Source organism: Methylobacterium sp. NFXW15 (genome assembly GCF_049887755.1).
In the GTDB taxonomy this organism is placed as follows: domain Bacteria; phylum Pseudomonadota; class Alphaproteobacteria; order Rhizobiales; family Beijerinckiaceae; genus Methylobacterium.
Genome location: NZ_JAGEKG010000004.1, coordinates 279,863 through 394,285, shown reverse-complemented (window position 1 = coordinate 394,285; position 114,423 = coordinate 279,863). Strand labels below are relative to the sequence as shown.

98 protein-coding genes, 3 tRNA genes and 7 pseudogenes (2 of these 108 only partly in view) are annotated in these 114,423 nt (G+C 65.0%); 49 read left to right on the top strand and 59 right to left on the bottom strand.

Going from position 1 to position 114,423, the window contains the following annotated elements; translation table 11 throughout:
* From flhA to J4O73_RS11850, 12 genes are all read right to left on the bottom strand, one after another.
* Positions 1–1,255, bottom strand: the 5' portion of a protein-coding gene (flhA, locus tag J4O73_RS11905) for a flagellar biosynthesis protein FlhA (protein WP_426217509.1). The gene continues 839 nt to the left of window position 1, outside the view; 1,255 of the gene's 2,094 nt are visible here — the first part of the coding sequence; the start codon lies at positions 1,253–1,255; its stop codon lies off the left edge, out of view.
* A 188-nt stretch (positions 1,256–1,443) separates the two neighbouring features.
* Complete coding sequence (fliQ, locus tag J4O73_RS11900) at positions 1,444–1,710, bottom strand: flagellar biosynthesis protein FliQ (protein WP_426217507.1); 267 nt, start codon at positions 1,708–1,710, stop codon at positions 1,444–1,446.
* A gap of 31 nt (positions 1,711–1,741) precedes the next feature.
* Positions 1,742–2,155, bottom strand: coding sequence for a flagellar hook assembly protein FlgD (flgD, locus tag J4O73_RS11895; RefSeq protein WP_426217505.1), 414 nt, complete (start codon positions 2,153–2,155; stop codon positions 1,742–1,744).
* The gene (flbT, locus tag J4O73_RS11890) at positions 2,152–2,709 is read right to left on the bottom strand and encodes a flagellar biosynthesis repressor FlbT (protein WP_426217503.1); all 558 of its coding nucleotides are present in this window, start codon (positions 2,707–2,709) and stop codon (positions 2,152–2,154) included. The genes flgD and flbT overlap by 4 nt, the downstream gene beginning before the upstream one ends.
* The gene (flaF, locus tag J4O73_RS11885; protein ID WP_426217501.1) at positions 2,706–3,053 is read right to left on the bottom strand and encodes a flagellar biosynthesis regulator FlaF; all 348 of its coding nucleotides are present in this window, start codon (positions 3,051–3,053) and stop codon (positions 2,706–2,708) included. Before flaF ends, flbT begins: the two co-directional genes overlap by 4 nt.
* A 67-nt stretch (positions 3,054–3,120) precedes the next feature.
* Positions 3,121–4,152, bottom strand: coding sequence for a flagellar hook-associated family protein (locus J4O73_RS11880; RefSeq protein ID WP_426217499.1), 1,032 nt, complete (start codon positions 4,150–4,152; stop codon positions 3,121–3,123).
* A 3-nt stretch (positions 4,153–4,155) separates the two neighbouring features.
* A complete protein-coding gene (gene flgK / locus J4O73_RS11875; RefSeq protein ID WP_426217497.1) occupies positions 4,156–5,574 on the bottom strand; it encodes a flagellar hook-associated protein FlgK in 1,419 nt (472 codons plus the stop codon).
* Between the two features lie 28 nt (positions 5,575–5,602).
* The gene (locus J4O73_RS11870; protein ID WP_426217495.1) at positions 5,603–6,814 is read right to left on the bottom strand and encodes a flagellar hook protein FlgE; all 1,212 of its coding nucleotides are present in this window, start codon (positions 6,812–6,814) and stop codon (positions 5,603–5,605) included.
* An 88-nt stretch (positions 6,815–6,902) separates the two neighbouring features.
* Positions 6,903–8,222, bottom strand: coding sequence for a flagellar protein export ATPase FliI (gene fliI, locus J4O73_RS11865; protein WP_426217493.1), 1,320 nt, complete (start codon positions 8,220–8,222; stop codon positions 6,903–6,905).
* A 4-nt stretch (positions 8,223–8,226) separates the two neighbouring features.
* A complete protein-coding gene (gene flgF / locus J4O73_RS11860) occupies positions 8,227–8,955 on the bottom strand; it encodes a flagellar basal-body rod protein FlgF (RefSeq protein WP_426217491.1) in 729 nt (242 codons plus the stop codon).
* Between the two features lie 6 nt (positions 8,956–8,961).
* Positions 8,962–10,212, bottom strand: coding sequence for a DUF1217 domain-containing protein (locus tag J4O73_RS11855; RefSeq protein ID WP_426217489.1), 1,251 nt, complete (start codon positions 10,210–10,212; stop codon positions 8,962–8,964).
* 93 nt (positions 10,213–10,305) lie between these two features.
* A complete protein-coding gene (locus tag J4O73_RS11850; protein ID WP_426217487.1) occupies positions 10,306–10,854 on the bottom strand; it encodes a hypothetical protein in 549 nt (182 codons plus the stop codon).
* Positions 10,855–10,981: 127 nt separating this feature from the next.
* Between J4O73_RS11850 and J4O73_RS11845 the strand changes: the two genes are divergently transcribed.
* Complete coding sequence (locus J4O73_RS11845) at positions 10,982–11,266, top strand: PilZ domain-containing protein (RefSeq protein ID WP_426217485.1); 285 nt, start codon at positions 10,982–10,984, stop codon at positions 11,264–11,266.
* An 87-nt stretch (positions 11,267–11,353) separates the two neighbouring features.
* Here the strand turns inward: J4O73_RS11845 and J4O73_RS11840 are convergent, their stop codons facing one another.
* From J4O73_RS11840 to J4O73_RS11820, 5 genes are all read right to left on the bottom strand, one after another.
* A complete protein-coding gene (locus J4O73_RS11840) occupies positions 11,354–12,379 on the bottom strand; it encodes a flagellin (RefSeq protein ID WP_426217483.1) in 1,026 nt (341 codons plus the stop codon).
* Positions 12,380–12,676: 297 nt separating this feature from the next.
* The gene (locus J4O73_RS11835) at positions 12,677–13,357 is read right to left on the bottom strand and encodes a response regulator transcription factor (RefSeq protein ID WP_426217481.1); all 681 of its coding nucleotides are present in this window, start codon (positions 13,355–13,357) and stop codon (positions 12,677–12,679) included.
* A gap of 420 nt (positions 13,358–13,777) precedes the next feature.
* A complete protein-coding gene (gene nhaA, locus J4O73_RS11830) occupies positions 13,778–14,968 on the bottom strand; it encodes a Na+/H+ antiporter NhaA (protein WP_426217479.1) in 1,191 nt (396 codons plus the stop codon).
* Between the two features lie 58 nt (positions 14,969–15,026).
* Positions 15,027–16,709 (bottom strand): thioesterase, encoded by a 1,683-nt coding sequence (locus J4O73_RS11825; protein WP_426217477.1) that lies wholly within the window; start codon positions 16,707–16,709, stop codon positions 15,027–15,029.
* Positions 16,706–17,983, bottom strand: coding sequence for an O-antigen ligase family protein (locus J4O73_RS11820; RefSeq protein ID WP_426217475.1), 1,278 nt, complete (start codon positions 17,981–17,983; stop codon positions 16,706–16,708). The genes J4O73_RS11825 and J4O73_RS11820 overlap by 4 nt, the downstream gene beginning before the upstream one ends.
* A gap of 357 nt (positions 17,984–18,340) precedes the next feature.
* Between J4O73_RS11820 and J4O73_RS11815 the strand changes: the two genes are divergently transcribed.
* Genes J4O73_RS11815 through J4O73_RS11790 form a run of 6 tightly spaced genes read left to right on the top strand, consistent with a single transcriptional unit; the run spans position 18,341 to position 24,310 of the window.
* Positions 18,341–19,336 (top strand): glycosyltransferase, encoded by a 996-nt coding sequence (locus J4O73_RS11815; RefSeq protein WP_426217473.1) that lies wholly within the window; start codon positions 18,341–18,343, stop codon positions 19,334–19,336.
* On the top strand, positions 19,323–20,438 hold the full coding sequence (locus J4O73_RS11810) for an endo-1,4-beta-xylanase (protein ID WP_426217471.1): 1,116 nt from the start codon (positions 19,323–19,325) through the stop codon (positions 20,436–20,438). The genes J4O73_RS11815 and J4O73_RS11810 overlap by 14 nt, the downstream gene beginning before the upstream one ends.
* Entirely contained in the window at positions 20,438–21,232 is a 795-nt protein-coding gene (locus tag J4O73_RS11805) for a polysaccharide deacetylase family protein (protein WP_426217469.1), read from the top strand. The genes J4O73_RS11810 and J4O73_RS11805 overlap by 1 nt, the downstream gene beginning before the upstream one ends.
* Positions 21,229–22,164 (top strand): glycosyltransferase family 2 protein, encoded by a 936-nt coding sequence (locus J4O73_RS11800; protein WP_426217467.1) that lies wholly within the window; start codon positions 21,229–21,231, stop codon positions 22,162–22,164. Before J4O73_RS11805 ends, J4O73_RS11800 begins: the two co-directional genes overlap by 4 nt.
* Positions 22,161–23,351 carry a GNAT family N-acetyltransferase gene (locus J4O73_RS11795; RefSeq protein ID WP_426217465.1) on the top strand — a complete coding sequence of 397 codons (1,191 nt, stop codon included), beginning with the start codon at positions 22,161–22,163 and terminating at the stop codon, positions 23,349–23,351. The genes J4O73_RS11800 and J4O73_RS11795 overlap by 4 nt, the downstream gene beginning before the upstream one ends.
* Positions 23,348–24,310, top strand: coding sequence for an NAD-dependent epimerase/dehydratase family protein (locus tag J4O73_RS11790; protein ID WP_426217463.1), 963 nt, complete (start codon positions 23,348–23,350; stop codon positions 24,308–24,310). Before J4O73_RS11795 ends, J4O73_RS11790 begins: the two co-directional genes overlap by 4 nt.
* Before the next feature lie 6 nt (positions 24,311–24,316).
* Here J4O73_RS11790 and J4O73_RS11785 read toward each other — a convergent pair whose 3' ends face one another.
* From J4O73_RS11785 to J4O73_RS11775, 3 genes are all read right to left on the bottom strand, one after another.
* Positions 24,317–25,996, bottom strand: a complete 1,680-nt coding sequence (locus tag J4O73_RS11785) for a GMC oxidoreductase (protein ID WP_426217462.1) — start codon at positions 25,994–25,996, stop codon at positions 24,317–24,319.
* A gap of 214 nt (positions 25,997–26,210) precedes the next feature.
* Positions 26,211–27,374 carry an acyl-CoA dehydrogenase family protein gene (locus J4O73_RS11780; RefSeq protein WP_426217460.1) on the bottom strand — a complete coding sequence of 388 codons (1,164 nt, stop codon included), beginning with the start codon at positions 27,372–27,374 and terminating at the stop codon, positions 26,211–26,213.
* 73 nt (positions 27,375–27,447) lie between these two features.
* Positions 27,448–29,034, bottom strand: coding sequence for an ABC transporter substrate-binding protein (locus tag J4O73_RS11775; protein ID WP_426217458.1), 1,587 nt, complete (start codon positions 29,032–29,034; stop codon positions 27,448–27,450).
* A gap of 297 nt (positions 29,035–29,331) precedes the next feature.
* On the opposite strand from J4O73_RS11775, the gene J4O73_RS11770 reads away from it, so the two are divergent.
* Positions 29,332–30,309, top strand: a complete 978-nt coding sequence (locus J4O73_RS11770) for a sensor histidine kinase (RefSeq protein ID WP_426217457.1) — start codon at positions 29,332–29,334, stop codon at positions 30,307–30,309.
* Between the two features lie 106 nt (positions 30,310–30,415).
* Complete coding sequence (locus tag J4O73_RS11765; protein ID WP_426217455.1) at positions 30,416–30,691, top strand: CsbD family protein; 276 nt, start codon at positions 30,416–30,418, stop codon at positions 30,689–30,691.
* A 39-nt stretch (positions 30,692–30,730) separates the two neighbouring features.
* Here J4O73_RS11765 and J4O73_RS11760 read toward each other — a convergent pair whose 3' ends face one another.
* The gene (locus J4O73_RS11760) at positions 30,731–32,893 is read right to left on the bottom strand and encodes a molybdopterin-containing oxidoreductase family protein (RefSeq protein WP_426217453.1); all 2,163 of its coding nucleotides are present in this window, start codon (positions 32,891–32,893) and stop codon (positions 30,731–30,733) included.
* Between the two features lie 96 nt (positions 32,894–32,989).
* Positions 32,990–33,451: a hypothetical protein gene (locus tag J4O73_RS11755; protein WP_426217451.1), complete on the bottom strand. Its 462-nt coding sequence runs from the start codon at positions 33,449–33,451 to the stop codon at positions 32,990–32,992.
* A gap of 136 nt (positions 33,452–33,587) precedes the next feature.
* Here J4O73_RS11755 and J4O73_RS11750 point away from each other — a divergent pair, with 136 nt between their 5' ends.
* From J4O73_RS11750 to J4O73_RS11735, 4 genes are all read left to right on the top strand, one after another.
* The gene (locus J4O73_RS11750) at positions 33,588–34,328 is read left to right on the top strand and encodes a GntR family transcriptional regulator (RefSeq protein WP_426217449.1); all 741 of its coding nucleotides are present in this window, start codon (positions 33,588–33,590) and stop codon (positions 34,326–34,328) included.
* A 90-nt stretch (positions 34,329–34,418) separates the two neighbouring features.
* Positions 34,419–35,645: an MFS transporter gene (locus J4O73_RS11745; RefSeq protein ID WP_426217447.1), complete on the top strand. Its 1,227-nt coding sequence runs from the start codon at positions 34,419–34,421 to the stop codon at positions 35,643–35,645.
* On the top strand, positions 35,642–36,538 hold the full coding sequence (locus tag J4O73_RS11740) for an amidohydrolase family protein (protein ID WP_426217446.1): 897 nt from the start codon (positions 35,642–35,644) through the stop codon (positions 36,536–36,538). Before J4O73_RS11745 ends, J4O73_RS11740 begins: the two co-directional genes overlap by 4 nt.
* A gap of 15 nt (positions 36,539–36,553) precedes the next feature.
* Positions 36,554–37,894 (top strand): MFS transporter, encoded by a 1,341-nt coding sequence (locus J4O73_RS11735; protein WP_426217445.1) that lies wholly within the window; start codon positions 36,554–36,556, stop codon positions 37,892–37,894.
* On the opposite strand, the gene pyk is transcribed toward J4O73_RS11735, so the two are convergent.
* From pyk to urtA, 9 genes are all read right to left on the bottom strand, one after another.
* Positions 37,891–39,321, bottom strand: coding sequence for a pyruvate kinase (gene pyk / locus J4O73_RS11730; protein ID WP_426217443.1), 1,431 nt, complete (start codon positions 39,319–39,321; stop codon positions 37,891–37,893). The genes J4O73_RS11735 and pyk overlap by 4 nt on opposite strands.
* 162 nt (positions 39,322–39,483) lie before the next feature.
* Positions 39,484–40,533: an aliphatic amidase gene (locus J4O73_RS11725; RefSeq protein WP_426217441.1), complete on the bottom strand. Its 1,050-nt coding sequence runs from the start codon at positions 40,531–40,533 to the stop codon at positions 39,484–39,486.
* A 109-nt stretch (positions 40,534–40,642) separates the two neighbouring features.
* Positions 40,643–40,963 (bottom strand): FmdB family zinc ribbon protein, encoded by a 321-nt coding sequence (locus J4O73_RS11720; RefSeq protein ID WP_426217439.1) that lies wholly within the window; start codon positions 40,961–40,963, stop codon positions 40,643–40,645.
* Position 40,964: 1 nt separating this feature from the next.
* On the bottom strand, positions 40,965–42,194 hold the full coding sequence (gene fmdA, locus J4O73_RS11715; protein WP_426217437.1) for a formamidase: 1,230 nt from the start codon (positions 42,192–42,194) through the stop codon (positions 40,965–40,967).
* Positions 42,195–42,242: 48 nt separating this feature from the next.
* Positions 42,243–42,989 (bottom strand): urea ABC transporter ATP-binding subunit UrtE, encoded by a 747-nt coding sequence (gene urtE, locus J4O73_RS11710; protein WP_426217435.1) that lies wholly within the window; start codon positions 42,987–42,989, stop codon positions 42,243–42,245.
* A gap of 8 nt (positions 42,990–42,997) precedes the next feature.
* Positions 42,998–43,783 carry an urea ABC transporter ATP-binding protein UrtD gene (urtD, locus tag J4O73_RS11705; protein WP_426217433.1) on the bottom strand — a complete coding sequence of 262 codons (786 nt, stop codon included), beginning with the start codon at positions 43,781–43,783 and terminating at the stop codon, positions 42,998–43,000.
* A gap of 8 nt (positions 43,784–43,791) precedes the next feature.
* Entirely contained in the window at positions 43,792–44,976 is a 1,185-nt protein-coding gene (urtC, locus tag J4O73_RS11700; protein WP_426217432.1) for an urea ABC transporter permease subunit UrtC, read from the bottom strand.
* 13 nt (positions 44,977–44,989) lie between these two features.
* Positions 44,990–45,916 (bottom strand): urea ABC transporter permease subunit UrtB, encoded by a 927-nt coding sequence (gene urtB, locus J4O73_RS11695; protein WP_426217430.1) that lies wholly within the window; start codon positions 45,914–45,916, stop codon positions 44,990–44,992.
* 148 nt (positions 45,917–46,064) lie between these two features.
* Complete coding sequence (gene urtA, locus J4O73_RS11690) at positions 46,065–47,333, bottom strand: urea ABC transporter substrate-binding protein (RefSeq protein WP_426217428.1); 1,269 nt, start codon at positions 47,331–47,333, stop codon at positions 46,065–46,067.
* Positions 47,334–47,616: 283 nt separating this feature from the next.
* On the opposite strand from urtA, the gene J4O73_RS11685 reads away from it, so the two are divergent.
* A complete protein-coding gene (locus J4O73_RS11685) occupies positions 47,617–50,994 on the top strand; it encodes a hybrid sensor histidine kinase/response regulator (protein ID WP_426217427.1) in 3,378 nt (1,125 codons plus the stop codon).
* The gene (locus J4O73_RS11680) at positions 50,987–51,898 is read left to right on the top strand and encodes a response regulator (protein WP_426217425.1); all 912 of its coding nucleotides are present in this window, start codon (positions 50,987–50,989) and stop codon (positions 51,896–51,898) included. Before J4O73_RS11685 ends, J4O73_RS11680 begins: the two co-directional genes overlap by 8 nt.
* Positions 51,899–51,965: 67 nt before the next feature.
* Here J4O73_RS11680 and J4O73_RS11675 read toward each other — a convergent pair whose 3' ends face one another.
* Complete coding sequence (locus J4O73_RS11675; RefSeq protein WP_426217423.1) at positions 51,966–52,904, bottom strand: LysR substrate-binding domain-containing protein; 939 nt, start codon at positions 52,902–52,904, stop codon at positions 51,966–51,968.
* 122 nt (positions 52,905–53,026) lie between these two features.
* Here J4O73_RS11675 and J4O73_RS11670 point away from each other — a divergent pair, with 122 nt between their 5' ends.
* The 7 genes and pseudogenes from J4O73_RS11670 to J4O73_RS11640 form a co-directional block, all read left to right on the top strand.
* A complete protein-coding gene (locus J4O73_RS11670; protein ID WP_426217422.1) occupies positions 53,027–53,638 on the top strand; it encodes a YceI family protein in 612 nt (203 codons plus the stop codon).
* A 27-nt stretch (positions 53,639–53,665) separates the two neighbouring features.
* On the top strand, positions 53,666–53,848 hold the full coding sequence (locus J4O73_RS11665; protein ID WP_426217420.1) for a hypothetical protein: 183 nt from the start codon (positions 53,666–53,668) through the stop codon (positions 53,846–53,848).
* Positions 53,849–54,023: 175 nt separating this feature from the next.
* Complete coding sequence (locus J4O73_RS11660; protein ID WP_426217418.1) at positions 54,024–55,286, top strand: PQQ-dependent sugar dehydrogenase; 1,263 nt, start codon at positions 54,024–54,026, stop codon at positions 55,284–55,286.
* Entirely contained in the window at positions 55,283–55,873 is a 591-nt protein-coding gene (locus J4O73_RS11655) for a c-type cytochrome (RefSeq protein WP_426217417.1), read from the top strand. Before J4O73_RS11660 ends, J4O73_RS11655 begins: the two co-directional genes overlap by 4 nt.
* A 101-nt stretch (positions 55,874–55,974) precedes the next feature.
* Complete coding sequence (locus J4O73_RS11650; RefSeq protein WP_426217737.1) at positions 55,975–57,039, top strand: alpha/beta fold hydrolase; 1,065 nt, start codon at positions 55,975–55,977, stop codon at positions 57,037–57,039.
* A pseudogene (locus J4O73_RS11645) lies at positions 57,036–57,224 on the top strand (hypothetical protein); the annotation flags it as partial. The gene J4O73_RS11650 and the pseudogene J4O73_RS11645, both read left to right, overlap by 4 nt.
* Before the next feature lie 451 nt (positions 57,225–57,675).
* Positions 57,676–58,382: pseudogene (locus J4O73_RS11640) on the top strand (IS630 family transposase); the annotation flags it as partial.
* A gap of 684 nt (positions 58,383–59,066) precedes the next feature.
* On the opposite strand, the gene J4O73_RS11635 reads toward J4O73_RS11640, so the two are convergent.
* The 5 genes from J4O73_RS11635 to J4O73_RS11615 form a co-directional block, all read right to left on the bottom strand.
* On the bottom strand, positions 59,067–60,059 hold the full coding sequence (locus tag J4O73_RS11635) for a CsgG/HfaB family protein (RefSeq protein WP_426217415.1): 993 nt from the start codon (positions 60,057–60,059) through the stop codon (positions 59,067–59,069).
* 105 nt (positions 60,060–60,164) lie between these two features.
* The gene (locus J4O73_RS11630; RefSeq protein WP_426217413.1) at positions 60,165–60,611 is read right to left on the bottom strand and encodes a curli assembly protein CsgF; all 447 of its coding nucleotides are present in this window, start codon (positions 60,609–60,611) and stop codon (positions 60,165–60,167) included.
* A 52-nt stretch (positions 60,612–60,663) separates the two neighbouring features.
* Positions 60,664–61,452, bottom strand: a complete 789-nt coding sequence (locus tag J4O73_RS11625; RefSeq protein ID WP_426217411.1) for a hypothetical protein — start codon at positions 61,450–61,452, stop codon at positions 60,664–60,666.
* A 17-nt stretch (positions 61,453–61,469) separates the two neighbouring features.
* On the bottom strand, positions 61,470–61,859 hold the full coding sequence (csgH, locus tag J4O73_RS11620) for a curli-like amyloid fiber formation chaperone CsgH (RefSeq protein WP_426217410.1): 390 nt from the start codon (positions 61,857–61,859) through the stop codon (positions 61,470–61,472).
* Between the two features lie 40 nt (positions 61,860–61,899).
* Positions 61,900–62,439, bottom strand: coding sequence for a helix-turn-helix transcriptional regulator (locus J4O73_RS11615; RefSeq protein ID WP_426217408.1), 540 nt, complete (start codon positions 62,437–62,439; stop codon positions 61,900–61,902).
* Positions 62,440–63,506: 1,067 nt separating this feature from the next.
* On the opposite strand from J4O73_RS11615, the gene J4O73_RS11610 reads away from it, so the two are divergent.
* The 5 genes and pseudogenes from J4O73_RS11610 to J4O73_RS11590 all read left to right on the top strand — a co-directional run bounded on the left by J4O73_RS11610 (position 63,507) and on the right by J4O73_RS11590 (position 69,400).
* Complete coding sequence (locus J4O73_RS11610; RefSeq protein WP_426217407.1) at positions 63,507–64,754, top strand: hypothetical protein; 1,248 nt, start codon at positions 63,507–63,509, stop codon at positions 64,752–64,754.
* A gap of 294 nt (positions 64,755–65,048) precedes the next feature.
* Positions 65,049–65,648 carry a hypothetical protein gene (locus tag J4O73_RS11605; protein ID WP_426217405.1) on the top strand — a complete coding sequence of 200 codons (600 nt, stop codon included), beginning with the start codon at positions 65,049–65,051 and terminating at the stop codon, positions 65,646–65,648.
* Positions 65,649–65,886: 238 nt separating this feature from the next.
* Positions 65,887–66,777 (top strand): lytic transglycosylase domain-containing protein, encoded by an 891-nt coding sequence (locus J4O73_RS11600; protein WP_426217403.1) that lies wholly within the window; start codon positions 65,887–65,889, stop codon positions 66,775–66,777.
* A 684-nt stretch (positions 66,778–67,461) separates the two neighbouring features.
* Positions 67,462–68,179: pseudogene (locus J4O73_RS11595) on the top strand (IS3 family transposase); the annotation flags it as partial.
* A 795-nt stretch (positions 68,180–68,974) separates the two neighbouring features.
* Positions 68,975–69,400 (top strand): hypothetical protein, encoded by a 426-nt coding sequence (locus J4O73_RS11590; protein WP_426217401.1) that lies wholly within the window; start codon positions 68,975–68,977, stop codon positions 69,398–69,400.
* Here the strand turns inward: J4O73_RS11590 and J4O73_RS11585 are convergent.
* The 4 genes and pseudogenes from J4O73_RS11585 to J4O73_RS11570 form a co-directional block, all read right to left on the bottom strand.
* Positions 69,386–70,030 (bottom strand): annotated as a pseudogene (locus J4O73_RS11585) (helix-turn-helix domain-containing protein); the annotation flags it as partial. The gene J4O73_RS11590 and the pseudogene J4O73_RS11585 sit on opposite strands and share 15 nt — an antisense overlap.
* A 158-nt stretch (positions 70,031–70,188) precedes the next feature.
* Positions 70,189–71,009 (bottom strand): annotated as a pseudogene (locus J4O73_RS11580) (IS110 family transposase).
* Positions 71,010–71,300: 291 nt separating this feature from the next.
* The gene (locus J4O73_RS11575; RefSeq protein WP_426217399.1) at positions 71,301–71,684 is read right to left on the bottom strand and encodes a hypothetical protein; all 384 of its coding nucleotides are present in this window, start codon (positions 71,682–71,684) and stop codon (positions 71,301–71,303) included.
* Positions 71,685–71,829: 145 nt separating this feature from the next.
* The gene (locus J4O73_RS11570) at positions 71,830–74,796 is read right to left on the bottom strand and encodes a sensor domain-containing protein (protein WP_426217397.1); all 2,967 of its coding nucleotides are present in this window, start codon (positions 74,794–74,796) and stop codon (positions 71,830–71,832) included.
* 861 nt (positions 74,797–75,657) lie between these two features.
* On the opposite strand from J4O73_RS11570, the gene J4O73_RS11565 reads away from it, so the two are divergent.
* From J4O73_RS11565 to J4O73_RS11555, 3 genes and pseudogenes are all read left to right on the top strand, one after another.
* Positions 75,658–79,329 (top strand): sensor domain-containing protein, encoded by a 3,672-nt coding sequence (locus tag J4O73_RS11565; protein ID WP_426217395.1) that lies wholly within the window; start codon positions 75,658–75,660, stop codon positions 79,327–79,329.
* A complete protein-coding gene (locus J4O73_RS11560; RefSeq protein ID WP_426217393.1) occupies positions 79,310–79,684 on the top strand; it encodes a PilZ domain-containing protein in 375 nt (124 codons plus the stop codon). Before J4O73_RS11565 ends, J4O73_RS11560 begins: the two co-directional genes overlap by 20 nt.
* Positions 79,685–79,972: 288 nt before the next feature.
* A pseudogene (locus tag J4O73_RS11555) lies at positions 79,973–80,353 on the top strand (transposase family protein); the annotation flags it as partial.
* 18 nt (positions 80,354–80,371) lie between these two features.
* Here the strand turns inward: J4O73_RS11555 and J4O73_RS11550 are convergent.
* The 9 genes and pseudogenes from J4O73_RS11550 to J4O73_RS11510 all read right to left on the bottom strand — a co-directional run.
* Positions 80,372–80,551: pseudogene (locus J4O73_RS11550) on the bottom strand (serine dehydratase beta chain); the annotation flags it as partial.
* Between the two features lie 106 nt (positions 80,552–80,657).
* Positions 80,658–81,017 (bottom strand): RidA family protein, encoded by a 360-nt coding sequence (locus J4O73_RS11545; RefSeq protein WP_426217392.1) that lies wholly within the window; start codon positions 81,015–81,017, stop codon positions 80,658–80,660.
* A 28-nt stretch (positions 81,018–81,045) separates the two neighbouring features.
* On the bottom strand, positions 81,046–82,443 hold the full coding sequence (locus J4O73_RS11540) for an NAD(P)/FAD-dependent oxidoreductase (RefSeq protein WP_426217390.1): 1,398 nt from the start codon (positions 82,441–82,443) through the stop codon (positions 81,046–81,048).
* Positions 82,440–82,745 (bottom strand): (2Fe-2S)-binding protein, encoded by a 306-nt coding sequence (locus J4O73_RS11535; protein WP_426217389.1) that lies wholly within the window; start codon positions 82,743–82,745, stop codon positions 82,440–82,442. Before J4O73_RS11535 ends, J4O73_RS11540 begins: the two co-directional genes overlap by 4 nt.
* Entirely contained in the window at positions 82,726–83,865 is a 1,140-nt protein-coding gene (locus J4O73_RS11530) for an NAD(P)/FAD-dependent oxidoreductase (RefSeq protein ID WP_426217387.1), read from the bottom strand. Before J4O73_RS11530 ends, J4O73_RS11535 begins: the two co-directional genes overlap by 20 nt.
* Positions 83,862–84,659 carry an ABC transporter permease gene (locus tag J4O73_RS11525; protein WP_426217386.1) on the bottom strand — a complete coding sequence of 266 codons (798 nt, stop codon included), beginning with the start codon at positions 84,657–84,659 and terminating at the stop codon, positions 83,862–83,864. The genes J4O73_RS11530 and J4O73_RS11525 overlap by 4 nt, the downstream gene beginning before the upstream one ends.
* On the bottom strand, positions 84,656–85,516 hold the full coding sequence (locus J4O73_RS11520; RefSeq protein WP_426217384.1) for an ABC transporter permease: 861 nt from the start codon (positions 85,514–85,516) through the stop codon (positions 84,656–84,658). The genes J4O73_RS11525 and J4O73_RS11520 overlap by 4 nt, the downstream gene beginning before the upstream one ends.
* Positions 85,513–86,553, bottom strand: a complete 1,041-nt coding sequence (locus J4O73_RS11515; protein ID WP_426217382.1) for an ABC transporter ATP-binding protein — start codon at positions 86,551–86,553, stop codon at positions 85,513–85,515. The genes J4O73_RS11520 and J4O73_RS11515 overlap by 4 nt, the downstream gene beginning before the upstream one ends.
* 100 nt (positions 86,554–86,653) lie before the next feature.
* A complete protein-coding gene (locus J4O73_RS11510; protein WP_426217380.1) occupies positions 86,654–87,679 on the bottom strand; it encodes an ABC transporter substrate-binding protein in 1,026 nt (341 codons plus the stop codon).
* A gap of 83 nt (positions 87,680–87,762) precedes the next feature.
* Between J4O73_RS11510 and J4O73_RS11505 the strand changes: the two genes are divergently transcribed.
* The 5 genes from J4O73_RS11505 to J4O73_RS11485 all read left to right on the top strand — a co-directional run bounded on the left by J4O73_RS11505 (position 87,763) and on the right by J4O73_RS11485 (position 92,970).
* Positions 87,763–88,698, top strand: coding sequence for a LysR family transcriptional regulator (locus tag J4O73_RS11505; RefSeq protein ID WP_426217378.1), 936 nt, complete (start codon positions 87,763–87,765; stop codon positions 88,696–88,698).
* A gap of 743 nt (positions 88,699–89,441) precedes the next feature.
* Positions 89,442–90,062, top strand: coding sequence for a GNAT family N-acetyltransferase (locus J4O73_RS11500; protein WP_426217735.1), 621 nt, complete (start codon positions 89,442–89,444; stop codon positions 90,060–90,062).
* A gap of 1,240 nt (positions 90,063–91,302) precedes the next feature.
* Positions 91,303–91,434, top strand: a complete 132-nt coding sequence (locus J4O73_RS11495) for a hypothetical protein (protein ID WP_426217376.1) — start codon at positions 91,303–91,305, stop codon at positions 91,432–91,434.
* Entirely contained in the window at positions 91,435–91,920 is a 486-nt protein-coding gene (locus J4O73_RS11490) for a recombinase family protein (RefSeq protein WP_426217733.1), read from the top strand.
* 42 nt (positions 91,921–91,962) lie between these two features.
* Complete coding sequence (locus J4O73_RS11485) at positions 91,963–92,970, top strand: recombinase family protein (protein ID WP_426217375.1); 1,008 nt, start codon at positions 91,963–91,965, stop codon at positions 92,968–92,970.
* Here the strand turns inward: J4O73_RS11485 and J4O73_RS11480 are convergent.
* Positions 92,941–93,017 (bottom strand) — tRNA-Arg (locus J4O73_RS11480). The genes J4O73_RS11485 and J4O73_RS11480 overlap by 30 nt on opposite strands.
* A gap of 178 nt (positions 93,018–93,195) precedes the next feature.
* Between J4O73_RS11480 and J4O73_RS11475 the strand changes: the two genes are divergently transcribed.
* Positions 93,196–93,285, top strand: a tRNA-Ser gene (locus tag J4O73_RS11475).
* Positions 93,286–93,488: 203 nt separating this feature from the next.
* Positions 93,489–95,663 (top strand): caspase family protein, encoded by a 2,175-nt coding sequence (locus J4O73_RS11470; RefSeq protein ID WP_426217373.1) that lies wholly within the window; start codon positions 93,489–93,491, stop codon positions 95,661–95,663.
* Between the two features lie 27 nt (positions 95,664–95,690).
* On the opposite strand, the gene J4O73_RS11465 is transcribed toward J4O73_RS11470, so the two are convergent.
* The 3 genes from J4O73_RS11465 to J4O73_RS11455 all read right to left on the bottom strand — a co-directional run bounded on the left by J4O73_RS11465 (position 95,691) and on the right by J4O73_RS11455 (position 98,296).
* A complete protein-coding gene (locus J4O73_RS11465) occupies positions 95,691–96,896 on the bottom strand; it encodes an MFS transporter (protein ID WP_426217371.1) in 1,206 nt (401 codons plus the stop codon).
* Between the two features lie 73 nt (positions 96,897–96,969).
* A complete protein-coding gene (locus J4O73_RS11460) occupies positions 96,970–97,341 on the bottom strand; it encodes a hypothetical protein (RefSeq protein WP_426217369.1) in 372 nt (123 codons plus the stop codon).
* A gap of 331 nt (positions 97,342–97,672) precedes the next feature.
* Complete coding sequence (locus J4O73_RS11455; RefSeq protein WP_426217368.1) at positions 97,673–98,296, bottom strand: sigma-70 family RNA polymerase sigma factor; 624 nt, start codon at positions 98,294–98,296, stop codon at positions 97,673–97,675.
* Positions 98,297–98,559: 263 nt separating this feature from the next.
* On the opposite strand from J4O73_RS11455, the gene J4O73_RS11450 reads away from it, so the two are divergent.
* The 5 genes from J4O73_RS11450 to J4O73_RS11430 all read left to right on the top strand — a co-directional run bounded on the left by J4O73_RS11450 (position 98,560) and on the right by J4O73_RS11430 (position 102,814).
* Complete coding sequence (locus tag J4O73_RS11450; protein WP_426217366.1) at positions 98,560–100,020, top strand: PAS domain S-box protein; 1,461 nt, start codon at positions 98,560–98,562, stop codon at positions 100,018–100,020.
* A 339-nt stretch (positions 100,021–100,359) separates the two neighbouring features.
* Positions 100,360–100,563 carry a CsbD family protein gene (locus J4O73_RS11445; RefSeq protein ID WP_426217364.1) on the top strand — a complete coding sequence of 68 codons (204 nt, stop codon included), beginning with the start codon at positions 100,360–100,362 and terminating at the stop codon, positions 100,561–100,563.
* Between the two features lie 86 nt (positions 100,564–100,649).
* Positions 100,650–101,129: a YidB family protein gene (locus tag J4O73_RS11440; protein ID WP_426217362.1), complete on the top strand. Its 480-nt coding sequence runs from the start codon at positions 100,650–100,652 to the stop codon at positions 101,127–101,129.
* Between the two features lie 821 nt (positions 101,130–101,950).
* Positions 101,951–102,253 (top strand): hypothetical protein, encoded by a 303-nt coding sequence (locus J4O73_RS11435; protein WP_426217361.1) that lies wholly within the window; start codon positions 101,951–101,953, stop codon positions 102,251–102,253.
* 171 nt (positions 102,254–102,424) lie between these two features.
* A complete protein-coding gene (locus tag J4O73_RS11430) occupies positions 102,425–102,814 on the top strand; it encodes a MucR family transcriptional regulator (protein WP_426217359.1) in 390 nt (129 codons plus the stop codon).
* Positions 102,815–102,821: 7 nt separating this feature from the next.
* On the opposite strand, the gene egtD is transcribed toward J4O73_RS11430, so the two are convergent.
* The 3 genes from egtD to J4O73_RS11415 form a co-directional block, all read right to left on the bottom strand.
* Positions 102,822–103,739, bottom strand: a complete 918-nt coding sequence (gene egtD, locus J4O73_RS11425) for an L-histidine N(alpha)-methyltransferase (protein ID WP_426217358.1) — start codon at positions 103,737–103,739, stop codon at positions 102,822–102,824.
* Positions 103,736–104,671: a methyltransferase gene (locus J4O73_RS11420; RefSeq protein WP_426217356.1), complete on the bottom strand. Its 936-nt coding sequence runs from the start codon at positions 104,669–104,671 to the stop codon at positions 103,736–103,738. The genes egtD and J4O73_RS11420 overlap by 4 nt, the downstream gene beginning before the upstream one ends.
* Positions 104,672–104,756: 85 nt before the next feature.
* Complete coding sequence (locus J4O73_RS11415; RefSeq protein ID WP_426217354.1) at positions 104,757–106,751, bottom strand: OPT family oligopeptide transporter; 1,995 nt, start codon at positions 106,749–106,751, stop codon at positions 104,757–104,759.
* A 106-nt stretch (positions 106,752–106,857) separates the two neighbouring features.
* Between J4O73_RS11415 and J4O73_RS11410 the strand changes: the two genes are divergently transcribed.
* Positions 106,858–107,505, top strand: coding sequence for a cysteine hydrolase family protein (locus tag J4O73_RS11410; protein ID WP_426217352.1), 648 nt, complete (start codon positions 106,858–106,860; stop codon positions 107,503–107,505).
* A gap of 59 nt (positions 107,506–107,564) precedes the next feature.
* Here the strand turns inward: J4O73_RS11410 and J4O73_RS11405 are convergent, their stop codons facing one another.
* On the bottom strand, positions 107,565–108,215 hold the full coding sequence (locus tag J4O73_RS11405; RefSeq protein ID WP_426217351.1) for an SOS response-associated peptidase: 651 nt from the start codon (positions 108,213–108,215) through the stop codon (positions 107,565–107,567).
* Between the two features lie 52 nt (positions 108,216–108,267).
* A complete protein-coding gene (locus tag J4O73_RS11400) occupies positions 108,268–108,507 on the bottom strand; it encodes a hypothetical protein (protein ID WP_426217349.1) in 240 nt (79 codons plus the stop codon).
* Between the two features lie 135 nt (positions 108,508–108,642).
* On the opposite strand from J4O73_RS11400, the gene J4O73_RS11395 reads away from it, so the two are divergent.
* The 6 genes from J4O73_RS11395 to J4O73_RS11370 all read left to right on the top strand — a co-directional run.
* The gene (locus J4O73_RS11395) at positions 108,643–109,722 is read left to right on the top strand and encodes a YeiH family protein (RefSeq protein WP_426217347.1); all 1,080 of its coding nucleotides are present in this window, start codon (positions 108,643–108,645) and stop codon (positions 109,720–109,722) included.
* A 131-nt stretch (positions 109,723–109,853) separates the two neighbouring features.
* Entirely contained in the window at positions 109,854–113,090 is a 3,237-nt protein-coding gene (locus J4O73_RS11390) for a PAS domain-containing protein (RefSeq protein ID WP_426217345.1), read from the top strand.
* A gap of 19 nt (positions 113,091–113,109) precedes the next feature.
* Positions 113,110–113,340 carry a hypothetical protein gene (locus J4O73_RS11385; RefSeq protein WP_426217343.1) on the top strand — a complete coding sequence of 77 codons (231 nt, stop codon included), beginning with the start codon at positions 113,110–113,112 and terminating at the stop codon, positions 113,338–113,340.
* 145 nt (positions 113,341–113,485) lie between these two features.
* Positions 113,486–113,559 (top strand) — tRNA-Gln (locus tag J4O73_RS11380).
* 202 nt (positions 113,560–113,761) lie between these two features.
* On the top strand, positions 113,762–114,319 hold the full coding sequence (locus tag J4O73_RS11375) for a sigma-70 family RNA polymerase sigma factor (RefSeq protein ID WP_426217341.1): 558 nt from the start codon (positions 113,762–113,764) through the stop codon (positions 114,317–114,319).
* Positions 114,316–114,423: the start of an anti-sigma factor gene (locus J4O73_RS11370; RefSeq protein WP_426217339.1), read on the top strand. Its footprint extends 600 nt past the window's final position; 108 of the gene's 708 nt are visible here — the first part of the coding sequence; the start codon lies at positions 114,316–114,318; its stop codon lies beyond the right edge, outside the window. The genes J4O73_RS11375 and J4O73_RS11370 overlap by 4 nt, the downstream gene beginning before the upstream one ends.

Genomic DNA, 114,423 nt, shown 5'->3' with positions numbered 1-114,423 from the left:
AGCTCTTGGGCGGCAGCGCGACGCTGTCGGTGAGCTTGATGTCGGGAACGACGAACCCGTATTGCCGTGCGAACTTCTTGCGCATCTTCGCGACGCGGTGGGTCAGCTCGGAATGGCTCGCCTGGATCTGCGCGGCGACCTGACGGCCGAGGATCAATTCGATCTCCGGGGTCTTGAGTGATTCCTTCACCGACTCGGCGGCGGTCACGGCAGCCGCTTCGCTTTCCTTCGCGGCTTTGGCGGCGGCGGCAACGGCCGCCCGCGCCTGGGCGCGCTTCGGGATGACCGTGGCGATGAAGGCCATGAGGCCGCTCAGCACCACGAAGGGCAGGAAGGGCAGGCCCGGCACCAGAGCGAAGACGAACATCAGCGCGGAGGCGACCATGAGGGCCCGGGGATAGGCCCCGAGCTGGCCGAGCACGGCTTCTTCGGTGGCACCTCGCGTGCCGCCCTTCGAGACCAGCAGGCCCGCCGCCAGCGACACGATCAGCGCGGGGATCTGCGAGACGAGGCCGTCACCGACCGACAGCTTCACGAACACGTCGGCCGCCTGTCCCACCGGCATGCCGTGGCGCGTGGTGCCGATGATGACGCCGCCGAATACGTTGACGGCGATGACGATGAGCGAGGCCACCGCCTCGCCGCGCACAAATTTCGAGGCGCCGTCCATCGAGCCGAAGAAGGCCGATTCCTCCTCGAGTTCCCGGCGGCGGCGCTGCGCTTCCTTGTCGTCGATGAGCCCGGCATTGAGATCGGCGTCGATCGCCATCTGCTTGCCGGGGATGGCGTCGAGGGTGAAGCGGGCGCCGACCTCGGCGATACGGGTCGCGCCCTTGGTGATGACGAGGAAGTTGACCGTGATGAGGATCACGAAGACGACGATTCCGATGACGAAATCGCCGCTCATCACGAATTGCGAGAAGCCCTGGATGACGTGACCGGCTGCATCCACGCCCTTCTGCCCGTTGGCCAGGATCAGGCGGGTCGTGGCGATGCCGAGCGCAAGGCGCAGCAGGGTGGCGATGAGCAGGACGGTCGGAAAGGCCGAGAATTCCAGCGGCTTCTGGATCCAGAGCGCCACCATCAGGATCAGCACCGACAGGGCAATCGAGAAGGCGAGGCCGACATCGATGAGGATGGCTGGGACCGGCAGGAACAGCACGGCCAGGATCGCGACGATGCCCGCCGCGAAGCCGAAATCCCGCCGCGACTTCCGCTCCGCCGTCTCCGTTCCGAGCGTTGCGCCCACCGCCATCGAGGCATCCTCACGTCACGCGTATCGCGGGATGCGTTCTGGCGCGGCAAGCTTGCGCGGGGGTGGCGACATGCAGACGTTCAGCCCGTCATTGCGAGCGGAGCGAAGCAATCCAGGGACGCGCTACGTTCGGCAGCGGCCCGCTTCCCTGGATTGCTTCACTCCGTTCGCAATGACGCGTGCACCCGTCAAAACCCCGTGGCGATGCGGCCGTAGGTCATCTCGGCGAAGCTCGTCAGCTGCGAGCCCACGAAGGTGCCGGTGACGAGGAGCACCAGCAGCACCACGACGATCTTCGGCACGAAGGTGAGCGTCGTCTCCTGGATCTGCGTGAGGGCCTGGAAGAGCGCGATCACGATGCCGACGACCATCGCCGCGCCGACAGCAGGGCCTGAGGCGACGAGGACCGTCCAGATCGCGGCGCGCACGAGTTCGAGGGCATCGACCTCGTTCATGGGATGGTCTCCCGCATCCGGCCGCGGGCTCTCAATAGACCGACACGCCCGATTCCAGGAGCACGCTGCGGCCGTCGGTCAGCGTGGCGAGGGCGCCGTCGCCCGTGACCTTCACCGACTGCACCACGCCCGACGAGTTGCCGTCGCTCGACATGATCGTCTTGCCGACGAGTGAATCCGCCTGATCGAGGAAGCTCGAGGTCAGCAGCGAGTCGAGCTTCTTGTTGGTCTGCGTGGCCTGTTCGACCTGCGAAAGGGTCGCGAGTTGGCTGACATACTCGGTCCCATCCATGGGCTTGGTCGGGTCCTGATTCTGCAACTGCGTCATGAACAATTGCAGGAACGTCTCGGCGTTGAGCTTGGCCGCGACGGAACTCGTCGCTTTGGCGGCGGCGGCCGTGGTGCTCGCGGTATTCGTGCTGCTGGTGGCACCGATGACGGTCATGGCTCGGATCTCCGGTTCGGGAAGGGGGCCCGGCCGGATGCCGGTTGCGAAGGCGCGCGGGGGCCGCGCGGCAGGGACGGCGATCCCGCCTTGCCGAAGTGGCGCGGCGGCACCTCCCGGCCGGGCCGGAGGGACGTCGCAACGGGAGGTGTGGCTCCGCCCTCGCTCGTGAGCACGGCGGCTTCGGCCGCGTAGAGGCCGCGGATCGTCTTCAACGCCTCGAACAGGCGTCCTAACTCGATCAGACGGTGCACCGAAGCGAGACCGGTCAGGATCACCTCGTCGCGTGTGGCGGCCAGGATACCGGCCATCATCTGCGCGCAGAGATCGCGCGCGGGCTCTGCCTGCGCGGGATCGATCAACAGGGTCTGCGCGGCGAAGTAGAGTTGGCGGAGCGGGGTCGTCGCCTGCTCGGCCTGAAGCACATGCCCTTCTAGCAGGAAGGACGCGTCGTTCAGGAGCTCGATGCCGACCTTGCGGTCGACCCGCAGCACGGCGCCGTTGATGAAGACGCGTTCCCCGGCGCAGAGCGAGATGTGCATCGAGCGGCTCATTGCAGGCCGTCGCGGATCGAGGTGTTCACTTCGATCAGCGCCTTGAGGCTGCGCTCCGGCGCGGCGATCGCCTCGCCGACCTCGCGCATGATCCAGGTGCCGATGGACACGAGATCGGCCTTGAGCGCGTCCGGCAGGGAGTTCTCAGGATCGAGCAGATCCGAGATCAGGACGTTCCACAGGTCTTGGACGAAAGCGATGCCCGCCATGCGGTCCGGCCCGTCCACGCCCTGTGCCTCGGCCTTGCGCAGCAGGTGAAGCGCCCGGTCGAAGGCCGTACGTTCCCGCTCGCGGGCCAATTGCGGCGCGTCTTCGAGTATCTCGGAGTAAGAGAAACGGTACATCGCGTGCCTTCGTCTCGATGGCAGGTCGCCCGTATTCAGGGCAATGTTCGGAGTGGGCGCTGAAACGTCAGAGGTAGTTGACGAGGCTGAGTTGCCGTAGCTGCGCCGTCAGGGCGTAGGACATCTGTATTTGCGTGGTGAGCGCATCGACCTTCGTCTTGGCGGCGGCCGGATCGACCGCTTCGAGATCGTTGACCTCACCCGACAGGAGTGTCTTCTGTGCGTCGAGGCGGTCGTTGGCCTGGGCGATGCGGTCCTGCGAACGGCCGAGATCGGCCTGCATCGTCACGAGGCCGCTGCTCGCGGCGGCGAGCAGGCTCATCACCTTCTGGTTCGCCACTTTCTGAGCGTTGGGCGAGAAGCTCGACAGCTTGAAGTCGGAGGCGATGACGTAAGCCATGGTCAGTTGCGCGAAGGGCCGCGCGTCGGCGCTGGCGGACGTCGTCGCCTCCTCGTTCAGGGCGATGCGGCTCGAAATCGCGCTCGACGCCTGGGACAGCCCTCCCCAGGACGCGTCCGAGAATTCTCCGTCGACGTAGGTGTCGAGGAAGGCTTGCACCTTCGCAGGATCTTCGGTCGCGGCGGCGGAACTGCCGGGCGCGTAGCCGAAATGATCCTGGAAGTCGGTTTGAAGGCGCTGCCGCATCGCGTCGATGGCGGCCAGGTCGATGGGGGCCGCGCCGGAATTAGCGCCGCCGAACACGTATTGCCCAGCCATCGTCATGTTGAGTGCCGAGACCAAAGGCGTCAGCTGATTGCTGCCGGTCTCCACCACGGCGGTCTGCTGCGCTTCGGGCTGGCCGACGATGCTGGCCAAAAGCTTGTCGGCGGCCGATTGCATCTGAGCAAGCGCCGATTGCGTGGTCTTGAGGCGCAAGGTCGCGACGCCGTTGCCGCTCTTCAGGGCGTCGATCTCGGCGCTTTGCTGGCGCAGGCCGAGACCCGTGCCGACCTTGGTGCCAAGGACCAGCCCGACATCGGCATAGCGCCCGGTCGCGATCTCGGAATTGGTCGCGGCGAGGTCCGTTTGCAGGCGGCTGAGGCCGGTACGCGGTGCGTTCCAGAAATTGATGCTGGAGATATAGCTCGTGGTCATCATGGTCTAACGCACCGCGTCCATGAGGGTCTTGAGAAGCTGGTCGACCACCGTGATGATCTTCGCCGAGGCCGTGTAGGAATGCTCCAGCTGGAGCGTCAGCGCGGTCTCGTCGTCGCCGTTGACGCCCGCCACGTTCGACAGCGCGTCGCTCGCCCGCGACAGCAGGGTCGATTGGTAGGTGGCGTCCGAATCCGCCTCCTTGCGCTGCTGCGACAGCCAGCCCGCCGAGGCCGAGGCGAAGCCCGCGAGCGTCGCCGAACTCGCGACCGCCGTGCCCGCTCCGAGGCTGCGCGCCGCGCCGAGATTGTCGACAAGGGTCTTGAGGCGCCCGGCATAGGCCGTTTCGCCCGCCGCGTTCACGACTGTCGCGGCGCTGGCGATGCCCCCGTCGCGCAGGCGCGTGACCGCGCCGCCCTGCCTCGGATCGACCCGGGGCGCGACCGCGAGGGACGCTGCGCCCGAGCCGGTGAACAGCCCCGCCACGGTGGAGGCCGGGACTGTCGTCGGGTCGGTCTCCGCGAAGGCGGCAACGAGGCCCGTGGCGATGGAGTCGAGCTGGCGCCCATACTCAAGGGCGGTGTCGTCGCGCAGGGCTGTGAGCCCGGCGATGCGGCCGGACCGCAGCGGCATCGGCGCGTTGGCGCCCGTGACGGCCACTCCGTCGACGAAGACGGTATTGCCGAGCGCCCCGCTGCCGAGGGCCGGGCTGGGGGCGAAGCTGACCGAACGAGGGCCGCGCTCGTAGAGTGTGGCGCCGCTGTCGGTGTAGATCGCCATGCCGCCATCCGGGCGGGTCGTCGTGGCGATGCCCATCTCGGCGGAGATCTGTGTGAGGATCCGGTCCCGGTCGTCGAGGCTGTCGGTGATGTCGAGGCCGAGCGCCGTGCCGCGCACCACCGCCCCGTTGGCCGCGTCGAACTTGCCGAGCAGATCGGTGATCGTGGCGACCGACGCGGCGATCGAGGCGTCGGCCTCCATGCGCACGGATGTCACCGTCGCCGCCGCGCCATTCAGGCTCGCCGCGAGGTCGCCCGCCGCGTCGATCGCCGTTCGGGCGAGGTCGCTGCTGTCGGGCTGGTTGGCGGCGGCGATCAGGGCGGCGTTGAGGGTGCCGAGCCGGGCGGCGGGCGAGGTGACGTCGGCGGTGTCGCCCACCGTCTGCGACAGGGTCTTCAGGGCGTCGAGCTTGGCGGCGCTGGCGGCCTCGTCGGACGTCGCCGTGAGCTTCCGGTCGAACAGGGCTTGGTCGCCCGCGCGGGTGATGACCACCTGCGCGGTGCCGCCGCCCGTGACGAGGGTGGCGATCTTGCGGGAGTAGCCGGTATCGCTCGCACCCGAGATGTTGCGCGAGGCGACGGCGATCTGTGTCGAGGTGGCGAGCAACGCGTTGCGCGCGGTACTCAGCGCGATCTGAAGGCCCATGATGCGGTTCCGATCTCCTGCCGAACGCTCAGCGCTTGAGGTTCATCAGGGTGTCGAGCATCTCGCTGCCGGTCATGAACACCTTCGAATTGGCGGTGTAGGCCGATTGCGACTCGATCATCGTCGTCAGTTCGGTGGCGACGTCGGCGTTCGACTGTTCCAGCGCCTTCGATTTCAGCGTGCCGAGGCCGCCGAGTTGCGCGTAGCCCAACTCGACCGGGCCGGACTGGCCGTTGGCCTCGAAGACGTTGCCCGCCTTGGGCAGCAGCTGGTCCGGGCTGCGGACGGAGGCGAGCGGCACCTTGTAGGTCGCCGCGCGGCTGCCATCGGCGTAGAGCGTGAACACCGTTCCGTCCTCGCCGAAGGCGACGCCCGTGCCGGCGGTGGGCGGGCTGCCATTCGCCGTGGCCTTCATGTCGAAATCGCCCGCAAGCTGCGTGAGCTTGGTTCCGTCAAGGGTGATGGGCCCGGAGGCCGTGGTGATGGTGGTCTTGGTGCCGGCGGAGACCTGGCCGTCCGTGCCGAAGGTCGGGTTGGCCTCGCCGATCTTGGTCGGCGCGCCGCCTGCCGTGGCGGCGGGTTGGTAGAGAGCGATGTTCCAGGTCGTGGCGGAGGTCTTCGTGGCGTAGACGTCGTAGGTCACCGCGCTGCCGACATTGTCGTAGGTCTTCACCGAGATCTTCTTGGTGTAGGTGCCGTCGGCCGTGCCGGGGGTCGCGATGACGGCTGCGTCGAAGGGGAGGTTGCCGCTCACCGTGGCCGTGTCGGTCGGGCGCGCCTCGGCGGTGGCGGTGTCGGCCTTGATCGGGATCAGGCCGCGCGCGACATCGGGCTGCCCCTGCGCGTCGAGGGCGTAGCCTTGCAGGGTGAAGCCGCCGGAATTGACGAGGGTGCCGGTCGAGCCATCCTTCACGAAATTGCCCGCGCGGGTCAGGAACTGGCCGCCGCTGCCGTCCTTCACCACGAAGAAGCCGCTGCCCTGGATGGCGAGATCGGTATCGCTGGTGGTGAAGGCGACCGAGCCCTGCTCGTTCACTGCCCGCCGGATCACGGTGTCCACCGCGCCGGAATTGTAATTGCCGGTCCCCGACGACTCGAGCAGCAACGACGAGAACTCCGTGGAGGTCCGCTTGTAGCCGGTCGTGGACGCGTTCTGGATGTTCTCCGCCACCGTCGAGATACGATTGGTCTGGGCGTTCATGCCCGAGACGCCGGTGCGGAGCACGCCGGTGAGGCTCATAGGGACACCTTCGATGTTTCGTCGCACGGCTTCCCGTGTCGACGCAGGTCAGTAGGGCGTGTCAGGCTTGCGCGGGGCTTGGACATGCTCAGCCCCGCAGCGATTGGGCGAGTTCGAGGAAGGCGTCGCGGCTCGGCGCGTGGCCTGGTTCCTGCCGCATCGCCTCGTAGATCTGGGGCACGAGCCCGATCGCCTGATCGAGCTCCGCATCGGTTCCGGCCCGATAGCCGCCCATGAGGCGCAGGTCGCGGGTCTCCTCGAACCGGGCCATCATCGCCTTGAGCTTGCGCACGAGGTCGCGCTGCTCCGGCGTCCAGACCTCGGTGGCGAGGCGCGAAATCGAGCCGAGCAGGTCCATGGCCGGATAGCGGCCCTGCTCGGCGATGGCACGGTCGAGCACCACGTGGCCGTCGAGGGTGCCGCGGATCGCGTCCGCGACCGGATCGTTGTGGTCGTCGCCATCGACCAGCACCGAGAACACGCCCGTGATCGTGCCCTGACCGTCGAGGCCCGGCCCAGCCCGCTCGAGCAGGCGCGGCAGATCCGAGAACACGCTCGGTGGATAGCCTCGCGCCACCGCAGGCTCCCCCGCCGCCAGGGCCACGTCGCGAGCCGCATGAGCGTAGCGGGTGACGGAATCGACGATGAGGAGGACGGATTCGCCGCGATCACGGAAGGATTCGGCCACGGCCATCGCCACCTTCGGCGCCTGTCGGCGCATCATCGGGCTTTCGTCGCCTGTCGAGACGACGATCACCGAGCGCGCGCGCGCCTTGGCGATCGGCCCTTCGAGGAATTCGCGCACCTCGCGCCCGCGTTCGCCCACGAGGGCGACCACGACGCTGTCGAAGCCCTCCGCATCGGCGAGCATGGCGAGAAGCGTCGACTTGCCGACGCCGCTGCCCGCGAAGATGCCGATGCGCTGTCCGGCGCAGAGGGGCGTGAACAGGTCGAGGGCCCGAACGCCCGTCACCAGGGGCGAACGCACCCGTGCGCGGCCGAAGGCGGGAGGCGGGTCGGCATCGAGCGGCGCTGCCACCGCGCCCTGGACGAGAGGCCCCTCTCCGTCGAGGGGGCGCCCAAGGGCGTCGATGACCCGCCCTTTCCAGCGCGGATCCGGGCGGAGCGAAGCGGCGCCGAGACGGAACACACGCGTGCCGATGCCTGCCTCGATCCGCGGGCCGAAAGTCTTGATCGTAGCGCCTTCGGCGTCGATGCGGACGACCTCCCCGATCTGGGAAATCCCGTCCTGCTCGAAGCCCATCCGGTCGCCGAGACGCACATGGGGGCCGATGCCCCCGACGCGGCAGGCGCTGGCCGAAACCTCTTGTACGAGGCCGCCGACCCGCACGAGGTCTCCCTCTGCCGAGGCCATCGCCTGTTCCAGCCGTGCGAGTGCATCCACCATCCCGTTACGTCCCCTGCGGCCCGAGGGACTTGATGGCGTCCTGCAACGAGGTTTCCGATTGCTGCGTGAGGTTCGCCGCGCTCTCAAAGGCGCGCTGGATGGCGATGAGCTTGGTCATCTCCATGATCGGATTGACGTTCGAGCCTTCGAGATGGCCCTGGAGGACGCCGATGCGGGTGAAATCCTGCACGGGCTTCGCGGGTAGGCTCGGCGTGACGGCATTGGTGCCGGACCGGCTGATCGCGGCCTTCGGATCGAAGGTGAACACACCGATGGCGCCGACTTGATTCACGCCCTGATGCACCGAGCCGTCGCGCCCGATCACCGGAGGCCCCTGCTGCGGATCGAGCAGAAGCGGCGAGCCGCCGGGATCGAGGACCGGGCGCCCGGTGATATCGGTGAGGCGGCCCGTCGGATCCATCGTGAGGCGCCCGTCCCGCGTGTAGACCGGCCCCCCGGCCCCACCCACGGAGAGCCACGCATCGCCCTGGATCGCTACGTCGAGAGGGGAGTCGGTCTTGGTGATCTGGCCGGAGGCCCGCGAGATGTAGCTGTCGCCGGAGCTGACGAAGGACACCGAGCCCTTCCCGCTTCCGGTCATGAGCGCCGAAAAGCGCGTCTCCTCCGCGCGATAGCCGGAGGTCGCCATGTTGGCGACGTTCTGCGCGGTGGTCGTGAGGCGCTTTTCCAGAGCGAGTTGGCTGGAGAGCGCGACGTAGAGCCCATTCTGCATGGCGCGTCAGCTCCGCGCCCGTGCGGCGAAGCTCACCAGCGCGTCGGCCGCGCCATCCGAGGAGAACAGCGCGAGGATCGGAGCGCTCGCAACATTGTTCTGCGCATCCCAAATCGCCGCGAAGCGCCGCACGAGCTTTTCGACGGCGGCCGGATCGCTCAGGCTCTTGATGTCGATCTTCTCCGCGATTTTTGCAGCGCGTTTGGCCAGGGCGTCGCTGGAGGTGGCGTTGCTCGCGCTCGGCAGGCCGAGCAAGGTGTTGGCCACCTGCGTCAGGGCGCTGTCGCCCAAGATGTCGTAGGCCGAGGTGATCGTCGGCGCCTTGCGGGCGAAATAGAGGGCGAGGCGCACGCCCGTATCCTCGCTGCCCGCGTCACTCTCGATCGCTTGGCGAAGATACGCATCGGTTACAGTCTGGGCGGCGAGGTCCGGCGCGACATCGGTGCCGAAGCCGATATCGACCGCGACCTTGCCCGCGGCAGGGGCGGCGACGCGCAGGGTGACGGTGCGGGCTGCTCCGGTTCCGGCATAGGGCGTATCCGCGTCGTCCCCGGTCCCACCCGCTTTCCCGTCCGCGCCGAGATCGATGTAATCGGTGGTCGTGAACACCACGCTGTCGAACACGTCGAGGCCCGGATTGACTTGGCCTGCGAGGGATGAGGCGCCGATCTGGGCCTGGATGGCCGTGTAGATCTCCGTGGCCTTGACCTTCGTCAGGTCGCTCGCAACCGCCGAGAGCGCGTCCTTGTCGAGCACGATGGTCGCGTTCGACACCTTCCCGTCCCCGAGTTGGGTCGTGAGGGTGAACCGCGCCTCCTGCGCGCCGCTGAAATCCATGGTCCGCAGGATTGGTTTGCCCGAGAGCCGCGCCGCCGCTGCGTCGGCCTGATCCGCGCCCGCTTCCACGGCGGCGCTGCCTGCGGCCGTGCTGAGGCTCGAGAAGTCGAACGCCTTGGCGAAGGCGACGTAGCGGTCGTCGGCAAGACGATTGGCGAAGCTCGACGGGCTCGATGCGCCCTCCGTCAGGACCTTGCGCATGAAGGCCTTGGCATAGGTCATCTCCTCGAGCCCGAACGCCTTCATGGCGTAGGCATAGAGACGCTTGTCGGCCAGGAAATCGTCGATCGATTTCACCTTTCCGATATTGGCTTTGTAATAAGCGGTCTCGCGCGCGGTCACCGGATCCGCGGCCTTGCGCTTCATCGCCGTCGGCAGATCCCGGGCGATGAGCGTGTAGCTGGTAAGCGTGCTGGTCACGGCCGCCCGATTCCCTCGTGCGCCAAGTCGGCGACGGTTGGCTCACGCTCTAGGTCGTGAGGCTTGCTCCAGGCTGTGCCAGCCGTGGAATGGTCAGAGCCGGGACGGCCCGATGATGGTTTGCGTCGTGATCACGACCCAGCCCGCTCCCGTGTTGCGGATGGCGAGCACGCGGCCCGCGCCGGGCAGGTCGCTGCCGGTCGAGACCTCGCGCTCCCCTCCCCCCGCCTCCGAGAGGACGGCGACTCCGCCGGAGATCCGCCGCAGCGTGTAGCTGCCGTTCTCGGTCGGTTCGGGCGCGGCTTCGGCTGGGGCCCGGCGATCGGGCAGCGCACCGGTCGTGACCGGATCGAAATCGGCACTGGGAATGGCGGGCCGCTCCGGTCCGGGGCTCGCCTTCCACGCGAAGCTGCGGATCCCGGACGGAAGCAGAGCCTGCACGGCGTAAGGCCGCGTCCCCTCGGTGATCGCGTAGCCTGCGAAGCCGCTCACGGTCAGCGCAAGGAGCAGGAAGACACCGAGCACGCCCCGCTCGACGCGCGCCTCCCGGCTGCGCCGCTGCGCGACCGTCCCCGTGATCGGGCGCGGCGGCAGGGCGAGGCTCTTGACGGTGCGAGGTTCGGCCTGTCTCGGGGTAGGCATGAGCGCTGAAACACTGAGGCTGGGATGGCCGTCAGAATTCACTCTTCATGCTTGACGCTGAGTTAATGCGACTGCAATAGCCTTAGTAACATAAGAACGGAAACCGTCATTTGCGCCCGGTGAATAGATGAACGGTTTTAAGCGCGAGGTCTCCGCGACCGGAAAACACCCTGCTCGGGCAAAGCGTAATCGAGTCGTCTTGCAGGGACGAGTTGTAATCGGCGACGAACTCCATCATTGCGTGGTGAGAGATCTGTCCCGGGACGGGGCCAAGATCAGTATCCCTGCGCGTTTCGCATTGCCTGAGACGTTCGAGCTCGTGATCGCCGCGGACGACTTGAGCATGGTGCGGGTGCGCCTGCGCTGGCGGCGCGGCGACTTCGCGGGGCTGACCTTCCTGCCTCTCCGCTGAGGAATCACGGCAGCGAAAAGCCACGCCCCGTCTCCGGAGCGTGGCCAGATGGAGGGGCCGCCGACATGAGATCGGCGGCTATCGCTTTTAGCGGAACAGCGAGAGCACGTTCTGCGAGGACGAGTTGGCGATCGAGAGCGACTGGATACCCAGCTGCTGCTGCGTCTGCAGGGCCTTCAGCTTGGTCGACTCCTCTTCGATGTTGGCATCGACCAGCGAGCCGATCGAGGAGGTGTTGATGTCCATGAGCTGCTGCGTGAAGTCGGACTGGGACTTCAGCAGGGTCGACATCGAGCCGAGCTTCGACGCGCCGGTCAGAAGCTGCTGCGTCGTGGCGTCGACGATCTTCAGGTAGGTCGAAATCGTCGACTGGTTGGCGGTGGTGATGTCGATCGTCTTGAGCGACACCGTTGCGGGAACGGTAATGCCGGTGGCACCCGTGAGGGTGTAGGCCGTGTCCATGAAGCCCTTCTGGCCCGCGGCCGTCGCCGCGGCCGCCACCGTGACGTCGGTGAAGGTCGCAGCGCTCGCGATCGTGGTCATCGCAGTGGTGCTGGCGGCAATGCCGGATGCTGTCGCCGCGTTGTCGTAGAGGATGAAGGCCGACGTATCGAGCTGGGTCTTGCTGACCGAGACCGTGGCGCCGACACGCGAATAGGCCGCGACCAGGTTCTTCGTCGCGCTGAAGCCGGTGGCGTCCGACTTGACCGTCAGCCAGTTGGAGCCGTTCATCACGGTGTTGTCGGAGTAGGTCTGGATCGCGTTCAGCGCGACCTTGATGTCGTTCTGAAGCTTCGACTTGTCGGCCTGCTCGGAAGTGGCCGAGGTGAGGGCGTTCTTGATGGCGGTGAGCTGGTCGATCACCTTGTTGAGGCCGGCCGAAGCCGCGTCGATCGAGTTCTTGTCGAGGCTCATCGCGTCCTTCAGGGCGCTGAGCGAGCCGTTGTCGGACTTCAGGGTGGAGGCGATGGCCCAGTAGGCGGCGCCGTCGGCGGCCGAGGTGATGCGCTGGCCGGTGGACACCCGGTTGCTGGTCGTGTCGAGCTGCTGGTTGATCGAGCGCAGGGTCTGCAGCGCGATCGTGGCGGAGGTGTTCGTTAGAATGGAGGTCATGATACGCAAACCCTATGGCGAGCTGTAACGGTCGGGGAGTGTCGGTCTGACATCCGGGCTCGCACCGGTGCTCGCGGAGCGGCATCATGCCTATGCCCTGGGGCATTCCGCGGCGCTTCCGGCCCCCTGAATGCGGAGGCCTGGGCAGGGTCCGGGCGGTGCTGGCGGCCTTGCCGCGCTCGCTCCCGCTCCGGTGACGCTGAAAATTGCGCGGGTCCTGCTACGGAAGCGTTAAACCGTGCGGCTTCTCCCAGGGGATGCGTGGGGCCTGTGGATGACGTGGATTGAGGCGGAGCTTCAGCCTACGAAGGTGTAGCCCGCCATGCGCTTGGCCTCGATCGGATCATGGCCGAGCCGGGCGCGCAGCTTCTTGCGCAGCTTCGAAATATGGCCTTCGACCACGCTTTCCTCGCAAGCGCTTTCATGATCGCCGTAGACCGCATTGAAGATTTGCCCCTTGGTGACCTGTCGGCCGCGGTTCTTGGCGAGGTACTCGAGGATATGCCGTTCGCGGCGGGGCAGGAGCAGGCTCTCGCCGTCGATCTCGGGATCGCGCCCGTCTTGATAGACGACGAGGCGTCCGGCACGCGGGGCCTCCGCCTCCAGGGCGGCACCACGGCTCACGCGGCGGCGGATCGCATGGGCGCGGGCGATGATCTCACGGACATGGACGGGCTTGCGCACCACATCGTCGATGCCGGCGGTAAAGAGGGCGAGGGTCTGCTCCAGGGAACGGGTCTCGTTCAGGGCGATGATCGGCGCGTGTGACAGGGCGCGGATCGTCGCCGCGTAGCCTGCCCGGTCAGTGCAATCACCGAGCACGACACCCTCGATCGTCTCGAGGTCCTGCGACTTGGCGCCGTTGAGCCAGATTTCGAAACCGTCGGTCGGGAAGGCGCGGGCGGCCACGCCCTCCTGTCCGAAACCGGCCACGTATTGATCGGTCACGCTGGCCCGCTCGTCGATGACGATGAACATTCCGGTTCGTCCTCAAGGCGCAAGGCTCTGCCGCCGCCCTGTGCATCGAGCACGGGCGTGGAAGGCAATTGCCTGGCGGTCTCGCTTGTTTTGGGGGGAGTTGCTTCGCGGAATTCTTGTGAAGACTTCGGCGTTGCAATTGGTAGCTGTACTAAGGTCGTTTTTTGATGATCGAAGGAATAAATTTACAATGGTTAACGGATGGTTAATGCGCCATCGGCACCTTGGGTGCGCTGCCGTCCATGCGATAGAAATGCAACAGCCATCACAGGGTTGTGAGAAAAAGGCGACGCTTCATCAGAGTAAAGGCCGAGCTAGCGGGCTCAAAAGCCTGAGGACCACTCACGGGTAAGTGCCCCGTGGTCGAATGATCCTTTTCTAAGCTTTGGCCCTTCTTGCAGCTCCGAGCACTTTGCTACTTCAGCGTGTAGTTACGTCCTTGGCCGGGGCGGCGAGCAGGACGAGGGCACCCAGGACAATGCAGGCCATGGAGCCTGCGAGCACACCCACCTTCACTTCGGATTCGAGCGAAGGTGTCTCCGCGAAGGCCAGCAGACCGATGAACAGGCTCATCGTGAAGCCGACACCGCACAGGATCGCCACGCCGTAGACCTGCGCCCAGGTTGCGTGGGCGGGGCGCTGCGCGAGCCCTGTGGCCACGCAAGCGAGGACGCAGCCGAAAACGCCGACCTGCTTGCCGATGAAGAGGCCGAGCGCGACTCCGAGGGTGACGGGTTCGAGGAGCATCTTCCACTCGAACTGGGCCAACGACACGCCGGCATTGGCAAAGCCGAAGATCGGCAGGATCAGGTAGGCTGACCAGGGCTGGATCGCGTGTTCGAGCCGGTGCAGGGGCGAGGCCGCATCGTCGGGCTTCCCGGCGCTGAGGCGAAGCGGAATCGTCAGGGCCAGCAGCACCCCGGCAACGGTGGCATGCACGCCCGATTTGAGCACGAGGACCCACAGCAGCAGCCCGAGCAGCAGGTAGGGCGCGAGGCGGGTCACGCCCGCTTTGTTCATCCCGAAGAGCACGGCGACCGTCAGAGCCGCGCCACCGAGCATCGGGAGTGAAAGATCGGCGGTGTAGAAGGCCGCGATGATCACCACCGCGCCCAGATCGTCGATGATGGCGAGCGCCGTCAGGAACACCTTGAGCGACACCGGCACTCGCGAGCCCAGCAGGGCCAGCACGCCCAGGGCGAAGGCGATGTCCGTCGCGGCCGGAATCGCCCAACCGCGCAGGGTTTCCGGCGAAGACAGGTTCACCGCGCAATAGACCAGTGCAGGCGCGGCCATGCCGCCGAGGGCGGCAAGTCCGGGCAGGATGCGGTCGGGCCATGTCCTCAGGCGGCCGTCGAGCATCTCGCGCTTGATCTCCAGCCCGACCAGCAGGAAAAACACCGCCATCAGCGCGTCGTTGATCCAGTGCAGGACGCTGAGCGGGCCAAGATAGGCCTTCAGGGCGCCGAAATAGAGATCGGCCAGGGACGAGTTCGCCACCGCGAGGGCGAGTGCCGCGCTCGCCATCAGAACGAGGCCGCTGCCGGCTTCGCCGGTCAGCATGCGTCTGAGGGCCGAGTCCGGGCGAGGAAGCTTGCGTGGTGCCTGCATGCTCCGGGGCGTGCCAAGGATGCCGCCCCGGTTCAAGTCAAATCGGTTCGCCGTCCGGTTATTGGGCGGCGTCCCTCGTTTCTCGCACGAGGTCGATAACGATCCCGGTCAGTCTTTCCTGCGCGCCATCGGTGCTGAAGTTGTGATCGGCTCCCGGGACGATCAACAAGTCGCGTCCGAGGCGGCGGATGATCCCACGCGGGGAGCGGCCGAGCTGTGCGTGAGCATCGGCAATGCCGACATCACCCGCGCTGTAGATGAGAACGAGCCGTTGCCCGCGTCGGCGCAGCGACGCGATCCGTCCGGCGACCATGCGGGCGCGGTCCGCCCGCGAGCGCAGCAACGCGGCCATCTTGCCCTGCACGCGAGCCAGCCCGGCCCCGAAGAGATGGCGGGAGATGGCCCCGATGCGGATGTCCCCGCGCAGCAGTCGCAACCAGGCCTCCCGCCGCTTCAACAGCGAGGCATAGCTCGCCGTGCTGCGGAATTGGTGGCGCATGATTGCGTCGAGGTCGTCGCTCCCGTCCCAGTCGAACTTGTACAGATTCACGAGGATCGCGGCCCGGATGCGCTCGTCGACGCAGATCGTATGGAAGGCCAGATAGGCGCCGCTGCAGGTCCCGAGCACGATGACCCCCTCGGGCGGGGTGACGTGATCGAGAACGGCGCGGAATTCGCCGACCGTGTCCTCGACATAGAGGGGATATTTCCCGTCCGGCCGGTCCTCGGTCTCGCCGACGCCGCGCAGATCCCAGCGGAAGGACGCGATCCCGGATGCGGCCAGAACGCGCGCCATGTCCGTGCTCTGCCGCCCGTAACCGGAGCGGATGTTCATGCCGGAATTGATGAAGACGACCAGCGGCGCGCCGGGCTGGGGACGGGTCGGCGTGCAGAGGATGCCGGTGGCGAGGGGCAGACGCACGGGCTTTTCCTGCCATCCCTCGCCGGAGATGCAGGGGTCAGGCTCGGACGGGCGTGGCTCGACGCGGCGGGCGGGGGTGCCTTCCGCGACGAAGGCGACGACGTTGGCGAAGGCCTCGTGTGGGACCTCGGCGCCGTAGGGGTTGGCGAGGAATTGCGACTGGCCGGGAAACGGCTCGATCGAGGCGATACTTCCGCGAGCGCGGTAGAACTCCACGAGCCCGGCCGGATCGGCTCCGAGCACGAGCACACGAGCGGGCGCGGTGCCGGGCGGGGTCGCCTTCTTGATATCGGCCGCGGGGAGGTCCGCCAGGAAGGCCGGGCTCAGACGGTGCCCGCCGATAACCGGCGAAGCCGGATCCTGCGGGATCGCCGTGCCGTCCGGCATCGCGTCGGCGGTCTGGGACCAGAGCGTCATCGCGCGCAGGTAGGCGCGGCCCGAGGCGAAGGGCGACAGCAGAACCAGCCCGTCCCCCTCACCCGACAGGGCGGCCAGGGTCGCCCCGAAGCGCAGCCCCACGAGGTAGACTTCTTCCGCCCCGTCATGGTCTCGCAGGTAGCGGACGGCCCGGCGGATCGCGCCGGTCTGGCCCGCGATCCGGCCCGCTGACGCGTCTCCGGATTCTCCCTCGCCGGGATAGTCGATGCGGAGCGTCGAGAGTCCCGCCGCGTTGAGGCGCAGAGCGAGCTCGCGCAGGCCGCGATAGGTCGCCACGCCCTCGAAACCGAGGGGCGGGCACAGCACCACGCCCCGGCCCGAGCGGCCCGGCATGTACCAGCCGAACAGCCCGTCGATGGCGACTGACACGGCGGCGTTCATGGCCGCCGCCGCCAGGGGAGCAGGCGGAGCGGGGCCGCCTCGCGGTCCGCGCCGTAGGGCAGCACGTGGGGGCTGGGCGAGCAGGAGCAGGCGAGGAAGGCCAGGACCCACGGGAACATGTGAATGTCGGGCTGTGGCAACGAGGACTCGTCGTAATTGTACAGGGCGAGGATCGCGAGCATGGTGAGCGTCCACCAGCCTTCCGCCAGCCTGCCGGTGCCCATCGCCTTCAACGCACGCCACGTCGTCAGGAGAGCCGTCCAGGCCAGGAGGCCGAGGCCGAGCAGGCCGATCTGGACGATGGTGTCGAGGTAGCCGCTATGAGCGCTCGGCGCCTTCCAGCCGATCTCGTACCAGATGTCTCCGACCATGCGCGTGTCGGGGAGCCAGAACGCGGAATAGCCGTAGCCGAGGATCGGCCAGCCCCCGCTCGCCTGCTTCACGGCCTGCCAGATTTGGACGCGGCCGGTCAGCGTCTCGTTCTTGCCGAGCGCCCCGTACACCGCCTTGGGATCCATGACCATCACGAGGGTGAAGGACAGGATCAGCACAGTGAGCAGGATCATGCAGAAGATCGAGCCGCTCGTGCCGCGCATCCAGAGAAGCGCATAGACCGTGCTGGTGACGATCATCAGGAACAGCACGAGCGCCGTGGTCGATTGGGCGAGCCGGATGACGATCACCGCCATGACCAGGGTCGCGAGGTCGAGAGCGGTGACGCGCTGCCGTTTGAGCACCACGTACATCAGCGCCAGCGTGCCCACGACCATCGCGTCGCCCAGCGAGTTCTTCTGATTGAATACGCCGCGAATGGCGCCCGCGTATTCGCCGAGATCGTAAGCGGAGTGCGGGATCAGCACCGCCGCCGCGAGGCTTGCCCCGGCGGCGATCCACGTCACGAGGACATGCACGCGGCAAAAGGCGAGCGTGCCCAACACGGTATGCGCATAGACCGCAAGCGCCATGAGGCTCGCGAGGGAGACCGAGCGGCGAAAGCTCGCATCAGGCGCTTGGGACCACAGGCTGGTGCAGGCCGCGAGGGCGAGCACGAGCAGGAACGGCGTCAGCACCGGCAGCGCCCGCGCCTGAAGGGTGCGGTAATGATAACCGAGCCAGACCAGGGCGCCGAGGATCGCCGCCTGGATCGGCGTGTTCAGGGCGCTCGATTGCGTGGCGATGTCCTCGACCGGGCTGTTCGTGCCGAAATTGACCCCGAGCAGCATCAGCGTCGCGACGATGGTGACGATGAGTTGCCACGTCGTGACGGGACGCATCCGTGCATCGCCCGACGGCTCCTGCGAGCGCGCGCGAACGGCCGAAGCCCGCAGGCTCCCGGATGCACCGGCGGGTTCAATCCCCATGATGTCTGGACCCAAGACGTACTGGTCCCTGGCTCCCCGATCTCATTCGTTGACTATTCACCATAAAGTTTTCGGGGTGCTCTGTGGCGGGTTCGTGCGAAATCGCTTAATGAGACTAGAGAGGATCGCGCTCTGCTCCGTCAAGGGCCATGACCGAAAACGTGTGGGTATACATCTTCATCCATGTGGCTGGTGCTCGATACTGAGAGACGCGGGCGAATTATGTGCTACAATACAGGTCGTCTCAGTAACAGTTCGTGAGGATCGGGCATGGAGCAGGTTGATGCGGTAAAGCCGCTCTCCAGGCGTGGGTCTGAGAGGCGCTACCTCGTCATCGCCCCGAGCCGGGACGAGGCGAGCACCCTTCGAACCACCCTCGACAGCTTGCTGCGCCAGACATTGCCTCCCGCCAAGCTCGTGTTCGTCGATGACGGGTCCACGGACGAGACGCAGGCCATCCTCGCCGAGTATCGCGGGCGCATGCCCTATCTTGACGTGGTCCGTCGCGTCGATCGCGGCGTGCGCAAGGTCGGCCCGGGGGTCATCGAGGCGTTCAACGAAGGCCTCGGCACTGTCGACCTTTCGCAGTTCGAGTTCCTGTGCAAGCTCGACATGGATCTCGACCTGCCGGATGGGTATTTCGAGGGCCTCGTCGCGAAGATGGACAGCGATCCCCTTCTCGCGACCTGCAGCGGCAAACCGTATTTCCGCGAGGCCGCGACCGGAGAGTTGGTTAGCGAGCATATCGCCGACGAGTTCGCGGTCGGGATGACGAAGTTCTACCGCGTCTCGGCGTGGCGGGAGATCGGCGGCTTCCCGGTCTCCATCGGCTGGGACGGGATCGATTGCCATCTCTGCCGGATGCACGGCATGCGGGCAACGAGCTTTCCCGATCCCGAGCTTCGCTTCATCCATCTGCGGCCCATGGGGTCGAGCCACATCAGCCTGTGGCATGGCCGGATGCGCCATGGCCTCGGCGCCTGGGTGATGGGGACGCCCCCGCTCTTCATGCTGGCGGCGACTGTCTACCGGTTGAACAAGCGTCCGCGCGTCGTCGGCGCCGTCGCGATGCTGCTCGGCTATCTCCAGGCGTGGCGGCAGGGCGTGCGCCGCTTCGACAAGCCCGGCTATCTCGCCTTCGTGCGCTCCTATCAGCACCTCGCGCTAGTGATCGGCCGCACGCGGGCTGCCGAGCGCATGCGCCAGCGCGCGGCGCAGGGTGGACGCGCGCCGTCCTTGGACGGTGCGATGCATGGCCATCATTGACCGGCGAGCCCTGCTGGCGGGGGCGGCCTGCCTCGGTGCTGCGCCTCTGCTGCCGGCGACCGCGTGCCAGGCGCCGCGTCCGAGCCTCGCCGCCCTGGCCGAAGCGCGCGGGCTCCTGTTCGGCATGAGCGTCACGACCTCCATCGAGCAGATGTCCCGGCTCAAGCAGGTGGCGCTGGCCGAGGCAGGGATGCTCGTGCCCGGCGTCGAGCTGAAATGGGCCGGGATCGAACCGCAGCCCGGCCGGTTCGATTTCGCCCCGGCCGACCGGCTTCTCGACCTCGCGCGGGCGCAGAAACTCAAGGCGCGCGGCCATGCCCTCGTCTGGCACGAGGCTCTCCCCATAGAGGTGGCGCAGACCCGCACGCCTACCGCCATGGCAGCTCTGATGAAGCGCCACATTCATACGGTCTGCGGGCGCTACGCGGGTCTCCTTCATTCCTGGGATGTGGTGAACGAGCCCATCGAGCCTGGGCGCGACCGGCCGAAGGGCCTGCGCCGGACCCCGTTCTTCGAAGCCTTGGGCGAGGACTATATCGACCGCGCCTTCGCCCTGGCTGCCGAGACGGACGCCTCCGCGATCCTGACGCTGAACGAGTACGATCTCGAACTCGACACGCCCTGGCATGCGAGCCGCCGGGCGGCGATGCTGGACTTGCTGAACCGCCTGATCCGCCGCAACGTGCCGATCCGCGCGCTTGGCATTCAGGGGCATCTCGCGCCGGGGCGACATGGCGACCTGAAACCGGAGATCTTCGCTGCCTTCCTGCGGGACGTGGCCAGCCTGGGGCTGTCGATCTTCATCACCGAGTTCGATGTGGTCGATCGCGAATTGCCCGCCCCCGTGGCGAAGCGTGACGAGGCCGCCGCGCGGGCGGCGCGGGATTATCTCGCGGTCGCCCTGGCCGAGCCGGCCGTCCGCCTGCTCGTCACGTGGGGCGTGAGCGACGCCGACAACTGGGTCGATGGCAACGAGCAGTTCCGCCGTCGCGACGGCCTGCCCGCGCGGCCGAATCCCTATGACGACGCCTTCTGCCCGAAGCCCCTGCGCGCGGCCATCGCCGATGCCTTGCGCGCCGCGCCGGATCGAAGGGGCCACTGATGGATTCTCGCGATCCCGGTGGAGCCTTCGCCAGGGCCGGCGCGCGGGTGGGCCGCTTCACGGAGCGGGCGCTGGCGCGCCGTCTCTCGCGCCGTCCCGCGCCGTTGCCGGAGGGTTTCCCGCCGACGATGTCCTTCACCTTCGACGATTTCCCGGAATCGGCCTACGCCAACGCCCTGCCGGCTCTCGACCGGGCGGGTGCGCTGGCGACGTGGTACGTGTCCTGCGGATTGCTGGGGAAACCGAGCCCGGTCGGGCCGATCGTTTCACCCGATCGGGTCCAGGCGCTCCACGCGGCCGGACACGAGATCGGCGACCACACCCACAATCATCTCGACGCCCGTGCCGTCCCGGCCGAGGCCTATGACGGCGACCTCGCGGCCAATCACGCGGCCCTCGGCCGCCTCGTGCCGGGCCTGCGCCCGGCCTCCTTTGCCTATCCCTACGGCCAGGTGACCCTCGGCGCGAAGCGGGCCGCCGCCGCGCGCAACGTCACCTGCCGGGGGACGGAATCGGGGATCTCGCGCGGGACGCTCGATCTCGCGCTCCTTCCCGCCGTCGCCCTGTACGACTTGTCCATGACGCGCGAGCGCATCGAGGCGCTGATCGGCGACGTGGCGCGCGGAGGCGGCTGGCTCATCGTCTACACCCACGACGTCGCCCCCGGTCCTTCGCCCTGGGGCTGCTCGCCGGACCTGTTCGAGGCGACCCTGGCCGCCGCCCTCGCGGCGGGCCTTCGGATCGCGACGGTCGGCGCGGTCGCTGCCGAGATCGCGTCGGGAGAAAGCCTGTGAGCGCCGCGATCAGCGTCAGCGTGGTGATCTGCACCTACGAGCGCCCGCTTTTGCTGGCGCGCGCCCTGCGCACGGCGCGGGAGCAGACTTTGCCCCCCGGTGTCAGGGGGGAGGTCGCCGTCGTGGACAACGCGCCGAGCGGCAGCGCCCGTTCGGTGGTCGAGGCCATCGCGGCCGAGCCCGGCCTGCCCGTGCGCTACCTCGCCCATCCGGTGCCGAACATCAGCCATGCCCGCAACCAGGGCGTCGCGGGCACAGAGGGTGACCTCGTCGTGTTCCTCGACGACGACGAATGGTGCGAACCGGGCTGGCTCGCCGCTCTGGTCGCCACCGCCGAGATGAGCGGAGCCGATGTGGTGTTCGGCGCCGTCGAGCCGGATTTCGTCGATGGTGCGCCGGAATGGGACCCCGAGGGGCGCCCCCATCGGCGGCGGCTCTCCGCGCCGAGCGGCACGCCGATGGGGATCCGCCACGATGCGGCGGCGAGCGGACGCTGGATGGGCACCGGCAACTCTCTCCTGCGCCGTGCGACCTGCCTCGCCGGGCCGAACCCGTTCGATCCGGCTCTGGGTCGCGTGGGCGGGGAGGATCACGACCTGTTCGTGCGTCTCGCCGCACAGGGGCGTCGTATGGTCTGGTGCGCCGAGGCCGTCGTCCACGAGGTCGTGCCCGCCGACCGCGCCACCTTCGCCGCGCTCCGCCGACGCAACTGGCGCGGCGGCCAGCAATGGGCCGTCATCGCCATCCGGCGGGCGCGCCATCCTCTCTCCAAGGCCGTGCTCGTGACCTTGCGGGCGGGGGCGCAACTCGGCCTCGTGACGCTCCAGCGTTTGACTACGCGCAATCCCGCCGACCTTCACAAGCGTCGCCTCAAGGTGGCGCAAGTCGCCGGCAAGCTGTGCTGGTGGATGATGCCGCGAGGTCATCGATGACCGGCCTCTTCACCGTCGAGACGCATCGCGACGTGGCCGCCGCCTTCGCGAAGGTGCGGCCCGCGACCATGGCGGGCTATGCGTTCCAGAGCGAGCCATGGCTCGCCTGCTATGCCGACACGATCGGCTTGGCGGCGGGCGAGGAACCGCTGCTCCTCATCCTGCGGGAGGATGGCATAGCGCGGATGCTGGTGCCGCTCTCGCTCTCCCGGCGCGGATCGCTGCGGACCATCACCTTCCTCGGCGGGCGGGTGACCGATTACAACGCTCCTCTTTGCGACCCGGCCTTCGCCTCCGGTTTGGACGGCCCGGCAACGGCGCGGCTTTGGCAGATCCTGCGGGCGGCCCTGCCGCCGCACGATGTCCTCGATGTCACGAAGATGCCCGCGACCCTCGATCCGCCGGATGGCGTCGCCGGGCCCGTGCCGAACCCCCTCGCCCGCATGCCCGGCGCCAAGCTGGCCGGGCTCGCCCAAGCGCTTGCCATCAACGGCGATTACGAGGCTGTCTGCGCAAAGTTCTCGACGAGCTTCAACGCCCGCCAGCGGCGAAGCTGGCGTAAGCTGCGGGGACGCGGCGCGGTGGAGTTCACCGTGGCTGAGACGCAAGCGGGTCTGGCGCCGATCATTTCGGCGATGCAGGGGATGAAATCCCGGCGCTGGCTCGAGACCGGCAACGCGGATGCCTTCGCAGACCCGGCCTTCCGCGCCTTCTATGACCGCATCGCCACGGCGACCCTGCCGGAGGGGCACGTCCATGGCGATCTGATGCGGGTCGACGGGGTGCCCGTCGCCGCGCATCTCGGCCTCGTCCAGCGCGGCCGGTTCTACTACCTGATGCTCGGCTGGGAAGCCGGCGAATGGCGCGCCTTCGCCACCGGCCGACTGATGCTGGATGCGATGCTGCGCTGGGCCTGCGGCGAGCGCCTCGCCCTGTTCGACTTCACCGTGGGGGACGAACCCTACAAGCAGGATTGGGTCGATACCGACCTGCCGCTCTTCGCCTGCGAAGCCGCCGCCTCGGCGCGCGGCCGGGCCGCCCTCGGCGCCCGTGCCGTCAAGCGTGGTCTGCGCCGTCGCGCCAAACGGGTGCTGTGGTTGCGGAACGCGATCCGCCGCCTCAATGGCCGCCCGCCCATTCAGGAGCCGGCTCCGTCCGGCCGACACAAGGCTCCCGACAGCGCATGATCCCCGTTCTCGTCCTCGGCGCCACCGGCTTCATCGGGCGGCACCTCGTTGCCGCGCTCGCCGCCTCGGCAGAGTTTCGCCCCGTCGCGTTGGTGCGGCGGCAGAGCGCGTCCTTGCCGCCCGGCACCGAGACGCGGCAGGCGGATGTCACCGATCCCGTCGCACTGGCTCAGGCGGTGACCGGCATCGACATGGCGGTCAATTGCGTGGCGGGCGGCGACGCGGCCATGGTCGAAGGCACCCGCAACCTCTGCGCCGCCGCCAGGAAGGCGGGCGTGACGCGTGTCGTTCACCTGAGCAGCATGGCGGTTTACGGCCCGGCGATGGGTCTCGTCGATGAATCGAAGCCGCTCGATCCGTCGCTCGGCGTCTACGCCCGCGCCAAGGTCGAAGGTGAGACCATCGTCGCCGGGTCCGGCCTGGATTTCGTGATCCTGCGGCCGGGCTGCGTCCACGGCGCGGGCTCTGCGCAATGGACCGAACGGATGGGTCGTCTCCTGAGGCAGCACCGGCTCGGCGATCTCGGCGCGGCCGGAGACGGTACCTGCAACCTGACATACGTTGACGATCTCGTCGCGGCCATCCTCGCGAGCCTGCGCAAGCCCAGCGCGGCGGGGGAAGCCTTCAACATTTCCGATCCAGACCCGAAAAGCTGGAACGCCTATCTCGTCGGCCTCGGACGGGCCATCGGCGCCGTGCCGGTGACGCGCATCTCGCCACGCTGGCTGAAGATCGAGACCAAGATCCTCGCCCCTGCGGTCACGATCGCTCAGCGCACCGCCGGGCGTGTCGTGTCCGGCCTGCCGCTCCCGGCTTGCGTGCCGCCCTCGCTCGCGCGGACCTTCAGCCAAGACATCGTGCTCGACCATCGGCGGGCAAGCACGGAACTCGCCTTCACCCGTACGCCGCCGGACGTGGCCCTGGCCGCCGCCGCCGCGTGGCTGCGGACCCGGTTGTAGGATGGGTCAGGCCGCGTCGCGCTGGTCCGACCCGGTCAGATGCGGCGTGGCGGCGAAGCGCTTTTTCAGGGTCTCGGCAAGGCGAAGCGCCATCGCGACGACGGTCAAAGTCGGGTTGGCTTGGCTCGAAGTCGGGAAGACCGAAGCGCCCGCGATGTAGAGGTTCGACACGCCATGCACCCGGCAGGTCGTGTCCACTACGCCGCTCGCCGGGTTCGCGCTCATCCGCGTCGTCCCGATATGGTGACCGCCATAAGCGCCGTCGCGCAGCATGTGGTGCCCGACCGCCTCGCGGTCGTAGGTGAGGCGGCCGCGTCCCCACCGGGCGAGGTCGGCCGCGAACAGGTCGAGGGCCACTTCCGCCGTGCGAATGTCGGTGGGCGAGTGGCGCCAAGCGATGGCGAGGCGCGGCATGCCGAACGCATCCATCTCGGAACCTAGCGTGATGCGGCTCTCGCGGTTCGGCACCTGCTCGCCGTGGAAATCGATGCTGAAACGGTTGTCGCGCGTCGGCACGATCACGGATGGGAACTTCCGCGCGGCCAGCGTCCGGTAGCGAAGCCAGCGCCACATGAAGGCCGAGGTCGCCAATGGATCGCGCGCCACGTTCAGGGCGTGGCGCAGCCACATCCCCTCCCCGCCCCGGTTCTTCAAGCGCTTACCGTGCTCGTGCCCGACGAAGGGCTTGGCCAGATAGAGCACCGAGAGCGGGCCACTGCCGTGGCTCGGATCGGGGATGGCGGGGAAGTGCAGGCGCATCAGCCCGTTGGCGATCCCGTTCGCCTCCTGCGCGGCGGGCGTGAGGGCGAGGCGGCGACGGCAATAGCTGCCGTCATCGGCCTGCTCGTAGCCCGCCTGCACGTCGCCCGGCCCGACATCGAGCCGGAGATCACCGATCGTGCCCGCGATGTGGCACATGTAGAAGCGGCCCACGAGGCCGGAGGCGTTGCCGAGCCCTTCCGCGTGCCGGTCGCGGGAGGCGAGGAGCAGGCGCGGGATTTCGAGACCCCCGGTCGCCAGCACGACCTGCTGTGCCTCAACCCAAAATTGCTTTCCGTCGAGGGCGCGCACCGACAAGCCGCGCACCCGCACTCCGTCCGATTCCGTCAGGAGTTCGGTGACGTTGGCGCCGAGGATCACCTCGATGTTCCGGCTCGCATCCAGCCTATGGCTGTAGCGGGCGCCGAAGTTAGTCGGGCACGAGAAGCGCTCGATGCAGTCCGTATCGAAATTGTCGGTCGTGAAGCCACGGATCAGGGGACGCATGCCGCCCTGCTTCACCTTCGCAGCCGAGAAGACGTAATCGCCCGCCTCGCAGAGCGTCATCGCGGCCGGATAGTGCTTCGCCACATCCTCGTAGGAGATCGGCCAGCCGCTCTCTGCGATCCAGGGCCGCCGGTCGAAATCGATCGGGTCGTAAGGCAGGCAGCGACCGCTCCATACCGTCGTCGTGCCGCCGAAACGGCGCTCGCGGTAGCGGTCGGGCGGGCTATGCAGGTCGGGCTCATCGACCGTACCAGCATAGAGCGATTGCGCTTCGGGGAGTTTCTGCGCTTCGCCGCCTTCGAGCAGCAAAACGCGCAGGCCCGAGTCGGCAAATTCCAGCGCGAGCGTGATCCCCGCCGCCCCGGCGCCGACGATGCACAGATCGGCGCTGAGGATTTGTCCGTCCTCGACTGTCGCCACGTGCCTGATCAAATCATCGCCTCCCCGAGCGAGGCGCCGAATAATCAGAATGCAACCTCTGCTAGAAAATAGAACAAGCCGAAGCAGCGTTCAATGCTCGTTAGAGGTCATCCACCGCTCGATCACCCTATGGATTGTCGGCGAGCTTGAGACATCGTGGTGACGGTCGTCCGGATTTCACGGATATCTACGTAAATTAATCGGATTGAGTTGGTTAAAACGAGCGGGGCAGGCCGAGGATGTGCTCGGCGACGTAGGAGAGGATCAGGTTCGTGGAGATCGGCGCGACTTGATAGAGCCGTGTCTCGCGGAATTTGCGCTCAACATCGTATTCCGCGGCAAAGCCGAATCCCCCATGGAACTGGATGCAGGCATTGGCTGCCTCCCAGGATGCCTTCGCGGCGAGGTACTTGGCCATGTTTGCCTGGGCGCCGCAGGGCTCCCCCGCATCGTAGAGGCGGCATGCCTCGTAGCGCATGAGGTTCGCGGCCTCGATCTCGATGAAGCTCTCCGCGATGGGGAATTGCACGCCCTGGTTCTGGCCGATGGGGCGGCCGAACACCACGCGTTCCTTGGTGTAGGCCGTGACCTTGTCGATGAACCAGTACCCGTCGCCGATGCACTCGGCGGCAATCAGCGCACGCTCGGCATTGAGCCCGGTCATGATGTACTTGAAGCCCTGCCCCTCCTCACCGATCAGATTCTCCGCCGGGATCTCGAGGTCGTCGAAAAACAGCTCGTTGGTCTCGTGATTGACCATGTTGAGGATCGGCCGCACCGTCAGGCCCTTCTTCACCGCTTCGTGCAGATTCACGATGAAGATCGACATGCCCTCGGATTTCTTTTTCACCTGATCGAGGGGCGTGGTCCGCGCGAGCAGGATCATCAGGTCGGAATGCTGGACGCGGGAGATCCAGACCTTTTGGCCGTTGATGACGTAGCGGTCGCCCTTGCGCACCGCCGTGGTCTTGATCTTCGTCGTATCGGTGCCGGCCGTCGGCTCGGTCACGCCCATGGATTGAAGGCGCAGCTCGCCGGCCGCAATGCGCGGCAGGTAGTATCGGCGTTGCTCCTCGGAGCCGTGCCGGACCAGGGTGTTCATGTTGTACATCTGCCCGTGGCAGGCGCCGGAATTGCCGCCCGAGCGGTTGATCTCCTCCATGATGACGGAGGCTTCGGTGAGCCCGAGCCCGGAACCGCCATAGGCTTCGGGAATCAAAGCGGCCATCCAGCCCGCCTTGGTCAGCGCGTCCACGAACGCTTCGGGATAGCCGCGCGCTTCATCGATCCGGCGGTGGTACTCGGCGGGGAAGTCCGTGCAGAGCGCCCTGACCGCCTCGCGGATCTCGCCATGGCTCCCGTGATCGATCGTCTGCATCGCGTGTCCTCCCGTCGCCCAGATAGGACCGGGAGAGCGTCCCGCCAGCAAACCCGGCGGGACGCCGCAGCCCTCAGCCCTTCTTGACGTTCCAGAACACCGGGACGCCGTTGAGGACGCCGGTGATGTTGGGCTTGAACGAAGTCTGCACGAAATACTGGCCGAGCGGCAGGTAAGGCAGATCCACGAAGGCCTGCTTCTGGATCTCGGCGGCGACCGCCTTCTGCCCGGCGACGTCGGGCGCATCGAGCCACTTCGCCCGCAGGGCCTCGATGCCCTCGCTGGTCGGCCAGCCGATGGCGGCGTTCGCGCCGTTGCCGCGCAGGAAGGAACTCACCGCCGGGTTGGCCTGATCGAGCCCGGCCCAGAAGGTGCAGAACACGTTCCAGCCACCCTGCGAGATCGGGTCCTTCTTGGCCCGCCGCTGCACGACGGTGCCCCAGTCCATCACTTGGTAATCGACGTTGAAGCCTGCTCGCGAGAGGGTGTCGGCGGCAACGTCGGCCAGCGCCTTGAGGGTCGGGAAGTCGGAGGCGCCCATCAGGACGACCTTCTCGCCCTTATAGCCCGCAGCCGCAAGTTCCTTCTTGGCCGCCTCGAAGTCGCGCTTCGAGGTTAGCGCGCCGAGACCGACATCGCTCGCCATTGGCAGCTTCGGACAGAAGAAGCCGACCGGCGAGTACATCAGCTTCGGGTCGGTGCCCGTCACCGCCTGCATGAAATCGCTTTGGTCGATGACCTTCAGGAGCACTTGGCGGATTGCCGGGTTGTCGAAGGGCGGCAGCAACTGGTTCATCCGCAGGGTGCCGATGAGCCCGGTCGGATCCTTGATCGTCGTGGTCAGGCCCCGCAGCGTCGGCACGAGGTCAGCCGGGGGCTGCTCCCACCAATCCATCTCGCCGGTCTGCATGGCTGATGCGGCGGTGGCCTGATCGGGAATAACCGTCCATTCGACCCGATCGACATAGGCGCGCTTCGGGCCGGAGGTCCATTGCGGCTCGCCGCCCTCGCGCGGGACGTAATCCGCGAACTTTTCGTAGACGACGCGAGCGCCGACGATGCGCTCATCCGCCTTGAAGCGGAACGGTCCGCTGCCGACCATCTCCGTCACCTGCGTGAAGGCATCGGTCTTGGCCAGCCGCTCCGGCATGATCGCGCAGATCTGCGAGCCGACCTTGCCCAGTGCGTCCGGCAGCAGCACGAACGGCTTCTTCAGCCGGAACTGGATGGTGGTGTCGTCGGGCGCGGAGAGTTCGTCCGTGTAGCTCATGAGCGTCTGGCCCATGGCGTCGCGCTTGCCCCAGCGGGCGATGCTCGCCACGCAGTCGCGAGCGAGGACCGGCGTACCGTCGTGGAACTTCAGGCCTGGCCGCAGGGTGATCTTCCAGGTCTTGCCGTCGTCCTCCGTCACGTGACCCGCCGCCATCTGCGGCTGCGCGCGGTAGCTCGCATCGAGGCCGTAAAGCGTGTCGAAGATGGCCAGCCCGTGGTTGCGGGTGACGTAGGCGGTCGTCCAAATCGGATCGAGCACCGTCAAATCGGCCTGCGGGATGAACTTGAGCACCCGCGAGTTGGAGCCCTGCGCCAGTGCAGGTGCAGCCAGCACAGAGCCGGACGCGGCCATGAAACGTCGTCTGTTCAGCACGATCACTCGCTCCATCAAGGAAGGCGCGTGAGCGTAGCATGGGCTGGGCCATTGGCACCGTCCGCGTATCAAAGCCGAAGCTCATTGCTCCCCGGTTGTCTCGCGTCGGGTAGGTCGGCCTCCGGCGAGCACAGCGCCGGGCTTGGCGATGGTTGCTCGTCCCAGCACTGTAATGCGACAACGGCCCCGCTTTCGGCCCACGCGCGGGCCCTTGCTCGACCAAGGAAACTTGTCCATTTGCGGTCGAGCGCGCGGCCATGAATCAGGCATGGCTCACGTGGTCGTTCCACTGGCAGAAACATCGGGTCCGGCATGATCGAGCGGGGCGAAGCGTCCGACGAGGCTTGGACGCTCGCGAGCTTCAGCGACACGATCCATCGCGGCGGGGTCGGCCTCTGGGCGTGGTCGCCCTCGCGTCGCCTCGCGCGGCTCGACAGCCTGTGCCGGGAATTCTGGTGCACCGACGAAACGGTCATCGGTATCGACGAGCTTTTCGCCCGTGTGAACCTCGAAGACCGGCTCGGCATGGTCCAGGAGTGGGAGGCCAGCGCCACCGATCCGAACCCGTACAGTTTCGATTTCCGCATCGGCCAGGGGCCGGAGGCCCGCTGGATCTCGGCCCGGGGCGTCGGCGGCGATGCGGGCCGAGTCGGCGAATGGCTCCAGGCCATCTTCATGGACGTGACCGAGCACAAGCGCGCCGAGGAGGCCGAGCGACTGCTCACCGCCGAGCTGGCGCACCGGGTGTCGAACATGTTCAGCGTCGCCCGCGCGCTGACCTCGATCGTCTCGCGCGAGGCGCATACGACGTCCGGATTCGCCGACGACCTCGCCCGCCGCTTCGGCGTGCTTCACGAGGCGACGACCCTCGCGACGCGCTCGCGCAGCTTCGACCAGGGCCATGTGCGGCTTCAGGATCTCGCGCAGCGAATCCTCGCGCCCTACCTGCAGGGCGACAACATCGCGGTCGCCATCGCGAACGACATTACGGTCGGCTCGGACAAGACCAACGACTACGCGATGATCTTCCACGAGCTCGCGACCAACTCCGCGAAGTATGGTGCACTCTCGGGGGGCGGCGCGGTTCGGCTCGATGGCACCGTGTCGGGCGATACCCTGCGGCTGACCTGGAGCGAGGGCAGCGCCGCACCGGATGCCGTGAAGGCCGAGGGGACGGGTTTCGGCTCGCGCCTGCTCAAGCAAACGATCGAGCGTAGCCTGCGCGGCGGCTTCCAGCGCACCATCGACAGTGATGGGCTGCATTTCGAGATGACCGTTCCGCTGCGATAGGCGCGGCGAACGGCCCCTCCGCGCCGGAACCGGTGCGAATGCATCATTGCGTCTTCTGCCTCAGCCGCTATCTCCGCGCGCCCATCCACAATTCGGAGACATCGGGATGAGAACCCTCCGCACGGCTGCCTTTCGCGTCGCCCTGATCGGCATCGCCCTGACAGGCTCGGCCTTCGCCGACGATACCCCCACCACGGCGGGTGCGGTCGACCGGCTGAAGGGTCTCGCCAACGAGGCGGTCGGCAGCGCCAAGCGCGGGGTCGGCAACCTCACGGAAGACGAGGATCTGAAGGCCGACGGCCGGGCGCAGAAGCTCCGGGGTCAGGCCCAGCAGGAGCGGGGCAAGGTCAAGGATACGATCGAGAACGCCATCGACAAGTAAGGCGAGCGGCCCCGGCCGAAGCGGCCGGGGCCGACACGCTCAGTTGGCCCGTGAGACCTCGACGAGGTTGTCCGAGAAGGACGGCGCGTGGCCCATATCGGTGAAGGCGCCCGACGAGATGCTGTTCACCGTGCCCTCGTTGAGCTGGCGCCAGTAACCCAGCGTCGCGACTACGATGCCGGCCTTCACGTCGTCCGTGATCCGCGCGACGCCCTTGAAGGCGCCGCGGTCGTTGCCGACCTTCACCCGGTCGCCGTCCCGGATGCCGCGGGCATCGGCATCGTGCTGGCTGATCATCACGAACTGCTCGCCCTGGCCCTTCTGCTTGTCCTCCATGTTCGCGTAGCACGAGTTCAGGAAGTAGTGGCTCTTGGGCGAGACGATGTTGAGCGGGAAACGCTTGGCGAGCTCGGGATCGTTCGTGTGGGACTCGCGCGGGCCGAGGTAGTCCGGCAGCGGGTCGAGCGCCTCGCCCGGCTGGAAGCCCTCGTACATCTGCCGGAACGGCGGCGCGACGAAGTTCGTGGCACCCTCGACCTTCAGCATGCACTTGCCGGTCGGCGTCGGGAAGTTGCCCTCCTTATGCGGGGCGCGGTCATCCGGCGTGCCGACCTTGAGGCGGGCGAAGCCGTTCTTGCGCATGTAGTCGAGGTCGATGCCCTCACAGGCCGGCGCGTTCCAATCGACGTAGTGCTCGAGGCACTCGGCGTCGCTCCACTTGAAGTTCTCTTCCTCGTAACCGAGGCGGGCGGCGAGCTGCCGGAAGATCTCGTTGTTGGGGATGGCTTCGCCCGGCGCCTCTGCACACTTGGTGTTGTAGGTCAGGTAGAGGTGGCCCCAGGAGAGGATCATGTCCTCCATCTCGGCGCCCATCGTGGCGGGCAGCAGGATGTCGGCATACGAGGCCGTGTCCGAAATGAAGTGCTCGGCCGAAACCATGAACAGGTCCTCGCGCATCAGCCCCTCGACGATCTTGTCGGTCTCGGGCGCCTGCGTGACGGGGTTCGAGTTCCAGCACATCATCGACATGATCGGCGGGTCGAGCTGCATTTCGCCGGTGAGCGCCCGGCCGATCTGCAGGTTCGAGACGACGCGGGTCCCTTCCGGGATCAGGTCGGGCCGGCAGATGACGTCGAACTTGTAGGGGTGCTCCCACACGCCGAACTGGGTGATGCCGCCGCCGACATGGCGCCACGCACCGGTAAGCGCCGGGATGCAGGCGACCGCCCGGATGGTCTGGCCGCCGCCGTAGTGCCGCTCCAGCGCCACGCCGATGCGGATGGCGACCGGCTGCTCGGTCGCCATCTCCCGGGCGAGCTTGCGGATGTCGTCGGCGGAGACGCCGGTGATCTCGGCGGCCCATTCGGGCGTGCGCTCGGCGGCGCGCTCCTTCAAATCCTCAAAGCCGACTGTGTAGTTGTCGACATAATCCTGATCGACGAGACCCTGCTCGATGATCGAATTGATGAGCGCCATCGCCAGGGCGCCGTCAGTGCCGGGCTTCGGAGCGATGTGCCAATCGGCCGCCTTGGCGGTGCGAGAAGCGTAGGCGTCGATCACGACGACCTTGGCGCCCTTCTTCTGGGCGTCCTTCACGATGGCCCAGTGGTGCAGGTTCGTGCTGACCGAGTTGCAGGCCCAGATCACGATGTACTTGGAGTGGATGTAGCTGTCCGGGTCGAGGCCCGCGGTCGGGCCGACGGTCAGCAGCCATGCGGTGCAGGATCCCTCACCGCAGAAGGTCCGCTCCATGACGGTGGCCCCCATGCGGTTGAAGAAGGCGTCGCCGCCGTTCAGCCCGTGCACGAGGCCCTGGTTGCCGAGGTAGCTGTAGGGCGCGATGGCCTGCGGGCCGTGCTGGTCGATGATCGCCTTCCAGCGGGTGACGATAGTGTCGAGCGCCTCGTCCCAGGTGATCCGCTCGAACTCCTTCGAGCCCTTCGGGCCGACACGCTTCATCGGGTAGAGCAGCCGGTCGGGATGGTAGTGGCGCTTCTCGTAATCCTTCAGCTTCACGCAGAGGCCGCCCCGGGTCATCGGGTGGTCCGGGTTGCCGCGCACGCCCTGGAGCTGGCCGTCCTTCACGTCGAACAGCATCGAGCAGGTGTCGGGACAATCGTGCGGGCAGCCTCCGAAGAAGGTCTCCGTCAGGCTTTCGGCCTGGGCGACGATCAGCGAGTCCGGCTTGACGATCTCGTTCATGTTTCCTCCGCGTCCGAGCGTTGGGCCTTCTTGTTCCGGCGTGGGCCTGCTCGTTGCGAAGAAAGACTGCACTGAAACTGAAATAAGTCCAAACGTTCAGCCACGCCCCGCTGGCGGCGGGCGCCTTACGAAGTCCGGCAGGAAGTCGCGGTCGGTGAGTGCGGCGGCGAGCATCGCGAACAGTCCGAGATGCAGCCCGGCCGCTGCGAGCCCGGCATTCTCGAAAAACCAGAGGGCGACCGCTCCCGCTGCCATGGCGGGCGGGCCGCCGACGAAGATCGCGACGCGCCAGAATGCTGCGGGACGTGCGAGCCGCCAATAACTCGCGACGAAGGCTACCAGTGCGAACACGCCCTTCGTCGCGGCCATGAATCGGATGACCCGCGCGAGGTCGGGGTCCGGAATCGCGGCTGGGGGCCGAAGCGCCGCCGCGCCCGCCGCGAGGAGCGCCACGGATGTGAGTCCGACGAGCCATGTCCGTGCCCCGCCGATCACGGGAGTGGTCGCGGCCGCGAGATCGCGCCCGGCCATCGTCGCCTGTCTGTCCGCGAGAGCCATGGTCCCCTCCCCGGCGAGAACTGATGACAGCAAGTATAGCGCGCGGACGATCGGCCCTGTCCACGAGCTTGCAGAGGCTGGAATTGCCGCACCCACCCCATTGGCGGGGCGTCGGCCTTCTCATACAGTCATTCACATGACTTCGACCACCGCGCCGCAGCCCGACCTTCGCCTCCCGCTCTACCAGCGCCTCCGCGATCAGATCGCCCACCAGATCGCACGCAACGTCTGGCGCTCGGGCGAGCCGATCCCGACCGAGGCGGAACTGGCGGCCAGCCACGGCGTCGCTGTCGGCACGGTGCGGAAAGCCATCGACCTGCTCGTCGCGGATGGTCTCGTCGAGCGTCAGCAGGGACGCGGGACCTTCGTGCGGCGCCCGCGCTTCGACCGCTCCCTGTTCCGGTTCTTTCGGCATCTGGGGCCGGACGGCACGCAGGCCGTGCCGGAGGGGCGCATCCTCGACCGCGAGTCCCGGCGGGCGCCCGCCCATGTCCGCGATACCCTTGGTCTGGAGGCCAACGCCAAGGCGATCTACCTGGCGCGCACCCGGCTGCTCGACGGTCGGCCGATCCTCTCCGAGGAGATCTGGCTTCCGGCCGCGCGGTTCGCATCGCTGCTCAGTGTGCCGCTCGCGGAGATCGGCGATCTGCTCTATCCGGCCTACGAGCGCCTCTGCGGCGAGATCGTTGCCCGCGCGGAAGAGACGCTGACGGTGGGGGCCGCGCAGGCCAGCGATACCACGGCACTCGGCATTCCCGAGGGGGCACCCGTGGTGGTGATCGACCGCCTCGCATTCGGTTTCGACAACCGCCCGATCGAATGGCGCCTGACGCGCGGCGCAGCGACCGATTTCCGGTATCGCGTCGAGATCCGCTGACCGGGCGGGCCGGACTTGACGTCCCACGGCCGTCGTGTTCATCTATTCATATAAATGACTAGTCCTCTTGAAGGGGACGGAGGAAAGCCCTTGTTCCGCTGGTACCGCGAGATCGGTCCGGTTGAGCGCCGCACATTCTGGTCCTGTCTGGGCGGATGGTCGCTCGACGCGCTGGACGTGCAGCTCTTCAGCCTCGCGATCCCCGCCCTCATCGCCACCTTCGGTCTGAAACACACGGATGCCGGGTTGATCGCTGCCGTCACCCTGGTGTCGGCAGCGCTCGGCGGGTGGATCGGCGGCGTGCTCGCGGATCGGGCCGGGCGTGTCCAGGCGCTTCAAATCACCATCCTGTGGTTCGCGGTCTTCACTTTCCTCGCGGCCTTCGCGCAGAGCTTTCACCAACTTCTGATCCTCAAGGCGCTTCAAGGTCTCGGCTTCGGTGCTGAATGGGCGGCGGGCGCCGTCCTGATGGCCGAAGCGATCCGGCCCGAGCATCGCGGCAAGGCGCTCGGCGCCGTCCAGGGTGGCTGGGCGCTCGGCTGGGGCACGGCAGTGCTGCTCGCGACCATCGCCTTCTCGGCGCTCAGCCCGGACGCGGCGTGGCGCGTGCTTTTCGCCTGCGGCCTCGCCCCTGCCCTGCTGGTCCTCGTGATCCGGCGGAATGTCCCCGAGCCCATCCGGCCGCGCGAGGCTTCGGGCGCTCCCGCCGGGCCGCTCGCGATCTTCTCCCCCGCCATGCGTCAGGTGACCTTGGCGGGCACGCTGATGGGCCTTGGCGCCCATGGCGGCTTCCACGCTCTGTTCACGTGGCTGCCCACCTACCTCAGCACCGAACGCGGCGCCTCGGTCCTGAAGTCGAGCCTCTATCTCGGAATCATCATCGCGGCTTTCGGGCTCGGATGCCTCGTCGCGGGCGAGCTCGTGGACCGGCTCGGAAGGCGGCGGACCGTGGCGCTCTACGCCGCCGCCTGTATGGCTCTGGTGGTGCTCTACCTGCTGGTCCCGGTGAACGGCACCGTGCTGCTGCTGCTCGGCGCGCCGCTCGGCTTCTGCACCGCCGGCATTCCGGCGAGCCTGGCCGCCCTGTTCAGCGAACTCTACCCGTCGGGCCTGCGCGGGACGGGAATGGGCTTTTGCTACAATGCAGGGCGCCTCGCCTCCGCCCTGCTGCCGCTGATTGTCAGCCTGCTCAGCGAAGTCTGCGGCCTCGGCCCGGCCATCGGGCTGTCCGCTTTGACGGCCTACGGGCTCGTTCTCCTCGCCGTGGCGCTCCTGCCGGACGGCACCGCTCCCCTCCGTACCGGGATGATCCGATGAATCGGCGCTCCTTCTGTCGCGATCTGTTGGCGGGCAGTCTCGCCCTCGCCCTGCCGCTGAGAAGCCGTGCGACGGAGAGTGCGCCGGTCCGGATCGACACGCACGCCCACATCTTCACCCGCGACCTGCCTCTCGTGGGCGACCGTCGATACGCTCCCACCTACGACGCGAGCATCGTCGATTATCTCGCCATGCTCGACCGCAACGGCATGACCCACGGCGTGCTGATCCAGCCGAGCTTTCTCGGCACCGATAACAGCTACATGGTCTCGGCCCTGCGACAGAACCCGAAGCGGTTGCGCGGCATCGCCGTGCTGGCGCCCGAGGCAGACGAAAGCACGATGCGCGACCTCGCCGGGGCGGGCGTCGTCGGCCTGCGCCTCAACCTAATCGGCAAGCCCGATCCGGCCTTCGCGAGCCCGGCGTGGCAAGCCCATCTCGCGCGGGTGAAGGCCCTCGGTTGGCAGATCGAGGTTCAGGCCGAGGCGCATCGCCTGCAAACCCTGCTGCCGCCGCTGATCGAGGCAGGCGTCCCGGTGGTGGTCGATCATTTCGGCCGCATCGACCCCAAGCAGGGCCTGTCGGATCCCGGATTTGCGCAACTCCTGGCTTTCGGGCCGGAAGGCCATGTCTGGGTAAAGCTCTCCGGCGCCTACCGGATCGGCAGTGGCGAGGACGGCCAACGTACGGCCCGGGAGGCCGCAGAGCGCCTCCGCACCGCCTTCGGTGTGAAGCGCCTCGTCTGGGGTAGCGACTGGCCGCACACGCAATTCGAAACGAAGGCGAGCCCGGCCCAGGCGCGGGCCGACCTTTCCACCTGGGTGCCGGACGAAGCCGAGCGGGCCATCGTCCTCAGGCAGACGCCCGCCGCCCTCTTCCGCTTCGACGTCTGACACGAGGAGACGACCATGGCCCCGACGCCCACGCCCGATGCGGCGTTCGAGAGCCGGACGATGCGCAAGGTCGGCCTGCGCCTCATCCCGTTTCTCGTGCTCTGCTACTTCATCGCCTATGTCGACCGCGTGAATGTCGGTTTCGCGGCGTTGACGATGAACCGCGATCTCGGTCTCTCCACCGCCGCCTTCGGGCTCGGAGGCGGCCTGTTCTTCGTGGCCTACGTGCTGTTCGAGGTGCCGAGCAATCTTGCGATGGAACGGGTCGGCGCGCGGATTTGGATTGCGCGGATCATGATCACGTGGGGCCTCGTCGGCATCGGCTCGGCCTTCGTGACCGGGGCGGTGAGCTTTTCGGTCGCCCGCTTCCTATTGGGCGCGGCCGAGGCCGGGTTCTTCCCCGGCGTGATCCTGTACCTGACCTACTGGTTCCCCAAGGCCTATCGCGCGCGCATCGTGGCGATGTTCATGGTCGCGATCCCGCTCTCGAGCTTCTTCGGCTCACCGCTTTCGGCGGCCCTTCTCAAGCTCGACGGGATGGGCGGATTGCGGGGGTGGCAGTGGCTCCTGATCATGGAGGCGATCCCAGCGGTCCTGCTCGGCCTCGGCGCCCTCGCCCTGCTCCCGAGCCGCCCGTCGGAAGCGAAGTTCCTCAGCCCCGAGGAGCGGACGTGGCTCTCGACCAAGCTCGACGCCGAGCGCCGGGCCGCCGAGGCCGGTTCGGGCCACCAGCCGCATGGCCTCGCCGCCGTCGGCTCCGTGCTGCGGAACGGGCAGGTGTGGCTGCTCGCCGTGATCTACGCAGGGAGCTCGGCCACCAGCAACACCCTGTCGCTGTGGATGCCGCAGATCCTGAAGGGCTTCGGCCTGAGCGAGATGGAGACGGGCCTCCTCAACATGATCCCGTTCGGAATCGCCTCGGTCTTCATGATCGTCTGGGGCCTGCGCGCCGACAGGAGCGGCGAGCGCATCTGGAGCACCGCCCTGCCCCTGGCGCTGACCTGCATCAGCTTCGCCCTGACGCTGACCACCGGCTCGCTCGCGTTGACCCTCGTGCTGCTGTCGCTGGTGCTGCTCGGCAATTACGCGATCAAGGGACCGTTCTTCGCTCTCGCGACGGAAACCCTGCCTCCTGCCCAAACGGCGGCGGGCATCGCGGCGATCAACACCTTGGCCCACCTGGGCACGGGGGCGATCACGTCTCTCATCGGACTTCTCCGCGAGCAGACGGGCAGCTTCCCGGTCGCGCTCCTGCCGCTCTGCGCCCTCACCGGAATCGGCTCCGCCCTGGTGTTCTGGATCGGCCATCGCCGTACCAAGGCGATGGCTGCCAGCCCCACCGCCTCGGCGGCTTAACCGCCGGGTGCAGGCTCGATCTGGATGAGGCGGATGTTGTTGGTGTTGCCCGTGGTTTGGAACGGGATGCCGGCGGCGGTGACGATGATGTCGTGGGGCTTGGCGAACCCCTCGTCCTGCGCGTGACGGCAGGCATCGGCCGTCATCTCCTCATAGGAGTCGACGTCGCCGGTATGCACGGAGTGGGCGCCCCAGAGCAGAGTGAGGCGGCGTGAGGTGGCGAGATCCGGAGTCAGCGCCAGGATCGGCACGGCGGGGCGCTTGCGCGCAACGCGGGCGGCCGTGGTGCCGCTCGCGGTATAGGCGACGATGGCGGCGGCGTGGATCGCCTCTGCCAGCGTCGCGGTCGCCGTCGCGACGGCGTGGGGCGGGGTCTCTTCCTCTCCCGGCTCCGAGGCCGCGATGATCGAATGGTAGAGCTTGTGCCGCTCAACCGAGCGGATGATGCGGTCCATCATCGCCACCGCCTCGGCGGGATAGCGCCCGGCCGCTGACTCGGCCGAGAGCATGACGGCATCGGCGCCGTCATAGATGGCGGTGGCCACGTCCGAGGCCTCGGCGCGGGTCGGCGCCGGGGCGTTGACCATGGAATCGAGCATCTGCGTCGCGACCACGACCGGCTTCACCGCGAGGCGACAGGCACGGATCAACTCCTTCTGACGGCCGGGTACGTCCTCGTGCGGAATTTCGACGCCGAGGTCGCCGCGGGCCACCATGACCGCGTCGGAAAGGCGGATGATGTCGTCGATCCGCTCCAGCGCCTGGGGCTTCTCGACCTTGGTCATGATCCCGGCGCGCTCGCCGATGAGACCGCGTGCCTCGATGACATCCGACGGTTTCTGCACGAAGGACAGCGCCACCCAATCGACCCCGAGTTCGAGACCGAAGGCGAGGTCGGCCCGGTCTTTGGGCGTGAGCGGCGAGAGATCGAGCAGCGTGCCCGGCAGGTTCACGCCCTTACGGTTCGAGATGACTCCAGCCGTGATCACCTCGGCCTCGATGGCGTCGGTCTCGATGCCGACGACCCGCACCCGCACGCGGCCGTCGTCGATGAGCAGATCCTGCCCTGGCACCACGGCGGCGAAGATCTCGGGGTGGCGCAGGGGGATGGCGTCCTTGCCGCCCTCCGACCCGTCGAGGACGAAGCGCACCCGCTCGCCCGCCTCGAGGTCGAGCCGCCCGTCGCGCAGCGTGCCGATGCGGATCTTGGGCCCCTGGAGGTCCTGAAGAATGCCGATCGGCCGCCCGACCTCGCGCTCCAGGGCGCGAATGGCCGAATGGACCTTGGCATGGTCGTCATGCGTGCCGTGGCTGAAATTCAGCCGGAACGTATCGACGCCGGCCAGGAACAGGGCCTTCAGCATCTCCGGTGTGTTGCTTGCGGGACCGACGGTGGCGACGATCTTGGCGTAGCGGTGTCGGCGCATGGCTCGCTCGGCCTCGTCTGGCCGCCTCTGGGATCGGGTGCGGGAAACACGCGGGCCAGCGCCCGCGCCACGGAGGATTCGACCAGGCGATGATGCCATCGCCCGGCGCCTCGGGGAATCCGGGGTGCCCGTTTCCGCGTTCCCGATCCGCGATGCGACCCGTCAGGGATCTGGCGGACCCTCGCCCTGCCCCACGAAAGGGATGCCCTCGATCGGGCATTCTTCCGTTCCCACGCTTTGGCGCGTGATGGCGCGGACGGCGTCGCGTGTGGCGTCCGGATCTTCGATCCACCGGCGATAGAACTCGTAAGGGCATTCCGACAGGCCGTGCCGGTTCTCCTTCGAGTTGATCATGCCGGTATAGCCCCGGTGCAGCAGCTTGAAGAGGTGGTTCTCCGATTGGCCGTGAGCGCGAAAATCGCGGATGAGGAACTTCGAGAGGGCAGCATATTGGATGCCCATCTCCTCCTCACCGCATTCGCCGAGCGTTCGCCCATCGAAGCCGATGATCGCCGAGTGCCCGAAATAGGTGTACACGCCATCGAATCCGGCCGCGTTCGCCACCGCGACGTAAGTGTTGTTGGCGAACGCCATCGCTTTCGAGATCAGGATCTGCTGTTCCTTGGCCGGATACATGTATCCCTGGCAGCGGATGATCAGCTCGGCGCCGCGCATGGCGCAATCGCGCCAGATCTCGGGATAATTGCCGTCATCGCAGATGATGAGGCTGATTTTCAGGCCCTTCGGCCCGTCCGAGACATAGGTCCGGTCCCCCGGATACCAGCCCTCGATGGGCGTCCATGGCATGATCTTGCGGTACTTCTGCACGATCTCGCCCTGATCGTTCATCAGGATCAGGGTGTTGTAGGGCGCCTTGTGCGGGTGCTCCTCGTGGCGCTCGCCGGTGAGGGAGAAGACGCCCCAGACCTTCGCCTCGCGGCAGGCGGCGGCGAAGATCTCCGTCTCCGCCCCGGGGATGGCCGAGGCGGTCTCATACATCTCGGCGGCGTCATACATGATGCCGTGCGTCGAATATTCGGGGAAGATCACGAGGTCGAGGCCCGGCAGGCCAGACTTCATGCCGACGATCATCTTGCCGATCGCCTTGGCGTTCTCCAGAACCTCGGCGCGGGTGTGCAACCGCGGCATCTTGTAGTTCACGACGGCCACGCCGACGCTGTCCTGGCTGGACGAGATGTCCCCATGCATCATGGCGTGATCTCCTCTTCCGCGGCGATTGTCCGTCTTTCGGGGGATTAGGCGCGACGTTCGAAGGGCCCACCGTCATGGCCGCACACGGTCAGCCATGACGGTGGGACGGTCAGTGGCTGATCATCCAGGGTCGCGCGCTGGGGAAGCTCTTGGCAGCGGCCGGAGCCGTTGCCTTGCTCGTTTTCGGCGCGCAACAGCCGCAACCGGCCCCGTGGGCGCCGGAGCGCCGGGGGGCATGGCGGCTGCGCTCGTTGGTGGCGTGCGCCGCCTTCAGCCCCGCATCCATGCCGCCGATGCGCGGCGCGGTGAGGAAGGCCCGTTGGCTCGCTGCCCCGCAATCCGGGCAGGCATGCGGCTCGCGAAACTCCGCCATCGGCCGCATGACCGTGAAGGGCCCGCAGGCCTCGCAGGCGTAATCGTAGACCGGCATGTCAGAGGTCCGGCGAGAGCGGCATCTGGATCGAGCCGTCGAGGAACTTCGTCGGCCCGGCGGCGCTGGGATTGATGTCAAAGTCGAAGATCTTCGTCGGAATCCAGAGCGTTGCGCAGGCATTCGGAATGTCGACCACACCCGAAATATGTCCCTGGACCGGTGCCGTGCCGAGAATCGAGTAGGCCTGGGCGCCGGAATAGCCGAACTTCTTCAGATATTCGATGGCGTTGAGGCAGGCTTGGCGATAGGCGACATGGACGTCGAGATAGTGCTGCTTGCCCCACTCATCGACGGAAATACCTTCGAAGATCAGGTAATCGTCGTATTGCGGGGTAATGGGCGAGGGCTTGAAGACCGGGTTCTTGATCCCGTACTTCGCCATGCCGTCCTTGATGATGTCGACCTTGAGATGGACCCAACCCGCCATCTCGATGGCGCCGCAGAAGGTGATCTCGCCGTCGCCCTGGCTGAAGTGCAGGTCGCCCATGGAGAGACCGGCACCGGGCACGTAGACTGGGAAGTAGATCTTCGAACCGCGCGACAGATCCTTGATGTCACAATTGCCGCCATGCTCGCGGGGCGGCACGGTGCGGGCGCCTTCGCCGGCAGCCTTGTCCCGCGCGTCGCCCTTCAGACGGCCCATATGGGCGGTGGGCCCGAACGGAACGGTGCCGAGGGCGGGCACGCGATCCGGATCTGTATTGACGAAGGCGATCTCGCGCTCGTTCCAGGTCGAGAGCAGCTTGGGATCCGGAAGGCAGCCGATCAGGCCGGGATGGATCAGGCCGGGAAAGCGCACGCCGGGCACGTGGCGGGATTTGGTGAACATTCCCTCGAAGTCCCAGATCGACTTCTGAGCCTGCGGGAAATGTTCGGTAAGGAAGCCGCCGCCGTTCTTCTTTGAGAAGAACCCGTTGAAGCCCCACTGGCTCTCGGCCTTGGCGCCGATATCGAGTAGATCCACCACCAGCAGATCGCCGGGCTCGGCGCCCTCGACGCCGATCGGGCCGGACAGGAAGTGGACGATCGACAGGTCGATGTCGCGAACGTCGTCGGCGGAATCGTTGTTCTTGATGAAGCCGCCGGTCCAGTCATAGGTCTCGACGATGAAGTCCGCGCCCGGCTTCACGTAGGCGACCATCGGGATATCTGGGTGCCACCGGTTGTGCACCATGTCGTTCTCGTAGGCCGACTGAGTGAGATCGACCTTGATAAGCGTCTCGGCCATCGTCTCTGCTCTCCCTTGTACGCTGGTCTTGGTGGGTAGGGGGTCGGCTCAGACCGACAGGAAGCGGGCGACAGCCGCCTCATCGATGCCGTCTCTCGCGGCCTCGTGGACGATCGCGCCGTTCTCCAGCACGATCACGCGGTCGGCGACGTCGAGGGCGAAGCTCAGCACCTGCTCGGATACGACGATGGACAGGCCGCGCTCGTCGCGGATCTGCTTCAAGGTCCGGCCCATCTCGCGAATGATCGAGGGCTGAATGCCTTCGGTCGGTTCATCGAGGAGCAGCACCTTCGGTCGGCTCGCGAGTGCCCGGGCGATGGCGAGCTGCTGCTGCTGTCCGCCGGAGAGGTTGCCGCCGCGTCGGCTCCTCATCTCCTGAAGGACCGGGAACATGGCGTAGAGGTCCGGCGGCACCTTGCGGGTGCCCGTGACCGTCAGCCCGGTCTCGATGTTCTCCTGTACCGTCATGGTCGAGAAGATCATCCGGCCCTGAGGCACGTAGGCGAGGCCCTTGGCCACGCGCAGGTGACTCTTCAGGCCGCCGACATCCTCGCCCTCCACCTGGATTGACCCGGTTTTCACCGGCACGAGGCCCATCAGCGTCTTCATGAGCGTGGTCTTGCCCATGCCGTTGCGGCCCATCACGGCAACGATCTCGCCGGGCGCGACGGAGAAGCTCAGTCCGTGCAGGACTTCGCTCTGGCCGTAGGCGGCGTGGAGATCGTCCACGGCGAGGGCGGGCATGGTGGCCGGGGCGATGCCGGGAGACGGCACGAGGGGCGTGGTCTGGAGCATCGCGATCCTCAATGGCCGAGATAGACTTCGATGACCTTCGGATCTGTCTTGACCCGGTCCATCGATCCTTCGGAGAGCACCTTGCCCTGATGGAGCACTGTGACTCGGTGGGCGATGTCCTCGACGAACTTCATGTCGTGTTCGATCACCAGAACGGAGCGGCCCTTGATGATCTGGTTGAGCAACTCGGCGGTCTTGATGCGTTCGCCGACGCTCATCCCCGCTACCGGCTCATCGAGCATCAGCAGTTCCGGGTCCTGGATCAGCAACATGCCGATCTCGAGCCATTGCTTCTGGCCGTGGCTCAGAAACTCGGCCCGCTCGCTCAATTGATCTTTGAGGAAGATCGTCTCGGCGATTTCGTGAATACGGTCGCGAACCTCGGCGTCACGCTTGAAGGTCAGGGCGCCGAAGACCGAGCGGCCGCGCGGGAATGAGATCTCCAAGTTCTCGAACACCGTCAGGTCGTCGTAGATCGACGGGTTCTGGAACTTCCGCCCGACGCCCGCTTGGACGATGGCGCTCTCGGAGAGCTTCGTGAGCTCCTGGCCCTTATAGCGGATCGACCCGCCGCTGGCCCTGGTGCGCCCGCAAATGAGGTCGAGCACGGTCGTCTTGCCCGCGCCGTTCGGGCCGATGATCACCCGGATCTCGTCCGGGTCGACGTAGAACGAGACGTCGTTCACCGCCTTGAACCCATCGAACGAGACCGTCAGCGCCTCGACGGCGAGGAGATAATCGGGCGGCGCGGCCTCGGCACCGACGATGGGGGAGGACAGGATCGCGGCGTTCATGGTGGTCCTCACTCGGCCGGGGCGCCAATGGGCGACTTCTGGGGCGGAGCCATGTTCGGCGCGGGCGTCCGCAGGCCTTTCACCCGTCGGGTGAGGCGCGGCTCGATCTGCTCGCGCCAGATGCCGGCAAGGCCGTTCGGGAAGGCGAGTACGACGGCGATGAACAGGGCGCCGAGGCCGAAGAGCCAGAGATCGGGGAAGCTTTCGGAGAAGCTGGTCTTGGCCCAATTCACGAGGAGCGTGCCCCATACCGCACCGAACAGGGACAGGCGCCCGCCGACCGCGGCGTAGATCACCATCTCGATCGACGGCACGATGCCGACGAACGAAGGGGACATGAAGCCGACCTGCAGGGTAAACATCGCTCCCCCGATCGCTGCGAACCCGGCCGCGAGGCAGAAGGCGAAGACCTTGAAGCCCGCCACCGAGTAACCGGAGAACCGCACGCGGTCCTCCTTGTCGCGCATCGCCACGAGGATGCGGCCGAGCTTCGACTTCTTCACGTATTGCGCCGCCAGGATACAGGCGATGAGCAGCCCGCCATTGACGAAGTACAGGATGAACTTCGCGTTGTCGGTGCGGATATCCCAGCCGTGGAGGGTGCGCAGATCGGTGATGCCGTTGATGCCACCGGTATAGCCTTGCTGGCCGACGATCAGAATCGTCAGGATCGCGGCGATGGCCTGGGTGATGATGGCGAAGTACGTTCCGCCGACCCGCCGCTTGAACATCGCGAAGGAAATCAGCATCGCGAACAGCACCGGCACGGCGATCACGAGGATCAACGTCAGCGGAAGGCTCTTGAAGGGCTGCCAGAACCAGGGCAGCGCCGTGATCTGGTTCCAATCCATGAAGTCGGGAATGCCCGGCGTGGACTGGATCTTCGTGTTTTCGACGCTCGAAGCCTCCAGCTTCAAGTACATCGCCATGCAATAGCCGCCGAGGCCGAAGAACACGCCCTGCCCCAGGGACAGGATGCCCGCATAGCCCCAGCAGATGACGAGGCCGAGCGCCACGAAGGCATAGGTGAGGTATTTGCCGACGAGGTTGAGGCGAAAGCCGTCCAGCATGAGCGGCAGGACGATCAGCATCACCCCCGCCAGAAGGAACAGGCTCAGCCACTCCACCGGCTTCATGTAGGGATTGTCGTTGACGGAGACCGACTGGGAGAGGGTCTGGACCGGGTTCGTCATGGTCTCACACTCCTCAGCGACGGACCTTGAGGGTGAACAGGCCCTGCGGTCGCAGCATCAGGATGCCGACCACCGCGAGCAGGGTGAGCACCTTGGCCATCGAGCCGGACAGGAAGAATTCGAGGGTCGATTGGGTCTGCGAAATCGAGAAGGCCGAGGCGATGGTGCCGAGCAGGCTCGCCGCGCCGCCGAAGACGACGATCAGGAACGTATCGACGATGTAGAGCTGGCCGGAGGTCGGCCCCGTGGAGCCGATCATCGTGAAGGCCGAACCGGCGATGCCGGCGATGCCGCAGCCGAGGCCGAAGGTATAGCGGTCGACCTTCTCGGTATCGATGCCCACCGCGCCCGCCATGGCACGGTTCGACATCACCGCCCTCACCTGCTGGCCGAAGCGTGAGCGGAAGATCAGCAACGCGACGCTGATCGTGATCAGGATCGTCACAGCCATCACGAACAGGCCGTTGATTGGGATCTCGATCGTGTCGGTGACCTGTACCGAGCCGATCAGCCACGAGGGCAGTTCGACGCCGACTTCCCGGGCGCCGAAGATCGAGCGATAGGCTTGCTGCATCATCAGCGACAGGCCCCAGGTCGCGAGCAACGTGTCGAGGGGGCGCTTGTAGAGGAACCGGATGAGGCTCCATTCCACCAGCATTCCCATCGCGCCGGAAGCGAGGAAGGCCAGCCCCATCGCGACGAAGAAATAGGCCGGGAAGAGGAACGGCAGGTAAGCCTGAAAGAAGTTCGAGCAGAGATAGGTAACGTAGGCGCCGAGGATCATGAATTCCCCGTGCGCCATGTTGATCACGCCCATCTGGCCGAAGATGATGGCGAGCCCGAGCGCCATCAGCAGGTACACCGAGAACAGGATCAGCCCGGCGAAGCCTTGCATGGCGAAGATCGCGCCGAGATCGCCTAGAGAGTAATCGCCGAACATGTTTCGAAGTCTCCCAAGCTCCGTCATTGCGAGCGGAGCGGCGCAATCCAGGGAACCGCACCGTCTTGAGATGTCTCGCTGCCCTGGATCGCTTCGCGTTGCTCGCGAGGGCGGCAGGGAGGGGTGAGAAACACCCCTCCGGCAGCGATTACTGGTAGCCCTTCGGGAATGGATCGGGCTTGATCAGCTCAGGACTGGTATAGACGATTTCGAATTGACCATCGGTCTTTGCGCGGCCGACGCGGGTCTTCGACCAGAGGTGATGATTCTCGTCGATCTTGACGTAACCTTCCGGCGCGGCCTTGAACTCGATGCCCGGCGAGGCCGCGACGACCTTGTCGACATCGAAGGAGCCGGCCTTCTCGCAGGCCATCTTCCAGAGGAACGGCCCGAGATATGCAGCCTGGGTCACGTCGCCGATGACGGTCTTCTCGCCCCACATTTTCTTGAAAGCGGCGACGAAGGCCTTGTTGTTCTCGTTTTCGATCGACTGGAAGTACTTCATGCAGGCGTAGGCGCCCGCGATGTTTTCGCCGCCGATTCCGTCGATCTCGTCCTCGGTGACCGAGATCGTCATCAACACCTGTTTCGACAGGTCGATGCCCGCCGCCTTGAGCTGCTTGTAGAACGCCACGTTCGAGCCGCCGACCACGTCGGCAAAGATCACCTTCGGCTTCGTCAGCTTGATCTTGTTGATCACCGAGTTGAATTGCGTGTGGCCGAGGGGGAAGTATTCCTCGCCCACCACCTTGCCCTTCAGCACATTCTCGACATGTTTGCGGGCGATCTTGTTCGAGGTGCGCGGCCAGATATAGTCCGAGCCGATGAAGTAGAAGGTGTCGCCGCCCTTCTCCTTGTGCACCCAGTCGAGCCCGGCGAGGATCTGCTGCGTCGCCTCCTGCCCGGTGTAGAAGACATTCTTCGACTGCTCGAGGCCTTCGTAGAAGGTCGGGTAATACAGCAAGCCATTATATTGCTCGAAGACCGGCAGGACGGCCTTGCGCGAGGCCGAGGTCCAGCATCCCATCACGGCCGCACACTTGTCGTTGACGAGGAGCTTCTTCGCCTTCTCCGCGAAGGTCGGCCAGTCGGACGCGCCGTCTTCCTGGATGATCTTGATCTTGCGACCGAGCACCCCGCCCGCGTCGTTGATCTGTTGGATCGCGAGCTTTTCGGCCTGCTGCGCGCCCGTCTCCGAGATCGCCATCGTACCGGTGACCGAGTGCAGGATGCCGACCGTCACCTCGCTGTCCGTCACCGCGAGGCCGGTGGTGTTCACGGCTGTCGTCGCGGGAGCGGCCCAGGATGTCCGTGGCATCAGCGCTAGCGCCGGAATGCCGGCCATCCCCATGAGGAGCCTGCGCCGCAAGGGCGAACGCAAGCCGTGATCCGCACCATTGTCGGTCTTGTCTGCCATCTGCTGCCCCTGAGAGCGTCCGGGGCCTTTTGGTCCGGCCCGGATCGACTGCGTCAGGCTAGATCCGGCGTCGTGCGGCGGCCTATACGCGATTTTGCGTATGGCCGTGGACTTGCATGCGGTGCACCATGAACGGGCAATACTAGGCGGGGGCGTGCATTGTGAGTCGCAATAGCGTGGGCGATGCACGCATGCGTATGCTTTTGTTCGCGCGCATGGGCGGATTGCGTCCGTCGATGCGTGGTTTTTTGCGCTGCCAAATCGCCTGCCGGTCCGGACTACGATGAGCGGCCCGCAGCGCATCATTCCCATTCGCCGGGACTACAACCGCTTCGTCGCGGACGAGACCCTGGAAGACTACGCCCTTCGATTCACCGCCAAGAAAGCCCGGCGATGGTCGGGCACTCAGGTGGCGCAAACCGCTCTGGGTTCGATCGCTTTCCTGGCCCTGGAGGCGATCGGGGGTACCCTGGCGCTGACGGCAGGGTTCCCCAACACCGTGGCGGCTGTGCTCGTCGTTGGCTTGATCATCTTCATCACGGCCATGCCGATCACGGTCTATGCCGCGCGCTACGGCGTCGACATGGATTTGCTGACCCGAGGGGCGGGCTTCGGCTATCTCGGCTCGACCGTCACATCGCTGATCTACGCGAGTTTCACCTTCCTGTTCTTCGCAATCGAAGCGGCAATCATGGCGCTCGCCCTGCAGCTTTGCTTCGGGCTACCGCTCTGGCTCGGCTACTTGGTCTGCGCGGGCGCCGTGATCCCCTTGGTGGTTTACGGAATTCGCCTGATCAGCCGCTTCCAGATCTGGACGCAGCCGCTCTGGCTCGCCCTGAGTCTCCTGCCGATCGCCTTCATCGCCGCGAAGGATCCGGCCGCCCTCCGGTCCGTGGCGGCCTTTCCCGGCCTCGACGGCGTGGGAAGCGGATTCGACCTCGCGCGGTTCGGCGCGGCGACTGGCGTGCTGCTGGCGCTGCTCGCGCAGGTGGGGGAGCAGGTGGATTTCCTGCGCTTCGTGCCCGAACCCAAGGGCCCCCGTGACCGGCGCTGGTGGTTGGCCGTGCTGGCGGGGGGCGCGGGCTGGATCGTACCCGGCATGGCCAAGATCCTGCTCGGGGCCGCCCTCGCCGTGCTCGCCCTCTCTCACGGGGTTCCGGCAAGCGAAGCGGCCGAGCCGACGCAGATGTACCGGATCGCCTTCGGATACGTGGCGGGGGAGGACAGCCGCGCGGCGCTCCTGCTGATGGGCGCTTTCGTCCTCGTCTCGCAGATGAAGATCAACCTCACCAACGCCTATGCGGGTTCGATTGCGTGGTCGAACTTCTTCTCGCGGCTCACCCACAGCCATCCCGGCCGGGTGATCTGGCTCGTGTTCAACGTCGCCATCGCCATGCTCTTGATGATGCTCGGCATCGACAAGACCATCGACAGCACCCTGCCGCTCTATGCCTGCGTCGTCTCGGCCTGGGTCGGTGCGCTCGCCGCCGATCTCGCCGTCAACAAGCCGCTCGGTCTCTCGCCGCCCGGCATCGAGTTCAAGCGGGCCCACCTCTACGCGGTGAACCCCGTCGGGACCGGGGCGATGCTGCTCGCCCTGCTGTCGGGTTGCCTGCTCCATCTCGGGCTGCTCGGACCCATGATGCAGGCCTTCGCGCCGATGCTGACGCTCGGGTGCGCCTTCTGCTCCGCGCCCGTCATCGCCTGGGCGACGAAGGGGCGCTGGTATCTCGCGCGAAAGCCTCGGCGGGATTGGGGGGCATCCGAAGTCACCTGTCGCGTCTGCGAATTGCCCTTCGAAGGCGAGGATATGGCCCATTGCCCGGCCTATAACGGGCCGATCTGCTCGCTTTGCTGCTCGCTGGACGCACGCTGTGGCGACCTCTGCAAGCCGCATGGACGCCTGGAAGTGCAGGCGCAGCAGGTTCTGGGACGCATTTTGCCTGGCCCCGTTGCCGTCTGGATCGGCGCTCCCCTCGGGCGCTACCTCGCGGTGATGCTGACGCTCTGCGCGGTGATCGGCCTGATCCTCGGGATCGTCCATGCGGGCGCGAGCAGTGTCCATCCCGATCATCGCGAGGTGCTGCGCGCGGCGCTGACCAGCGTGTTCATGATCCTCGTCGTCATCTTCGGGGTCGTCGCGTGGCTGTTCGTGCTGGCGCAGGAAAGCCGCCGGGTCGCCCAGGCCGAGACCCGCCGCCAGACCGCGCTCTACGAGGCCGAAATCGCGGCCCACAAGATCACCGATGCGAAGCTGCAGGAGGCCAAGGAGCGCGCAGAGGCCGCCAACCAAGCCAAGAGTCGCTACGTGGTCGGGCTCAGCCACGAACTGCGCACGCCGCTTTCCACCGTTCTCGGCTATGCGCAACTCATCGAAACCGACCCGGCGATCCCGGAGGCCCGGCTCAACGGCATACGGGTGATCCGGCGTAGCGCGCAGCATCTGTCGGGCCTGATCGACGGCCTGCTCGATATCTCGCGGATGGAGGCGGGCCGGCTTCAGATCAACCGAGACGAGGTGCGACTCTCGGATTTCCTCGAGCAACTCGCCGACATGGTGCGGCTCCAGGCTCGCGAGGCCGGGCTGGAATTCCGCTTCAGCCGTCCGGAGATCCTGCCCCAGGTCGTCGCCACCGACGAGAAGCGGTTGAGGCAGGTGCTGCTGAACCTGCTGTCGAACGCGATCAAGTTCACTCCGCGCGGCGTCGTCTCCCTCGATCTGAGCTACCGCAATCAGGTCGCCGTCTTCACGATTCGCGACACGGGGCCGGGCATCCCCGAAGCCGATCTCGCCCGCATCTTCGAGCCGTTCGAGCGCGGCTCGACACACGCCGCACGCAATACGCCCGGAACTGGGCTGGGGCTGACCATCGCCAACCTGCTGGCGCAATTGCTGGGGGGCGAGATCACCCTTGCCGCCGCGCCCGGCGGGGGCACGCAGGCGCGCCTGCGCCTGATGTTGGCGGCTGTCGCGCATCCCTCGCTCGTTCCCTCCCCCGCGCCGGTCACGGGCGCGGCGCGGGGTATCGCGGGGCCGGGCCGCACTATCCTCGTGGTGGACGACGATTCCGCCCACCGCACGCTGATGCGGGCGATCCTCGAACCGCTCGGCCTCACCGTGCGCGAGGCCGAAGCCGGTGCCGCCTGCCTCGCCCTCATGCGGGACGAGGCCTTGGCGCAGAGCGTGGATCTGATCTTCCTCGATATCGCGATGCCGGGCCTCAGCGGATGGGACGTCGCGGCGTCGCTCCGGTCCGGAGGCTATGGCGGGCCGATCGTGATGATGTCGGCCAACGTGCATGAGATCAGCCCCCTGCGCGGCGATAGCCCGCCCCACGATGCGATCCTGGCCAAACCCTTCGACCTACGGGACGTGCTCGACCGAACCGGGGCACTGCTGCGTCTGGACCGGGCGGAGGCTCCGACGGTCAAACCGGCCGAAGAGCTCGGTGCGATCGTCCATCCGGGCGCCGAACATGTCGGCGAGCTGCTGCGCCTCGGGCGGATCGGACATATCCGGGGCATTGAGGCGAAGCTCTCCATGATGGAGCGGGACGATGCCGTGCCCCGGGCTTTCGTCACGCAGATGCGCGGGTTGATCGCCAGCTACGACCTGCGCCGCTACCTCACGGTCCTCAAGGAGCTTGCTGGCGATGAGTGAGCCCGACCGCGATGTGGTCCTCGTCGTCGACGATTCGCCGGATACGCTCAGTTTCCTGACCGAGGCCATCGAGCGATCCGGAGCCACGGTGCTGATCGCTGTTGCGGGCGACCTCGCCCTCGCCCTGGTGGACGAAGTGACGCCCGACGTGATTCTCCTCGACGCCGTGATGCCCGGCCTCGACGGGTTCGAAACCTGCCGCCGCCTGAAGGCGAAGCCGCATCTTGCCGCCGTGCCGGTGATCTTCATGACGGGGCTCAGCGAGACCGAGCATATCGTCCAGGGATTCGATGCGGGCGGCGTCGATTACGTCACCAAGCCCATCGCCCCGGACGAGATCCTTGCGCGCATCCGCACCCACCTCGCCATCGCACGGGCAGCCCGCAGTGCGCGCGCTGCCCTCGACACAACGGGTCGGACCCTCCTGGCGGTGTCTGCCGAGGGGGCAATCCTTTGGTGTACTCCCCAGGCCGGGCAATTGCTCGCCGCCGTCTCTCCCGTGCCCGGCGGTCCGCAAGCGCTTCCGACCGAGGTCGTCGATTGGCTGAGGGCCTGCCTTGCCGGGAGCGCGCCCCCTTCTCTGGCCGTCAAGGGATGGAGCGGACCGCCCTGCACCCTCGGCTTCGTCGGGGGCACGGCCGACGAAATCCTGCTGCGCCTCTCTCGCGATGACCCCACTCAGGGCCTGGCCCGGCTGCGCGCGAACCTCCCCCTCACCGCGCGCGAGGCGGAGGTGCTGCTGTGGCTTGCCCAAGGGAAGTCGAGCCGGGATATCGGCGACATCCTGGGCCTCAGCCATCGCACCGTGACGAAGCATCTGGAGGCGATCTACGCCAAGCTCGGTGTCGAGAACCGCACAGCGGCGTCGATGATCGCGAACCGCTACCTCCAGGGGAGCGCCTGACGGAAGGCGTCTCTACACAGCCCAAAGAGCAGTCCCGCTCGCGTGCGACCGCTGGACGTTATCAGCCTCAGCCCTGGACCGGCTCGATCGCGAAGCGCTTCATCATCTCGGCACGGACGTGATCGCGGAACACGCGGACACGCGCGGGCAGTTCCCGCCCGGCGAGACTGACGGCCCGAAGCGCCCCGCCTGCGGTCGCCCAGGGTGCGAGTACCCGGATGAGCGTTCCGGTCTCGACCGCGCGTGCCGCGACGACGTTGGGCAGGTAGCCGATCCCCGCACCCGCGAGCGACAACCGAAGAACGGTCGCGAAGTCGGTGGCGCGCACGGCGGGGCGAAGGGCGAGCTGCTCGGTGCGGCCTTGTCCATCGCTGAGGAGGATCCCCGCCGTGCCCGGGCGTTCGCGCGAAAAGATCAGGTCGTGGTCCGCGAGCGACGCGATGCTCGCCGGAGCTGGATGTCGAGCGAGATAGCCCGGCGCTGCATAAAGCCCGATCCACAGGTTCAGGATCAGGGATGCCCGATATCCCGTCTCCTCCGCATCGCCCAACCGCAGGGCGAGGTCGATCCGGTTTGCCGCAAGGTCGAGCCGGGAATCCGTGTTGAGCAGGTCGACCGTGATCCGAGGATAGGCGGTTCGAAAGCTGGCGACGATTTCCGGCATGACCTCGATGCCGAAGTCGATCGAGGTGGTCACCCGAAGATGACCCGTCGGAACGGTGTGGGCGTCGCGGACCGCATCGGCCGCCTCGTCCAGCAGGGTCAGGCTTTCCTGGGCTTTTGCGTAGAAGGTCAGGCCCTCCTCCGTCGGGGAGATCGCGCGGGGATGGCGTGCCAGGAGGGTCGCACCGAGCCCCTCCTCCAGCCGCGAGATCCGGCGGCTGACGCTGCCCTTGGTCTCGCCCCGGCTCAGTGCGGCAGCCGTGATCGTTCCGAGATCGACCACGGCGCAAAACGCACGCAGGTCGTCCAGATTGCCAAGGAAGGTTTCCGATTTCGCAACCATGTAGTTCCGAATAGCAGGCTCAACCTGGACCGCCAAAGGGGCTATCCCGTCGGCATCGGAGTTCACGGCCCTGGCTCGCGCGTTGCGGTGAGGGGCCTATGGTTTCGTTTTTGGAGACATTCGTGAAGTCGCTTCTCGTTTCGGGCCTTGCCCTCACGCTCACCCTCGGCGGCACCGCGCTGGCCCAGACCCCAGCAACCCATGAACCGGCGTCGGTCCAGGCTGGCACCTATGCGGTCGATCCCGGCCACACCCAGGTCGGGTGGCGCGTCTCCCACATGGGTTTCTCGAACTACAACGGCCGATTTTCCGACGTGAGCGGCAACCTCGTCCTCGACCCGAAGAACCCGGCCGCCGCCAAATTGTCGGTGAAGATCCCCGTCGCCTCGGTCACGACAACCAGCGCCAAGCTCACGGGTGAGCTGAAGGGCGACCAGTGGCTCGATTCCGGCAAGTTCCCGGACATGACCTTCGTTTCGACCAAGGTTGCGCCGGCCGGCAAGGATAAGGCGAAGGTGACGGGCGACCTGACGCTGCACGGTGTGACCAAGCCCGTGACGCTCGATGTCACCTTCGTCGGCGCCGGCACCAACCCGCTGAACAAGAAGTACACGGTCGGCTTCACGGCGACCGGCACGCTCAAGCGCTCGGATTTCGGCGTGAAGACCTACCTGCCGCTGATCGGCGACGATCTGCACCTCGCCATCGAGGGCGCCTTCGAGCGTCAGGACTGACGGGAGGCGAGAGGAAGGGCCACCACCATGGATAGCGCTCTGCGGCGTTACACGGTGGTGGCGATCCTCCTGCACTGGGCGAGCGCGTTCGCAATGCTCGTGTTGATCGGCATCGGTCTCACCTTCGCCCGGAGAGGGCGGCTGAGGCCTGTGCCCCGCGGAAATGACGCTGAGGCGTTCTTCGCGACGAGGTGGAGCATCCCACAGTGAGTCCGCATGACCAGCATAGGTCAGCGGAGTCGTGATCTTGTGCTGCCGCCCATGACGATGAGAAACAGCTGTCGCTTCAGCAGAGTCACATCGCATCGCCATCGCGGAAATTCGGGGCATATGAAGGCCAGCAGACCGGGGTAACCGGTCGCTTTCATTGTGCTCGGGAGTGAAAATGACGCCGAACCTGTCTCGCGGTCTCGCCGCCGCGGTCGCTTGCCTCGGCCTCGGCGCCCTTGGGCCGCTGCCGGTCCTGGCTCAGGAAACCAAGGCGACCGCCGCCCCACCGGCGACCGTTCAGGTGGACAAGGGCTCGGCGCTCTACGGTCGTCCGGAGGGGAATGGCGCGGCGAAGCTCGCCCCGGTCGCTGGGCCGCCGATCGCGACGTCGGCCGCCAAACTGCCCATCGATAAGCTGAAGGTGCCGGACGGTTTCAAGATCGAGGTCTATGCCAGCGGGCTCGCCAACGCCCGCTCGATGACCCAGGCGCCTGACGGGACCGTCTTCGTCGGCACCCGCACCGTCGGCAAGGTCTACGCCGTCCTCCCGCAGGCCGGGCCGGATGGCGCGCACGAGGTCAAGACCATCGCCTCAGGACTTCACCGCCCGAACGGCGTCGCCTTCCATGACGGTGCCCTCTACGTCGCCGAACTGTCCAAGATCTGGCGCTACGATGACATCCTCAAGCATCTCGACGGCGGCGAGAAGCCCCAGCTCGTCTACGACGATCTGCCGAAAGACGAGGCGCATGGCTGGAAGTTCATCGCGATCGGACCCGATGACAAGCTTTACGTCCCGGTCGGAGCGCCGGGCAACATTCAGCTTCCGCCCGAGACCCATGCCCAGATCAGGCGGATGGATCTTGATGGAAAGAACGCCGAGGTCATCGCCAGGGGCGTCCGCAACTCGGTCGGCTTCGATTGGAATCCGAAGACCAAGCAGCTGTGGTTCACCGATAACGGCCGCGACTGGGTTTCGGAAGACATCCCCAACGACGAACTCAACGTTCTGACGGATCCGGGAAAGCAGCATTTCGGCTATCCGTTCTGCCACCAGGGGACCTTCACCGATCCGGAATATGGGTGGGGCCATTCCTGCAGCGAATTCACAGCGCCCGCTGCACTGCTCGGGCCGCACACGGCCTCCCTCGGCATGAGGTTCTACACCGGAACGCAGTTCCCCGCTGCTTACCGGGACCAGATCTTCATCGCGCAGCATGGCTCCTGGAACCGCACCACCAAGCTTGGTGGGGACGTGTTGCTCGCCAAGACCGGATCCGATGGCAAGATCGCTTCGACCGAGCCGTTCGTGACCGGCTTCTTGCAGGATAACAAGTATATTGGGCGGCCTGTCGATGTCCTCGTCGCCAAGGATGGCTCGCTCCTCGTCTCGGACGACTACAACGGTGCGATCTATCGCGTGAGCTACGCCCGATGAGGCGCTTGGCGACTCTGGTCCGAGTGCTGCTTTGCCTCGCCGCCGGCTCGGGCGGGGCTGCGCTTGCAGCCCCGGCTGCCGAGGCCCCCGTGCCGGAGCGCCTCACGTCTTGCGTCGCCTGCCACGGCGCGGGAACCTCCACGACCGAGGGGGTGCCCTCGCTCGGGGCGCAGCCGGCGGATTATGTCGTGACGCAGCTTTTCCAATTCCGGGAGAAGCAGCGGGAGGCGGCTCCGATGAACGACATCGCCGCCGGGTTCTCCGACGACGACCTCAAGGCCTACGCAGACGCCATCGCGACTCTGCCTCCGCCCGCTTGGTCCGGCGCGCCACCGGACGACGCGCTCAAGAATCGCGCCCAGGCGATCATCGGCAAACATCAGTGCACGTCATGCCATGGGGCTGACTTGGCGGGACGCGACGCGATCCCGCGTATCCGAGCTCAGCGGGAGGAATATCTCGCCAAGGCCCTGGCCGCCTACAAGTCCAACGCACGCCCAGGCTACGACCCGGCGATGAACGAAGTCGCACAGGAACTTACCGCCGACGAGATCCGCGATCTCTCCGCCTATATCGCGCGACTTTGAGTACCGACGAGATGAGTCCTGCTCTCTTATCGGCAGGACTCGTCTCGTCTTCGGGAAGAGCATCGACGTTTTGCAGCATTGAGGGAGACCACATGCCAGCGCTGAAACTCCTGCGGGCCGCAGCGACGGGAATGGCCCTTTCCTGGGCGGCTTTCGCGGCCCAGGCGGCGGACTATCCCGTTCCCAAGGACGGCGATTGGACGGTCAAGGACTTCACGTTTCACACCGGTGAAGTCCTGCCGGAACTCCATCTGCATTACGTCACCATCGGAGATCCGAAGGGTGAGCCGGTCGTGGTTCTCCACGGCACCACTGGCTCGACAGCCAGCATGCTGACGGCTGGTTTCGCCGGGGAGTTGTTTGGCCCCGGGCAGCCGCTCGATGCGTCGAAGTATTACATCATCATTCCGGACGCGATCGGCCACGGAAAGTCGTCGAAGCCTTCTGATGGGCTCAAGACACGCTTTCCGAAATACAATTACGACGATATGGCCGAGGCACAATATCGGCTGCTGAAGCAGCATCTCGGAATCGAGCATGTTCGGCTCATCATCGGCAATTCGATGGGGGGCATGCACGCCTGGATCCTGGGTGTCACCCATCCCGGATACACGGACATCCTCGTCCCCATGGCCTCTCAGCCGAGCGAGATGGCCAGCCGCAATTGGATGCTGCGCCGCCTTCTGGTCGAGTCGATCAAGCGCGACCCCACCTATGCCAATGGCGAGTACACCCAACAGCCGCCGTCACTGCGGGTTGCCAACGTCTTCTTCGCCCTCGCCACCAGTGGAGGGACATTGGCCCTGCAGAAACAGGCTCCGACTGGTGATCTCGCCGACAAGGTCGTCGATACCCGTCTGGGAGCACCGTTCGGTGCCGACGCGAACGACTACATCTACCAATGGGAGGCGTCTCGGGGCTACGATCCCTCGCCGAGGCTGGAGAAAATCGGGGCCACCGTCTTGGCCATCAACTCCGCCGATGACGAACGCAATCCGCCCGAGACCGGGACCATGGAGCGAGACATCAAACGGCTGAAGAACGGGCGGCTGTACCTGATACCCGCCAGCCCGGAGACTTCAGGCCATGGAACCACGGCCTTCGCGAAGTTCTACAAGCAGCAGCTGAACAACCTGCTCCTGACCGCCCCAAAACTGGCGATGTAACCCCGTTCGCCCTGCGCTCGGCCGAACTCTACGGGAGTGGCAACGCGCTGACCTGCGGTGCGACGACGCTCGGCGGCGCCGTCGACAACACCACGCCCACCGCCTGCTCGGACGGTTTCCGCTTCCACGAGACCCAGCGCACCCCAAACTTCAACGCCAAAATCGGCTCTCAGATCGCGCCCGGCGGCGTGGAATCGCTATTGACGTAGGGGCACGGTCATTGAGCCGAACTGTCCCACCATGAAATAGCCGTTGGCATGACGGTGGCTTGCGGGTTTTGAGGCAAAGATTGCTCTTCACCCGAAAGAGCCTGCCCTCCCCTGCTTCAGCAGATATGGATCGATCAATTTGCGAACTGTAAGATAGAAACGAGCGAACGTTAAGAAAAAAACAAAAGTATTTGCCAGTGCCATCGCAAAGATTGGGAGTAAGGAGAGCAATCGATCGGGTGCATCGTCGAGTCGAGCGTGCGCGCTAAAGCGTTTTCAGTCTGAGATGAGTTGGTAGTGTCGGATTCACGCGGCGGTCTGAGGCTGATTCATTATTGGTTCCAGACGAGGAGCGAAGCATGGGTCGTCCCTACAGCTAGAACCTACGAAAACGCGTGGTTGACGGGACCTGAGCGCCGAGCGGAACGACATGACCCTGGAAGAGATGCGCGCTCGCCAGAAGGACGAGCGTGACCTCGCGGTCGGGCTCGCCACGCTGCGGACCTTCTTCGACGCACGAGGGCTGTCCTACAAAAATGACAGCCCCCTACGGAGCAGGATAGGAGAGGTGAAGGCTGCTTGCGAGGCGTGGTTCGAGGGGCAACCCGACCTCGACCCCACCCGTCTCGTGTTCCTCGACGAGACTTGGACCTCGATTAATATGACCCGGACCCGTGGACGCTCACCACGCGGCGCGCGGCTCCGTTCCCCCGTGCTGCATGGCCACGGGAAAACCACCACCTTCGTCGCGGATCTGCGCCTGTCCGAGATCGCCGCGCCGTTCGAGCTGGACGGGCCGATCAACCGCGACGTCTTCCAGACTTACGTCGAGCGTGTCCTCGTGTCCGAACTCGCTCCCGGCGACATCGCCGTCATGGATAACCTGGGCAGCCGCAAGGGGTCGGCCGTGCGCGCGGCAATCGGAGCGGCGGGCGCCTAATTGCTGTTCCTGCCGCCCTACTCGCCCGACCTCGACCCGATCGAGACGGCCTTCTCCAAGCTCAAGGCGCTCCTGCGCAAGGCGGCCGAGCACACGGTGAAGGACTCTGGACGGCCATTTGCCAGCTCATCGACACCATCACATTCGATGAGTGCGCCAAATTCGTCGCCGCCCCCGGATATGAGCCCGATTAAACCGAAAGCGCTCTAAGTCGTCGACAATAGCGGCGCGCTCGAGATTACGAAATTATGAACACATGTATCATTGAAACGGTGCAATTATATTCATAACTTTGCCACTGCTAAGTTTTCATTCGCTTTGCAATTGTCAATTTGCGACATATGCTCTGAAAATCAATTCTTAGATTTGTTGACATGCCATCTATTTAGGCTCGACTGATCATCTCAATTAACCGGGCCCACAGTCAGCCGATCACATGATATTTGCAATGCCTAGCTCGGAGAACGTTCTCCATTTACGCCTACATTGCGTAATAAATTCGATTAGAAAAATTATTGACTTATGCAGGTATAGGCCGAGCCAAATGCTTGGGCGCCACCCCAGTGAGCCGATCTATTTAAAATGTAAAGATGAGTCACGCCTCGAATGAGTAAGCGCCGCTCGAATTCCTCGTAGTAGTAATTTGCATAGTCATCCTGGATATGGGATCCGATCGTCCTGGGCGGAGATCGTACGGGGCCGAGAAACCTGCAGCCGGCGACATCCGACAGGTCGGACGTAAATCTAATTCGCGGCGGGCCGAAGGCATGAGCTGCCGTACAGGCGATGAGAACTGCCAGGGCGGGAACCAGGGTGAGAGAGGTTCGCATCGGACGATGGATCCTGCTGAGTGACGGCAGTGATAAACAGGGTTTTATCTAGTGTGCGGCAGGCTGAGTCTTGGCCTCACGCGGCTCGTCCGGACCAGTGACCTCGGGCGGCGCAAGCTCCTCGGACGTTCGTGTCCAGGGAAGAGTGAACGGAGCAGATGCGTACTGCGTCGGGAGGCCATCGGTCAGCTCTGCCTTCACCGTTAACGGCCGCTCCTTGAATTGACGCCTCAACGGCTCGGACAGGTCATCGGACCGGAAACTCCAGAGTTTCTTTTCAGCGCCTTCCATAATCAGCGAATAGATGGCGAGTTCGATCGCTTCGCGAACGGCGAGTTGCGTCGGCTCGTTGTGCGTGAAGCCGCCTTCCGCCTCCGCGATACGATCCAGCGCGACGAACCGATACAGACTTGAGGACAGTCCTACGGAGAAGATCGTCTTCGTCGTCGTAACACTGAGGAGAACCTGCCCGCTCTGCACGGAGATGACCCGGAGTGCCACCGTCACCATGTCCCGGCGATATTTCGTGTCGCCGCCGATCCCCAGGAAGCGGGCGCCAACGCCTCCCGTAATTGTGTTCGCGTCGTAGGCTAGGATGCCACCCTCAAGTAGGAGCCCGGCGAATCGCAGTGGCGGCAGCGGCTTGGCTTTTGTGCCTTCGAATTCCTGACGGGTCGCGCGGATGAGCTGGCGCTCCTGCAATAGGGCCTGAAGACCGCCACGCTCGATGACGTTGAACCACTTGCCGCCCCCCGCGCGGTTCAGGGCGTCGATGACAAAGGCCGATCCACCTTGAGTCACAGCACGGGAGAATTCGGCAAAATTATCGCTCGGCTTGTTCTGCCCCGTGAGATCGGGGAAGTTGCTAAGGGCGATGTCGATCGGCCGCTTCGGCGGAGGCAACGACTCGAGGCTGATCCCGGTCGGCGAGGGGGGAGTGATCTGGGGCGCTACGCCCAGCGGTCCACGCGAACCAGCTGCGAGTTCGCAGCCCGCAAGCGCGAAAGCGAGACACATGATCGAGGCAAACTTCGAGACCATCGCTATAAGCGTCCTCGGTGCCTGCGCGCAGGATGAACCACTGCGCAGCACCCGATCGTAAGGGAATTGGACCGACAATCCGGCGAGGTCGATGCGGTTCGGATGTCAGAAGCCGAGTGGAACCGTTACGGTCGACGCGCTGGTGCCGTCGTTGACCGTGATCTGCACGTTGCCATTGATCTGCTGAAACTGGATCGTCGTGCCTTGGACAACAAAGGTACCGCTTTGCTGGGCGTTCTCCCCAAAAATGGCGTTCGTGATCCTGTCCGCGACCGCAGCCAGGAGCCGAGCATTAATGATTGAGGCGAAGTTCGACGCCGTCGAGACCGTCGTCTGCCGCTGCTGCGCCTGAAGAGCCGCCTGAGTCATTGCATCGGCAAGCTGGCGCTTGCGCACGAAGATGTTCTGCGACGTCGCCTGCGATAACAGCCAGCCACCATTGAGCGGCGAGCCACCGAACGACGGGTTGGTCGGCTGATAAGTCAACGAGCCAGCGAGGGCCGCGCCGATCGTGAACTGGGCAGCACAGGCCACCATCAGTGCCCGGATCATATCACCCTCCCAAAACTTGATTCAGTAATATCCCTATCCCATTAATAACCAATCACCGCACAGTCTGTATGATTGGAGCAACACCGCCCGGCAATGCTCCCGTCGGTGCATTGGCGCCAGAGCCGACGCCGGTCTGAATGACGGTGATGGCCTTTGCCCCGGTATCAATTTTCGTCGTGCCGAACGAGTAGCTGAGCCCCCCTCCCGGCTGCTGTGTCGTGATAGAGCTGCTGAGGCCACCGCCAATTTGTTGCGACGTAATATTGTAGCCATCCCCTGCAACATTAATGTTCGTCGAGTTGGCGAGCCCCACTTGGCCGGTGGTGATGGCACTGCCTGACCCATTCACAGCGATGGTCGATTGGTTCGCGCCAAGGCCGAGCTGGGTCTGCACGGTTCGGTTGTTGTTCCCTGTGACATCGACCGTTGCGCGGCCGTTGATGCCGTACTGATCCACTCTGCTGAAGTTCCCGGTTCCGCTCTGGTCGATGTTACCGGTATTATTGGCGCCATACTGGTTGATGACCGCGATGTTGCTGGTTTGGCTGCCTGCGCCGCTCGCGGCATATCCGGCAGCGGTTACAGCGTTCGCGGCACCAATGGACGTCGTCAGGTCGAAGCCGAGGTTGCTGGAGGTCGCGGTCGACGTAATGCCGGCAGGCACGCTGGCATTACTCTGGATCCGTGATGCAGTGTCTTGCGAGGTGAGACGCCGGGCATTCGTGGGCGAGGAATTCCGATCAACCTGCGAGATGTAGACGCTGCTGTCCTGGGCGACCGAGTGACCGGCGCCGAGAGCGGCGAGAGCCAGGATCGCGAGAGCGGGGCGTTGGAACTTCATAGGCGCACCTCTACCTGTCACAGCTTCATATCGGCCCGGCCGGCCGCACGGCACTCCCGGACGACACCGTCCACATTGAGGCTGAGGACCGCCTCGTAGGTCGCCCCACCCTCGATCGAGAGATCGACGGATCCGGCCATCGCGCGACCGGTCGGCGCGATGACGATCTGTCCGCCTTGGCTGAGATTGGATGTCCCGGTGTCACCCGATTTGCGGACGACGAGCCGATAGGTTGCCTGGCTGCCGGCCTTCCCCATGGCGACGCCGCGGATCTGTGCGTGGCCGTCTGTGAGGCTGAGATCGATGGCGCAGGAGATATCGTCCTGCGGGAGGGCGCTGGCCGCCCCCGGGCTAGCTCCCAGGACCACGCCGACTAAGCGGGCGAGGCGGCCGAGAAGCCCGCTCATGCCATCCTCCGTAAGAGCCGCCACGAAGCTGCGCGCATTCTCACGGGAGGATCGCAACGCGGGCGAGAAGAGCGATGAGTTCCGGTTGCCGCCGGGTACCGGTCTTGTGGAAAGTTGAGGACAGTTGACTGCGGAGCGTCGCGTTGCTCAAGCCTGTCTCGTCCGATACTTCCTGAAGGGTCAGGCCGGACCCGAGGGCGAGGGCGAGACGGGCCTCGGCGGGCGTCAGATCGAACAATCGCTGCAGGACCGTGGCCGACGGGCGCGGGCGCTGTCTCAAGTCGACCATCACCAACATCGTGCGACCGTCCGGGGGAGCCACCCTGAGGGCATTCGTCAGCGGAATCGCATGCAGCACAAGGGGGGCGCCATCCTCGTGCTGGACCGTGATCCATGCCTCCTGATCGATCCGAAATTTGGTGTCGGCGCGCGAGAACAACCGCTTCAACGCTTCGCGTTGCCACTCCGGCCGTTCTTCCGACGCGAAATCGCTCGCCTCCCTTCCTAGGATCTGCAACGCCGTCGCGTTCGACGCGAGGACATTGACCTGCGTATCGATGATGAGACCGCCACAGCCCATTCTTTCCAACGTATTGAGCCAGGGTTCCTGAGTTTGCACTGCTACCCGCCATCACGGCATCCGCCTCAAGGGCCTGCGCACCACTTATGATGGAAATATATATCCGAGATGCAATGTGATACAATGCGTAGCTGCTGCAAGCGCTCAGAAGCGTTACTTTCGAAGAATTCAGTAGTATAGAACGTATAATGATACATCGGTCCGGAGTGCGGGGATCCGTATAAGCAAACCGCCTTTAATTTTGGCATTATGCGCAGTGGATGAGCGAAGTGGACCTTCCAGACAATATTCGATTTAGACAAAACGTGCCTTCGAGGACATTTCAAGTGGAAATATGATTGCATGTGCTTTTGGGCGGCTCTCTTGAAATAGCGCTTTCGAAGCATTTCCTTCTCGGGATATGACAAATTGGAAAATTTGAAACTCAATATTTGATGCGTTCCGACTCAGATTGCGGAAGAAGGCCTCCTCGCGTTGCACAGAGAGCACATCATCTCTTTGGATGATACGCTTGCTCTGGCATCGACCGAACGGTGCGCCATCGTCTGATCGTCGTTCAGCGGTTCTACCTGGTTATTCAGCCACATCTGCCGATGTGACCATTCTTATCTGAGATTTTTTCCGCTTATTTCCAAAGATTGCTTATCTAAAACCATCAAGCAGAGCAGTGAAACCGATCTGCTGCGAATTCAAGTCACATCAAAAATACTAGCCGTCGCTTGCGAATGAATAAAATTTTCTTCGAGGAAGGGGTATTAGCACTTTAATGCAGCCGCATCTCCGTAAGGTGTCCCCGCAAGTAACAGGGGGGCCAAACTGTCATCGTACTCAGTACCCCTTTGCGCCCGCCATTAACGAAAACGCAATCAACCGTAGTCGGCCACAAGAACTTCATTCGAATGGATGATGCGAGCCGCCCGGGCCACTTGTACTAAATGAATTGTTAAGCGAAAGGATCGATCTGAGCGTCGATTCGAAACGTCTTAACAATCCAGGCGGCATTCGCCGCGGGCAAATACAATGGCGAGACGCGGATCTACGTGTCGGCGCCTCCAGGGGAACGCATCATGCAAAAGCATCTACTGGCGCTGGCCGCCGGCGTGGCGACGCTTGCCTTCACGACGGGCTCGTACGCAGGCAGCAATAACACTGTCGATCTCTCTCAGAGTGGTAGCGGCAATTCTGCCGAAACGTCTCAGCAAAATGAAGTGAACTATAGCCGTTACATCCGTATCAACCAGGATGGCGTGGCGAACACGAGCAAGGCCACGCAGACGCAAGGCGTCTATAATGGCCAGATCTACATCGATCAAAAGGGTACTGACGGCCAGACCGCGACCCGTAACTCGTCCGAAGCGACGCAGAATTCCGGCTCTACGAACAGCGTAATCTCCATCTCGCAAGGCGGCTTTGGAGATGGCGGCAACAATGGCGCTACGGCGATCGTGACGCAGAACCAGGGTAATGACAACCAGGCTTCAGTTACGCAGGTTGCCTCCATTGCCACAACCACGGTCAATCAAACTGGAAACTCTAATAGGGCCTATGCTGAGCAAATCGAGCGCAACGGAAGTGCTCAGTATTCGATGATTAGAATCGATCAAAATTCCGACAACAATTTTGCCTACGCAAGACAAACGACCGGAACCACGAATGCGACGATCTCGCAGGGTGGATCTGGTTCGCACCGCGTGGAGTCTTACCAGCTGCAGGGGACTGCGAATCTTCTCGTCACTCAGACTGGATACCACAACACGGCTTACAACTACCAGCAGACTGGTGGCGGCAACAATCGCTCCGCGACGATCGATCAGGCTGGCGCCGACGGATTGGTGTACAATCTGCAAACCGGAGGCGACAACGATTTCAAGGCCATCCAGACCGCATCGAGCTCTGGATCTCAGATCTATAATTATCAGTATGGTAACAACAATTCTCTCGATACCTACCAGAATGGTGGTGGGGGCAACCTGATCGTCAGCACCCAATCCGGCACCGGCGCGAAAGCTTACGCCTATCAGTATTCTGGTAATGGGAACCAAATCAGCAACGATCAGCGCTCGTCCGGTGGGGATTACGCCTACCTTACTCAGCAGGGCACTGGCTACAACATCATCAACCTGACTCAGCAGGGCGGCGCGGCTGGGAATAGTGCAACGATCAGTCAGGACGGTTATTACAACCGTGCTTATGCGCAGCAGAATCAATACGGTGGGGCCGCGCAGAACACTTTGACTATCTCGCAGACTGGTAGCGCCAATCTGGCCAACGCCGTACAGGCGGGCTCCGGCAACGTGGCGACGATCAGACAGTAATATTCGATCAATAAAGCAGCCGGTGGGCGAAAGCTTGCCGGCTGCCATGAAGTTCCTGGCCCAACTCGATCGACAGCGGCAGGCGCATACAAGATTACGCGTTTAATATTCGAAAAGAATGACCTAAGCTGCTCGTTATGATCTTATAATATCAAGTACTATACAGAACCATTCATCATAATGTTTAATGCTACATAATTTTTTGATCATAAGCGATCTAGAATAGCAATAATTATCGAAATTTCCCGGCGTTAATTCAGGCGATGTCTTCGGACTCTAAAGGCGTTAGAGGCTATGGCCCAATATTCTACCCTGGCGACTATCGTTGCGGTGCTGACCTTCCCGTCGATCGTATCGGCACAGCCCGAGACGAGAAATTCGGTGTCAGCACTGAGCGGCAACGCGGCGGCCTCGATATGCGACGCCCAATGCGTTCGCAACAATGCCGAACGCGCCACCAATGTCTGCGTCGGTCGAATCGAGAATGAAGCGCCGGGGGACTACGACTGGTTGCAGAGGCCGGTCGGAGGCATCTTCAAGGAGGCCGATACCGGCAAAGCGGACGCGCCTTCTATTGCGCGCTACCGCGGCGACTCGATCCGCTTCCTTAGCCCGCAAAGAGAGTGGGTTCGAGCCATCTATGAATGCGGCTTCGACGCAGAGAAGCAGCAAGTGAGCTATGTCCGCATTCGTTTCGGCGTGCTCGGGAAGCCAAGTGCAGTCCCTGTAGCGCCTCAGCAGGCCCGTGCACCGCAGGTCGCGCCTAATCAGACCCAGGTTGCGACGGCACAGGCAACACCCGTCGTCAGCGCTCCTACGAGCGACCGTCGCCAAGTCGGCGAGATCGACGAGGTGTCGGTGCTGCAGATCAAGCCTTCGGTGAAGGCCCGCTAGTCTCCCTGTCGCAAGCCGACGTTCGTCGCGGTCGATATGCTTTCCCGCGGGGCCAACGGAAGGCACCTCGACAACGTCGCGCAGCACCAGAGCTGCGATGATCGTATTGACTCAAAATCAACACAGACGGCGCACATCGGAAGTCATGACAGCCGACATGCATTGCTCGCGGCGCCATGCCGTGTGACATTTGAACACAATACAGCCCGAAGCAGTGCGTGGGAGAGGGCGAGAGCGGATGGCACGCCATCGTGTATGGATCGGCCTGGGAATTGTGCTGCTCGTTTCACACGCGGCGTCCCTAGCTGTTGCTTCCCCTATCGGCCAAGGTGAAGCGGCTCTGCTTGCTCAGCTGTCGCGGGCGCATGGCTCCATCGATTTCTCAATCGCCACGGGGCGATCCGTCCTGGCGGTCCCATTGGCAAGCCGTGCGGCGCCCACTTTGCCTGAGCGTCGGGCCCTGGAGCCGTTGGCCGAGGCTGCCGCGCAGCAGCACGGTGTCTCTGTCGATTTCTTCAAGCGCCTGATCCGCCAGGAGAGCGGCTACAACCCCAACGCAGTCAGCATCGCGGGCGCCCAGGGCATCGCGCAGTTCATGCCAGCCACCGCGGCGCAGGTCGGCCTCGACGATCCGTTCAACCCTCAGAAGGCCCTGCCGAAATCGGCCGAGCATCTCGCGGATCTGCAGCGACGACTCGGTAATGAGGGGCTCGCAGCGGCCGCTTATAATGCCGGTGAGGGGCGTGTTCGGGCGTGGCTCGCCGGGCGTAGCGGGTTGCCGCTCGAGACACAGAACTATGTTCGGTCGATCACCGGCCGCTTCGCCTATGAGTGGGCACCGGCTGGGACCATGGCCCTGCCGGCCGTCGACTACGCGTCGCTCCCGGGGCCGCGCGCGCCTCGGACCCCTACCTTCGCGCGTCTGCAATCCGCCGAATGGCAAATCGGGATGAAGCTGATGGCGAGCCAGAGTCGCCTGACGGCCTTGCTCGACCATGCGGGTGAAGCGAGGCGTCGGCCGCCGGCCTACCCGTTGGGTCGGAAGATAGGCGCGACGGCTCCCGTTACCGGGGAAAAGGCCCTTTGCGCCAGCATGGGTCGCGGCTGCATCGTGGCGAATGTGTATTAGCGTTCGGACCCATAACGGTAGCACGAACAAATCTGCTGCAGTTGATGCAAAAATTTAAATTCGCCAAAAATAACGTATGGGTTTATCAAATAAAAGACGGAAGTGGCGCGGTCGTATTGATATATATTCTGACCATAATGCTATGTCTTGTGCTCGGAATTGTGTGCGCATTTTATGTCTCGGTGATCGGCTTTGTCCTGACGGCGCTATTTTTTGTCATTGTTACAGGGCTAGTTTTACCAGGCGAACTTGGCAGTATGCTCTTTTGAGAATTTTCAGGCTCATTCTTATGCTTGCAAATTGGCTATTTATCGGGAATAATTTCGCTGATTGTCGAGGATAATTTTACAAATGAACTTTTCGCCAAAAAGAATACGGCAATCATCAGACTGGTGGTTCAAATGCAAAACTATTTTCAAATGAGTATTTTTAACCCCATCATATTATTGCACACAGTCAAATAAATTTATTATAACAAGCAAACAACAGTGGCTCAGAGGTAGTTCGTAACGAAGTACTTGGGCGCCGGATGGCCTTGGCAAATACATGTGCGGCGGAAGTCCTTAACGCAGTCGAACATGCGCTCGATAGTGTTGTGCTCGCGATAGAGGGCGGACGAGAAGCGTGGTTTCTAGCGGCGGTGGATTTTAAGCGGAATATTGGGCATGGCTCTGGCCGCCTTGATCTGCCTTGACGCTGTCGAACGAGTTGTACGGCAGTCCACGCATGACTACACGAGTTGTGAGAGCGGGGTTTGGCGGCGGGCCGACGGCGCGCGGCCCGGCTGATGCGGGAGAACGGACTGAAGGCTCGTTAGCCCCGCCGCTTTCGACGCACGACGAACAGCAGCCACACCTTCTCGATCACGCCCAAACACCTCGACCAAGACTTCGGCGCGACCGGGCCGGATCGCAAGGGGAAAGCGATATCTTTTACATTTGGACGTGGGAGAGTTGGTTATACCTGTCAGTAGTCTTCAACCTGTACTCCCGACGGGTTGCGGGCTGTACGGCGGGCGACCGTCTTCATAAGGAAATTGCGCTGACCTTAATGCGACGAGCCCTCGTCATCCGGCAGCTCGGATCAGATTTGCTCCATCATCTTGACGCAGTAGTCAGTCCTGTTCGCACAAATATCAGGAAGAGCCAAGAGGGCACGGCATCGTGCCTTCGTTGTTTGTAAAAGCAATCGCTTCGACAACTCGATGGTCGAAACGTTTTTCGTGACGCTGGAAAAATTAAGTTGGTCTGTTGCACCCTTTCAGACGCATGCCGAGGCCACCACCTCGCTGGCTCGTTACATCGCTGGCTTCTATAATCCCCGCCACCGTTACTCGCCGCTGGGCTTCACCAGTCCTATTCAGTTCGAGAAGGGTTTTACGCACCAAACCGCTCTCCATTGAATCGGAACAAGTTGATGGATCCCGGTCCTTTTTTTTCGAACGTGATCCAAGCAAGTCGAGGATACCTGCCGTTCGAAGGCGTCTCGCTTCTCGGGATCGGTTCGCTCACCCTCGCAAGGACGAAAGCCCGTGAGCCGATGCGGTCTCAGCAAAACTTAGCTGGCCCTTAACTCAACGTTGAACAACGACGGAGCGGTTGGCGCTTCCGGTTTGTAAGACACCCATTGTATTCATCGTTCCAGACTGCGCCGCGCTGATGACGTTTCCGCGCCCACCCTGCTGAAGGCTCATTACGTTCTGTTGCCCAGACTGGATGGCCGTCAGCGTTTGGCCCTCTCCGCTTTGGATCAGCGTCATCGCGTTGCCACTGTCAGCCTGGATCACCCTTGCAGAATGGCTTGAAAGATCTTGACGGGCGGTGAGACTGGTGTTCGATCCCGATGAGTCAGCCGTGACTTGGCCAAATGCGGATCTCAGCGAGAGAGTCTCCCAATGAGCATCTTTGGAACGTGCAGGGGGCTGGTTCGAAGGCAATCCTCCCGGTAAGCTCGGCCAATTCGCGGTGTGGTTGCCGCTTGATGTGTGGGATGCAGCGTGCGCGGAGATTGATACCTGGCTAATCCAGACCTCGTCGCCCGCCGGGACATCGCTTGCAGTGAGAACGAGGGCGACGACCAAACCCACACGTAATGAGAGCGGATGCACGGGGGACCTGCCTATGAAAAACATTCGGCCGCTTGTTTGAACGGCAAGCCCTCGCCAATCCCTTAATCGACTTGGTTCAACGCGATGCCCGTGACGAAACTCCTCTCGATCCTCGTTCTGGTTGGTCTTGCGCCCACGCCGAACCTGGCCTTGGCCCAAGTCGACAATGTCAACGACTGCACGCTGATCAAGGATCCGATCGCGCTCCGGGATTGCATCCTGCGCTACGGGAATGTCCGCACGCAGCCGCCCACCACGATTGAGAATAACGCGCAGTCTACTGCAACGCAGCCCGAGCCTTCAACGGATGCGAGCAGCGACATCGTCGAAGTGCCGCCAACACCGACGAGCAAAAGAAACAAACCGGTAAAGCGCCCAAAGCAGACGGTGCCCGAACAGTCCGCGGAAGCAACCAGGGCGAAATCCACCCCTGAGGCAGTACCGCCATTGCGGCCGAACCCCAACGATACTCTTACTCATATCGAGCAGATCGATTTGTCAAAGGTGAAGCGCTAACTGTGCCGCGGCGTAGCGCCTGGATTTGTAGGCGGGTCCGTTGTCGGTCATGACGCCCTCGACGTGCATGCCATGGCGACGGAAGAAGCGCAGGGCGTTGAACAGGAAGGCGAGGCAGGAGGCCTGGGTTTCGTCTGGGTGGATCTCGGAATAGGCCAGTCGGCAGTGGTCATCGTCGGCCAGATGCAGGTATTCCCAGCCGATGCCGGGGCCTGAACTCTGCCTTGTGCGGTCGCCGGTGATACGGTGCTCGACACGGTCGAAGCGGCCGAGCTTCTTGATGTCGCTATGGATCAGTTCACCGGGCCTGTCTCGCTCGTAGCGACGCACGGGTTCGAGTCGGTCGAAGTCTTTGATACGGCTCAGGCCGTACCGCCGCAGCACGTGGCTGACGGTGGCGGGCGAGACGGCGAGGTCACGGGCGATCTGCGCGATGGTCGGGCGCTGCCGACGCAAGGCCACGATGGCCTCCCGTATCGGGACCGGGGTCGGCCGATACAGGCGATGAGGCCGCGAGGAACGGTCCTTCAGCCCGGCGGCGCCTTCGGCCGCGAAGCGGGCCACCCACTTGGCCACTATCTTGGGATAGACGCCTATCGTCTCGGCGACCGCCTTCGGGCCGAGTCCTGTGTGGATGGCTCCCGCATGGCATCCGCGAGCTAGGTCCTACTCTGCTTTGCGAACTATGACGCCCTGGACTGGCGGCGGGGTGTCCCGGCTCCGGTCTGACCGGTTCGCCATCAACTCTCATCGTCCTCGCAACCTGGAAACTCGTTTTCGCCGTGTTGTCAGGCAGCCGTGGCCGCTGGTACGCGGTAGGTGCCGCCGCGGGTCATGATCGCCCAGGCGACCCGCGCCGTGCGATTGGCCGCCGCCACGGTCACGACGTGCACCGACTTGCGCTGCAGCAGCGCCGGCAGCCGCGGGTCGACCGAGGTTGGCCTCGCCTTCGCGCGCCGGACCAGAGAGGTCATGCCGACCACGAGCAGGCGGCGCAGGTAGCGATCGCCCATGCGCGAGATTCGGCCCAAGCACTCCTTTCCGCCGCTGCAGTTCTGCAGCGGTGTCAGGCCCAACGAGGCCGCGAACTGCCGACCGGAGCGGAAGCGCTCAGGCTCGCTCACGGAAGCAGCCAGCGCCGAGACGATACCGACGCCGGGGATCGTCGCCAGCCGCTGCGACAGGTCGCTGTCCCGATGCCAGGCGAACAACTCCTTCTCCAGCCGGTTTAGCTGGATCTGCAAGGCTCCGATCTGATCGGCCAGCCCGGCCACCACGCGCTGGACCAGGGGTGGCACCTCGGGCGCGTCACCGCCTCGCAGATGGCAGCGGCATCGTTCGCGTCGATCTTACCGCGCTTCACGTACGGCTTCACGTAAGCCGGCGGCATCAGCCGCACGTCATGGCCGAGCCCCATGAGCTCCCGGGCCCAGTGGTGCGCCGTGCCGCACGCCTCCATGCCGACCAAGCATCGTGGCAGCCTGGCGAAGAACGGCACGACCTGCGCCCGCCTCATAGCTTTGCGCACGACGACGTGCCCAGCCGCATCAACGGCGTGAACCTGAAAGATGCTTTTGGCCAGATCGATGCCGACGGTGGTGATCTCCATGGGGATGGCTCCTGCATGAGCGTGGCTGCTGCTTCGACAGCGACCACATCTTGGCATCAAGACACCGTTAGTCGGAGCGGGAGCCATCCACCCCACCTGCTTTGGACCAGCCGCACCAGCCACTCTCGTCTGGACGGCGTCAAACGCGCATTCTGGTGGATGTTCATGCAGTCTCTCCGGGATCGCTGAAGCCTCGCATCTTCAGCGTCCTCGGTTCAGACCGAATGGACAACCTCTTATAAGCTCACAGCTAGAGCGTTTTCGGTCTGAGCTGGATCGAGTGTGTGAGGTTCACGGAGCAGTGTAGGGTTTATTTATTTCGTGCTCCAGACGAGAAGCGAGGCATGAGTCGTCCCTACAGCCAAGACTACCGCGACCGCGTCCCGACGCCGCCGGGACAGCGCCGCGTCGAGACTTGGAGAACGAGAAGCTTTTCTTGCGCGAGAAAATCGCGTCCGGCGCGATTCCACAGTGAAGCTTTATAACGATTTGCCCAACTTTGACGCGATATTTCGCAATGATTTCGGCCGATTTTAAGTTTATCTGATGGGCGCGGAATGGAAACTCGCTGCCGCCAGCGAGCATCGCACGGCCTTGAATGTTGCTATCGACGTGAACAGTTTGCCCGCTGGGTGCTGGTATTCGATTCTGATCGCCAGTTTCGTGCAACCCCATCGCCGCCCTTCCTGTTTTCGCGTATCTAATATATAAAAGCGTGCTTTTAAATCTATAGTATTATCAATGGTTTGAATTCTCAATATTCATCGAGCGTGTAACTTCGTGCAGTAATTTTGATGATCATTGATGCGTATGAGGCTGCTCATCCACGATTATCAGAGACGAACTTGATGGCCTCCGCCGCGAGGAGGGGCTTGCTGAACAGGAAGCCCTGGACTTCGGTGCAGCCTTCGCGTCGGACGAGATCAAGTTGTTCCTGCGTCTCCACCCCCTCGGCGACTATACCCATGCCCAGCCGCTCTCCGATCCCGACCATCGCTCTGACGATCGCCGCGGCGTCCGGGTCAGCGATGTCGCGGATGAAGGCGCGGTCAATTTTGATCTTGTCGAATGGAAAGCGCCGCAGATAGCTGAGGCTCGAGTAGCCGGTGCCGAAATCGTCCAGCGCGATTTTGACCCCTGCACCACGTAAGCGATGCAGGATGGCAAGCGCCTCTTCGGGGTTCTGCACCAGCAGACTCTCGGTGACTTCCAGCTTGAGGCGGTATGCCGGCAAACCGGTGGTCGCGAGGGTTCCCAAAACCGTCTCTTCCAGACCCGACCGGAACTGGACTGCCGAGACGTTGACGCTGACCTTGACACCCTCCGGCCAGTTGGTTGCCTCCCGGCATGCTTCAGCTAGGACCCACGCCCCCAAAGGCGTGATCAAACCGGTATCTTCGGCGACCGGGATGAAGTCGGCCGGTGAGACCAGCCCGTGCTGAGGATGCCGCCATCGCAGCAGTGCCTCGAAACTGACGACCGCACCGGCCGCCACGTCGATGATCGGTTGGTAGACGAGGAAAAAGTCGCCGCGCCGGATTGCGTCCTTCATATCGAGGGCGAGCGAGCTTCGTGTCGCGATGCGAGCGTGGGCGGTGGCCTCGAACAGTCGATACGTGCCCCTGCCGGCCGACTTGGCTTGGAAGAGCGCCATGTCTGCGCGTTTGAAGACTTCCTCTGCGTCGGCGGCAATTCCGGGCACGAGGGCACCGCCGATGCTGATACTGGTGTCGATCTGCAGGCCATCGAGGATGACCGGTTCGTCGAGGACGGCGATGATCCGTTCGCAGACGGCCTGGACACTGGCCTCGCCGTCGATGTCGTCGAGCACTACCGCAAATTCGTCGCCGCCCAGGCGGGCGACCGTATCCTGTCGGCGCACGGTTGCGCTGATGCGCTCGGCCACGGCGTGGAGCACGCGGTCTCCCATGAGATGCCCGAGTGTGTCGTTGATGGACTTGAAGTGATCGAGATCGCAGACGAGGATCGCGTGCTGGTTCGGTGCCTCGACTTTGTGCGCCAGGGCGCGATCGATACGGGATCGGAGCAGATTGCGATTGGGCAGACCCGTCAGGCTGTCATAGTGGGCCATGTGTTGAATGCGCAGCTCTGCGGTTTTGCGCTGCGAGATATCGATGATCGTTCCCACCATCCGCCGAGGCTTGCCATCTGGTTCACGCTCGACGATGCGGGCGCGACTCATCGCCCAGAAGTAGTCGCCATCTGCCTGTCGGCGCCGATACTCAACCTCTAGGATTGGTGTCGTTCCGGAGATGTGGGCATGATATGCCTGCCACACCTTGTCTCTGTCGTCGGGATGGACGGCGTCCGTGAGCTCGCCAGCACGAAACGGACTGGCTACGCTTGGAAGTCCAAGCCGGTTCAGCCAGCGTTCCGAGAACCAGATCTCGTCGGTCGCGATATCCCAATCGAAAAGTCCACCCTCGCTGCTGTCGAGGGCAAGTGCGAGCCGCTCTTCACTCACCCGCAGCCGTGCTTCGCTGGAGCGGAAACTTTCCTCGGCCGAGCGGCGGCTGGTGACGTCGAGGTGAAGACCGACGAAGCGAGCCACCTCTCCGCGTTTTGAATCGGCTACGGCCCGCCCGATGGACTGGATCCACCGGCAGCCGGCTGGATGATCCGGTGCCAGCGCACGGAACTCGACGTTGAACGTCGTTCCTGTCGCAAGGCCGTGCTCAACGGCCGCCCAGACGCCAGCGAGATCTTCCGCGAAGACGCGCGCCTCCCAATCCTTGATCGAGATCTCGATCGTCGTGCTCTCGCAGGCGTCAGGAGCTGTCAGGCAGTGCATCCGAGCGCTGATTGCGGAGAGGACGACACGATCGTGATTTGGATCATAGTCCCAAGCTCCTGCCGCTGCGGCATCCTGTGCCACACGGAGCAAGTCGTTAGCTCGCCGCAACTCCTCACGACCCCGCACGATCTCGTCGATGTCGAGCGCGGTGCTGATGAGCGCCTCGACCCGATCGGCCTGGGCAATCGGCATCGTGACGATTCTGTGCCAGCGATAGAGGCCATCCCGGCGGAGCAGTCGCGCTTCAACCTCGTGGCGACGGCTTAGACGGCGCTTCCTTACCCATATTCTTTTGACCCGGGTGAGATCATCAGGATGAACGAGGGCGAATCTTGCCTGCTTGGAGGGGGCGATCGCTCCGTGATACGCGGTGAATTGCGGGTTGGTGTAGAGCGCCTCGCCAGTCTCAGCCGACGTAATCACCACCATCTGCGGTAGTGCTTCGGCCAGGATGCGATACTGAGCCTCGCTCCTGCGAAGCGCATCCTCGGCTGACATCCTCGCGCTGGCGTCACGCATGTTGGCGACGTAGCCGTCGGGCTGCCCCGTCACGGGATCGCGCGTCAGATTGCACGAGATCTCCATCCAGACCCAAGACCCATCGGCGTGGCGATATCGCTGGAAGGTCATGGCTCTCTCCAGCCGCCCTTCCGTGAGATCGTTCAGGACCCGCGCGAAGCTCGCCGCATCATCGGGATGGACTGAGTCGATCGGGGATGCGCCGATCATCTCTTCGGGCGTGAAACCGAGCACCGCCGTGATCGCGGGGGAAATGTAGCGCCGACGCGCCGTTAAATCGCACCACGAGACGATGTCCGTGGTGGTCTCAGCATGCAACCGGCAGCGTGCCTCGTTCTCGCCGATAGCGTGCTCCGACGCTCGCGCAACGGTCGCAGGTGGATCGACAGCGAACTCACGGAGGGCAACACCACAGTCATTGCTGTCGTGCACGTGATGCTTGCGCTCGATCATGATCTCGAACCTGCATCGGCCATGTGAGTATTAAACGGCCCTACGAAGCGAGCGTCGTGATGGGCGCCGATCGCTCGGACAACAGATGCCAGCCGCGGGTCGACCCACACCAAGCGTTCGACCGTAGTGCAGGACGTGTCACGATAGGTAATCGCGGTGCTCGACATGGTTCCAGTCGAAGTCGCGCCTGCTAAGACGATACTCTCTCTGGCTTGGCGCCAACTTTTAGATGGGGCGACAATAGGATACCCGTGTTCAAAAATAACATAAGGTCGGACGCTGTAATTATCTCTATCAGCGTTGGACGGTACAACGCGCCCTAAATGTGAACGCGATGAGGCCGATGCCCGAAGACCATTTCGCTCTTCGCTTGCGCGGCCTGATTGATCGCCCGCTAAATCATCGTCCGACATGGTAGTGCGTCGCGATTATTATGTTGTGCCACAGTATAAATAGACGTATTTGCGCCCATTCCAGCGACATACTTGCATATGTAATGATCTAATCACTAATTAAATGTAAAAGTTGAGCTATACTGCATGAACGATAGTCCGCGTCAAAATGCCTATGTCTAAAACGATACTGGAAAAAGTCTTCGTGATTAGCCTCTCAATTGGCCTTGCATTCACAGAGTGGGGTGAAAAAGCATCGACTGCCTAGCGCCTTGGGATCGTTGGGTCAGGCCGCCAATCCGGCGCGCCGAAATCAGGCGAGCAATATCCAAACGGATGGCGAGTTACTGCCGCTAGTAGATTGTTAACCTCCAGTAACGCTGGTTGTGTAACGCCCGGAATGCACCCCGATAGCCGGCGCGTACGGCCTTCAACCACGAGTTGTAGAGCCTCTAGAGATCTTTAGATCATGCCGGCAGTTAAGCTCGCGATTGTCCAGCTTATTGCGACTGGCGCTCGTCCCTCGCGCGATGGCCTGGATGAACGTTGTGCCGACCTGGCTGCGGTCATCGCCACCATGCAGCGGGCGCCTGGAACCGGCGCCGCGGGAGTCATCGCCCTTCATCGCGGGCGGCTGTGCCTCGCCCTCGAAGGAGAGCGCGACGATGTCGAACTGGCCCAGAGCAGGATCACTGGAGCGTTCGAGCACTTGGATGTCGAAATCTTGTGGCAAGGGGAGGTCTCCGACCGTCGCCTGCCGGTGGCATCGATCATCTTCGCGAGCGGCGACCCAGAGGCCCAAGCTCTGCTCGAGGAAAGCCTCGATCGCATCTGTGAGAGCGATAGCGAAGACGAAGCCACGCGGATGCTGGACGCTCTTGCGCGGGCCGCCGAGCTCATCGCCCGACGTTCACCTTCAATCAGCACAGCCGTCGGTGAGAAGATTACCGCCCCCAGTCTCGCTGAAGCCGAGACCGCGGCGCTGAACGCGTCGTTCGGAAGCGCGGTTCTCTCACGAGACAGGATTATCCTGCGTACGAATAGCTCGTTTGCCGCGCTGTTCGATTACGGGCCTGAAGAACTCGCGGGAAGGCCCTACAGCGATACCTTATGCGTCTCGGATACGGACCACCTCGGCCGCCTTTGGAATGCCATGGAACGCGGCGAAACCGTGCGCGTCGACCGTCGCGGCTGCAGTCGGGATGGCAGCAACATTTGGCTGCGCAGCACATACCGACCGTGCCTCGATGCAGCCGGCCACTTGCTTCACGTCACGGAGATCGCCTTCGAGATTACGCGAGACAAACTGCGCCAGCTCGATGAGCGTGGCCAGATCACTGCAATCAATAGAGCGCAATTGGTCGTCCATATGACGCTCGATGGCACGATCACCGCCGTGAATGATCTTTTCACCGAAACGATGGGCTACGCTCGCGAAGACATAATCGGGAAAAATCACGACATCTTTGTCGATGGCGGTAGCGAACGGTCGGATGAGTACGCCCATCATTGGAATCATTTGGCCGATGGGGGGCTCATCGCAGACGAGTATAAATATATCAGCAGTGGAGGCCAAGCCGTATGGCTTCAGGCATCCTACAACTCGATCCTGGACATGGCCGGTCGGCCGTTCAAGATCGTGATGTACGGCTCTGACGTGACTGCCGAAAAGCTGCAGCGAGCGGATTTCGGGTGGCAGATCGCCGCGATCGATAAGTCGAACGCCGTGATCACGTTCGACATGGGCGGGATCATTCTCGATGCGAACGAGAACTTCCTATCTGCCTTCGGCTACACCCGCGATGAAGTCGTCAGCCATCACCACCGGATGTTTGTCGATGAAAGCTATTCCCACGGGGCTGAATACGCCGAGTTCTGGCGCAACCTCGCTCAGGGGCGGCATCAGTCCGGGCAGTATATTCGGATCGATCGCGGGGGCCGCCAAGTCTGGTTGCAGGCGACGTACAACCCGATCTTCGATGTTGAGGGCCGACCGTTCAAAATCGTGAAGTACGCAACAGTCGTCACTGCCGAAAAATTGCGTCAGGCGGAGCATCAGGGTCAGATCGCAGCCATCCATAAGGCGCAGGCCGTTGCCTCTTTCGATCTCGACGGCACGATCCTCGACGCCAACCGAAAGTTTCTCGACATTCTCGGCTATCGTCTCGGCGAGGTGCGCGGACACCCGCACGCTATTCTGATCGGTCCTGCCAACGGCTTCGGCCAGGATTTCTGGGCCGGTTTAGCCGCCGGACACCATCGCAATGGAGAGTTCCGGCACGTGACCCGCGACGGTCGCGAAGTCTGGTTCCAGTCAGCCTACAACCCGATCTTCGATCTGGAAGGGCGGCCGTTCAAGATCGTGCAATACGCCACCGACGTCACGGCGGAGAAGTTGCGGCAGGCGTCGATCGACGGGCAGCTGACTGCCATTCACAAGTCGCAAGGGGTCCTCTTGCTCGAACTCGACGGCGCGATCCGCGAGATCAACGACCGCTTTCTGGTGAGCCTCGGCTATTCCCGTGACGAGGTGGTCGGACGTCATCACAGGATGCTCATAGACCCGGATCAAGCAGGCTCTCACGAATACGCCGCTTTCTGGGATCGACTTGGCAGCGGCGGCTTCCTCTCCGATCGTTACCGTCTCATCGGAAAAGGCGGTCGTGAGGTCTGGGTGCAGGCGACCTATAACTCAATTCTCGGCCTGGACGGGCAGCCCCTCCGGATCGTGTGTCTTGCGACCGATGTGACCGCCGATGTCGCCATGGCGGAGGCCTATCGCGATGCGCAGAAGCAGGCCCACCACGACGCGATCACGACCCTCCCGAACCGCGTCCGGCTTCTCTCTCATATGACGGCGGCGCTCGCGAACGCCGACAATCGGCTGGTCGTGCTGTATCTGGATCTCGATCGCTTCAAGCCCATCAACGATACTTTCGGCCACCAGGCTGGCGATCGGGTGTTAAGCGAGGTAGCCGACCGGCTTAGGCGCTCGCTCAGGCCCGATCAGCTGGCGGCTCGGATCGGTGGCGACGAGTTCGTCGTCATCGCCGCCGACCTGCCGGATGAACGCATCGAAGCGCTCTGCCAGACGCTCCTCGATGCCATCGCCGCACCGATCGCGCACGAGGGCGGGGATTTCACGATCAGTGCCTCCATCGGCGTCGCCGTGGCGCCCACGGATGGTCGCACACCGGACGAGTTGCTGCGCGCGGCCGACACGGCCCTGTACCGCTCGAAGCAGAGCGGCAGGGGCACCTACAATTTCTACGCTGCTTCGATGAACGAGCGCGTCCTGACCTATCGGGCTCTCGTGGACGATATGCGGCGTGGAATGGCAGCGGGGGAATTCGCCCTCGAGTATCAGCCCTGCTTCGAGACAAGGCAGCGCAATGTCCGGAGCGTTGAGGCCCTGATCCGGTGGAACCACCCGACCAGGGGACGGCTCGTCCCCGCCGACATCATCCCCCTCGCGGAGAAAAGTGGGCTGATCGTACCGCTGGGTGAATGGGTGCTGCGCACGGCTTGCCAAGCCGCAGCCGGTTGGGCGGAGGTTGGGGTCTCGGTCAACGTCTCGTCGCTTCAAATCCGCACCGGCGATTTCGTCCAGTTCGTGAAACAAGTCCTGGCCGAGACGAATTTGCCTGCATCCCGCCTTGAGTTGGAGCTGACGGAGAGCGCGCTTCTGGATGACGTGCCCAAGGCCCGGGCGATCCTGGAAGAGTTCAAGCATCTCGGCATCCGCCTCGCGATGGACGATTTCGGTACCGGCTACTCGTCGCTCAGCCTTCTCAAGATGTTCCCGTTCGACACGCTCAAGATCGATCAGCAATTCGTTGCGAATGTCGGGAAAGATGCGGATGGTCTGGGAGTGGTCCGCGCCATCCTGGCGCTCGGGGCCTCGCTCGGTCTCAATGTGATCGCTGAAGGCGTTGAGACGTCAGACCAACTCGACATGCTCGTCGAACATGGGTGCGACGAGGTGCAGGGCTTTCATCTGTCGAACCCGCTCACCCCCGCGATGATCGAGCAGCTCCTGATCAACCAGCGGCACTTACTCGCGAAGACGCCATCACATCGGCTAGGCCATGAGCCGGTCCATTCCATCGCCCTCAAGGTAAATGAAGCTGTCGCCTGTTGATCTAGCCGTGGCACGAGCCGTGAATTTAGAAACTTGCTCAAAGCAAGCATATCTGATGAGTAGAAATAACCTAATTCCCTCGCGAGTCGAACGGCGTGGTAATGATGGCACTCGCTCTCCTGTCACGCTGCTCGCCTCAATTCAACTTGCGAATGGAGAGAAGCTTCCTTGTGTGATCAGGGATCTGTCATCGACGGGTGCCAAGCTCGCTGTCTCTCGTCGCTACGAACTCCCAACCGAGTTCAACCTGTTCGTTCGTGGTCGTGAAACACAGTTCCCAGTCAGGCGAATGTGGCAGCGCGGCGACCATGTCGGCGTAAAGCTTATCATTTCGATGGACGATCAGCTTCCGTAAGTGTTTTGTAGTGCGGATTAAGAACCAGCCACGAGGCGGAGCAAATCCAGACCAGTTCCGCCTTCGCAATCTATGTCGGGGCGGTGGCTGGAGTGGACCCACTCCACGGGGTTTGCGCGCGTGCGCACAACTCTGGCCGCACTGTTCTCGACCCATACCCTTTGATCTTGGCGGAAGAAGATCACCGCCGATGAACTGACTGTGTTTCGGCGTGCAACTTTGGCTCTGACTCACTTTCGCCGATGCCGGCAGCGTTGAAGTCGCGGATATCCAGAATGGAGCCGCAGCATGCGCCCCCGCTTCAGGCCGTCGAGCCTCGTACCCGCCGGCTTCGTCGTCGATCACCTCGATGTCAGCAGCGATCTGATCGGTCTGGTCGTGAGGTCCGGATCTGCGACGGCGACGTGCCCAGACTGCCGGACCTCGTCACGTCGCATCCAAAGCCGCTACCAGCGCCGTGCCGCCGACCTGCCGCTCGGTGGTCGGCGCGTCGAACTCCAAGTCATGGTGAGACGCTTCTGGTGTGATGCAGCGGCCTGTGGGCGGAAGATCTTCGCCGAGCGCTTCTCCGAGGACGGCCTGCCTACCTTCGCACGACGCACCTCGCGGCTGGAACAGATCGTCCATCACCTCGGGCTCGCGCAAGGCGGCCAGCCGGCGCTCGGCCTCATCCGGGTCGAGGGTTTCGGGACGGAAGCCGAGCAATCCGAGAATGACCGCCCGGTCGGTGGCGTGACCCTTGCCGGTGAAGGCGAGACTCCCGTGCAGGGTCGCCTCGATCCGGGCGGGCGCGTCGGCTTTGGGGGGCTCGCCCCGCCCGGTCGCGCAGCGCCTGGACGAAGTGGTGGGCCGCGAGCATCGGCCCAATCGTGTGCGAACTCGACGGCCCGATCCCGATATTAAGACATCGAAGATGCTCAGGAACATCGTCGTTCGCAGTCCCTACTCGACCTCGCCCATCGCATCCGGTCCGCTATGCTCGAAGCGCCGTCACCGTGATCTCGACGCGCAAACTCGGTGTGGCGAGCTTTGCCTCCACCGTCGTCCGTGCCGGGGCGCTGCCCTCCGGCATCCAGGCTTCCCAGACGGCGTTCATCGCGTCGAAATCGGCCATGTCGCGGAGATAAATCGTCGCCGTCAGGATATGGGCGCGGGAGGAGCCGGCCTCCCCGAGCAGCCGGTCGATCCGCGACAGCACCTCGCGGGTCTGGCCCGCGATGTCGGCGATGTCCGTCCCGCCGGAGGTCTGGCCGCAGAGATAGACGAGCCCCTGGGCCTCGACGATCTTGCTCATCCGGGCGTTGGTGTGCAGCCGTGTAATCTCGGCGGTCATCGCGAAGTCCTCCTTCGGTTCGAAAGTATCAAACGGGGTCGCGGGCGAGGTCCGCCATGGCGGCGAGGGGCACCGGCTTCACCGGCATGCGGACGCGCATGTAGCCGATCGCCTCCGGGTCGCGCCCGGTCTCGGCGGCCATGGTCTCGCAGACCGTGAGACCGCAGAGGCGCCCCTGGCAGGGCCCCATCCCCGCCCGGGAAAAGAACTTGGCTTGGTTCGGTCCCTGCGCACCCTGCCGGGCGAGGGCGCGGATCTCGCCGGCCCGCACCTCCTCGCAACGGCAGACGATGGTCTCGTCCGCAGTCGGGACGCGGCACCAGTCGGGCGGCCGGTAGAGAGCATCCAGGAAGCGACGTCCGCGCAATGCTTTTCGTGCCGCGGCCCGCGGGGCGGTAGCGTCCGGCGCGTCTCGGTTCATGTCTCGCAGGATGGCGAGCGCCGCCAGCGCCCCCCGGTGCTCGGCGACCTGCGCTCCGGCGATTCCGCCGCTGTCGCCCGCGACGTAGAGGCCGGGCTGATGAGTCTGGCCGTCCGGGCCGAGGTCCGGCTCGAAAGCGAGCCGGTCCGGGTTCCAGTGATGCGGGATGCCACAGGCCATGGCGAGGTTGACCTGGGGCACGACGCCCTGGTGCAGCAGCACCGTTCGCGTCGGCACGCCATGGCGGCGCCCGCCGGCCCGGTAGTGGATCTCCTCGACGCGCCCTTCGCCCTCAAGGGAAAGATCCTCGACGCCGCGGACGATGCGCGTCGAGGCGAGCACCTCGCGCAGGAGTCCGATCCCCTTCCAGGCGTAGGAAGTGCCGAGGAAGGCGGGCAGGTGTGGGAGCGCCGCCAGCCAGTTCTGGCGGGGGGCGGTGTCAAGCAGGGCCGCGACGGGCACGCCGAGGCGGGCATACTGGGCGGCGAGGAGATAGAGGAGTGGCCCGGTGCCGACGAGGTGCAGCGGTCCCTCGGGCACCACGCCGCTCGCCTTCACCATCGTCTGCGCGGCGCCCGCCGTCATGACGCCGGGGAGGGTCCAACCCGGTATGGGGAAGGGCCGCTCGTGAGCGCCCGTGGCGATGAGCACGCACCGGGAGCGGACCCGGCGCCCGCGCCCGGCGATCATCAACCCGGTCTCGAAGCCACCCTCTGGGCCGGGCTCGATGAGGAAGACCGTGGCGCCGGGTCTCAGCACGGCGCCGGAATCCGAGAAGCGCTGGGCGAGTGCCGCGCCGAGCCGGTAATCGGAGCCCAGCGCCGGGCTGCCCGGGAACGGCTTCAGCACCGACCGGTAGATCTGGCCGCCCGGGGCGGAGGATTCGTCGGCGACGGTCACCGCCAGTCCGGCCTTGCGGGCGGCGATGGCGGCGGCCATGCCGGCGGGACCGCAGCCCACGATCAGCAGGTCCTGCGGGTGGTCCTGTGGGGCGAGGTCGCTCATGGCAGGTCCTCATCCTTGAGGTGGCGGCCCTGCCCGCCCGTCACGATCACCATCCCGTCGCGGACAGGCTCCAGGCACGCCTGCCGGTTGCCGACGCCGTCGATGGCGACGAGGCATTCGAAGCACACGCCCATGCCGCAATAGGCGGCCCGGGGCGTCCCGCTCCTCATGGTCCGGCGGAACGGACCGATGCCGGCGAGGAGCAGGGCGGTGGCGACGGTATCGCCGGGGGCAGCGGCCACGGGCTGCCCGTCCACGACCACCCGGCAGGGCTTCTCCACCTCATGCAGCCTGCGGAACATCGGCGAACCTTCCTGCTGCGAACGGGGCGAGATCCTCGGACCACGTCCCCGCCGCGATATGCGGCGCGAGAACGAAGGCGTGGGCAGCGGCGAGGGTCACGCCGCTGTGGCAGGTGACGAGATAGGCGGCCGGCAGGGTGCGGGATCGCTCGTAGATCGGGTGTCCGTCCGGGCTCATCACCCGCAGCGCCCCCCAACTCCGCACCACCTGCGCCCGGGCGAGCAGCGGGAACATGCGCACCGCCTGATCCGCGATTCCGCCGAGCACGCGGCTCTGCGTGCCGTTGTCGAAGCCGACCTCTTCCTTGGAATCGCCGATCATGACGCTGCCCTCGTCGGTCTGGCGGACCGTGCCGAGGGGGTGGTCGAGGAAGGGAGCCACCTTCTCGGTGACGATCACCTGCCCCCGCTGCGGCCGCACCGGCGCATGCAGCCCGGCCATCGGCGCGAGGCGGGCGTTGTCGAGCCCGGCGGCGAGGACAACGGTTTTCGCCCGGATCTCTCCGTCGCCCGTCCGGATGGCGACGCCGCGCGGATGGCGAGCGAGGTCCAGGACGGCCGTGTTCGGCCGGTACCGAATGCCCTGCGTCACCGCCGCACGATGGAGCGCCCCGAACAGACGGAGCACGTTCACGTGGCCGTCGGCAGGGCAGTAGATGCCCCCCGCCACCTCCGGTCCGATTGCCGGAAGCCGGTCGCGGAGGGCCGACCGGTCGAGTACCTCGAAGGTGGCCGGCGTTGCGAGCTGGTTGTGCAGCCGCGTCATGCGATTGGCGCGGTCTTCCAGGTCGGTCGCGCTGAGGCTGAGGCTGAATCCTCCCCGGCGCGAATAGCCGAGGTCGAAGCCCGTCTCCCGGCTCAACCCGGCGGCGAGGTCACCCCAGAGATCCGCCGACCGGAGGGTCCAGTCCGCGTAGGCCGGCATCGCAAGGCCCTTCCCCTGCACCCAGATGAGGGCGAAGTTCCCGCGAGAGGCCCGGTGGGCGACGTCGCCCTCGTCCAGGACGGTGACGCCGCGGCCCTGGCGGGCCAGCCCGTAGGACAGCGCCATCCCGACCAAGCCGCCGCCCACCACGACCACGTCGTGCGAGTCGGGGTCGTCCTGCATCAGCGAGATCATGCGCGGGTCTCGCCGACGAATAGGCGCTCCAGCCCGTAGAATTTGTGCACGACGATCATGAACAGCACCGTCAGCACGATCATCAGCGTCGAGACCGCGCAGATCAGCGGGTCGATGGAGTCCTGGATGTAGTTGAACATCATCACTGGCAGGGTCGTCGTCGAGGGCGAGGCGATGAACACCGTCATCGTCACCTCGTCGAAGCTCTGGATGAACGACAGGGCGAAGCCGCTTGCGATGCCGGGTAGGATGAGCGGCAGCATCACCCGTCGCACCACCGTCGCCCGGGACGCGCCCAGCGAGAGGGCGGCATCCTCGATCCGCCGGTCCATGCCGTTGGCGCCCGCCAGCACCATCCGCAGAGCGAATGGAAAGATCACGACGACGTGGCTGACGATGAGCCCGAGCAGGGTCCCCGACAGGCCGACGCTCGAGAAGAACCGCAGGAACGCGATCCCGAGCACCACATGCGGAATCATCAGCGGCGCCAGAAACAGGGCGCTGAGCGCGTCCCGTCCGGGGAAGCGGTGGCGGGCGATGGCGAGCGCTGCCGGGGTGGCGAAGGCGACGGCGATCACCGAGGAGGACGCCGCGATCAGCAGGCTGGTGCGGAAGGCCGAGAGGAATTCCGGGTACTCCACGAGCCGCCGGAACCAGCGCAGGGAGGCCCCGTGGGTCGGCAGGGCGAGGTAGCCCTCCGGCGTGAAGGCGACGAGGCAGACCACCAGCATCGGCGCCACGAGGAACGCCATGAACAGCGTATGGAAGACGAGGGCGAAAGGGCCGTTTTTCATGCGAACACCTGCTGGTAGCGCCGCTCGACGAACCGGTTCCACCCGACCACGATGGCGACGATCCCGACGAGGAGGAGCACCGCCACCGCCGCGCCGAGGGGCCAGTTGAGGGTGTTCAGGAACTCGTCGTAGGCGAGCGTCGCCGCGACCTTCAGGCGGCGACCGCCGATGATCGCCGGCGTGGCGAAGGCGCTGGCCGACAGCGAGAACACCACGATGCTGCCGGAGAGAATGCCGGGCACGGCCTGCGGCAGCACGATCCGCCGCAGAATCGTCAGCTTGGGGGCGCCGAGCGATTCGGCCGCCCGCTCGCTCGCCGTGTCCATCCGCGAGAGCGAGGCCCAGACCGACAGAACCATGAAGGGCACGAGGACGTGGACGAGGCCGATGACCACCCCGGTCTCGGTAAACATCAGCGAGACCGGCCCGGCGCTGAGATGCGTAGCCTGGAGGATCTGCGAGAGCAGCCCGTTGCCGTTGAGCAGGATCGCCCAGCCGAGCGTTCGCGCCACCACGGAGACCAGCAGCGGGCCGATCACCACCAGGATGAAGATCGAGCGCCAGGGCTCGCGCATTCGCTTCAGGATATAGGCCTCCGGGACTCCCAGGAGGACGCTGATCCCCGTGACGATGAGCGAGATCCGCAGGGTTCGCAGGAAGATCTCGGCGAAATAGGCGTCGCCGAGGACCTCGGCGTAATTCTGGAAGTCACGCGTGGCGACAATGCCTTGCGCCGAATCGAAGGCATTGAACGACAGCAGCACCGTCATCGCGAGGGGAACCGCGAGGACGCCGAGGAACAGCAGCGCGGCGGGGCCGACGGCGGCGTAGGGCGAGGGGGATTTCGACGCGCTCATGCCGCCCTCTCCTGCTCGCGGAGCTGGGCGTGCGCGCCCTCGAAGCCGAGCACCACGGCTTCGCCCTCGGCAGGAACGGGGGCGCCATCGTTCTGGCGGACCACCACCGTGCGGCCGGCGGCGGTCTCGACCTCGAACAGCCAATGGCCGCCCTGGAAGACCCGGGCCTTCACGCGGCCGGGCAGGCCCGGAGCCCCCGGGCCGGCGAAGTGGATCTTCTCGGGACGGACCGTCAGCTCCGTCGGGCCGGAGACCGCCCGCCCGACGGGGACGAGGTGGCCCGCGATCTCGATCGCCGCACCGCGGCCGGTTCCCCGGAAGACGTTCGTGGTGCCGAGGAAGGAGGCGACGAAGGGCGTCGCGGGCCGCTCGTACACGTCGAGGGGCGCGCCGACCTGCTCGATCCGCCCCGCGTTCATCACGACGATCCGGTCGGAGAGGGCGAGCGCCTCCTGCTGGTCGTGGGTCACGAGGATCGTGGTGGTGCCCAGCGTGCGCTGGATCTGGCGCAGCTCGATCTGCATCTCCTCGCGCATCTTGGCGTCGAGGTTCGAGAGCGGCTCATCGAGGAGCAGGATGGAGGGCCGGATCACCAAGGCCCGCGCCAGGGCAACGCGCTGTTGCTGCCCGCCCGACATCTGCCGGGGGAACCGCTCTCCCTTGTCCGCGAGGCCGACGAGGGTGAGCGCCTCGGCCACCCGCTGGCGCACCTCTTTCCGGGCGACGCCGCGCATCTCGAGGCCGAAGGCCACGTTCTGGGCGGCGCTCATGTGCGGAAACAGGGCGTAGCTCTGAAACACGATGCCGAGGCCCCGCCGGTTGGGGGCGAGCTTGAGCAGATCGGCGCCATCCAGCGTCACCGCTCCGCCGCTCGGCTCGATGAAGCCCGCGATCATCTGCAGCGTCGTGGTCTTGCCGCAGCCCGAGGGCCCGAGCAGCGAGATGAACTCGCCCTTCTCGACGGCGATATCGAGGGATTGCAGGACCTGCACGGTGCCGTAGGCTTTCCGCAGGCCACTCAAGACAAGGTACGACATGCATCCTCCCGGCCGCGATCGTGCGGGTCGTGGTGGGCGAAGGGGGGATGCGGAGGGCGGCCGAACCGCCCCCGCCATCCGCCGCGGGGCGAGGCGCGCGCTAGCGTTCGATTTCCCGCGTCCAGCGCTTGTTCCAGGCATCCCGGACGGGGTTGATCACATGCCAATCGGCGGCCACGAGCTTGTCGGCCTTGTCGCCGACCGGCATCATTCCGGGGCGCTGGACCACGGTGTCCTTGTTCACCGGGGCGAAGCCGCCCGCATCGGCGAGGATCGCCTGCACCTCAGGCGACAGCATCATCATCATGAAGGCTTCGGCCTTGGGCGAAGGCGCCTTCTTCGCCACCGTGCAGATGGCGGTCATCACCACCGGCGCGCCTTCCTTCGGGTAGGCGAAATCGACCGGGAAGCCGGTCTCGGCGAAAGCCTGCACCCGCGAGGAGCCCCAGACGGCCAGGAGCGCCTGTCCGGTCTGGAACAGTTCGGTGATCTTGGCCGGCGACGGCTCGAAAGCGAGGATGTTGGGCGCCACGTCCCTCATCGCGGCAAAGCCCGGATCGACCTTGGCCTCGCCGCCGCCGTTCATCCGCGCCAGCATCACCACCGTCAGCAGGCCGTAGCCGTTGTTGAGCGGGGGCATGACGATCTTGCCCTTGTACTTGGGATCCTTGAGATCGTTCCAAGACGTGGGCGGCGCCCAGCCGTTCTCCTTGAAGACCTTTGTGTTGTACATCAGCCCCGTGGCGATGATGCCGAGGCCCGACGCCTTGTCGCCGAAGACGTTGGCGACGGGCTGCAGCTTGCTCCGGTCGATGTCCGGGGTGGGGGCGCAGAGCCCGAGGGACACGGCCCGGCTCATCGGACCGTCGTCGATCAGCGCGACATCGTATTCCTGGTTGTCGCGCTGGGCGAGGAGCTTGGCCAAGGTGTCGGTGGAATTGCCGCCGACATAAGTGACCTTGACGCCGTTCTCCTTCTCGAACTTCGGCAGGATCTTCTCGCGGATCGCCGTCTCGGTCGAGCCGCTATAGCCGGCGACGACGAGGGATTCCTGCGCCTGAAGAGGTCCTGCGAGCGAGAGGACAGTGACGGCAAGCCCTGCCGTGATGCGCAACCGCTTGCTCATGACCTGCATCCCCCCTCTTCGCGACGATTGCCAACTCTCACGCAGGCCGTCGATCAGGGCAAATTCATAATTGACGCCCTTGCATGCGCAAATATTATCGAACGATGCGCATGCAGGCCCGCCAGATCGAAGCGTTCCGCGCGGTGATGCTGACCGGGGGCATGACGGCCGCCGCCGAAACCCTGCACATCACCCAGCCTGCGGTCAGTCGGCTGATCAAGGATCTCGAGGCCGCGCTCAACCTCACCCTGTTCGACCGTCGCGGCAATCAAATTACCCCGACGGCCGAGGCGGTCGAACTCTTCTCCGAAGTCGAGCGGACTTATCTCGGCCTCGAATTCATCGAGAAGCGGGCCAACGACCTGCGCAATCTCGAACGGGGGTCGCTGCGGATTGCCGCGCACCCGGCAATGGCACTGGGATTTCTACCCAACTACATCGCCACCTTCGTGCGACAGCACCCGGATCTGTCGATCCTGCTCGATGGAATTCCCTCCCATCTGGTGCTGGAGCGCGTGGCTGGCGGCCAGTTCGACCTGGGCTTTGCGGCGCACCCGGTGGAGAGACCGTCCCTGAGCCTCACGCCGATCCCGGCATCGGCCGTCGTGATCCTGCGGCGCGATCATCCCCTGGCCGAGCGAGATCAGATCTCGGCCGAAGATCTCGTCAACGAACGAATCATCTTGCTTGGGAAGGGCAGCCTGTTCCGGCACAAAGTCGAGAGCGCCTTGGGGACGACTGCCAGCTCTCAGAAGATCGAGACGCCCCTCTCGGCGATTGCCTGCTCATTCGTGCTGGAAGGGCTTGGCCTGACGATCACGGACCCGTTCTCGGCGATCAACCTCATGGCCAACGGACTCGTCGCCCGGCCCTTCGTGCCGCCGATCGACGTCGGAGTGACCCTGGTCGTCCCCAACCACCGCGAGCCGTCGCGGCTGGCCAAGGCATTCATTGCCGGCCTCGCGCAGGGAATCGAGAGCTACCTCACGGCGGTCGTGGGCGCTTCGACCCGACCGTGACGGGGCGGAACCTGCTCTACGAAAACATCCGAAATCTTCGTCGTTAGATGTATTGCGGCTTATGAGCGTCGGTGACTCAAACCATAGACCGACAACGTCTGCTTTCGGTAATGGAGGATTCCGATGAATCTCGACCGCATTGGGTGGCTTCCTGCCCGTCCGCTCATAGGCGATGATACGGACAAGCGGATTTCAGCATCGCGCATAGCCGCTAAAATCGCCGGTGCCTTATGCAAACCGATGATCTCATGGTGAGCTTCCGACGACTGAACGTCGGGGACATCTTTCTAGCGACCTATCCCACTAAGAGCGGTAACGTTGGAAATGGGGTCTTCCTGATCATCAATAGATATAGTGAGCGGATCGAAGCTAGAATGGTCACGACACAATGGATTGTGACATTCGAGCGGTCATCGCTGAATTCGATGCCATATGAGGGGGTCATCTTTGAAGTTAAGGCTGCGCAGCCCCTGCCACACTGGGCCCATTCCGCATTAGTCGGGTTGGATAAACGATACTTCCAAAGCGGAAATCCAAAGCTGAGTAAAGATGAAATTCAAGCCTTGGTCTTTGTCGCTGACACACTTGAGCCGGATGCGTCCTGAAATTGAGGGTGAGATGGCTGGACTGCCAACGGATGGCTGCTTTTGGGAAGCGTCTGCAGCGGTTTGGATGGCTGAGTTGGGTCGCTGTCGGAATGGCCGTACAGGGTGGGTTCCTGCCTGTCTGCCTTGAGGCGGCGGATGCGCCGAAGCGGGCACGGCTATGGCATCCTCACGCGGCCTACGGCAGGATTGTCTCTGTCTCCCTGCCCTTCAGCGCAAACCACCTTGATGATCAGCGCCACAATCCAATCGGCGGATAGAGCGGATGCAGCCGCCATTGCCTCGCTTCATGCAAAGAGTTGGCGGGACGCCTACCGATCCATACTAAATCCGGATTTCCTCGCTGGGCCAATCGAAGATGATCGTCTCGCACTCTGGTCCAACAGACTCGCCGATCCGGCACCGTCTTTGATCGTAGAGACTGCCCGAGGCCCGGACCATCAACTGTTTGGTTTCATCGCAGTCTTTCGCGGTCATGATCCGCGCTGGGGTAGCTGGGTAGATAATCTGCACGTAACCCCAGAAATGCGGGGCCAAAAGATTGGGGAACGTCTGCTCCGCTCCGTGGCGCAAAATCTTGCCTCGCAAGGCACGGATAATGGACTGTACCTGTGGGTATTTGAGGCTAATCAAGCCGGGCTGCGGTTTTACCAAAGGCTTGGCGGTGAAGTGGTAGAGCACGACACCTCGCGGATCCCCGCTGCGAGCGGAAAGACCATCTTGCGAGTTCATTGGCGTACCCTGTCAGCCCTAGCTTGAAATCAGCTACAGGTTGCATCGTAGCCAACCCGTTCGAGCGGCCACGAATGGCCGCTATCGAGGGGCCCAAACACCGTCCCTTACGACTGGCATGGGTCGGACGCGGAACGTCCGCTTCCGGGCAGATTGGCGAGGTCCACCCGTGTCGCTTTGCCAACGAATCTCTTTCATGACCGAGGCTTTGAGCGAGCGTCTATTCCTTCGAGTTTCGGCTCACTGCAATCCCTTGTGGAGCAGCGGAATGCGCCCTTAGCATTGGACGCAGGATCGTACCAACTGCCCGTGCGCAGGAAGCTGAAGGGCGTGTAAATCAATGTGTTGCCCCGGATGATTGGCAGTGTTCGCGCTGAGTGAGAATCCTGACTAGTCACCTCTCAGTCCATATAGGACATCGCGGGCAACGATCTTTCTTGTAGATCCCTCGAAATTTCCGGCGCATCGCGCTCTTGTCTGCCTCGACTGCCTCAGCAATCTTAGCTTGGCGATTCCACTAGCGCTCGCTCGAGATTCCTAGAATCTTGGCCGTACACGGCGGTTCGCGAGCCTTCTCGCGCAGACGCGTCGTGTCGCGCCGGGGAAGGTGAAGAAACTGCCCCACGCTGGCCGACAGCCAGCTCCGGATGCGTAGGCTGTCGGTCGGCGTGGGACTTCACGTGCTTCGTGGCGTACAAACTCTCCGCTCCGTCGGCGGCGCGCACCTCGCGTGCATCGCGGCCGGCACGGATGACATCGGGCGCGGTAGCCGGCCTCAAGACATCGCTGAAGTCCCCGCCCGCCGGAGCACCTGTCTCAGGTCGGGGAGCCACCTTCAGCACCGACGAGCCCGCCGCGCTGCCCCGGCAGCGCAAACTCGGATGGTCGTCGCGACGCGACCCTGAGCCACCTCGAGTCGTGGATGATCTGCCGCGACCCGTACCGATCCCGCGCGCCGAACTCGACGTGATCGAGACCTACCTCGGCGCCCAGATCGACGCGCTGTTGCGCGAGTCCGCCCAGTGACGGTGTCGACATCCACGCCCTGCGCGACGCCCGGCGATGCCGGAGGATCGCCCCACGTACGGGTTCCGCGGGACCGGCGCTGCATCACCTCGCTCCGCGCTGTTCCAGCCGGCAGTCGTGCTGCTTCGCTGCCGGCACGCGCTTTTGGAGAGCGAGCCTGCTGCACTTGCCCGCGAGTCGCAGCTCACACCGCCTACATGATTCCGTCACCAGCCGATGTTGCGAGACCGAGGATCGCACGATGACGCGTCACACCCGCAAGGCGCAGTTCGTGCCCGCGATCGATGGGTCGCTGCGGATCTGCTCGTACCTGCGCGTCTCGACCGGACGGCAAGCCGAAGGCGATTTGTCCATCCCCGATCAACGGCGATAGATCCAAGCCTTCTGCGACAATAAGGGATGGCCGATCGTGGCAGAGTTCGTCGATCCGGGCGCTTCTGCCACGGACGACAACCGACCCGAGTTCCGGAAGATGATCGAGCGGGCGACCGACGACGATCATCCCTTCGACGCCATCGTCGTCCACTCGTACTCGCGCTTCTTCCGAGACAGATTCGTGATGGAGAAGTACCAGCGCCGCCTCCGTAAGGTCGTCGTGCGATTGATCTCGATCACCCAGGAATTCGGCGATGCACCCAGTCAGATCATGGCGCAGCGGATATACGGGATATTCGACGAATACCGGTCGCATGAGAATGCCAAGCACGTGCTGCGCGCCATGAAGGAGAACGCGCGGCAAGGCTTCTACAACGGTGCGCCGGTGCCGCTCGGCTATACGTTGGTCGAGGTCGAGAAGCGCGGGACGAAGATCAAAAAGCGCTTGACCGTGGATGCGGTCGAGGCCGAGACGACCAAGTAGATCTTTCGCCTCTACCGGGAGGGCGACGGCACCTCCGGACCATTGGGCGTCAAGGCGTTCACATGCTGGCTGGACGAGCGCGGTTACCGCACCCGTAAAGATGCCCGCTTCGGCGTCGCCACCACCCACGGCATCCTGACGAACCGGGTTTACGTGGGAGAATGGGTGTTCAACCGGCGCTGCTCGAAGACCCTGGCCGAGAAGCCGAAGGCCGAGCAGATCTCGATCAGCGTGCCGGCGATCATCGACCATGCCGAGTTCGAGGCGGTGCAGGCGACTCTCAAAGCCCACGACCCGAGAGTCACACCGGCGCGTGTTATCACCGGCCCGATCCTGCTGACGGGCTTGGCCACCTGCACGACCTGCAACGGTCCGATGACGCTGCGCACCGGGACGTCGAGATCAGGACAGGTTCACACGTACTACCGGTGCTCGACCCACGGTCGGATGGGTAAGACTGGCTGTACCGGTTGCAGCATCCGCATGGACACGTTCGACAACTTGGTGATCGATCGTCTGATCGCCGAACTGCTGCAGCCGGATCGCCTGCGCGAGTTGCTGGCTTCATTGTGGGCGCAACGACACGAGAAGGCGGCGCAGGTCGACGGACGCGTGGCAACGCTTCGCGACGGGGTTGCGGGCGCGGAAGACAAGCTGAGGCGGCTGTACCGGATGGTCGAGGAAGGGATGGCCGACATCGACGAGATCCTGAAGGACCGCCTCAAGACGCTGAAGGAGGAGCGGGACCGAGCAGCCGCAGCGCTCGATCGGATCCGGGTAGCCGAGCGACCGCCGCGGGAGATCGAGCCTGAACTGATCGAGCGATTCGGTCGGTTGATGCGGGAGAACGTGACGACGGGAGAAATCCCGTTCCGCAGGGCGTGGCTTCAGGCGATCGTCGACAGGGTGGAGGTTGAAGCGAACGTGAACCGCATCGTGGGCGACAAGGCCAGTCTGGAGGCCACTATTGCCGCGGCAGGTTCATCACCCATGCCCGGCGTTCGCAGTTCTGAACGTAAATGGCGCGCCCGAAAGGATTCGAACCTCTGACCCCCAGATTCGTAGTCTGGTGCTCTATCCAGCTGAGCTACGGGCGCCTGAACCGCGGCAGCGACTAGTGCGCGCCGGGGTTGGCGTGCTTCTAGTCGGTCGCGCCGACCTTGGCAAGCGCCCTTTGCAAATTCCTTCGCGACTCCGTTCAGCCTGATTTTCATCGCCCCGAGCGGGTGGTTGACGCGGCTTCGGGGGGCGCCGTAGATCAGCGGGCCTGCACCAGGAAGGGTGGCCGAGTGGTTTAAGGCAGCGGTCTTGAAAACCGCCGTGGGGGCAACTCCACCGTGAGTTCGAATCTCACCCCTTCCGCCAGGTCTGTGTGTCGCGACCCTGCCCTAGAAGGTGGTTCCGGCTTGCGGTGTTGGCGTAAAGTCGCCACCTGCACGAGAACGTGACCGCCGCCCCCGCGTGATGCCGCGCAGGGGTCGAACCTGCGCCGCAATCGATCAGGCTGATGCAGCCCTCACAGGGGGGCTGCCTGCAGTGTCCTCCGTCGGTTGTCACGGTATCACGCGATGCGTCCCATCACCGCCTTCCTGACCCTCGTCGCCGTCATGGCTTTGGCCGCAGCCTCTTTCATCGGCCCGGCCAGCGCTGCCGAGAAACGCTTGGCACTCGTCATCGGCAATTCGGCCTATCAGGCGAGCCCCCTCGCCACGGCCGCCAACGATGCCGGGCTGGTTGCGCAGACCTTGCAGGCAGCCGGGTTCGATGTGATCGGTGCCCGCGATCTGGATGAGGATGCTTTGCGAAAATCGCTGCGCGATTTCATCGACAAGGCCTCGGCGGCCGGGCCCGATGCGGTGACGTTCGTCTACCTTGCAGGGTTGGGCTTGCAACTCGAAGGCGAGAACTACTTCGCGCCTATCGATCTGCGCGTGAGCAGCGCAGCCGATGTCTCCCTGCGCGCACTCCGGATCTCGGATTACACCAAGAGCCTCGCCGCCCTCCCGTTGAAGGCGCGCTTTTTCGTTTTGGATGGTGCGCGGCGTTCCCCATTCATCGTCGCGGATAAGCCTTTGGCGGGTGGCCTTGCTCTGACGGAGGCCGAGCCGGGCAGCCTCATCGCATTCAACGCCGCGCCCGGCACGATCGGACCCGTCGAGAAAGGCCCCTATGGCGCCTACGCGCAGGCCCTTGTGGAGATGATCCGCGAGGGCGGGCTTCAGCCGGGGCCTCTGTTCGACCGGGTGCGCCTACGGGTCGATGCCGCCACGAAGGGGGCCGAGGTGCCCTGGGATGCCGACCGAACGGCCACGAGCTTCCTCTTCTTCGACCGTGCCCCCGATGCTCCGGCCCTGGGGCGCGAGCGGGTGGCCGCACTCCGGGAGCGGCCCCTACGCGATCTCGGCGCCCAAGATGCCTATGCGGTTTGCCTGGAGCGTGACGACCTCGACCAGTACCAGGAATTCGTCTCGGATTATCCGAACGATGTCCTCGCCCGCCGGGTCCGTGCGCTCATCGCCGCCCGCCGTGAGGCAATCGTCTGGCGGCGGACATGGCTCGTCGGCACACCTGACGCCTACTGGTCCTACCTCTCTCGTTATCCGCGCGGTCCGCATGCATGGGATGCACGCCGCCGCCTGTCCTCGCTTGCCGCTGCGATGGAGCCGCCGCCGCGTTACGTGGCCCTCGTCTACGATGTGCCCCCGCCGCCACCGGAAGAGGTCGTCTATGTCGACCGGCCCGTCATCTATCTCGATGACCCGGTTTTTGCTTTGCCGCCGCCGCCTCCCCCCGCGCTGGTCTTTCTTCCCCCGCCGCCGGCCTATCTCGTGGCGTTGGCGCCCCCGCCGCCAGTTTATGGCGTCTATGCCCTGCCGACGCCCCCTATCGTGGCCATGCCAACCTACGTGTCGGCTCCGGTCTACGTGGCGCCGCCGCCGAACAATGTGATCTTCCAGAACATTCACAACACCACCGTGATCGAGCAGATCAACCGCCAGAACACGATCGGGCAGGCTGCGCCCTCGGGTGCGGCGGTCGGGGCCGGTGCGGTTGCAGGTGCCGCGCTCGGTGCCGCGGCAGCGCGTGTCGCCCTGCCTGCCGCTCTCCAGCAGCGCGCCGCGTTGGCCGCCCCGCCCTCCCCGGCGGCCGGGACGACGCGTCAGGGGGCGATTCAGGCGGTCCCCCCCGGCGCGATGCCCCAGCCTGGGCTTCCCACCGCGCCGGGACAGCCTCCGGGCGGCCGAGCGCTGCCCGGCGCCAACGGCCAAACGCTTCCCGCCGCTTCCTCTCGGATGGCTGTTCCGCCCGGCAACACGATGCCCTCACCCGCGATGGGACGGGCTGTCCGCCCGGCCGAGGCTCGGCCACCGTCGCCCGCTCCCATGTCACGCCAGCAGGCTGCCCGGCTTCCGCGGCAGGACATGCTGGAGCGTCGCGCACCCGTTGGTCCGCCGCCTGGCCAGCGGGCGGCGTTAGCGGCACAGCAGCGTGCCTTCGCTCAGGCGCAGCATCAGCAGCAGTTGCAACAGGCGATGCAACGACGGCAACAGGCCGTGGCTGCGCGTCAATTCCAAGCGCCGCAGCGCCCGCCCGCGATGCCGCGTCCGCAAATGATGCCTCGCCCTCAGATGATGGCCCGGCCGCAGGCGGCTCCGCCGCCGCACGCGCCGCCTCGCGCCGCATCGCCCCCGCAGCAAGGGGGTGGCGGGCACCATTGTCCGCCGGGCCATCCCTGTCGCTGAGGTTCTATAACTGTACGCCGGGGCCGTTCACCGGCCTTGGCGGGCGACCTGCCGGGCCACGGCAAGGGACAGGCCGAGGTTGAGGACGGCGACCGCGACCAGGATGCCGGCCAGCACGTCGATACCGAACCATTCCATCGCGTAGCCGCAGGCGAGCGGCGTCGCGGCCTGCCCCAGCAGGGGCGGACGGGCGAGGCGCCCGATCACCGCCGCGTACTCGGCTTGTCCGTAGAGTGCGAGAGGGAGTGTGCCCCGGACGACGGTGCGCATGCCGTTGCCCGCGCCGTAGAGCAGGATCGCAAGCCACGCGAGACTGGGCGCGAGGACAAGCAGGATCAGGCCGAGCGCCACGCTTCCGGCAGAGATCAGCAGCAGGTGGATTGGATGGGCCCGCTGCCCGAAGGCGAGTTCGAGCACGCGCGCGCCGACTTGCGAAGGGCCGATGAGGGCGCTGAGGGCTACGGCCGAAGCGGTCGGAATGCCGTGGGATTGCAACAGGAGCAGCAACTCGACCGCGACCGCCGCCATGAGGATGGCGGCGGTGGTGAAGGTCATGGCGAGGATCCCCTCCCCCGGCAGGCGTGGCGCTTTCACGCCAGGTTTCGGCAACGCGACCCGCGTCGGAACCGCCGCCCGCCCGGCTGGAAGTGCGAGGGCGAAGATCGGCGCCACGACGAAAGCCGCGAGCGCCGCGTAGGCGAGGCAGGTGCCACACCAGCCAATATGGGCCACGAGGAAGGTCGATGCCGGCCAGCAGAGAGTGATGGCGAAGCCGGAGGCGATGGCGATCTGGGTCATCGCACTGCGCGCGGAGGCGCCGTAGGCCTGGCCGATCGCCGCAAAGAGCGGATCGTAGAGTGCACCTGCCATGCCCAGGCCCATGACGGCCCAAGCGGCGAGAAAGACGGCCAAGTTGCCGGCCATCGCCATCAGCACGAGGCCGAGCGCCATGACCAACGTTCCGGCTACGAGCACGGGGCGACCGCCGAAGCGGCGGATCTGCGTTCCGATCCACGGCGAAAGCAGCCCGGAGATCAGGATTGCCAAGGAGAGTGAGCCGATCACGAGGCCCTGGGGCCACCCGGTCGACTCCACGACGGGCCCGACGATGACCGCCGTCAGGAAGAATGAGCCGCCCCAGAGGATGATCTGCGTGAGGCCGAGTGCGGCGTTGCCGAGCGTGCTCGGCACGCGGCGTTGCGGGTCCGGGGCGGGGGCGTCGGAGGCTTGCATATTTGATCCACGGGCCGGATCACCGGCCCGACCGGGCTAGAACCCCCCGGCCGATCCCGCAAGGCAGCTCGCCTCAACCGACCCGGCGGGCGGTCCAGCGTCCGTTGCATGTAGTGATGCCGGACAGGCTCCACTGGCCGCTGCCGGTCTTGCCCTTCAGGCGCCCGCTCACCGTGATGGTGGAAAGTCCCTGGCGGATCGTGCCGCTGATGCCGCCATCCGGGGTGGCGCGACCGGTTGCGTCGACGTCGTTGTCGCCCGCATCGTCCACTTGTCCGTTGCGGATCACGATCGGGTAATTGTACGGCCCGGTGCAGGACGTTCCGTTCCCCTTCGCGATTACCGACCACGAGCCGTCGAAGCGGTCGGCACTGGGAGCCGCCTCCGCGGCGCCGGTCGCGATGAGCAGGAGCGGCGTCAGAGCCGCGAGCCGAATGGTCTTCATGATCTCCTCGATTCAGGCCGCCTCGAAGCGGCCGAGTGGGTAATGCCGTTTGCTCGCACCGGATCCGGCCGGGAGATTACCCAGGGCCGGAGGTTCGTCGCGACGGAAGGGCAACGGGCCGAATGTACACCCGGAGCAGAGGTACACCCGGCCGCGCGGCCATGCCGGGGCCTGATGAGGCTTTGGGCCCGGCATAACCTCTGCGAAAAGATGATGCCGCATGCGATTCCAGCGGCTACGGAAGTGAAATGGGTGTAATTCCGAGTATCCGCCTGAGATTATTCTACTGGTATAAGGCGATTTCGCGGGAAAATGAGCTTGATGTGAGAAATCACACGACACCCAGCTCGTGGGACAGTCGGTCTCTCGCGCGGCTGACGCGGCTCTTCACCGTACCCGGCGGGCAGCCGAGGATGGCCGCCGCCGCCTCATAGGTCAGGCCCTCGACTGCGATCAGGGTCAACGCCTCGCGATGAGGTTGATCGAGGCGGCCCAAAGCCTGTTGCAGGTCGTGAAGCTCGACCTTGTGTTCCTGCGCGGCCGGTTCGGCCAGCGTCCCCGCATGGGCGCCATCCGGATCCGCCACCTCCCGCCAGTATTTCCGGCGCCCGTTGATGTGGCCATTGCGCAGGATCGTGAACAGCCACGCGACGAGGTTGCTGCCCGGCTCGAACCGGTCCCGAAATTCCCACGCTTTCAGAAGCGTCATCTGGACGAGGTCGTCCGCCTCGATCGCGTCGCGGGTCAGGGAGGTGGCGTAGCGGCGCAGGCGCGGCACGATGCCGATGAGTTCCTGGCTGAAAGCTACCGCCGGACCGTTGGCCTCCGTGGCGCCGAGGATTCGAGTCAGCCGGGACAGAACCTTTCCAAGCCGTGAGTCCGGTTCGATCGGCGCGGCCTCGGGATAATACTCCCTGAGGCGCTGTCCCAGTTCGGCGAAGACGAACGCCGCCACGTCGGACGGTTCGTCGGAGGGTTCAAGAATTTCAATGGCCTGCTGCAAGGGAAGGCGCACCTGTCGAAACGAGGTGAAGCCGCCTGCACCGCTACAGCGCGGGGACGGCCAGGAAGCGACTAATCTTTGGTCGCTTCTGACGCTTTCAATGATACGACAATACCAGTGAAAGGATCGAATTTAAGGGAACTCGACCGCCCGCAGCCCGTTGCCGCCGCGGTGCCTTATCGGCGGCCTCAAGCTTGGAAAGAGCGGCACTGGTTGTGACGACAGGCGTGGACAGGCATGAGCTTCGGCAGATCATCGCTGGCCTCAGTGAGGGGGTGATCCTGGTCGAGCCGGACCAGACCATCGCCTACGCCAATGAAGCGGCCCTCGCGATGCACGGTGCCGAGAGTCTCGACGAGCTCGGCTCGAACATCGATGCCTATCGCGAGCGGTTTTCCCTTCGCTATCGCAACAACCGCACACCCGACAGCTATCCGATCGAGCGGGTGGTGGCGGGCGAGTCGTTTCACGACGTGATCGTTGAAGTGACGCGCACCGACCGACCCGGCGTCGATTTCGTGCACTCGCTGCGCAGCCTCGTCGCGACCGGTCACGACGGCAAGCCGAGCTGCCTTGCCCTGATCCTGAAGGACGTATCCGAACAGTTCGAGGCAGAGGAGCGCTTCGAAAAGACCTTCGCCGCCAACCCAGCGCCCGCCATCATCACGCGATTGTCAGATCTCCGGCACGTGAAGGTGAACCACGGCTTCCTGGAAATGACGGGGCATACCCGCGAAGACGTCATCGGACACAGCGTCTACGAGCTCGATGTCCTGGCGAATGCCCGCAATCGCGAACTCGGGATTGCTCGACTGAAAGAGGGGGCTACCGTTCCGCAGATGGAAGCCTGCCTCGAGCTTTCCGATGGCGGAAGGCGCTTCGTGATCGTGGCCGGCCAGCCGATCGAAATGGGTGAAGAGCCCTGCATGCTCTTCACCTTCGCCGATCTCGAATTGCGCCGGAAGGCTGAAGCGGCACTGCGTCAGAGCGAGGAACGGTTCGCCAAGGCCTTCCGCCTGACGCCGGTGCCGACTGTTTTGGCGCGGGCGAGCGATTTTCAGGTCATGAGCATCAACGAGGCCTTCGGCCGCGTCTTCGGGATTGGCGAGGACCGGATCATCGGCCGCTCCCTCGACGGCGTGGGGCTGTGGGTCAACGAGGCACAACGGGCGGGTTTCGAGTCAGCCCTTGAACGGCAGGGTTATGTGCTCGGCGTCGAAGTGTGCATGCGCCACGACGACGGCCACAACCTCGATTGTCTCGCTTCCGCCGAGCGCGTCGAGATCAACGACACGACCTTTGTGTTGCTGGTGATGCAGGACATCACCGACCGCAAGCATACGGAGCGGGAGCTCTTCGACGCCATCGAGACGGTGATGGCGGACACGTCGTGGTTCAGCCGCGGGCTCATCGAGAAGCTCGCCAACCTGCGGCGGCCGAGCCGACCCGAACCCGACCCGTTGGTGCCCGATCTCACCTCCCGCGAGCGACAGATCCTGAACTTGATTTGCTCCGGCCTCGACGATGCAGCGATCGCGCGAAAGCTTGGCCTATCGCGCAACACCGTCCGCAACCATGGGGCTGCACTGTATCGCAAGCTCAACGTTCACAAGCGGACGGAGGCCGTGGTGTGGGGACGGGAGAACGGCTTCCCGATCCATATCTCCGGTGCTTGAATTTCACATTACCGGTACTTTTTTACCATTGAAGGTGGTCGCGCCATCCACATCTGTTTCGTCGATGAGCGGAGCCTCGGAAGGCGTTAAATTGCCAGATGAAAGCGCAGGTTTGTCATTGCGTTCTGATGAATTGCTATTTCTGCAACATGGGAATGCTGTGCACTGCTGGCTTTTATCATGTGACGCACAGGATGCTCGGAGCAATAGCGTGAAACGACAGACGACCGACTCGAATTCGGCTTCGGTCGCCGCCGACGCCTGCCACCTCTGACCCCGTTCACTGCCGGCCGCCTTCGAGAACGGCGGTCATCCCTCCCCCACCACAGGAGACAATCCATGAGCAGCACCACCGACAAGCTGAAGGGTCTGGCCAACGAGGCCGTCGGCAACGTCAAGCAGGGCGTGGGCAACATGACCAGCAACGACAAGCTCGTGGCCGAGGGCAAGGCCCAGGAACTCAAGGGCGAGGCCCAGAAGACCGTCGGAGACGTCAAGGACGGCGCCAAAAACCTCGCCGACAAGGTCACCGGCAAACACTGAGCCGGTTCGGCGGGGCCGCTCGTCTCGGCCCCGCCACCCCGACGAACCTGCGGGCTCGCCCGCCGATGACGCCGATGGAGAATAGGATGAGCAAGGGATATCCCTCGATGACCGCCCTTCTGGGGCTCCTCGCCGTGGCGGGCTTCCAGAACCGGGACAAGATCTCCGAATGGCTCGGCAGCCACTCGAACGAGCCGCACCGCTCGCCGGTCCCGCCCGTCCGCGACGTACCCGTCGGCCACGATTCGCGTGGGCCGTCGAACTTGTCGGGCATTCTCGGTGGTGTCGGCACGGCGGGCGTCGGAGGCCTGATCGCCAGCGGCCTGAGCGAACTCGTCGACCATTTCACCAAGGGCGGCCACGGAGAGACCGCCACTTCGTGGATCAATCACGGCCCGAACCGCGAGATGGCGGAAGCGGATCTGGAGCGGGCGATCGGCCCGGAGACCCTCGACCATCTGACCCGGCAGACCGGCCTGAGCCGTGCGGCTCTCCTGTCCCGCCTGTCTCGGGAGTTGCCTTCGGCCATCGACCGGTATTCGCCGGATGGCCGTTTGCCGGTGTAGCTCACTCTATCCCGGGCCGATGCTCCGCGTCGGCCCGTTTCCTTTCGCGAGAGAGCGGGCTACGGCCAGAAGACGGAGGCGCGATGTCTCGTCCGGCAGCTTCGCCCAGAGGCTCATGAGCTCGATGCCGGACTCGCGGACCATAAGTCCGTCCTCGTCCGAAAAGTCCTTGACCGAGCAGCCAAGCGTCTCGGCAATCTTCAGAAGTGTCGTCGACAGCGCCGGCTGCAGAGCCAGGGAGCATTCTTGGTCCGACACTGAATGTCCTCGCCCCGTGCCGCTTTCAGGCACTATACGCGACATTCCCTGTTCCACAAATATATCACCGTCACAGTGACGTTATACCAAATTTGGTTGATTTGAACCGGCCAGACCCGGCCCGGCCCGGCCTAGCGCGACACGATTGGGTCTCATTCTGCTGGCAGACCAAAGCCCGTTCGACCACGAGTCTTCGGCCGCCGTTTCGATATTGCGGTCCGAAGGGCTGAGTATCCGTGCCGCTTAGGCACGGGATGGCCACCCTTACGCAGTTTGCCTTGATTCTGAAGAGAGTGTTAAGGCTACGCTTGGGTCTTTTTGGCCTCCGAGGGCATCCGCGTATAGCTATGAGAATGACGCTTATCGCCATCGCTGGCCTTTCCGTTGCTGCCGGGGGCTGCAGCTTAGGTTCGCGGAATGGTCCGGCGGCCTACAGTTCGCTTCCGCCGCAAGCGATGGTCGAGGCGTCGGCTGCATCTCGGGCAGACGTCGCTGCCTCTGCCGGGGACAACCGCGCGGCCGCGCTGCCACCTGGCTTCGAACCTGCCCCGGCCACCGAGAGGATGCCGGGTGATCTCGTTCGCCCGATTCCCCAGGGAGCCGCAGGCCGTGTCGATCCTGGCGCTGCCCTGTCCGCCTCCGAACGCGCACGCAGCCACTGGGAAGCCCTGAAGCCCGGCGCCGTGAAGACCCAGGTTCCGCTCATGGCTCGTATCGCCCGCGGCGAAAACGGCGAATCCACGCCGGCCGCGGCTACCGCTGCCCCCTCCGCCATCGCTGCCGGCAACTACGATCGCGAGGATACGATGCAGAAGCTGGTGAAAGGCGGGAAGTCCGCAGGTAAGGCAATCTGTAACGGTTGCTGACGCAAGCAGAAGTGACAGCAACAGCCTGTCCACCGAGATGTCCCCAAGAAGAAGGCCTGCACAATAAATCCAACTTGAGTTGGCGCGCTCCATGTCTCATCATGAGAACGTTCGATCGTTGTAACAGCTTGGGCCGAGGACATTATGGAGCAGAGCTCCGCTTTCATAGACATGGCTAGCGACATCGTGGTCGCTTACGTCGCGCACAACCATGTCGCGATATCAGATCTCCCCGCCCTGATCGGCAAGGTGCACGCGGCGCTGCTGGCCCTGTCCGAGGGTGGAGTCGCTTCCGCCGAGGAGGCTGCGCCCGCCATCACCGCCGCGCAGATCCGCAAGTCCGTGCAGCATGACCGGCTGATCAGTTTCATCGATGGCCGGGCCTACAAGACTTTGAAGCGCCACTTGACGGCCAACGGCCTCACGCCCGATGCGTATCGCGCACGGTTCGGCCTTCCCTCCGACTACCCGATGGTCGCCGCCGCCTACAGCGAGCGGCGTTCGAGCCTCGCCAAGGCTCACGGCCTCGGCTCCCAGGGCGGCGCACGCCTCGCCTCTTGAGGCTTCTTCAGCACCGCAGCAGGTGAAGGGCGAAGCCAGCGGAATCGACGAAGCTTTCTTCCGCCGTCCAGCCCGCTCGTTCGGCGAGCCCCCTGAAGGCTTCGGCTGGGTATTTGTGCGACGTATCGGTTCGCACGCTTTCCCCAGCCGCGAAGGTGATTTCCCGACCTCCGAGATGCCACCGCGTCGCTTGCTTGGCGACGAGGTGAGCTTCGACCCGAAACGCGTCGCGAAGGACCCGCGCCTCGTGCCGGAACGCGTCGAGGTGGATATCGGCGCCGAGTTCGCGGTTGATCCGCGACAGGATGTTGAGGTGAAGCGCCTCCATCAGCCCTCCGCAGCCACCATAGACGGAGACGAGACGGTCCTCATCCTGCGTCGTGTCAGCCCCGACGAGGAAGTAACTCGGACCCAGCGTGTCCCTGGCCCGCGCGAGGAAGGCCGTCGCCTCCTCCGGGGCGAAGTTGCCGATGCTGGTGCCGGGGAAGAAGCCGAGCACGTGTCCCTCCCCTCGCCTCACTGGCAGATCGACCCGCCGGGAGTAGTCCGCCCGCACCGCGACCATGGCGATGTCCGGGTAATCCGCCGCGAGCGTCCTGAGAGACGCTTCGAGATACTCGCCCGAGATATCGATGGCGATGTAACGAGCCGGATCGTGCAGGGTGTCGAGCAGAACACGGATCTTCCGGCTCGCGCCGCTGCCGAATTCCACGATGGTCGAACGCGGCCCGATCCGGTTTGCGATGGCCGGAGCCACGCGGGCGAGAAGGGCCATCTCGCACTGGGTCGGGTAGTAATCCGGGCTTCCGCAGATGCGGTCGAACAGGATCGAGCCCGCCTCGTCCCAGAGGTACTTGCCCGGAAGATGCTTCGGCGTCTGGGAGAGGCCGGCGAGGACGTCGGCGAGGAAGGTGGGATCGCTCATGCCGTGGCCCGCGTGGCCGTGAGGATGACGAGGGCGATCCGCTCGGCCGCCGCATAGGCAGGCTCGTCGAGTTCCTCCCCGTATTCGTCGGGGTCGAATTCGCGGTAGGTCCAATCGAGCCCGGCGGCTTCACAGGCGGCGGTCGCAGCTGTCCGGAACCGGTCGTCGCCCTCCACGATCACCGCGCCGGTAAACAGGATCAGCGTTCCGCCCGGCGCGAGGCGGCGCACCGCCGCCTCCACCACGGCGAGTGACAGCCCTTCGCCCAATGCCCCGCCGCCGTCGCGATAGGACCGGCCCGCCCGGTCGATCATGAAGGGGGGGTTGGAGACGATGAGGTCGAACTCGCCCGAAACATTGTCGAGCAGATTGCTCTGCCGGGGCTCGACCTGCACTCCGGCCAAGTTCGCGTTGAGGGAGGCGAAGCGCAACGCGGCTGGGTTGATGTCCACGACAACGATGTCGGCCTCCGAAGCGCGTTTGGCGATGGCGATCCCCGCTGCCCCCGAGCCTGTGCCGATATCGACGGCGCGCCGGATCGGCCGGGACCGCGTGGCGAGGTGCCCGATCACCGCGCCGACGAAGCGGAACGTATCGGGGCCGAAGAACACCGCGTCCGTCGCGCTCGGCGGATAGGCAGAATGCAGGAACAGCTCGCCGTCGAGGCTGGAGACGCGGATTGTCGCCCGCCACAACGCGTCCTCCCTGACGAGGAGACCCGCGTCGCGCATCGGCTCGAACAGGGCGGGTGGTAGAATGGCTTCCTCGAAGGGGCGGCTCCAGCCGAACACGTCGCGCAGGCTACGGGCTCGCTCAGCTCCGGGCCGGGCGTTGATCCGCGCGTGCGTCGCAGGCGTGACCGTGGTGAAGCCGTAACCGAGGTCCTTGAGCCCATCGACGAGGGCGATGAGCGCAGTATCCGAATCTTGCATCGTGGAGAGATCTCGTGCCGGATGGTCCCCCCGTCTGGTCACGTCACCCGTGAACCCCACGCGAGAGCGCAGCGTTCCTGCCCCCTCACGCCGGGCGCGAGACGAGGCGATAGGTGACGGCGAGACCGGCCGCGAAAGTCGCGGCCCCGAGCCACGCGGCGGCGCGGTGGAAATCCGGCCCCACCAGGGCGAGCGACGAACCCCGTCCGGCCGCGAGGTCGGCCGCCGCGAGAAGCACCCCGACGAAGCTCTCCCCCACGAGGAAGCCCGAGGCCAGCAGCACGCCCCGCCGCCTCGCATCGGCCACGACCTCGTCCTGCCGCTCTTCCCCGGTGGTCGCGCGGAGGCGTCTTTCCGCGAGCCAGCCGAGCACGCCGCCGACGGCAATCGTCACCTCGACGGAAAGGGGCAGATACATGCCGATGCCGACCGTGAGCGCCGGGAAGGTCAGGCCGCGCTTCCGCAACCTCGCCTCCACGACGACCAGAACCGCGCCGAGCCCCGCGCCGATCGCCACCATCATCCAGGGCAGGTGTCCGTTGGCGATGCCGTCTGCGATCTGCGTCATCAGCGCGGCCTGAGGCGCAGGCAGGGCGCTTGCCCCATCCTGTCCTTCATGCGCGGGGGCACCGACGAAGCCGTAGGCCTCGTAGAGCAGGGAGAGAAGCGGGGCGATCGCCAGGGAGCCGACGATGACGCCGATGAGCAGGGCGACCTGCTGATGCCAGGGCGTCGCGCCGACGATCTGTCCTGTCTTCAGATCCTGCAGATTGTCGTTGGCGATGGAGGAGGTGGTGACGATGAGCGCGGTGAGGAGCAGCGCCGTGCCGGTGGCGAAGTTCTCGCCCTCGGGCCCCGTGACCGAGCCGATGGCCCATGTCAGCAGGAGCGTCGTCGCCATGGTGGTGAGGACGCCGATCCCCGAGATGGGGCTCGATGAGGAACCGAGCAGTCCCGCGAGGTAGCCGCAGGCGGCGGCCATCAGGAAGCCGAACAACACCGCGAAGAGCGTGACGCCGAGGACAAGAAGCGCGAGACCACCGCCGAGCCCTGCTCCCCAGGCGAAGGCGGTGAAGGTCGCGGCGAGCGGCAGACATAGGATCGCGATTCCTGCCGCGACCCAGGTGATCGGCAGGTCGCGCTCCTCCCGCGGGAGATCGTCGCGCAGCGCGCCCGCACCGCCGCCCGCATCGGACAGGGCCGAGCGGATGCTGTCGAAGATCGGCTTGCCCAGCGAGACGACGGTCCAGAGACCGCCGACCGCGATGATCCCCGCTCCAATCAGGCGAACCTGATCGGACCAGATCGCTTCCGACACTTCCTTCGCGCTCTTGGCGTCATCGGGGGACAGGGCGGTCAGGACCGGAACGGCAATGCCCCACGCGATGACGACGCCCGTGAACAGGGCGAGGCATGCACCGATGCCGACGAGGTAGCCGACGCCGACCAGAGCGAGGGAGAAACCCGTGCCGCTGCGGAACACTGCGCCGCCGAGGCTCACCGCGCCGCTGACGCTCTCGCTCAAGAGCTTCAGGCCGTTGGAGGCGAGCCCGATCAGCCCGGCTGCCCCGGCAGCGCCGAGGAGGACGCGCAGGCCCCTGGCCCCCGCCTCGCCCTGCCCGGTCTTCAGCACTTCGGCGGCCGCGACACCTTCCGGGTAGGGAAGGCCCGCGCCCGATACGAGGGCGCGGCGCAGGGGAATGGAGAAGGCGACACCGAGCAATCCGCCGATGCCGCAGACGGCGGTGGTTTGCCAGAACGGGAAGCCGTGCCAGTGGCCGATCAAGACGAGGCCGGGCAACGCCAGGATGATGTTGCACAGGGTGCCCGCCGCCGAAGCCTGCGTCTGGACGATGTTGTTCTCGTGGATGTCCGCCCCGCCCATGAGGCGCAGCGCCCCCATGGAGATCATTGCGGCAGGGATCGAGGACGAGAACGTCATGCCCGTCTTCAGGCCCATATAGACGTTGGCGGCCATGAAGATGATCGTGATGGCGGCGCCGAGGATCACGCCGCGGAGCGTGAGTTCGGCGGGGTTCGCCTCGGCCGTGTTCGGCGTCGTCGCGATGTGCGCGTCCATTCCGGCCCCTGGCTGATCCAGGGTGAACCACCGCTCGCGCTCGTCCTTTCCCGGCGGCCGGTTGTCGCCGCCAGGAACGCTGGCTCCGTCGCGTGATTGCGCTTGGATGAGCGAACCCTGTCTCCCCTCCAGCGGCAACTTCTCCGGCGACGACGGCACCCCTGTCGTCGAAGAGCTGACCGGCACCTGCCTTCATCTGTGTATCGACATGCAGCGCATGTTCGCGGAGGAGACCGACTGGCGGACGCCCTGGATGCCGAGGGTGTTGCCACGGGTCGAAAAGCTGGTCGCGGCCCACCCGGACCGGACCATCCTCACCCGCTTCCTTCCCGCCGACCGGCCGGGCGAGGGTCAGGGGACCTGGGCCTCTTATTACGAGCGCTGGGCGAGCATGACCGTGCAGAATCTCGCGCCGGGCCTCATCGATATCGTGCCGAGCCTCGCGCGCTACGCGCCGCCCGCCGACATCCTCGACAAGCGGGTCTATTCCCCCTGGCTCGGAACCGATCTCGATGAACGCCTGCGGTCACGCGGCGTCGATACCCTGGTCGTGACGGGAACGGAGACGGATGTCTGCGTGCTCGCGGCCGTGCTCGGCGGGGTCGATCTCGGCTACCGGATCATTCTCGTCTCGGACGCGCTGTGCTCATCCTGCGATGAAGCCCACGATGCCCTCATGGTGATGTACCGGATGCGCTACCGGCATCAGGTGCACACACTCACCACGGAGGAAGTCTTGGAGCGTTGGCAGTAAAGGCTGATCATCGCTATCGTCCTTGCTTCGCTGCGCTTGCAAGGTCGAAGAGGGGGACGCTAAGGATCCTGACGGGCGCCGCGGGCGACCTCGATCATCTCGTCATCCGGAAGCGGACGTTGCAGCGTCAAGGCCTCGGCGGTGGGGGCTTCGAGCCAGGAAGCCCATTCCTCGGGCTTCGTCAGCAGGACCGGCATCGCCTTCGGATGGACCGGCCCCACAACGCCGTTCGCGTCCGTGGTGAGGAACGAGAACAGCCTGTGCTCGGCTTCCGATCGCTCGGGATTCTCGGCCTTCGTTCCGCGCACGCCTGTCCAGGGGCGCCAGATTCCGGCGAAGGCAAAGAGAGGGCGGTCCTCGTTCAAAGCGAACCACACCGGTGTCTTGCGCGGTTTGGTGTCGGCGTATTCCGAGAAAGACGCCGCTGGGACGAGGCAGCGATAGGCAGGCTTCAGCCACGGCCGCCAATGCGGCGACGCGACATTGCGGACATTCGTAACCGGATGCTCACCGAAGGCCTTCGGCCCGGGGATGCCCCAGCGCATCATGGTCAGGGTTCGTCCGCCCTCCCCCGCGAGGACGACCGGCGCCATCTGGTCCGGAAAAATCGCCGGAAGCTCCGGCATGTTGCCGGTCTCGTCGTGCTCGGCGCCGAAGTAGGCGCGAAGAGCGGCAGGGCCCTGACGGCCGAGTGAATACAGATTACACATAGAAACGCCCGGTTGCCGTCACCTTGCGGCAGCCCGGGCGGAATAGCATTCGTCAGTTGAAGCTGACGAGCTGCGTCGCGTAGGCGAGAACCGTGTGCGCCACGGGCAGGTCCGATGCATAGATGCGGCCCGCCAGGATCGCCAGCGCCAGGCTCCAGAACACGGCACCGCCGATCCGGCGCGCCGTGCGGTCGCCCGCGCTGGTCGTGCAGGCACGGGCCACCCCCTCAGCGACAGGCTCGCCGAACGGATCGTAGGCAGTCTCGGCCTGGAGGGACGACGGGTTGCGCATAGGCAGATATGTCGCGCTCAGGGCGGTTTCGTGCAATGGACGCGTATTCCGAAGTTCGGGCGGATGGGAGAGTGTCCTTCTCCCCGGCGGCCCGGCGACGACCATTTTCTTTTCCGGCAGGGCGGAAGGTTGATCGTGCGCTCGAAAGCATCCGCGAACACGCCGGTCCAGGCCGAGGCCGCCCGCTCTCACTCGGTCCTTCCCGGTATCGGATTGTGCCTCGCCATCTCCTTGGTCGCCATGTCGGGGCAGGCAGTCGAGGAAAGGATTTTCTCCCACCCCTATGTCGAGGCCCTCGTCCTGGCGATCCTCCTCGGCATCGCGGTGCGGACGGTCTGGTCGCCGGGAGCGCGCTTCCGGACCGGCATCGCCTTCTCGGCCAAGCAACTGCTCGAGGTCGCCGTCACCCTGCTCGGCGCCTCATTGAGCCTTGGGGCAATTCTGGCGTCCGGCCCGCTTCTGATCGGCGGCATCGTGGCGACGGTCGCCATCGGGATCACCGCGAGCTACGGGATCTGCCGTTTCCTCGGCCTGCCGGAACGGATGGCGATCCTCGTGGCCTGCGGCAACGCCATTTGCGGAAACTCCGCCATTGCCGCGGTCGCGCCCGTGATCGACGCCGAGCCGAAGGACATCGCCGCCTCCATCGCCTTCACTGCCGTGCTCGGCGTGCTCATGGTGCTCGGACTGCCGCTGTTCGTGCCGCTGGCCGGGCTCAGCGACAACCAGTACGGGGTGCTTGCCGGGCTGACCGTCTACGCCGTGCCGCAAGTGCTGGCCGCCACCGTGCCGGTCAGCCTGCTCGCCACCCAGGTCGGCACCCTGGTGAAGCTCGTGCGCGTTCTGATGCTCGGCCCGGTCGTCGTGGCCTTCTCGCTGATCGCGCCGCACCTGCCACACGATCAGAGCCGCCCTGCAGGCACGGCTGTCCGCAAGGGACGCCTGCCCTTCACCAAGCTGGTGCCCTGGTTCATCCTCGGCTTCCTCGTCCTTGCGAGCTTGCGCTCGCTTGGGTGGATTCCGGATTCCGCTGTGCAACCAATCACCCATCTCGCGGGGTTTCTCACCGTGCTATCCATGGCGGCCCTCGGGCTCGGCGTGGATGTGCGTGTCCTCGCCAGGGTCGGCGGCCGGGTGACCCTCTCGGTAACGGCTTCCCTCGTGGTGCTCGTGGCGATCAGCCTTGCACTGATCCGGTTTCTCGGCATCGCCTGACGAACGACACGTCTGTGAGGCTTCGTCGCGCTTGCGTGTGGCGGCGCCGTTGGTCATAGGCCCGTCCATGCGGCTCGCGAACATCGTACCCGGCACGGCGTCATGGATGTCTCCCGCGCGGGGCTGGTTCGTTGACTGAGACCTTGCCCTTCCTCGCGGGCGGCGGTGAAGCCGCGCGGATGATCCGGGAGCGTGACTGGACCGGCCATCCCCTCGGCGCGCCGGAGACCTGGCCACCGGAACTACGGACGGCCTTGAGCCTCGTACTGAACTCGCCCGAGTCGATGATTTTGGCCTGGGGGCCGGAGCTCAGCTTCTTCTTCAACGAAACCTACTTTCCGCTGCTCGGCCCTCGCCTGCCCTGGGCGATGGGTGAGCGGTTCGACAAGGTCTGGGCCGACGGCTGGGATCAGGCCAAGCCGATCATCGACGAGGCCTGCGCGGGCCGCTCGACCCGTTTCCAGGATTTGCCCTGGACGCTGAATACGGACCGGGGCGATGCACAGACCTGGTGGAGCTTTTCCTACTCCCGCGTCCTCGACTCGGAGGGGCGGGTCGCGGGTCTGTTCATCCTGACCAACGAGACGACGGAGCGTATGAAGGCCGAGCGCCGCCAGCGCGACTTCGAGGACGCCCTGCGGGCCGAGCGCGACCGGGCGCATGACGTGCTCGACAACATGGGCGAGGCCTTCGCCCTGCTCGGGCGCGACATGCACCTCGTGGACATCAACGCCGAGGGCCTGCGCATGGACGGGCGCAGCCGGGACGAGATCGTCGGACGCCCCTATCGCGAGGCCTATCCTGACGCCGATCCGGTGCTGGAAGCGGCCTATCTTGAGGCGCTCGCCGAGGCGAAGCCCTTCACCATGGAGCATGCCGCCAAAGGCGAGGACGGGCGTGTCAGCTGGATCGACATCCGCGCCTATCCGGTGAAGGACGGGCTGGCGCTGTTCTACCGGGACATCACCGCTCGCCGCGTGCAGCAGGAGCGCCTGGAAGTCAGCGAGGCCCTGGCGCGGGAGAACGTGGACCGGGTGCAAATCGCGCTTGCCGCCGGTGCGATCATCGGCACGTGGTTCTGGGACCTTTCGAACGACCGCTTCACCGTCGACGAAGCCTTCGCACGCAGCTTCGGCCTGGATCCCGTCATCGGCCGCACGGGCTTGAGCCTGACGCAGATCGCGGCGACCGTGCATCCCGACGACAAGCCCGGCCTTCAGGCAGCCCTCGATGAGGCCATCGCACGCGGCGGTAGTTACTCCCACCAGTACCGGGTCCGCCGGGCGGATGGGAAATACTATTGGCTCGAAGCCAATGGCCGGGTGGACCTGACTCCCGACGGTAAGCCCCTCGCCTTCCCCGGCGTCCTCATCGACCTCAACGAGCGGCGGACGCTCGTCGCCGAGCGGGACAAGGTCCGGGCGGCCCTGCGGGAGCAGGCCTTCGAATTCGAAGTTCTGGCTGACAACATCCCGATCCTGTGCTGGATGAGCCGGGCGGACGGGCATGTCTATTGGTGTAGTCGCCGCTGGTACGACTACACTGGCGCTACGCCGGATTCTCTTCTCGGCTGGGGCTGGACCACCGCGCACGATCCGGCCTTCCTTCCCGAGGTGCTGAGCCGGTGGAACCGGTCGCTCTCGACCGGCGAACCGTTCGAGATGACCTTCCCCCTGCGCGGCCGGGACGGAACGTTCCGCCCGTTTCTCACCCGCATGGTGCCCATCCGGGATGAGGACGGCTCGATCGAGCGCTGGTTCGCCACGAATACCGACATCGCCGAGCTTCGCGCCGCCGAACAGGCCTTGCGCAACCTCAACGCGACGCTGGAGCAGCAGGTCGCGGAGCGCACCGCCGAGCGCGACCAGATCTGGAAGGCCTCTACCGACCTTCTCTGCGTCGCGAACTTCGAGGGCTATATCGTCAGCCTCAACCCGGCCTGGAGCGCCACGCTGGGGTGGAGCGCCGAGGACATGAAAGCCCGCCCCTTCCTGGCGTTCGTCCATCCGGATGACGTGGAGACCACGCGCGCCGCCGCCGACGGTCTCACGCGGGGCGCCTCGCAATTCGCCTTCGAGAACCGGTATCGCCACCGCGACGGCCACTATCGCTGGCTCTCGTGGAACGCCGTCTCGAAGGACGGCAAGATTTATTCGACGGTGCGCGACGTCACTGTGATGAAGGAGCAGGCGGAGGCGCTGGCAAACGCCGAAGACGCCCTGCGTCAGGCACAGAAGATGGAGGCGGTCGGCCAACTCACGGGCGGAGTCGCCCACGACTTCAACAACCTGCTGACGATCATCCGCTCGTCGGTGGATTTCCTGCGCCGCCCGAACCTGCCGGAGGAACGGCGCATCCGGTACATGGACGCGATGTCCGACACGGTGGACCGGGCCGCCAAGCTCACAGGCCAGCTCCTCGCCTTCGCCCGGCGGCAAGCCCTGAAGCCCGAGGTGTTCGATGTCGGCGCACGCCTCGATGAGGTGGCCGACATGCTCAATTCGGTGACGGGCGCCCGCATCAAGGTGCGCACGGAGCAGCCCACGAGCCGCTGCTATGTCCGCGCCGACGCGAGCCAGTTCGAGACGGCCCTCGTGAACATGGCGGTCAACGCCCGCGATGCCATGCGTGGCGAAGGCGAGATGGCGATCCGCGTTGCGCGCGGCCAATCGCTTCCGCCGATACGCGGCCATGCCGGCGCGTCGGGTCCGTTCGTCGCCGTGTCGGTGGTCGATCAGGGCTGCGGCATTCCCCAGGAACACCTCTCCCGCATTTTCGAGCCGTTCTTCACCACGAAGGAGGTGGGGCGCGGTACGGGGCTCGGGCTCAGCCAAGTGATCGGCTTTGCCAAGCAGTCGGGCGGCGATGTCGAGGTGACGAGCACGGTGGGGCACGGCACGGTCTTCACCCTCTACCTGCCCGAGGCGGAGGCCTCGGCCTGCCCGGCGCCCGACGAGGCCGATGAGGTGCAGGAGCTGGAAGGCCGAAGCCTCTGTGTGCTTGTGGTCGAGGACAATCTGGAAGTCGGGCGCTTCTGCACCCAGATCCTGGAGGATCTGGGACACTCCATCGTATGGGCGCATAATGCCGAAGAAGCCCTGGCCGAGATCGAGCGGGTGCCGTTCCGGTTCGAGGCCGTCTTTTCGGACGTCGTGATGCCGGGGATGGGGGGCATCGAACTCGCCAAGCGGCTCCGGGTCAGCCATCCGGACCTGCCGGTCGTGCTGACATCGGGCTACAGTGACGTGCTCGCCCGTGAGGACGACCACGGCTTCGACCTCGTGCGCAAACCCTATTCGGCGGAACAGGTGGCGGGCGCGTTCCGAAAGATCGCTCAGAGTGGACGGTTGCGCAGGCGCAGCCATTGACGACCGGCGGGAGGCAAGGATGAAACGGCCCGGCGAGCGAGACTCCGGCCTTCCCGAAAGCCTCACGCGGCACCTGACCGGACGTAAGGGCGCGATCTGGCCGACACCGGACGACCGCAACCGCTACAGGACCGGCGCTCACCGCCCTCGCCTGCCGAGCAAGGTGTTTCGGGGTGTCTGGTTATGGGCCGCGATCTTCAATCTCGCGGGTGGTGCAATCCTCGCCCTGCTCTGGTCGAGTATGGGTTGACACGCGGCGACGCACAGAAAGGCCCGTCAAGCCAGTTGACCCGCCGATCCTTTCCCCCTATCTGACCGCATCCCGGCGGTAACGCCCGGGCACCTCTCCCGGCCACCATACACCGACGGGAGACGCAGCCGAGACATCGGCTTGTTGGGGGATAGTTTAACGGTAGAACGGTGGACTCTGACTCCTCTAGTCCTGGTTCGAATCCAGGTCCCCCAGCCACCTCACTTTAAACCGTTGTCATCCAAAACCCGAGACTGAGCGAGACGAGCCTTCGGCCGTTTCATGGGGTGCTTGCGCCCAGGGTCCGGTGTTTCTTCTGATGCCGATAACGCTTTCCCCCTAAGCCTTGACGGCATTCCTGTGCTATGGCGCGCGGGAAAGGCAGGGCGGCTGGGCCGCACCTGCCATTGAGGGGGGAGCGTTGCCGAACCGCGAGCGGGTGGCCGATGCTGATCTCGGTCGATTGATCGGCGCCGTGGGACGCGGCGACCGCGTCGCACTGCGGTCGCTCTATGAGGCCGTAGCCCCGAAACTTCTCGGGATCATCCTTCGTATCCTTCAGGATCGAGGCGCGGCGGAAGACGCCCTTCAGGAGGTCTTCGTGCGCATCTGGCAGAGGGCAGGCCGTTACGATCCCCAGGCCGGGGCGCCGATGCCGTGGCTCGTCACCATCGCTCGCAACCAAGCCATCGACCGTTTTCGCCAGGACAAGTCCTCACGGCTGACCCAAGTCGAGGACGGTGTGCTGGAGCGTTTGGCCGACCGGCAGGACGGTGAAACCGATCTCGCCCAGCGCGACGCCCTTACGATTTGCCTCGAACGGGTGGAGCCGCCTCAGCGCGAGTGCATCGTGCTTGCTTATTGCGAGGGATGGTCGCGCGAGGAACTCGCAGCGCGCTACGACTGCCCGGTCAATACCGTCAAAACCTGGCTGCGCCGGGGTCTCATCAACCTGCGCGGCTGCCTGGAGGCCGCATGAGCACCTCCACACCTTGGGCGGAGGATCCAGAGGGGGTCGCGGGCGAATACGTCCTCGGTACCCTGCCTCCTGACGAGCATGCCGCATTTGCGCGGGCTCTGGAG

Excerpts from the sequence above, each read along its gene's own strand:
- fliQ (WP_426217507.1), bottom strand. The coding sequence starts at position 1,710 with ATGAACGAGGTCGATGCCCTCGAACTCGTGCGCGCCGCGATCTGGACG.
- flgD (WP_426217505.1), bottom strand. The coding sequence starts at position 2,155 with ATGACCGTCATCGGTGCCACCAGCAGCACGAATACCGCGAGCACCACG.
- flbT (WP_426217503.1), bottom strand. The coding sequence starts at position 2,709 with ATGAGCCGCTCGATGCACATCTCGCTCTGCGCCGGGGAACGCGTCTTC.
- flaF (WP_426217501.1), bottom strand. The coding sequence starts at position 3,053 with ATGTACCGTTTCTCTTACTCCGAGATACTCGAAGACGCGCCGCAATTG.
- J4O73_RS11880 (WP_426217499.1), bottom strand. The coding sequence starts at position 4,152 with ATGATGACCACGAGCTATATCTCCAGCATCAATTTCTGGAACGCACCG.
- flgK (WP_426217497.1), bottom strand. The coding sequence starts at position 5,574 with ATGGGCCTTCAGATCGCGCTGAGTACCGCGCGCAACGCGTTGCTCGCC.
- J4O73_RS11870 (WP_426217495.1), bottom strand. The coding sequence starts at position 6,814 with ATGAGCCTCACCGGCGTGCTCCGCACCGGCGTCTCGGGCATGAACGCC.
- fliI (WP_426217493.1), bottom strand. The coding sequence starts at position 8,222 with ATGGTGGATGCACTCGCACGGCTGGAACAGGCGATGGCCTCGGCAGAG.
- flgF (WP_426217491.1), bottom strand. The coding sequence starts at position 8,955 with ATGCAGAATGGGCTCTACGTCGCGCTCTCCAGCCAACTCGCTCTGGAA.
- J4O73_RS11850 (WP_426217487.1), bottom strand. The coding sequence starts at position 10,854 with ATGCCTACCCCGAGACAGGCCGAACCTCGCACCGTCAAGAGCCTCGCC.
- J4O73_RS11845 (WP_426217485.1), top strand. The coding sequence starts at position 10,982 with ATGAACGGTTTTAAGCGCGAGGTCTCCGCGACCGGAAAACACCCTGCT.
- J4O73_RS11840 (WP_426217483.1), bottom strand. The coding sequence starts at position 12,379 with ATGACCTCCATTCTAACGAACACCTCCGCCACGATCGCGCTGCAGACC.
- J4O73_RS11835 (WP_426217481.1), bottom strand. The coding sequence starts at position 13,357 with ATGTTCATCGTCATCGACGAGCGGGCCAGCGTGACCGATCAATACGTG.
- nhaA (WP_426217479.1), bottom strand. The coding sequence starts at position 14,968 with ATGCAGGCACCACGCAAGCTTCCTCGCCCGGACTCGGCCCTCAGACGC.
- J4O73_RS11825 (WP_426217477.1), bottom strand. The coding sequence starts at position 16,709 with ATGAACGCCGCCGTGTCAGTCGCCATCGACGGGCTGTTCGGCTGGTAC.
- J4O73_RS11820 (WP_426217475.1), bottom strand. The coding sequence starts at position 17,983 with ATGCGTCCCGTCACGACGTGGCAACTCATCGTCACCATCGTCGCGACG.
- J4O73_RS11815 (WP_426217473.1), top strand. The coding sequence starts at position 18,341 with ATGGAGCAGGTTGATGCGGTAAAGCCGCTCTCCAGGCGTGGGTCTGAG.
- J4O73_RS11810 (WP_426217471.1), top strand. The coding sequence starts at position 19,323 with ATGGCCATCATTGACCGGCGAGCCCTGCTGGCGGGGGCGGCCTGCCTC.
- J4O73_RS11805 (WP_426217469.1), top strand. The coding sequence starts at position 20,438 with ATGGATTCTCGCGATCCCGGTGGAGCCTTCGCCAGGGCCGGCGCGCGG.
- J4O73_RS11795 (WP_426217465.1), top strand. The coding sequence starts at position 22,161 with ATGACCGGCCTCTTCACCGTCGAGACGCATCGCGACGTGGCCGCCGCC.
- J4O73_RS11790 (WP_426217463.1), top strand. The coding sequence starts at position 23,348 with ATGATCCCCGTTCTCGTCCTCGGCGCCACCGGCTTCATCGGGCGGCAC.
- J4O73_RS11780 (WP_426217460.1), bottom strand. The coding sequence starts at position 27,374 with ATGCAGACGATCGATCACGGGAGCCATGGCGAGATCCGCGAGGCGGTC.
- J4O73_RS11775 (WP_426217458.1), bottom strand. The coding sequence starts at position 29,034 with ATGGAGCGAGTGATCGTGCTGAACAGACGACGTTTCATGGCCGCGTCC.
- J4O73_RS11770 (WP_426217457.1), top strand. The coding sequence starts at position 29,332 with ATGATCGAGCGGGGCGAAGCGTCCGACGAGGCTTGGACGCTCGCGAGC.
- J4O73_RS11765 (WP_426217455.1), top strand. The coding sequence starts at position 30,416 with ATGAGAACCCTCCGCACGGCTGCCTTTCGCGTCGCCCTGATCGGCATC.
- J4O73_RS11760 (WP_426217453.1), bottom strand. The coding sequence starts at position 32,893 with ATGAACGAGATCGTCAAGCCGGACTCGCTGATCGTCGCCCAGGCCGAA.
- J4O73_RS11755 (WP_426217451.1), bottom strand. The coding sequence starts at position 33,451 with ATGGCTCTCGCGGACAGACAGGCGACGATGGCCGGGCGCGATCTCGCG.
- J4O73_RS11750 (WP_426217449.1), top strand. The coding sequence starts at position 33,588 with ATGACTTCGACCACCGCGCCGCAGCCCGACCTTCGCCTCCCGCTCTAC.
- J4O73_RS11740 (WP_426217446.1), top strand. The coding sequence starts at position 35,642 with ATGAATCGGCGCTCCTTCTGTCGCGATCTGTTGGCGGGCAGTCTCGCC.
- J4O73_RS11735 (WP_426217445.1), top strand. The coding sequence starts at position 36,554 with ATGGCCCCGACGCCCACGCCCGATGCGGCGTTCGAGAGCCGGACGATG.
- pyk (WP_426217443.1), bottom strand. The coding sequence starts at position 39,321 with ATGCGCCGACACCGCTACGCCAAGATCGTCGCCACCGTCGGTCCCGCA.
- J4O73_RS11725 (WP_426217441.1), bottom strand. The coding sequence starts at position 40,533 with ATGATGCATGGGGACATCTCGTCCAGCCAGGACAGCGTCGGCGTGGCC.
- J4O73_RS11720 (WP_426217439.1), bottom strand. The coding sequence starts at position 40,963 with ATGCCGGTCTACGATTACGCCTGCGAGGCCTGCGGGCCCTTCACGGTC.
- fmdA (WP_426217437.1), bottom strand. The coding sequence starts at position 42,194 with ATGGCCGAGACGCTTATCAAGGTCGATCTCACTCAGTCGGCCTACGAG.
- urtE (WP_426217435.1), bottom strand. The coding sequence starts at position 42,989 with ATGCTCCAGACCACGCCCCTCGTGCCGTCTCCCGGCATCGCCCCGGCC.
- urtD (WP_426217433.1), bottom strand. The coding sequence starts at position 43,783 with ATGAACGCCGCGATCCTGTCCTCCCCCATCGTCGGTGCCGAGGCCGCG.
- urtC (WP_426217432.1), bottom strand. The coding sequence starts at position 44,976 with ATGACGAACCCGGTCCAGACCCTCTCCCAGTCGGTCTCCGTCAACGAC.
- urtB (WP_426217430.1), bottom strand. The coding sequence starts at position 45,916 with ATGTTCGGCGATTACTCTCTAGGCGATCTCGGCGCGATCTTCGCCATG.
- urtA (WP_426217428.1), bottom strand. The coding sequence starts at position 47,333 with ATGGCAGACAAGACCGACAATGGTGCGGATCACGGCTTGCGTTCGCCC.
- J4O73_RS11685 (WP_426217427.1), top strand. The coding sequence starts at position 47,617 with ATGAGCGGCCCGCAGCGCATCATTCCCATTCGCCGGGACTACAACCGC.
- J4O73_RS11680 (WP_426217425.1), top strand. The coding sequence starts at position 50,987 with ATGAGTGAGCCCGACCGCGATGTGGTCCTCGTCGTCGACGATTCGCCG.
- J4O73_RS11675 (WP_426217423.1), bottom strand. The coding sequence starts at position 52,904 with ATGGTTGCGAAATCGGAAACCTTCCTTGGCAATCTGGACGACCTGCGT.
- J4O73_RS11665 (WP_426217420.1), top strand. The coding sequence starts at position 53,666 with ATGGATAGCGCTCTGCGGCGTTACACGGTGGTGGCGATCCTCCTGCAC.
- J4O73_RS11660 (WP_426217418.1), top strand. The coding sequence starts at position 54,024 with ATGACGCCGAACCTGTCTCGCGGTCTCGCCGCCGCGGTCGCTTGCCTC.
- J4O73_RS11655 (WP_426217417.1), top strand. The coding sequence starts at position 55,283 with ATGAGGCGCTTGGCGACTCTGGTCCGAGTGCTGCTTTGCCTCGCCGCC.
- J4O73_RS11635 (WP_426217415.1), bottom strand. The coding sequence starts at position 60,059 with ATGGTCTCGAAGTTTGCCTCGATCATGTGTCTCGCTTTCGCGCTTGCG.
- J4O73_RS11630 (WP_426217413.1), bottom strand. The coding sequence starts at position 60,611 with ATGATCCGGGCACTGATGGTGGCCTGTGCTGCCCAGTTCACGATCGGC.
- J4O73_RS11625 (WP_426217411.1), bottom strand. The coding sequence starts at position 61,452 with ATGAAGTTCCAACGCCCCGCTCTCGCGATCCTGGCTCTCGCCGCTCTC.
- csgH (WP_426217410.1), bottom strand. The coding sequence starts at position 61,859 with ATGAGCGGGCTTCTCGGCCGCCTCGCCCGCTTAGTCGGCGTGGTCCTG.
- J4O73_RS11615 (WP_426217408.1), bottom strand. The coding sequence starts at position 62,439 with ATGGGCTGTGGCGGTCTCATCATCGATACGCAGGTCAATGTCCTCGCG.
- J4O73_RS11610 (WP_426217407.1), top strand. The coding sequence starts at position 63,507 with ATGCAAAAGCATCTACTGGCGCTGGCCGCCGGCGTGGCGACGCTTGCC.
- J4O73_RS11605 (WP_426217405.1), top strand. The coding sequence starts at position 65,049 with ATGGCCCAATATTCTACCCTGGCGACTATCGTTGCGGTGCTGACCTTC.
- J4O73_RS11600 (WP_426217403.1), top strand. The coding sequence starts at position 65,887 with ATGGCACGCCATCGTGTATGGATCGGCCTGGGAATTGTGCTGCTCGTT.
- J4O73_RS11575 (WP_426217399.1), bottom strand. The coding sequence starts at position 71,684 with ATGGGGTTGCACGAAACTGGCGATCAGAATCGAATACCAGCACCCAGC.
- J4O73_RS11570 (WP_426217397.1), bottom strand. The coding sequence starts at position 74,796 with ATGATCGAGCGCAAGCATCACGTGCACGACAGCAATGACTGTGGTGTT.
- J4O73_RS11565 (WP_426217395.1), top strand. The coding sequence starts at position 75,658 with ATGCCGGCAGTTAAGCTCGCGATTGTCCAGCTTATTGCGACTGGCGCT.
- J4O73_RS11560 (WP_426217393.1), top strand. The coding sequence starts at position 79,310 with ATGAAGCTGTCGCCTGTTGATCTAGCCGTGGCACGAGCCGTGAATTTA.
- J4O73_RS11545 (WP_426217392.1), bottom strand. The coding sequence starts at position 81,017 with ATGACCGCCGAGATTACACGGCTGCACACCAACGCCCGGATGAGCAAG.
- J4O73_RS11540 (WP_426217390.1), bottom strand. The coding sequence starts at position 82,443 with ATGAGCGACCTCGCCCCACAGGACCACCCGCAGGACCTGCTGATCGTG.
- J4O73_RS11535 (WP_426217389.1), bottom strand. The coding sequence starts at position 82,745 with ATGTTCCGCAGGCTGCATGAGGTGGAGAAGCCCTGCCGGGTGGTCGTG.
- J4O73_RS11530 (WP_426217387.1), bottom strand. The coding sequence starts at position 83,865 with ATGATCTCGCTGATGCAGGACGACCCCGACTCGCACGACGTGGTCGTG.
- J4O73_RS11525 (WP_426217386.1), bottom strand. The coding sequence starts at position 84,659 with ATGAAAAACGGCCCTTTCGCCCTCGTCTTCCATACGCTGTTCATGGCG.
- J4O73_RS11520 (WP_426217384.1), bottom strand. The coding sequence starts at position 85,516 with ATGAGCGCGTCGAAATCCCCCTCGCCCTACGCCGCCGTCGGCCCCGCC.
- J4O73_RS11515 (WP_426217382.1), bottom strand. The coding sequence starts at position 86,553 with ATGTCGTACCTTGTCTTGAGTGGCCTGCGGAAAGCCTACGGCACCGTG.
- J4O73_RS11510 (WP_426217380.1), bottom strand. The coding sequence starts at position 87,679 with ATGAGCAAGCGGTTGCGCATCACGGCAGGGCTTGCCGTCACTGTCCTC.
- J4O73_RS11505 (WP_426217378.1), top strand. The coding sequence starts at position 87,763 with ATGCGCAAATATTATCGAACGATGCGCATGCAGGCCCGCCAGATCGAA.
- J4O73_RS11500 (WP_426217735.1), top strand. The coding sequence starts at position 89,442 with ATGCGCCGAAGCGGGCACGGCTATGGCATCCTCACGCGGCCTACGGCA.
- J4O73_RS11495 (WP_426217376.1), top strand. The coding sequence starts at position 91,303 with ATGACGCGTCACACCCGCAAGGCGCAGTTCGTGCCCGCGATCGATGGG.
- J4O73_RS11470 (WP_426217373.1), top strand. The coding sequence starts at position 93,489 with ATGCGTCCCATCACCGCCTTCCTGACCCTCGTCGCCGTCATGGCTTTG.
- J4O73_RS11465 (WP_426217371.1), bottom strand. The coding sequence starts at position 96,896 with ATGCAAGCCTCCGACGCCCCCGCCCCGGACCCGCAACGCCGCGTGCCG.
- J4O73_RS11460 (WP_426217369.1), bottom strand. The coding sequence starts at position 97,341 with ATGAAGACCATTCGGCTCGCGGCTCTGACGCCGCTCCTGCTCATCGCG.
- J4O73_RS11445 (WP_426217364.1), top strand. The coding sequence starts at position 100,360 with ATGAGCAGCACCACCGACAAGCTGAAGGGTCTGGCCAACGAGGCCGTC.
- J4O73_RS11440 (WP_426217362.1), top strand. The coding sequence starts at position 100,650 with ATGAGCAAGGGATATCCCTCGATGACCGCCCTTCTGGGGCTCCTCGCC.
- J4O73_RS11435 (WP_426217361.1), top strand. The coding sequence starts at position 101,951 with ATGCCGGGTGATCTCGTTCGCCCGATTCCCCAGGGAGCCGCAGGCCGT.
- J4O73_RS11430 (WP_426217359.1), top strand. The coding sequence starts at position 102,425 with ATGGCTAGCGACATCGTGGTCGCTTACGTCGCGCACAACCATGTCGCG.
- egtD (WP_426217358.1), bottom strand. The coding sequence starts at position 103,739 with ATGAGCGATCCCACCTTCCTCGCCGACGTCCTCGCCGGCCTCTCCCAG.
- J4O73_RS11420 (WP_426217356.1), bottom strand. The coding sequence starts at position 104,671 with ATGCAAGATTCGGATACTGCGCTCATCGCCCTCGTCGATGGGCTCAAG.
- J4O73_RS11415 (WP_426217354.1), bottom strand. The coding sequence starts at position 106,751 with ATGGACGCGCACATCGCGACGACGCCGAACACGGCCGAGGCGAACCCC.
- J4O73_RS11410 (WP_426217352.1), top strand. The coding sequence starts at position 106,858 with ATGAGCGAACCCTGTCTCCCCTCCAGCGGCAACTTCTCCGGCGACGAC.
- J4O73_RS11405 (WP_426217351.1), bottom strand. The coding sequence starts at position 108,215 with ATGTGTAATCTGTATTCACTCGGCCGTCAGGGCCCTGCCGCTCTTCGC.
- J4O73_RS11400 (WP_426217349.1), bottom strand. The coding sequence starts at position 108,507 with ATGCGCAACCCGTCGTCCCTCCAGGCCGAGACTGCCTACGATCCGTTC.
- J4O73_RS11385 (WP_426217343.1), top strand. The coding sequence starts at position 113,110 with ATGAAACGGCCCGGCGAGCGAGACTCCGGCCTTCCCGAAAGCCTCACG.